The sequence below is a fragment of the Veronia pacifica genome, from assembly GCF_001707825.1.
In the GTDB taxonomy this organism is placed as follows: domain Bacteria; phylum Pseudomonadota; class Gammaproteobacteria; order Enterobacterales; family Vibrionaceae; genus Veronia; species Veronia pacifica.
Genome location: NZ_LYBM01000023.1, coordinates 1 through 81,251, shown reverse-complemented (window position 1 = coordinate 81,251; position 81,251 = coordinate 1). Strand labels below are relative to the sequence as shown.

Annotated in this window: 74 protein-coding genes and 2 pseudogenes; 39 read left to right on the top strand and 37 right to left on the bottom strand. The window is 47.8% G+C overall.

All coding sequences use genetic code 11. The features are described 5' to 3' along the window. Positions 1–80 precede the first annotated feature (80 nt). The 3 genes from rpmG (at position 81) to mutM (ending at position 1,692) form a co-directional block, all read left to right on the top strand. A complete protein-coding gene (rpmG, locus tag A8L45_RS13215; protein WP_068903019.1) occupies positions 81–251 on the top strand; it encodes a 50S ribosomal protein L33 in 171 nt (56 codons plus the stop codon). 136 nt (positions 252–387) lie between these two features. Beyond that, positions 388–879, top strand: a complete 492-nt coding sequence (locus A8L45_RS13210; protein WP_068903017.1) for a hypothetical protein — start codon at positions 388–390, stop codon at positions 877–879. Positions 880–882: 3 nt separating this feature from the next. After that, on the top strand, positions 883–1,692 hold the full coding sequence (mutM, locus tag A8L45_RS13205) for a bifunctional DNA-formamidopyrimidine glycosylase/DNA-(apurinic or apyrimidinic site) lyase (protein ID WP_068903015.1): 810 nt from the start codon (positions 883–885) through the stop codon (positions 1,690–1,692). A 39-nt stretch (positions 1,693–1,731) separates the two neighbouring features. Here mutM and coaD read toward each other — a convergent pair whose 3' ends face one another. Then, positions 1,732–2,229 carry a pantetheine-phosphate adenylyltransferase gene (gene coaD / locus A8L45_RS13200; protein WP_068903013.1) on the bottom strand — a complete coding sequence of 166 codons (498 nt, stop codon included), beginning with the start codon at positions 2,227–2,229 and terminating at the stop codon, positions 1,732–1,734. A 187-nt stretch (positions 2,230–2,416) separates the two neighbouring features. Here coaD and A8L45_RS13195 point away from each other — a divergent pair, with 187 nt between their 5' ends. Beyond that, positions 2,417–3,454, top strand: coding sequence for a glycosyltransferase family 9 protein (locus A8L45_RS13195; RefSeq protein ID WP_068903011.1), 1,038 nt, complete (start codon positions 2,417–2,419; stop codon positions 3,452–3,454). A 1-nt stretch (position 3,455) separates the two neighbouring features. On the opposite strand, the gene A8L45_RS13190 is transcribed toward A8L45_RS13195, so the two are convergent. Both A8L45_RS13190 and A8L45_RS13185 read right to left on the bottom strand, forming a co-directional pair. Beyond that, on the bottom strand, positions 3,456–4,250 hold the full coding sequence (locus A8L45_RS13190) for a glycosyltransferase family 2 protein (RefSeq protein WP_068903010.1): 795 nt from the start codon (positions 4,248–4,250) through the stop codon (positions 3,456–3,458). Continuing rightward, a pseudogene (locus A8L45_RS13185) lies at positions 4,247–5,306 on the bottom strand (glycosyltransferase family 9 protein). The gene A8L45_RS13190 and the pseudogene A8L45_RS13185 overlap by 4 nt, the downstream one beginning before the upstream one ends. A gap of 107 nt (positions 5,307–5,413) precedes the next feature. Here A8L45_RS13185 and A8L45_RS13180 point away from each other — a divergent pair. Then, entirely contained in the window at positions 5,414–6,145 is a 732-nt protein-coding gene (locus A8L45_RS13180) for a 3-deoxy-D-manno-octulosonic acid kinase (RefSeq protein ID WP_245680723.1), read from the top strand. Positions 6,146–6,154: 9 nt separating this feature from the next. Here A8L45_RS13180 and waaA read toward each other — a convergent pair whose 3' ends face one another. The 9 genes and pseudogenes from waaA to rfaD form a co-directional block, all read right to left on the bottom strand. Beyond that, entirely contained in the window at positions 6,155–7,417 is a 1,263-nt protein-coding gene (gene waaA, locus A8L45_RS13175; protein WP_068903008.1) for a lipid IV(A) 3-deoxy-D-manno-octulosonic acid transferase, read from the bottom strand. Between the two features lie 73 nt (positions 7,418–7,490). Next, positions 7,491–8,792: a 3-deoxy-D-manno-octulosonic acid transferase gene (locus A8L45_RS13170; RefSeq protein ID WP_068903007.1), complete on the bottom strand. Its 1,302-nt coding sequence runs from the start codon at positions 8,790–8,792 to the stop codon at positions 7,491–7,493. 35 nt (positions 8,793–8,827) lie between these two features. Then, entirely contained in the window at positions 8,828–9,226 is a 399-nt protein-coding gene (locus tag A8L45_RS13165) for a GtrA family protein (RefSeq protein WP_068903004.1), read from the bottom strand. Beyond that, entirely contained in the window at positions 9,219–10,157 is a 939-nt protein-coding gene (locus tag A8L45_RS13160; protein ID WP_083228334.1) for a glycosyltransferase family 2 protein, read from the bottom strand. Before A8L45_RS13160 ends, A8L45_RS13165 begins: the two co-directional genes overlap by 8 nt. A 435-nt stretch (positions 10,158–10,592) precedes the next feature. Beyond that, positions 10,593–11,627 (bottom strand): lipopolysaccharide heptosyltransferase II, encoded by a 1,035-nt coding sequence (gene waaF / locus A8L45_RS13155; RefSeq protein ID WP_068903028.1) that lies wholly within the window; start codon positions 11,625–11,627, stop codon positions 10,593–10,595. A gap of 29 nt (positions 11,628–11,656) precedes the next feature. Then, a pseudogene (locus tag A8L45_RS13150) lies at positions 11,657–12,222 on the bottom strand (acyltransferase). Then, on the bottom strand, positions 12,215–13,999 hold the full coding sequence (locus tag A8L45_RS13145; protein WP_068903002.1) for a bifunctional glycosyltransferase family 4 protein/polysaccharide deacetylase: 1,785 nt from the start codon (positions 13,997–13,999) through the stop codon (positions 12,215–12,217). Before A8L45_RS13145 ends, A8L45_RS13150 begins: the two are co-directional and overlap by 8 nt. A 13-nt stretch (positions 14,000–14,012) precedes the next feature. Further along, positions 14,013–14,951 carry a lauroyl-Kdo(2)-lipid IV(A) myristoyltransferase gene (lpxM, locus tag A8L45_RS13140; protein WP_068903000.1) on the bottom strand — a complete coding sequence of 313 codons (939 nt, stop codon included), beginning with the start codon at positions 14,949–14,951 and terminating at the stop codon, positions 14,013–14,015. A 69-nt stretch (positions 14,952–15,020) separates the two neighbouring features. Further along, on the bottom strand, positions 15,021–15,965 hold the full coding sequence (rfaD, locus tag A8L45_RS13135; protein ID WP_068902998.1) for an ADP-glyceromanno-heptose 6-epimerase: 945 nt from the start codon (positions 15,963–15,965) through the stop codon (positions 15,021–15,023). Between the two features lie 103 nt (positions 15,966–16,068). Here rfaD and A8L45_RS13130 point away from each other — a divergent pair, with 103 nt between their 5' ends. The 3 genes from A8L45_RS13130 to tdh all read left to right on the top strand — a co-directional run bounded on the left by A8L45_RS13130 (position 16,069) and on the right by tdh (position 19,178). Next, complete coding sequence (locus tag A8L45_RS13130) at positions 16,069–16,710, top strand: TetR/AcrR family transcriptional regulator (RefSeq protein WP_068902996.1); 642 nt, start codon at positions 16,069–16,071, stop codon at positions 16,708–16,710. Positions 16,711–16,932: 222 nt separating this feature from the next. Then, positions 16,933–18,129, top strand: a complete 1,197-nt coding sequence (locus A8L45_RS13125) for a glycine C-acetyltransferase (protein WP_068902993.1) — start codon at positions 16,933–16,935, stop codon at positions 18,127–18,129. A gap of 8 nt (positions 18,130–18,137) precedes the next feature. Then, complete coding sequence (gene tdh / locus A8L45_RS13120) at positions 18,138–19,178, top strand: L-threonine 3-dehydrogenase (protein WP_068902991.1); 1,041 nt, start codon at positions 18,138–18,140, stop codon at positions 19,176–19,178. 122 nt (positions 19,179–19,300) lie between these two features. Here tdh and A8L45_RS13115 read toward each other — a convergent pair whose 3' ends face one another. Together A8L45_RS13115 and gpmM are read right to left on the bottom strand one after the other, a co-directional pair. Next, positions 19,301–20,443: a peptidoglycan DD-metalloendopeptidase family protein gene (locus tag A8L45_RS13115; RefSeq protein ID WP_068902989.1), complete on the bottom strand. Its 1,143-nt coding sequence runs from the start codon at positions 20,441–20,443 to the stop codon at positions 19,301–19,303. Between the two features lie 8 nt (positions 20,444–20,451). Then, positions 20,452–21,990 carry a 2,3-bisphosphoglycerate-independent phosphoglycerate mutase gene (gene gpmM, locus A8L45_RS13110; RefSeq protein ID WP_068902987.1) on the bottom strand — a complete coding sequence of 513 codons (1,539 nt, stop codon included), beginning with the start codon at positions 21,988–21,990 and terminating at the stop codon, positions 20,452–20,454. A 342-nt stretch (positions 21,991–22,332) separates the two neighbouring features. On the opposite strand from gpmM, the gene A8L45_RS13105 reads away from it, so the two are divergent. The 4 genes from A8L45_RS13105 to cysE all read left to right on the top strand — a co-directional run bounded on the left by A8L45_RS13105 (position 22,333) and on the right by cysE (position 25,660). Beyond that, positions 22,333–22,773: a rhodanese-like domain-containing protein gene (locus tag A8L45_RS13105; protein WP_068902985.1), complete on the top strand. Its 441-nt coding sequence runs from the start codon at positions 22,333–22,335 to the stop codon at positions 22,771–22,773. A gap of 78 nt (positions 22,774–22,851) precedes the next feature. Continuing rightward, on the top strand, positions 22,852–23,316 hold the full coding sequence (secB, locus tag A8L45_RS13100) for a protein-export chaperone SecB (protein WP_068902983.1): 465 nt from the start codon (positions 22,852–22,854) through the stop codon (positions 23,314–23,316). Positions 23,317–23,336: 20 nt separating this feature from the next. Continuing rightward, positions 23,337–24,356, top strand: a complete 1,020-nt coding sequence (gene gpsA / locus A8L45_RS13095) for an NAD(P)H-dependent glycerol-3-phosphate dehydrogenase (RefSeq protein WP_068902981.1) — start codon at positions 23,337–23,339, stop codon at positions 24,354–24,356. 485 nt (positions 24,357–24,841) lie between these two features. Continuing rightward, complete coding sequence (gene cysE / locus A8L45_RS13090) at positions 24,842–25,660, top strand: serine O-acetyltransferase (RefSeq protein WP_068902979.1); 819 nt, start codon at positions 24,842–24,844, stop codon at positions 25,658–25,660. Positions 25,661–25,763: 103 nt separating this feature from the next. On the opposite strand, the gene pfkA is transcribed toward cysE, so the two are convergent. From pfkA to A8L45_RS13075, 3 genes are all read right to left on the bottom strand, one after another. Continuing rightward, on the bottom strand, positions 25,764–26,726 hold the full coding sequence (pfkA, locus tag A8L45_RS13085; protein ID WP_068902977.1) for a 6-phosphofructokinase: 963 nt from the start codon (positions 26,724–26,726) through the stop codon (positions 25,764–25,766). Between the two features lie 236 nt (positions 26,727–26,962). Then, on the bottom strand, positions 26,963–27,844 hold the full coding sequence (gene fieF / locus A8L45_RS13080) for a CDF family cation-efflux transporter FieF (RefSeq protein WP_068902975.1): 882 nt from the start codon (positions 27,842–27,844) through the stop codon (positions 26,963–26,965). 134 nt (positions 27,845–27,978) lie between these two features. Beyond that, positions 27,979–28,458: a Spy/CpxP family protein refolding chaperone gene (locus tag A8L45_RS13075; RefSeq protein ID WP_068902973.1), complete on the bottom strand. Its 480-nt coding sequence runs from the start codon at positions 28,456–28,458 to the stop codon at positions 27,979–27,981. Positions 28,459–28,636: 178 nt separating this feature from the next. Here A8L45_RS13075 and A8L45_RS13070 point away from each other — a divergent pair, with 178 nt between their 5' ends. The 4 genes from A8L45_RS13070 to A8L45_RS13060 all read left to right on the top strand — a co-directional run bounded on the left by A8L45_RS13070 (position 28,637) and on the right by A8L45_RS13060 (position 32,539). After that, the gene (locus tag A8L45_RS13070; protein WP_068902971.1) at positions 28,637–29,335 is read left to right on the top strand and encodes a response regulator; all 699 of its coding nucleotides are present in this window, start codon (positions 28,637–28,639) and stop codon (positions 29,333–29,335) included. Positions 29,336–29,338: 3 nt separating this feature from the next. Next, complete coding sequence (cpxA, locus tag A8L45_RS13065) at positions 29,339–30,724, top strand: envelope stress sensor histidine kinase CpxA (protein WP_068902969.1); 1,386 nt, start codon at positions 29,339–29,341, stop codon at positions 30,722–30,724. A 157-nt stretch (positions 30,725–30,881) separates the two neighbouring features. After that, positions 30,882–31,442, top strand: a complete 561-nt coding sequence (locus A8L45_RS23850) for a Tar ligand binding domain-containing protein (RefSeq protein ID WP_083228333.1) — start codon at positions 30,882–30,884, stop codon at positions 31,440–31,442. Next, on the top strand, positions 31,439–32,539 hold the full coding sequence (locus tag A8L45_RS13060) for a methyl-accepting chemotaxis protein (RefSeq protein WP_083228332.1): 1,101 nt from the start codon (positions 31,439–31,441) through the stop codon (positions 32,537–32,539). The genes A8L45_RS23850 and A8L45_RS13060 overlap by 4 nt, the downstream gene beginning before the upstream one ends. A gap of 71 nt (positions 32,540–32,610) precedes the next feature. Here the strand turns inward: A8L45_RS13060 and A8L45_RS13055 are convergent, their stop codons facing one another. The 6 genes from A8L45_RS13055 to glpX form a co-directional block, all read right to left on the bottom strand. Further along, entirely contained in the window at positions 32,611–33,075 is a 465-nt protein-coding gene (locus tag A8L45_RS13055) for a tRNA (cytidine(34)-2'-O)-methyltransferase (protein WP_068902967.1), read from the bottom strand. Positions 33,076–33,198: 123 nt separating this feature from the next. Next, positions 33,199–33,969 carry a triose-phosphate isomerase gene (gene tpiA / locus A8L45_RS13050; protein ID WP_068902965.1) on the bottom strand — a complete coding sequence of 257 codons (771 nt, stop codon included), beginning with the start codon at positions 33,967–33,969 and terminating at the stop codon, positions 33,199–33,201. Between the two features lie 346 nt (positions 33,970–34,315). Beyond that, the gene (locus tag A8L45_RS13045) at positions 34,316–34,657 is read right to left on the bottom strand and encodes a DUF3135 domain-containing protein (RefSeq protein WP_068902963.1); all 342 of its coding nucleotides are present in this window, start codon (positions 34,655–34,657) and stop codon (positions 34,316–34,318) included. A gap of 278 nt (positions 34,658–34,935) precedes the next feature. Continuing rightward, positions 34,936–35,679, bottom strand: a complete 744-nt coding sequence (locus A8L45_RS13040; RefSeq protein WP_068902961.1) for a ferredoxin--NADP reductase — start codon at positions 35,677–35,679, stop codon at positions 34,936–34,938. A gap of 21 nt (positions 35,680–35,700) precedes the next feature. Next, entirely contained in the window at positions 35,701–36,321 is a 621-nt protein-coding gene (locus A8L45_RS13035) for a helix-turn-helix transcriptional regulator (protein ID WP_068902959.1), read from the bottom strand. Between the two features lie 154 nt (positions 36,322–36,475). Continuing rightward, positions 36,476–37,483 (bottom strand): class II fructose-bisphosphatase, encoded by a 1,008-nt coding sequence (gene glpX, locus A8L45_RS13030; protein ID WP_068902957.1) that lies wholly within the window; start codon positions 37,481–37,483, stop codon positions 36,476–36,478. Between the two features lie 710 nt (positions 37,484–38,193). Between glpX and zapB the strand changes: the two genes are divergently transcribed. Further along, positions 38,194–38,436, top strand: coding sequence for a cell division protein ZapB (gene zapB, locus A8L45_RS13025; RefSeq protein ID WP_068902955.1), 243 nt, complete (start codon positions 38,194–38,196; stop codon positions 38,434–38,436). Between the two features lie 34 nt (positions 38,437–38,470). Here the strand turns inward: zapB and rraA are convergent, their stop codons facing one another. From rraA to priA, 6 genes are all read right to left on the bottom strand, one after another. Continuing rightward, complete coding sequence (gene rraA / locus A8L45_RS13020) at positions 38,471–38,956, bottom strand: ribonuclease E activity regulator RraA (protein ID WP_068903026.1); 486 nt, start codon at positions 38,954–38,956, stop codon at positions 38,471–38,473. A gap of 258 nt (positions 38,957–39,214) precedes the next feature. Continuing rightward, a complete protein-coding gene (hslU, locus tag A8L45_RS13015) occupies positions 39,215–40,549 on the bottom strand; it encodes an ATP-dependent protease ATPase subunit HslU (RefSeq protein ID WP_068902953.1) in 1,335 nt (444 codons plus the stop codon). A 9-nt stretch (positions 40,550–40,558) separates the two neighbouring features. After that, positions 40,559–41,086 carry an ATP-dependent protease subunit HslV gene (hslV, locus tag A8L45_RS13010; protein ID WP_068902950.1) on the bottom strand — a complete coding sequence of 176 codons (528 nt, stop codon included), beginning with the start codon at positions 41,084–41,086 and terminating at the stop codon, positions 40,559–40,561. A gap of 122 nt (positions 41,087–41,208) precedes the next feature. After that, complete coding sequence (locus A8L45_RS13005) at positions 41,209–41,769, bottom strand: SPOR domain-containing protein (RefSeq protein WP_068902948.1); 561 nt, start codon at positions 41,767–41,769, stop codon at positions 41,209–41,211. Positions 41,770–41,846: 77 nt separating this feature from the next. Beyond that, the gene (gene cytR, locus A8L45_RS13000; protein ID WP_281181518.1) at positions 41,847–42,899 is read right to left on the bottom strand and encodes a DNA-binding transcriptional regulator CytR; all 1,053 of its coding nucleotides are present in this window, start codon (positions 42,897–42,899) and stop codon (positions 41,847–41,849) included. A gap of 119 nt (positions 42,900–43,018) precedes the next feature. After that, positions 43,019–45,217: a primosomal protein N' gene (gene priA, locus A8L45_RS12995; RefSeq protein ID WP_068902944.1), complete on the bottom strand. Its 2,199-nt coding sequence runs from the start codon at positions 45,215–45,217 to the stop codon at positions 43,019–43,021. A 263-nt stretch (positions 45,218–45,480) separates the two neighbouring features. Between priA and rpmE the strand changes: the two genes are divergently transcribed. After that, positions 45,481–45,693 (top strand): 50S ribosomal protein L31, encoded by a 213-nt coding sequence (gene rpmE, locus A8L45_RS23845; RefSeq protein WP_083228331.1) that lies wholly within the window; start codon positions 45,481–45,483, stop codon positions 45,691–45,693. A 220-nt stretch (positions 45,694–45,913) separates the two neighbouring features. Further along, a complete protein-coding gene (locus tag A8L45_RS12985) occupies positions 45,914–47,158 on the top strand; it encodes a malic enzyme-like NAD(P)-binding protein (RefSeq protein WP_068902938.1) in 1,245 nt (414 codons plus the stop codon). Positions 47,159–47,210: 52 nt separating this feature from the next. Here A8L45_RS12985 and metJ read toward each other — a convergent pair whose 3' ends face one another. Next, the gene (metJ, locus tag A8L45_RS12980) at positions 47,211–47,528 is read right to left on the bottom strand and encodes a met regulon transcriptional regulator MetJ (protein ID WP_068902936.1); all 318 of its coding nucleotides are present in this window, start codon (positions 47,526–47,528) and stop codon (positions 47,211–47,213) included. 207 nt (positions 47,529–47,735) lie between these two features. Here metJ and A8L45_RS12975 point away from each other — a divergent pair, with 207 nt between their 5' ends. Then, positions 47,736–48,902 (top strand): O-succinylhomoserine (thiol)-lyase, encoded by a 1,167-nt coding sequence (locus tag A8L45_RS12975; RefSeq protein ID WP_068902933.1) that lies wholly within the window; start codon positions 47,736–47,738, stop codon positions 48,900–48,902. Continuing rightward, the gene (locus A8L45_RS12970; RefSeq protein ID WP_068902931.1) at positions 48,899–51,337 is read left to right on the top strand and encodes a bifunctional aspartate kinase/homoserine dehydrogenase II; all 2,439 of its coding nucleotides are present in this window, start codon (positions 48,899–48,901) and stop codon (positions 51,335–51,337) included. Before A8L45_RS12975 ends, A8L45_RS12970 begins: the two co-directional genes overlap by 4 nt. Before the next feature lie 90 nt (positions 51,338–51,427). Here A8L45_RS12970 and A8L45_RS12965 read toward each other — a convergent pair whose 3' ends face one another. Further along, on the bottom strand, positions 51,428–52,009 hold the full coding sequence (locus A8L45_RS12965; RefSeq protein WP_068902929.1) for a PadR family transcriptional regulator: 582 nt from the start codon (positions 52,007–52,009) through the stop codon (positions 51,428–51,430). A 372-nt stretch (positions 52,010–52,381) separates the two neighbouring features. Then, complete coding sequence (ppc, locus tag A8L45_RS12960; protein WP_068902927.1) at positions 52,382–55,012, bottom strand: phosphoenolpyruvate carboxylase; 2,631 nt, start codon at positions 55,010–55,012, stop codon at positions 52,382–52,384. Between the two features lie 485 nt (positions 55,013–55,497). On the opposite strand from ppc, the gene argC reads away from it, so the two are divergent. Genes argC through argH form a run of 4 tightly spaced genes read left to right on the top strand, consistent with a single transcriptional unit; the run spans position 55,498 to position 60,493 of the window. Beyond that, positions 55,498–56,505 (top strand): N-acetyl-gamma-glutamyl-phosphate reductase, encoded by a 1,008-nt coding sequence (gene argC, locus A8L45_RS12955; protein ID WP_068902925.1) that lies wholly within the window; start codon positions 55,498–55,500, stop codon positions 56,503–56,505. 11 nt (positions 56,506–56,516) lie between these two features. Further along, positions 56,517–57,299, top strand: a complete 783-nt coding sequence (gene argB / locus A8L45_RS12950; protein WP_068902922.1) for an acetylglutamate kinase — start codon at positions 56,517–56,519, stop codon at positions 57,297–57,299. Between the two features lie 54 nt (positions 57,300–57,353). After that, on the top strand, positions 57,354–58,565 hold the full coding sequence (locus A8L45_RS12945) for an argininosuccinate synthase (RefSeq protein WP_068902920.1): 1,212 nt from the start codon (positions 57,354–57,356) through the stop codon (positions 58,563–58,565). 44 nt (positions 58,566–58,609) lie between these two features. Continuing rightward, the gene (argH, locus tag A8L45_RS12940) at positions 58,610–60,493 is read left to right on the top strand and encodes an argininosuccinate lyase (RefSeq protein ID WP_068902918.1); all 1,884 of its coding nucleotides are present in this window, start codon (positions 58,610–58,612) and stop codon (positions 60,491–60,493) included. Here the strand turns inward: argH and A8L45_RS12935 are convergent. The 3 genes from A8L45_RS12935 to A8L45_RS12925 all read right to left on the bottom strand — a co-directional run bounded on the left by A8L45_RS12935 (position 60,490) and on the right by A8L45_RS12925 (position 63,158). Then, entirely contained in the window at positions 60,490–60,762 is a 273-nt protein-coding gene (locus tag A8L45_RS12935) for a DUF3624 domain-containing protein (protein WP_068903024.1), read from the bottom strand. The genes argH and A8L45_RS12935 overlap by 4 nt on opposite strands. A gap of 87 nt (positions 60,763–60,849) precedes the next feature. Then, on the bottom strand, positions 60,850–62,301 hold the full coding sequence (locus tag A8L45_RS12930) for a dihydrolipoyl dehydrogenase (RefSeq protein WP_068902916.1): 1,452 nt from the start codon (positions 62,299–62,301) through the stop codon (positions 60,850–60,852). 125 nt (positions 62,302–62,426) lie between these two features. Beyond that, positions 62,427–63,158 (bottom strand): glutathione peroxidase, encoded by a 732-nt coding sequence (locus A8L45_RS12925; RefSeq protein ID WP_068902914.1) that lies wholly within the window; start codon positions 63,156–63,158, stop codon positions 62,427–62,429. A gap of 136 nt (positions 63,159–63,294) precedes the next feature. On the opposite strand from A8L45_RS12925, the gene oxyR reads away from it, so the two are divergent. Continuing rightward, the gene (oxyR, locus tag A8L45_RS12920; RefSeq protein ID WP_068902912.1) at positions 63,295–64,200 is read left to right on the top strand and encodes a DNA-binding transcriptional regulator OxyR; all 906 of its coding nucleotides are present in this window, start codon (positions 63,295–63,297) and stop codon (positions 64,198–64,200) included. Between the two features lie 46 nt (positions 64,201–64,246). Here the strand turns inward: oxyR and A8L45_RS12915 are convergent, their stop codons facing one another. After that, positions 64,247–66,778, bottom strand: coding sequence for a penicillin-binding protein 1A (locus A8L45_RS12915; RefSeq protein WP_068902910.1), 2,532 nt, complete (start codon positions 66,776–66,778; stop codon positions 64,247–64,249). Positions 66,779–66,921: 143 nt separating this feature from the next. Here A8L45_RS12915 and pilM point away from each other — a divergent pair, with 143 nt between their 5' ends. The 9 genes from pilM (at position 66,922) to A8L45_RS12870 (ending at position 75,547) form a co-directional block, all read left to right on the top strand. Continuing rightward, the gene (gene pilM, locus A8L45_RS12910; RefSeq protein ID WP_068902908.1) at positions 66,922–67,857 is read left to right on the top strand and encodes a type IV pilus biogenesis protein PilM; all 936 of its coding nucleotides are present in this window, start codon (positions 66,922–66,924) and stop codon (positions 67,855–67,857) included. After that, positions 67,847–68,431, top strand: coding sequence for a PilN domain-containing protein (locus A8L45_RS12905; protein WP_068902906.1), 585 nt, complete (start codon positions 67,847–67,849; stop codon positions 68,429–68,431). Before pilM ends, A8L45_RS12905 begins: the two co-directional genes overlap by 11 nt. Further along, positions 68,424–69,011 (top strand): type IV pilus inner membrane component PilO, encoded by a 588-nt coding sequence (locus tag A8L45_RS12900; protein ID WP_068902903.1) that lies wholly within the window; start codon positions 68,424–68,426, stop codon positions 69,009–69,011. The genes A8L45_RS12905 and A8L45_RS12900 overlap by 8 nt, the downstream gene beginning before the upstream one ends. Continuing rightward, positions 69,008–69,523 (top strand): pilus assembly protein PilP, encoded by a 516-nt coding sequence (locus A8L45_RS12895; RefSeq protein WP_083228330.1) that lies wholly within the window; start codon positions 69,008–69,010, stop codon positions 69,521–69,523. Before A8L45_RS12900 ends, A8L45_RS12895 begins: the two co-directional genes overlap by 4 nt. A gap of 30 nt (positions 69,524–69,553) precedes the next feature. Next, positions 69,554–70,975, top strand: coding sequence for a type IV pilus secretin PilQ (locus A8L45_RS12890; protein WP_068902901.1), 1,422 nt, complete (start codon positions 69,554–69,556; stop codon positions 70,973–70,975). A gap of 158 nt (positions 70,976–71,133) precedes the next feature. Then, a complete protein-coding gene (gene aroK, locus A8L45_RS12885; RefSeq protein WP_068902900.1) occupies positions 71,134–71,652 on the top strand; it encodes a shikimate kinase AroK in 519 nt (172 codons plus the stop codon). Positions 71,653–71,673: 21 nt separating this feature from the next. Next, positions 71,674–72,750, top strand: a complete 1,077-nt coding sequence (aroB, locus tag A8L45_RS12880) for a 3-dehydroquinate synthase (RefSeq protein ID WP_068902897.1) — start codon at positions 71,674–71,676, stop codon at positions 72,748–72,750. Positions 72,751–72,762: 12 nt separating this feature from the next. Next, the gene (locus tag A8L45_RS25310; RefSeq protein WP_068902895.1) at positions 72,763–74,628 is read left to right on the top strand and encodes an AAA family ATPase; all 1,866 of its coding nucleotides are present in this window, start codon (positions 72,763–72,765) and stop codon (positions 74,626–74,628) included. Positions 74,629–74,716: 88 nt separating this feature from the next. After that, positions 74,717–75,547 (top strand): Dam family site-specific DNA-(adenine-N6)-methyltransferase, encoded by an 831-nt coding sequence (locus A8L45_RS12870; protein ID WP_068902893.1) that lies wholly within the window; start codon positions 74,717–74,719, stop codon positions 75,545–75,547. 3 nt (positions 75,548–75,550) lie between these two features. Here A8L45_RS12870 and A8L45_RS12865 read toward each other — a convergent pair whose 3' ends face one another. Beyond that, complete coding sequence (locus tag A8L45_RS12865; RefSeq protein WP_068903020.1) at positions 75,551–75,748, bottom strand: DUF2970 domain-containing protein; 198 nt, start codon at positions 75,746–75,748, stop codon at positions 75,551–75,553. Between the two features lie 171 nt (positions 75,749–75,919). Here A8L45_RS12865 and rpe point away from each other — a divergent pair, with 171 nt between their 5' ends. The 4 genes from rpe to A8L45_RS12845 all read left to right on the top strand — a co-directional run. Then, positions 75,920–76,594, top strand: a complete 675-nt coding sequence (gene rpe, locus A8L45_RS12860) for a ribulose-phosphate 3-epimerase (RefSeq protein ID WP_068902891.1) — start codon at positions 75,920–75,922, stop codon at positions 76,592–76,594. Positions 76,595–76,610: 16 nt separating this feature from the next. After that, entirely contained in the window at positions 76,611–77,309 is a 699-nt protein-coding gene (locus A8L45_RS12855; RefSeq protein WP_068902889.1) for a phosphoglycolate phosphatase, read from the top strand. Positions 77,310–77,391: 82 nt separating this feature from the next. After that, positions 77,392–78,408 (top strand): tryptophan--tRNA ligase, encoded by a 1,017-nt coding sequence (trpS, locus tag A8L45_RS12850; RefSeq protein ID WP_068902886.1) that lies wholly within the window; start codon positions 77,392–77,394, stop codon positions 78,406–78,408. 248 nt (positions 78,409–78,656) lie between these two features. Beyond that, a partial coding sequence (locus A8L45_RS12845) for an ExeM/NucH family extracellular endonuclease (RefSeq protein WP_068902884.1) occupies positions 78,657–81,251 on the top strand: 2,595 nt, incomplete at its 3' end.

Genomic DNA, 81,251 nt, shown 5'->3' with positions numbered 1-81,251 from the left:
TATCATCGACAAAAAAGGGATTGATGCAGTTCTGACTGACATCCGTGCCCGCGGTGAAAACGTTTAAGAGGACTTAGAATATGGCTAAGAAAGGCGCACGTGAGAAGATCCGTCTAGTATCTACTGCTAACACCGGTCACTTCTACACAACCGACAAAAACAAGCGTAACATGCCGGGCAAATTTGAGATCAAAAAGTTTGATCCAGTTGTTCGCAAGCACGTTGTTTACAAGGAAGCGAAAATCAAGTAATTGATTGCCGTTTTCAAAAAAACCCAGCTCAGGCTGGGTTTTTTTATACCTGAAATTCACCGAATGCTGTCTGTTGACCGTATACTGTTCAGAATGGAAAGTGCGTTAAGCATACTGTTATTTATGGGTTTTTATTATGAGTAGAATGTCACGCAAGACATGGAACAATATTCTGATCATCAGCATTGTGTGTTTTGTTGGCATAATGTTTTTACCCGAATACTTCAGAGCTAAACTGGCTGAATCGGAAAGGCAGAATGCTCAGCCCGGTGTCATTGAATTACTGCCTGATACCGTTGATGTTAAAGCACTTAACTTCAGTGCTTTTCGCTTGTTTCTGGATGGAAATTGGCACTCTGATAAGCCGCTATCGATTTCTGCTGATGAACTGGCTCAACGCTGGCTGACCTTATCCGGTACTGAAATTAATCAGGGTATGCTTGAACAAATGAAGCCCGGTTTAACAAAACCACAGCGTTTAGAGGTTGTGATTGGCGCAGAACGACAGGCGTATAAGCTCACTTACTACAGGCTGGATAAATTTTGGTTACTACAAAATTGGCAAAATCGTTGGCTTGCGGTCTCGGTTGATCAACACTATCTCTTCCCTTTCTCTGACATCCGATGAGTTATGCCTGAATTACCTGAAGTTGAAGTCAGCCGTCTTGGCATTACGCCGCATGCAAAAGGCCAGACCGTTACCCGCATTGATGTTCGTCAACCTAAATTGCGCTGGCCAGTACCGGAAACGATCAAAAATATAGAAGGTCAGCCTATTACCGCTATTGAGCGCAGGGCTAAATATTTGCTGCTGCATACACCTGTTGGCTACGCCATTGTGCATCTCGGTATGTCAGGCAGTTTGCGGGTATTACCTAAAATGGCACCTCCCGAAAAACATGACCACGTTGATTTGCATTTAGCGTCCGGCAAGCTTATCCGTTATAACGACCCACGTCGCTTTGGTGCCTGGCTATGGCAAGAGGCTGGTGGCGAACATCCTGCACTGTCCAAGCTTGGGCCGGAACCATTGACCGATGCTTTTGATGCGGAATACCTCTTAGTGAAGGCCAACGGCAAGCGCACCGTAGTGAAGTCTTTCATCATGGACAATGCCGTTGTGGTCGGGGTGGGAAATATCTATGCCAATGAGTCGTTGTTCACGTCGCGTATCCATCCGCAGCGTCCGGCAGGCTCTCTGACCGCAAAAGAGGCAGACCTTTTGGTTGCCACCATCAAAGCGGTGCTCGACACGGCGATTAAGCAGGGTGGAACCACGCTGAAAGATTTTACTCAGACTGACGGTAAGCCCGGTTACTTTGCACAGGAACTTCAGGTATATGGCAAAGACGGAAAACCTTGCCCGGTATGCAGTGAGACCTTGAAGGGCGTGAAGATTGGTCAGCGGGCCACTGTTTTTTGTGAGAAGTGTCAGGTATAGACCGCTGATATCATAGCAGCCCGTTTGGGCTGCAGATATTCAGTCTTTGCCTAGCTTGGTTTTCAGTGCGGCAAGAGTGCTCGGCGCAACAAATCCACTGGTATCTCCGCCATGAAGGGCGACTTCTTTCACCAGAGTGGAAGAAATAAACGAGTTTTCTTCCGATGGAGTGAGAAAAACACTCTCCAGCTCCGGCATTAGCCTGCGATTCATGTTGGCTAGCTGAAACTCATACTCGAAGTCGGAAACCGCTCGCAACCCCCTGACCAGAATATTCGCGTCATATTGCTTGGCAAAATCGACCAATAGACCGGAAAAGCCAACCACTTTGGTGTTTTTTAGGTGGCTGGTGACGTCTTCCGCCATCTCGACACGTTCTTTCAGGCTGAACAGTGGCTTTTTACTCGGGCTGGCTGCGATACCAACGATCACTTCATCAAACATGGAAGCAGCGCGCTCCACCAAATCAAGATGTCCATTGGTGATTGGGTCGAAGGTGCCGGGGTAAATGACGCGGGTTACTTGTTTTTTGCTCACAGTACTTTCCTGCTCATACTATTTCTGGCGTCATCCTAACAGACTTCCGGCAACTTTTCTGAGCCTAGATGCGCTGTCGTGACATGGGCAGACAGTGTCTGAAAGTAACGACTCTGTTTCTGTCACTCTCGCATCTTGTTCTGGTTCAGGTATGATCAGCGCATTCAGGGTTCACATGGGAGTAGAAATGAAAAAAGTACTGGTTGTCCGCAACGATAAGATTGGTGATTTCATGCTGGCCTGGCCTGCATTCGCCATGCTCAAACAATCTATGCCGGGCACTGAGGTGACAGCTTTAGTTCCTTCATATACAGCTGATCTGGCACGTTTATGTCCGTGGATCGATCAGGTGATTGTCGATTGTGGAAAGCATGGCAGTCGAGAGCAGAAAAGTCAGCTACTCTCATCGCTCAAACTGGCAGGCTTCGACGCAGCAATCTGTATTTTTTCTGATGCTTACAACGCGAGATTAATCTGGAAAGCAGGCATTCCTGTCAGGCTGGCACCAGCAACCAAGATCTGGCAATTTTTATATAATCAAAGGATCGTTCAGCGGCGTTCCCGCTCAGAAAAACCTGAGTTTGAATACAATATCGACCTAATTCGCGCTTTCCTGAACAGCCTAGGAAAGGAGCCTGTATTACCCGAAGGACCCTATTTAACCTTCGATCCCTTATCGCTCGAGATTCAAAGAGAAAAGTTAGCGACGCAGCTCGGTCTCAGCATGGCCAGTAACTGGTTGTTTGTGCATGCGGGTAGCGGCGGTTCAGCCAACAACCTGTCACTGACCCAATATAGAGATTTAGTGGCGGGGATTTATGCCAAAGCCGATGTTGAGGTGGTGTTGACGGCGGGTCCCGGCGAAGAGGAAAAAGCAAGGGAGTTGAAAGCGCTACTTGCGGAGCAGGGTATCTCGTCAACGGTGTATGACAAAAACAGCGGCCTGCAGGATTTTACCTGTTCTCTGGCCTGCGCATCGTATTTTATTGCCGGTTCAACCGGGCCGCTTCACATTGCGGCCACAGTGAATGTGCCGACCGTTGGTTTCTTCCCGAATAAGCGCAGTGCGACGCCTTTACGCTGGAAAACCATCAATACTGAGGGAAGGCATATTGCGTTTGCGCCGCCAGCAGATGCGGATAAAGAGGTCGCGTCGGATATGTCCCGAATTTCTGTCCCCTCAATTTTGCCTGATGTACTGACCTTTATGGCTAAATTTATCTGATTTATTTGTTGGGTGTACTGCCCGGCAGATTATGACGGCTGTCATTATTGCGTACCCAAAGATCGGCATATTTCACAAACGTGGAGTGTGCCGACAGCAGGGCAATTAAGAACCCTTGTTTGCCATCAAGAAACCCACGCTTGAGTAGATACATTTTCAGGAAGCAACTGATGCCGTGGACTATGGCCTGCGTCAGACTACTTTTTTTCCCTTTCGCTTCCCGGGCATCTGCCCATGCTTTGGCATAATGTGCTGATTTCACCAGATAATGGTTGATGCTGCGGTACGAATAATGCAGTAAGTCGCCGTCGAGCACCTGCGTTTTCGCACCTTGTGGGCGGATAACACCCTCATGCACCAAGGCATCATCATAGCCTGTGTACTCGCGAGGGTAGATACGGACATGACTGTAGTACCAGCCTGAGTGACGCAGAAAGCGACCAAACACCCAGGTCAGTTCATTAACTTCAACCAAGGTGTTTTGCGGCGGATTTTCCAGCATGGTCAGGATACTTTGCTTAAGTTCAGGGGATACCACCTCATCAGCATCAATGGCGAGGATCCAGTCCTTGCTGGCATAGCTTTGTGCAAGCTGCTTCTGTTTACCAAAGCCCGGCCAGTCTGCATTCACATAGACCTTAGCGCCTGCCTGCTCAGCAATCTCAACCGTGCGGTCTGTGCTGCCTGAATCAACAACGATGATCTCGTCCACCCAATCCAGTGAACCCAGACACTCCGGCAGGATCTGCTCTTCATTTTTGGTGATGATAATGGCACTGATGGTGGCGCGGCTCATGGCTGCAGTTCCTTTTCTTCAATTAATCGGTCAAATGTACTGATCACGGCCTCGGACGGTATCCGGTTCATGGCGGTATTGTCTTTTACCCGTGTCCGCCACGCAAGTTGTGCAGGTGTTTTTCCCGTTTCATCGGCGATAGCTTGCTCGTAGACGCTGACAACGTAGTCACGCCAGAAATAGGGTCCGGTTCGCGCCGGGTTGTGGTGAGCATACAGCCCAATCACCGGCGTGCCGACAGCATTGGCAAGGTGGGCAGGCCCGCTGTCTGGCGCAATGACCAGCGCAGCCTTTTTTTCCAGTGCCATCATTTGCAACAGGCTGGTTTGTCCAATCAGGTTGCTGACGTCAGTATTGAGAAGACGCTCGATGGCCTTGCCCAACTCGATTTCGGTTTTTCCCGGACCGCCAGCAAGGATGACGTTAAAACCTCGTTGGCTTGCATGCTCTATCACGGCGGCATATCCTTCCGCTGTCCAGTTTTTAAAAGCCTTACTGGCAGCGGGTGCCACGATAAGTGTCGGTGATTCTCCAATGACTGAGTTTGCCCATATCATGTCTTGTTCAGGCAGTGTCAGCGTCCAGTTGGCTGGAGCCGGGTTCACACCCAGTGTCTCAACAAATGCCATAAAGCCATCAAGTACATGGAGGGAGTCAGGCGAGGGCACCTTGATATTGGTAAACCACTGTTGCAAATCGCTGACCCGGGTCGCATCAAAACCAAGCCGATAACGGGCTTTGATACCCAAAGACAGCGCACTGGCACGGATTGCTGTTTGCATGTGAAGCAAAGCATCAAAACGTCGGCCATTTAATACCCGCCAGACGTCACGCATTCCCCGCCATCCTGCTTTTTTATCAAAAGCGATGACTTCGACGTTGGGCAATAACGGAGAGAGCAGTCGCGCTTCCGCCACACCCCGCAATCCATGTCAGTTTGGTCTCTGGCCATTGACGGGCAATGGCCTGAACGGCAGCAATAGCATTACATGCATCACCAATTGCCGACAGGCGAAGGATGCAGATGGATTGTGGAGGTGAAGAAAACAGGGCCATGACTTTGCTTATCTGGTTTAAGAGCGACAGATTATGCAGTGACGTCTCTGCAATGTAAAATGCAAGACAATGTAAATCGATTAACCCATTTGGACGAGTGAATCACGGTGCAGTCATCAGCAAGCCATTCTGCAAATATTGTGCAACTGCAAGGCGGCAAAGGCCGTCTCTGGTATAACCCGCAACTGGCGAGTAGCCAACCTGAACGCTGCTTTGATATTGACTATTGGCGCGACCAAGGTGCCATTATTGGTTCAGCGCAGGGAAGAGGTACCACCTGGTTTATCCAACTGGATCAAGTGGCTGTTGCCTTGCGTCACTATATACGCGGTGGTCTTTTTGGTCGACTGGTAAAAGACTCATATCTGTTTACTGGCTGGCAAAACACGCGGGCTTATCGGGAGTATTCCCTGCTGGCGTCTTTGGCTGAGAAAGGCTTGCCCGTGCCTCGCCCTGTTGCGGCGAAAGCAGAGAGAAGCGGCTTGATGTACCGGGCGGATTTGGTCGTCGAGAAAGTGCCGGACGCCAGAGATTTGGTGGCGGTGTTGGAGAAATCGTCGCTGGATCATGAGGTCTATGTGCAAATAGGCCGCCTTGTCCGCCAGCTACATGATGTCGGCGTTTGTCACACCGACCTGAACATCCACAATATTTTACTGGGTGCAGACGATAAGCTCTGGCTGATTGATTTTGATAAATGCGGTGTCAAAAAGGGAGAGAGCTGGAAACAGGATAACCTTTCCCGGCTCAAGCGCTCTTTTATCAAAGAGCAGGGCCGCTTTTCTATCCACTGGCAGGAAGAAGATTGGCAGTCTCTGCTCTCTGGGTATCGCACCTGATTAGACTGTTTATAGATAAGGTTTCAGTACCTTGAGTGTGTTGGCGACAGCGCCACGATTGCGATTGACGATAGCCAGAGCTTGTTGCCCTCTGTGCTGTCGGTCGTCACTGTCATTGAACAGCGCGATGAGTGAGCGGGCAATATGTTCCGCATCGACTGGCGTAACCTGACAGGCTCCCGACTCTATTAACTGGTCACCGATAACCTGAAAGTTATAGAAGCTTGGTCCAGTGAGCAGGGGCTTCGCCAGCGAGGCTGGTTCTAACAGGTTGTGCCCGCCGACTTTGTCGCCAATCAGGCTACCGGCCATAAAAGCGATATCAGAGACGGAAAACAGTGTCATCATTTCGCCCATGGTATCGCCAAGGTAAACCTGAGTGGCTGCGGTAATAGGTTCTTTTTTGCTACGGCATACGACAGTGAGTGCTTTTTCTCTTACCTGTTCTGCGACATCTGAAAAGCGTTCTGGGTGACGTGGGACCAGTATCATCAACGCATCTGGCTGGTGTTGCAGTATCTGCTTATGCGCCTCAAGCAGGATGCCATCCTCCCCGGGATGAGTACTCGCCGCTATCCACGTGGGTCGATGAGTGATCATGGCCTTAAGTTCGTTTGCTGTTGGAGAGCGATGGTCAAACTCCGGCAGATCAAATTTCACTGAGCCAGTCACTGACAGTTGGTCATTTCTCAATTCGAGCTGAGAGAAACGGTCGGCATCTTCGTCAAACTGACAGGCAATATGATCTATATTGCTGCTAAGAAGGCGAAAGATAGGTTTGATTTTCTGATAGCGAACTTTTGAACGCTCCGAGAGCCTTGCATTGATCACTGTGACTGGAACACCCGCCTTTTTTACCTCACTTAAGGTATTTGGCCACAATTCAGTTTCCATTATCACCATGGCCCTAGGCTTAATGATATTGATAAAGCGCCTGACCGCGAAACCAAAATCAATTGGCATGTATCTGTGCGATATTCCGCTTCCTAACTTTTCTGCCAGTTCTGCGCCTGTTGTTGTTGTTGTTGTGACTACGATGGGAATATCTGGTCTTTCAGCCCGTAAGGCCAGCAATACGGGCTTTGCGGCAATGACCTCGCCAACGGATACTGCATGAAACCAGAGCGGGGAAGTCACATCCAGTGATGGGACGAAGCCAAAATGCTCACGCCAACGGCGACCGATATCCGGTTTACCCGGTTTTTTTTTGTATAAACCGAACAGTAAAAAAGGTGCTGCCAGCGCCAGCAGTAAGGTATAGATAAATCGCACAATATTGCCTTTGAGCTAAAAACTGAGCGTATGGTACTACAAAGGGCCCATAACCGGACCCTTTGCGATGGGTTTATGGCGAGGTATAGCCTAATTCACTGAGTCGGCTTTCAACCTGATTAACGTAGTCCACTTTGTAGGAGTACTTGTCGCTGTCGTTAGCAGCAACGAGGTTGACGACCAGAAAGAATCCGGCAATAAATGTGAGCGTTCGGGTGAACCTTCTCGTCCGCTCCTTTTGCCAGATATCGGCCTTTGCCAGCAAAGGAATAAGGGCAAGGGGATAGGTCAGGATCAGGTGCCAGTATGAAAAGGTAATAGGAGACAACATAGCGCTGATGACAATCCCAAACACAGTGGCAGCTGCGAAAAGCAATAACCAGTGGACATCGTCATCAATATCATGTCCCCGCAGTACTGTCGGTTTAATCTCCTTCCAGTAATGCCAGTTAAGCCTGGCTGATACCACTAGAGTGACGGCACCAAACACAAATAATATTGCCTGCCAGCAGTATTTCACCACCATTTGTAGCCAACTGACTGTTGTGACCCAATCGAAGCTGGCTTCAGTGATAATACGGTTTGAAAATAACGTAGAACTGTACCGGAGCCAATAAAGGATAGCTTTCAAGACCGGGTAAACGTGCACCAGACCGTAGCCGATATATCGGTCACTTTCGCGGCTGATGGTATCGTTCTTCGCATATTCAAGCGCATAAGGGATCAGTGATGCGATAAGAGCGGCGACCCCAGCAAACACCCCTGACCATGATATGACGATCATCCTTCGATAGAACAGATAGGCAGACATGACTGCCAGCACTGGCCATGAATAGTGGAGTTGCATCGCACCGCCGATGGCAAGAACATGCAGCGCACTGTAAGTAAAAGAGGCCTGATGGCGCATTTTAAATGCTGACCAGAAGTGCAAGGCAGTGAAAAAACACAGGTAAGAAGGGTTGTAGAGCAAACTATCATAGAGCAGCCAGGGATTGAGCCAGTAAAGGACCATAAAGGCGATTCTGACGGGCTGCGAGAACACGGCTTTAATTATTGAGTCAAAAAGGAAGAATGAAGCGAGGCGCAGTGCCAGCAATAGAGCAACAGGTGCCCAAGGGCTGTCCCAGATAACAAGTGGGCCCCCGATGATTAACGCAGACAGAGAGCCGGGAACATTTCCGACCGCGCTGGCGGCATTGCCAAATACCTGCCAGACACCCTGATAGGCGCCAAGATAGCCTTTGTCCAGCATCTGCGTTTGGTCGCCAGTGAGTATTTGGTTACTGGCGTAAAGTACAGCGAGAAGCAAGCCAAGCAACAGGCCTGAAAAATAGACAAGCCGGAAGTGGCGGTAAAAAAAATGTTCACTGTTCATGACAGTTAAGTCCTAATGTGGAGATGAGGGCTGTGTTACCCGGCTTCTGCGCCGTGCCGGTAAGTCCAGAATTTGTGAATCAGATAGGTAATTGCTGGCAGCATGATGACCACCATTAATACTCTGAGGTAACTGTTGGTGTCCTGAAATATTTCACTGATCAGTTGTGCAATCATCAGAGCCGAAAACTGGACAGCAAAAAAGCGCCTGGCATTTTTTAAGGTCAGATTTTGTTGAAAAACAAACAAGGACTGCATCAGATACGACAATAAAAACGCACAGCAAAATCCCATCACGTTGGCAATGAAGACAGAGTGAGTGAGAAATTTCAATGCACCAAAAGCTACAACGATATGAGTAAGAGTTGCCAGCCCTCCCGTCAGTACATAACGCAACAGACGGACTGACAGTAGGCGATTAAGCAGGTTATTCATCACTGGTGTCTTTCTCAATAATATAGACAGGGCGACGTTTGGACTCTATGTAGAGTCTACCGATATATTCTCCCATGACCCCGAGGCCAATAAGCTGAATACCGCCCAAAAAGAGGACCACAGTTAATAGCGATGGATAGCCCGGAACATCATGGCCCATGAAAATGGTTTTCAGAATAATGATGCTGCCATAGACGAAAGATATCGATGAAATGAATATTCCAAGATACAGCCAAACTCTCAGTGGGGCAGTGCTGAAACTGGTAATACCGTCAAGTGCAAAGTTCCACAGACGCCAGCCATTGAAACTGGTCTCTCCGGCGACCCTCGCAGCCCGTGTATAGTCGACCACTTTGGTGTTAAAGCCTACCCAGGAGAAAATACCTTTCATAAAACGCTGATTTTCAGGTAATAGCTGGATGGCTGTGACCACTTTACGCGTCATTAGGCGGAAATCTCCAACATTGTCTGGGATTTCAACCTGAGCGATTTGATTGTGGAATTTGTAAAACAGGCTGGCGGTAATTTTTTTGGCCCAAGAATCACTGCTTCTGTCTTTCCGTCTCGCCACGACCACGTCAAAGCCGTTTTTCCACTCTAGAAGAAAATCATGGATAAGCTCAGGGGGATCCTGCAGATCAGCATCGATAGGGATGATCACTTCGCCTCGTGCATGATCAAGACCAGCCGTCATCGCCGCTTCTTTACCGAAATTACGTGACAGGTTCAGAATACGGACATGAGGGTTATCTTTTTTGATAGTCTCAAGAACAGTTTGGGTATTATCTGTGCTGCCATCATTGATAAATAGCATTTCATAGCTGTATCCCGTTGTGACCAGTATTTCCGATACTCTTGTCTCGAAGGTTGCTAAAACTTCCTGTTCATTGAAGCAAGGACAGACAATCGAAATTACAGGTTTGTCTTGCATGCGGCTCTCCATGTCTAGGCATCATACCCTTGAGTAACTACCTATGATTCATTGGGTGATACGAAAGTATATCTATTTCCTTAAAAAAAAAGCACTTACTAAGAATTTTGTTACCGAATCAGCCCGATTTTTACATTAACGCATTATGAGAGATTGTCATTCAGACTTTGATCTATTTCTCAAAGATGTCGATTTTTCCTTCACGACTTTTCAACGAAAAGTTCGCCAAAATGATACTTACTCAGTTTACCGCAAAGGATTTATTCCGTTCTCATCTCGATATTATATTAGGTAAAACGAGATAGATGTAACGTATGTAAGTACCAATAATATATAGGTATTCTTCGAGTCTGACCGGGTTTCCGTGATATGAAAGTCTTCGTCAGGGTACAAAGTGATGATTTAACATTATCTTTTGATAGATGTTATTTGTACCTAATTAACACTTGAAAGTTCACCATATGCTTCCATCACCTGAGACGGAGGCAGGTCTTTCAAACATTTCAGATGTCCGAAAGGGCACTCGCGTTTGAAGCATGGACGGCAACCGATATCGGTATTAACCATTCGCACTCTTCCAGACAGAGGTGGCGTATACTTTGGCGAACTTGAACCATAGATGGCGACTATGTTGGTCCCAACAGCCGCTGCAACGTGCATTAATCCAGAGTCATTGGAAAAAACAGTATGGCAGGCAGCCAACAAGTCGATAGCATCAACCAGACTTGTTTCTCCCGCGAGGTTAAAACATTTGTCCTGAAGCGCGACTGGCAGCGCCTCCTTAATTGACTGCGTCACTTCCCGATCTTTTGGTCCGCCAAACAGTAGGATCTGGTTCCCCTCGAGAATCAGTTTTTCAGCAACATTTGCATAATGCTTCTCAGGCCATCGTTTGGCCGGACCAAATTCAGCACCGGGGCAAATACCAATCATTGCTTGCTGACTATCAACGCCAAAGCGTTCAAGACAAGATGCCTGATTGTTCTCATCGACAGTGAGAGAGGGAAAGTCGACAGTTTCAATCGAGGTTTTCTCTAACATGCTGTCGTTGGAGTAGGCGAGTCCGACATAACGTTCAACCATATACTGGAATACTGTTCTGTCAGCCCTGATATCATTCAGCAGGCCATATCGCATCTCACCTTTCCATCCAATGCGGTTTGGCACACCGGCAAAGAAAGGGATAAACGCAGACTTTGCTGACCTTGGCAGCACAAAGGCATGGGTGTATTCCTTTGACTTATAGCTCTTGCCAAGTTTCCATCTACCTGAGAAGTTAAATTCACCATGTCCAAATGGCATTTCGAGCGCTTCACGAACTTCTGGCATACGCTCAAGAACAGGCTTGCACCATGCGGGTGCCAGAACATCAATCTGACAGCCCGGGTGTAATGTATGTAATGTCTTGTAGAGGCTTTGCGACATTACCATATCGCCGACCCAGGACGGGCCGATAACTAATATCTTCATGTTTACAGGATTACTGGCCATTAATTACGTTAGAAAGTTAGCTTTTCATTCCAACTGATCCCTGATTTTACCTGCTTTGCAGGCATACCAACAGCGATAGAATGCTCCGGTATATCCTTTGTTACGGTGGAATTGATGCCGACGACGCTGCCGGAGCAACCTTACAGCCTTTAAGTACTGTGGTATTGTCCGCCAGCCAAACCTTGTTGCCTATGGTGATATCTGCTGCTTCGTTTATACGTTTCCCGTTCTGATAGATGTCATGCCCGTCACTGGTCATCAGCTTAACGTTGCGTGAAAACATACAGTTATCACCTATTGTGAGAGATGTTCCTTTCTCACGACAAGAAAAATAACAGCCCTCACCAATGACACAGTTTTTTCCAATGGTGAGTGTGCAGTCATTGCCAATCACTTCAATATGGACGCCCTTAAGGTTTGCGCCGTCCAAAAATATGACGCGATTATTATTGCCATGTATGTCGACCCGGCAGTAACGGATACGGTTTTTGTGACCGAATATCACCGTATTACCGGAATCAATACGAACTCTATTGCGCAATTTAAATGATATTGCTTTGAGGAATTCAGACATGACTTGGCTTCTCTTTGACTTTTCGAAACAGGTAGCCGCCAGTCAGTTTTCTGAATAAGCCAAATACATCCGTACCCGGATAAATACCGATGCGCCGAATCAGGTACGGGTCTTCATGAACTGCCAAAGGCCCGCTGTTTGTTGCTACAGCAAATTCATATCCACACCCTTTTACCAGCTCTACACTGTCCTGATTCCAGTCGCCATAAGGATAGGCAAAAGAGAGTAAATCTTTACCTAAAAGGCGCTCGAGTTTGGCTTTATTTTCAGCTATTTCTCTTTGTTGTTGTTCCCGCGTAAGGGAGCTCAGGTGAGGATGGGTAAGGGTATGACCACCAATCTCAACGTGCCCAGAATCGGCTAATGCTTTGAGTTCACTTTGTGTCATCAGCTCAAAGCGTTTTTCTGGAGTTTCGGGGTGTTCGACATCCCACTGATTATGGTCAGTATCGCTTACCGCATAGACCACAGCTTTCAAATCATATTTTTTCAGCAGCGGAAGCATTAGGGTGTAGTTATCTTTGAAGCCATCGTCGACAGTGATCATGCAATAGCGCTTGTCAGCCTCAAGACGGGAAATAAATCCCTTACCCCTGATGTCCTCGAATGTCAGCGTTTCATAACCCAACTTCTTGATAAGTTTGAGATGCTTTTCGAACATATCAATGTCAATGTACGGAGCCATGCGGCCCTGGGTTTCGGTGCTTTCAGAGAACCTGTGGTACATCAGCACGGGAATGTCTTTGCGCAAGGTACGGACATATACCGACTGATAGATATCCTCGACCTGAGTAACAATATTCTGCAGATCGTAACTCTCTTTAATTTTCTCGTTGACCTCGACCGGGCAGTGGGGTGTTGATAAAGCTTCCTCAATCTGCGCCGGGATAAGTGAAAAATCGATATCCAGGTCAACAGGGCCAATATCGCCAAAGTTGGTGGCCATTGCATGGTCGATGTTATCAAGGTTCACAGGACCAATAGAAATGGCCTCTCCAATAGCAAATGTTGGCCGACCACAGAGCAGTGACTCCATAGCGACGCGTCCAGCCCCTATGACCAAGTCTGCCTTGGCCATCATTGCCGGCACATCTTCTACGTAGCCAACAAAATCGACGTTGCCCCTGAATCGTTCAAACCTTTTTGTGGGCTCAGTGCCCGTAACAATCTTGACGTCGTATCTGTCGAGGTCGATACATTCATCCAGCAGTTTAAAACACAGATCGCCTTTGGGGCCGCTCAGTCGGCCAATGATTGCAATGACTTTTTTATCGTTATTTGGCGCATCACACCATTGGTAGCGCGCCGTATTGATGCCATTTCGGCTGATCGTCATGGTGTCAGCGGGTACACCAAGATCATCAATGAGTTGATGATAAATTGCCTCACACACAGGCATTGCCCGATTACCCATAGCATGGAATTTTTTACGGGACGCATGGACGGGTTGCTTGCCATGTACTGTTGTCACCATAGGTGTGCCAGTTATTTTACAGGCAACATGACAACTCCAGCTCGACGCCCGGGAATGAGCATGTACCAACTGGATATTATGCTTTTTTATGAGATAAATCAGGTAACCAACATGCCAGAAACGTCGAAAGATACTGCGTTTATTAAAACGGAGTGTGAAGAATTCGCCCTGATGTGGCTTGGTAAGGGTGTCTGAAACATAAAAGACCTGGTGGCCTCTCTCAGTCAGAATATCGCCGACTGTGGTGGCATATACTTCAGCCCCTGTAACTTCACGTTGGGACAAGGCCATGAGAATGTTCATTGTATTTTTCCTGCTAGTAAAGCTCACTGCCATCAGGTCGGGTTCGTAACAAGTTGATAATCCACATATATTGTGCAGGATCAGACTTAATGAAGTCCTCTAGGCACGCATTCATAATCTTTGCGTCTTGTTTGTCATCACCCGTTGGAAAGTTCTCCAGTGGTGGTTTGACGATCACCTCAAAGTTACCTGTTTCGCGGTTGTAGGCTGACATCAGGGGGACGACTTTCGCTTTGCCCAGTCTGGATAATTTCCCCAGCCCGGCCAGGGTTGCTTTTTCGGCGCCCAAAAAAGGCACGAAAACACTGTTGTCCGGCCCATGATCCTGATCGGGCAAATAGTAACCTAAAAAGCCCTCGCGGATCGACTTTAGAAAGGGTTTTATTCCTGTCGACCTCTCGTGAATACAGCCACCGTATTTCAGTCGCTGGGCGTTCATCAACCAATCATTGAGCGGATTAGACTGCCTTTTTACCAGCCCTACTATCGGTAGACCACGGGATGCCAACTGCACCGCTGGATAATCGATAGACCAGGTATGAGGGACAAGCAAAATGATTTTCTCGCCCTTTTCAACCAGGTCAGTCAGGATATGATCGTTTTTGAAGACTGTCCGTTGGGCCAGATAAGCCTTGCTTCGCACCAGAATCGTGGCGAAACCAAACAAAATGCAACCTGCGTAAACATAGCTTTGTTCTAGAATTCGAAATCTTTCTTCGTCGCTTTTTTCTGGAAAACAGTGCTTGAGGTTAATGACAGCCCGTTTTTTCGCACTGTTATTGAGTTTGACCAATCTTTTTGCCAGAAAAGCTGCGAAGGTATCACGTGCCCTAAAAGGAATGAACGCCATAATTGCAGCCAGCGCGATACCTAGCCAGCTTCCCCAATATTTAGGGTGTAAAAAAGCCCACTCAAATTGAGGGGAGTAGGCAGAGGGTGTTGTTTTACTCATAATGTCTGATCAGTGCGTCGCCCAATATGAAAGGCGCGGGCTGAGTTGGCAGCCCGCGCCAGTTATGCATCACTTATTAAGCACCGCCATATATTCAGCAACGCCTTCGGCAACGGTTTTGAATGTTTCATTGTAACCAGCTGCGCGGACCTTGGTCAGATCTGCCTCGGTAAACGTCTGATAACGGCCTTTTAGGTGTTCTGGGAAGGGGATGACTTCAACACTACCTTTACCATGGTGTTTCAATACCGCGTCTGCAACAGCCTGAAACGGTTCCGCCCGACCTGTGCCGCAGTTGAAAATACCAGACTGATTATTCTGCCAGAACCAGATATTCATCTTGCACACGTCACCGACATAAACAAAATCGCGTTTGAAGCTATCGCTACCCTCAAACAGCTTTGCGCTTTTCCCTTCGCTAATCTGGGTGTGCAAGTGGAACGCGACTGACGCCATGCTGCCTTTGTGTTGTTCACGCGGGCCGTATACATTGAAGTAGCGGAAACCTGTGATTTGAGACAAGGTTTCACCATGTGCATCTGCGTCCTGCCACAAGCGACGGACATAGTTGTCAAATTGCTGTTTCGAGTATCCGTATACGTTCAGCGCGCCTTCATACTCACGTTCTTCGATAAAATCTCGGTCGCGACCGCCATAAGTAGCAGCTGATGAGGCGTATAGGAATGGAATCTCACGTTCAAGGCAGTAGTGCAGCAACTCTTTAGAATACTCATAATTATTGAGCATCATATATTTGCCGTCCCACTCGGTAGTTGCAGAGCAGGCACCTTGGTGGAAGATGGCTTCGACAGGACCGAAATCATCGCCAGCCATGATTTGCGCAATGAAGTCCTCTTTATCCATATAATCGGTGATATCAAGATCAACTAGGTTCACAAACTTGGTTCCGTCTTTCAAATTGTCGACAACCAAAATGTCGTTGTGGCCTTGTTCGTTGAGTGCTTTAACCAGATTACTGCCAATCATGCCAGCGCCACCAGTTACTATAATCATACTTTCACCTATTATCAGACAATGAGAACACTCGCCCACGCAGAGTGTTATTACTGTGTTACTATTCCGAATCCGGTCAGGGAGAGAGGACTACACCAATACCATGAAGACCCGTGAACGTATCATTCATTCAGCACTGGCATTATTCAACGAGCAAGGTGAACCCAACGTCACCACTAACCACATTGCTGCAGATTTGGGAATAAGCCCCGGCAACCTCTACTACCACTTCCGTAATAAGGAAGAGATTATACACTGTATTTTTGATCAATACGCTATCGATCTGGCGACGGCCTTTTTGCCAGAGCCCGGTGTCGGCGCTGATCAAAATAAGCTATTAAGCTATCTTGATGCAGCGTTTCAGCTTATGTGGCGCTACCGCTTTTTTTACGCCAATCTGCCTGACATACTTCGCCGCGATGCAGTTCTGCAGGAGAAGTACCTCGTAGCACAAAAAACGTTGCAGGGTGACTTGGTGAGAATGATGCAGGAGTTCAGAGATACGGGTTTCTTGTTGCTTGATGACAACGATATTGAGGAGCTTGGCGACACTCTCAAACTGGTTGCATCGAGTTGGATTTTCTACCAGAGCGTTCATGCACCCGCTACCCATATTACCAAGGCAGTCATCTATTTAGGTGTGATAAAAATACTGGGTATCGTTTCACCAATGACCACGCCATTGGGTAAGCAGGTCGTCTTGGATTTGATTGAACATTACAAGGCGCAAATGGATCAACAATGAAGCGTGATCCACTGCAATAAGATCCACTTCTTATCTGGACTCAGATAAGAACAGAAAACTACTATCTAGCCCCGGAATACTACGACAATCTGCAGACATAGATAAAAACCAGATATGTCTGCTTGTCGTAGTCACTTTTATCAAAAGATTCCTATCATTCCGTCTGTGGTATCAGACGGATTAGTATTCTTTTCAGCGCCCGCGGGGGCGAGGGAGTAGGACATGACCGCTGCTTTTTACCAGCAAATTCGTCAGCAAATTGAAGAAGTCAAAGCTGAAGGCCTTTACAAACACGAGCGGGAGATCACCTCCGCACAGCAAGCCAATATCTCTGTCAGTTCAGGTAAAGAGGTTTTGAACTTTTGTGCCAACAACTATCTTGGCCTTGCTAATCACCCAGCGTTAATTGAAGCAGCGCAAAAAGGTATGGATGAGCAGGGTTTTGGTATGGCATCAGTCCGCTTTATTTGCGGCACTCAGGATGCGCACAAGGTGCTGGAGCAAAAACTGTCGGCCTTTCTTGGTATGGAAGATACCATTCTTTACAGTTCCTGTTTTGATGCCAATGCTGGTCTTTTTGAGACCATTCTGGGAGCAGAAGATGCAATCATTTCAGATGCGCTAAACCATGCTTCTATTATCGATGGCGTACGTCTTTGTAAGGCAAAGCGCTTCCGTTATGCAAACAACAATATAGATGAACTTCGCCAATGTCTGATCGACGCTAAAGCGGCGGGTGTGCGAAACACCCTGATAGTGACAGACGGTGTCTTTTCCATGGATGGTGTTGTGGCGAATCTACCAGCCATTTGTGACCTGGCTGAAGAGTTTGGGGCACTGGTTATGGTCGATGACTCTCATGCTGTGGGTTTTATGGGAGACAATGGTCGAGGTACTCATGAGTATCACGATGTCATGAGCCGTGTTGACCTTATAACAGGCACGTTGGGCAAGGCCATGGGAGGTGCATCTGGCGGATATACCTCTGGTAAGCGGGAAGTCATTGATTGGCTGCGTCAACGCTCTCGACCATATCTTTTTTCCAACTCACTGGCTCCCGCAATCGTGGCTGCGTCTCTGCGTGTTCTCGATCTTCTCGCTGAAAGCGGTGATCTGCGCGACTCGCTGTGGGCGAATGCTGAGCATTTCCGCAGTCGAATGACAGAGGCTGGCTTTACTCTCGCCGGAGCCGATCACGCTATCATTCCAGTGATGCTGGGAGATGCGAAGGTAGCGGCAGAATTTTCTGAACGCATGATGGATGAAGGCATTTATGTCGTTGGCTTCTCGTTCCCAGTTGTTCCAAAAGGTCAGGCTCGAATCCGTACTCAGATGTCAGCCGCTCACAGTCGTGAACAACTTGATAAAGCCATTGATGCTTTCATTAAAGTAGGTCGTGAAATGGCGATTATAGGGTAGGCGTGTTGATGGAAAACTCAATGAGAGCGTTGGCGAAACTCAAAGCGGAACCCGGCATATGGATGACCGAGGTTGAAACGCCCGAACTGGGTCACAATGACCTGTTGATCAAAATCCGAAAAACAGCGATCTGTGGAACAGACGTTCATATCTACAATTGGGACGAATGGTCTCAGAAAACGATTCCGGTTCCTATGGTTGTCGGCCATGAGTATGTGGGTGAAGTGGTCGCAGTGGGACAAGAAGTACGCGGATTTTCTGTTGGTGACCGCGTATCTGGTGAAGGGCATATTACATGCGGTCATTGCCGAAATTGCCGTGGTGGCCGCACGCACCTTTGTCGGAATACCACAGGAGTGGGGGTTAACCGAGAGGGAGCATTTGCTGAATATCTGGTGATCCCTGCGTTTAATGCTTTTAAGATCCCTGATGAAATATCTGATGATCTGGCGTCAATTTTTGACCCATTCGGCAATGCAGTACACACCGCGCTGTCTTTCGACCTCGTGGGTGAGGATGTACTCATTACTGGTGCGGGTCCGATAGGCATAATGGCTGCAGCGGTCGCCAAGCATGTCGGGGCACGTCACGTGGTGATCACCGATATTAACGAATATCGACTGGATTTAGCCCGTAAAATGGGGGTGACCCGAGCGGTTAACGTCGCAAGTACCAAGCTTGAAGAAGTGATGGAAGATCTTGGGATGACCGAGGGCTTTGATGTTGGCCTTGAAATGTCTGGTGTTCCTGCTGCGTTCAATACCATGTTGGCGAGTATGAATCATGGTGGCAAACTTGCTTTGCTGGGTATTCCACCATCCAATATGGGTATTGATTGGAACCAGGTCATTTTCAAAGGGCTGGTGATTAAAGGTATCTATGGTCGAGAGATGTTTGAAACCTGGTACAAGATGGCCAGTCTGATTCAGTCGGGACTCGACCTGACACCATTGATCACCCATCACTATTCCGTCGATGAGTTTCAGCAAGGCTTTGATGTGATGCGTTCCGGAATGTCAGGCAAGGTGATTCTCGACTGGACGCAATAATAATTGATAGGTTCGCCTCTTCGTTATTTGAACGAACCTATTTTTGAACAAACCTGTATCTGAACGAACCTATTGCAAAAAACCCGCCATGGCGGGTTTTTTTGGGTTTCACAGTGAATTTTTTATCTGACCAGCCAGCTTTGTGGGTTAATCGGTTTACCCTTGCGTCGGATCTCAAAATAAAGGCCATCAGACTTTTGACCTCCACTGTTGCCCACCAATGCGACGGGCTCTCCCGTTTTTACCTTGTCGCCAACCTGTTTCAGCAGCGCCTGATTGTAACCGTAGAAACTCATGTCGCCATGTCCATGGTCTATGACAACCATGAGACCGTAACCACGCAGCCAGTTTGATAAAACAACCGTACCATCATGTGTGGCATTGACTTCAGTTCCAGCCTTAGCGCCAATCACCATACCTTTCCAGCGTAACTCTGAGCTTTGTTCACTGCCAAAGGTGTGCTGCACCCTGCCTCTGACTGGCCAGCGCAATCTCCCTTTGTACGGTGACAGGCCATCCATTCTCACCAGGACACGCTCAGCGGCGACTTTAATCTCTTTTTCCAGTCGCTGTTGATTGTTCTTCAGCTCAGAGAGGTAGGTGTTATCGCTGCGTATCCGCTGCTGAATCGACGAGACGGTCTTCTTTTTGGCTGACTGCTCACGTTCAATTTGCTTGGCATTCTGACGGAGTTGAGTACGCTGCTGTTCCAGCTCAGTTTGCTGGCGCTCGATCCTCGCTTTTTTTTCCGCCAACAGGCGATTAGTCTCCGTCAGGTCATCTATGGCTTTCTGTCGCGCTTTAGCCAGAGACTCAGCATAAACTGTCATCCTATCCTGCTCTGAACTGCCCTCTCCACTGAGCAGTATTTGTAACTGGCTCTGTTGTCCCTGACGATAGTAGGTATTAAGCAGCTCTTTCAGCATCTCTGTCTGGCCAATTTTCTGCTGTTGTAACACTCTTTGTTCTTTTTTCAGAGAAGATATTTGTGTTTGCAGGCTAGTGATTGTGCCTGAAAGCTGTCTTATTTGTCGTGCAAGACGACCAATTGTCTCTTCCTGCTTTTTCAAGCTGGAATTTAGCGTGGTGAGTTGGCGTTGATTGGCAGATAGTTGTTTTTCCTGACGAGATATTTCACTTTTTACGCCGGACAGCTGGTCCTGATCAGCGTTAACTGGTGATGTAAAACATGCACATAACAAAACGCCAGTGTATAGGACACTGGCGTATTGACGACTCTTTTTGCGAAAATACTCTTCCCTCATAGGAAAGATTATTTCAGATTGAACAGCACCTTACCAGTCATCTCTTGCGGCTTTTCAACATCAATCAGGGATAGCATTGTAGGCGCAAGGTCAGACAGTTTGCCATCATCGGCCAGTTCCAAATCCTTGTTACCAACATAAATCAAGGGTACTGGCAGATTGGTGTGAGCGGTATGAACGCCACCAGTGTTGGGGTCGATCATCATTTCAGCATTGCCGTGGTCTGCAGTAACCAGCAGCTGTCCGTCAACTTCACGAATAGCGTCAACAACCCGAGAAATGCACACATCCATCATTTCGACAGCTTTCACAGCAGCATCATACACACCCGTATGACCAACCATGTCGCAGTTTGGATAGTTGCAAATGATGGTATCAAACTTACCGCTCTTAATGGCGTCCACCAGTTTATCGGTCAACTCTTCTGAGCTCATTTCCGGTTGCAGATCGTAAGTGGCTACTTTCGGAGATGCCACCAGTGCGCGCTCTTCACCTTCAAAGACAGATTCCACGCCGCCGTTGAAGAAGAAAGTAACGTGTGCGTATTTTTCAGTTTCCGAAATACGCAACTGAGTTTTTCCTTCTTTTGAAAGCCATTCGCCCAGCGTATTGCTGAGGCTCTCAGATGGGAAAGCACAGGTGGTTTTAATGTCAGCGGCATATTCTGTCAGCATGACAAAGTCAGCAAGATCAGCAACCTTGTGACGATTAAATCCGTCAAATTCTGGTTGGAAGGCACGCGTGATCTGACGAGCACGGTCAGCGCGGAAGTTCATAAAAATAACAACATCGCCATCGTCAATGCTGGCAACAGTTTCGCCTTCAGCACGGATTTCGGTAGCTTTTACAAACTCATCGTTTTCGTCACGCTCGTAGGCTGCTTTCAGGCCATCGACTGCGGAGGATGCTTTGAACTCGCCTTTTGCTTCTGTCAGCAGATCGTAAGCCTGTTCAACGCGATCCCAGTTGTTATCGCGGTCCATAGCGTAGTAACGACCAACTAAAGACGCGATACGACCTTTGCCCAGCTTGGCGAATTGAGCATCAAATCGCTCAAGTGACGCTTCAGCACTGCGAGGTGGAGTATCTCGTCCATCGAGGAAGCAGTGAAGATAAATCTGCTCTGCTCCGCGCTGTGCCGCCATGTCTACGGCTGCTGCAATATGATCTTCATGGCTGTGAACGCCACCCGGGGACATCAGGCCCATTATGTGAACAGCTTTGCCACTGTTTATGGCTTTGTCCATGGCAGCAGTAAGTGCTGGATTATGGAAAAATTCGCTGTCAGCAATGGACTTGGTGATTCGGGTGAGGTCCTGATAGACAATACGGCCCGCACCGATATTGACGTGTCCAACCTCGGAGTTACCCATCTGACCATCAGGCAGGCCAACATCCATACCTGATGCTGAAATCAGAGTACTGTTGTTTTTGATCAGGGAATCAAGAACCGGAGTGTGTGCGTTGGAAACGGCATTGTCGGCGCTATCCTCGCGGTGACCCCAGCCATCCAGAATTACAAGAGCCAGTGGCTTTTTGGCAGACATGTGGTGTCCTCTATTTATTTATCAATGCGGAAACATATTTAATGACGTAACTTTACTACACTTTGTTGCTTTAACAGTAGGCAAAATTGGAACTAAATTTCATACCTTGTCCCTATCTATTAAATATGTTTTTCATTATTTTTCTTTACGTGTCTCCGCGAAAATCAGCTTAATTCAGTGAGTGGGAAGTGTGGCGTAAGCAAGCGCAAGCCCGGTGCCGTTTGTTGGTACTGGCTCACAGTGAGCATGATATGGAATTTACACCTCCGGGGTGTACATCGCAGGGGGGCGGGTTATACTCGGAACGATTTTTTATTCGTCGACAATATGTAGAAGTGAACTATGCAGCCATTTATTGAATTTGTATCTAACAATATGATCCTGGCATTGGTCTGGGTTGGCTTGTTCGTTGCCCTGATGGCCACGATCATCAAGCAAAAATCTGCCGCTTACACGGTATTGAGTCCAAATCAGGCGACTGCTTTGGTTAACCATGAAAATGGTGCCTTCCTCGATATCCGCGCGAAGGACGATTTTAAAACCGGACATATTACGGGCTCACTTCACATTTTACCGTCAGAGATCAAAGCAAGTAACTTTGGCGAACTTGAAAAATTCAAGCAAAACCCCATTGTACTGGTGTGTAAATCAGGTCAGACAACTCCTGAATATGCCAATCTGCTGGTGAAAGCAGGCTTTGAGAAAGTGAATATTCTTAAAGACGGTTTGATTTCCTGGAACGAGGCTAACCTGCCGCTTGTTCGCAAGAAGAAAAAGAAGTAACACGCTAATAGTAAAGTTAAATACCCTGGATCGGGTGTCACTATTTTTTATAAGCAATAATCTAAAAGGATTCCTAAAATGGCTGAAACAGCAAACCCGCAAGCGGAACAGAATTTCTCTATCCAGCGTATATTCCTGAAAGACCTGTCTTTCGAAGCGCCAAACTCTCCAGAAGTATTCCAAAACGAGTGGAACCCAGATGTGAATCTGGATCTGGATACGCAGAGCCGTGAGTTGGCCGAAAATGTCTACGAAGTGGTTCTTCGTCTGACAGTAACAGTTAAAAATGGTGAAGAGAACGCATTCCTATGTGAACTCCAACAGGGCGGTATCTTCAGTGTTGAAGGTATGGACGCACCACAGCTGGCGCACTGCTTGGGTGCATTCTGCCCGAACATTCTTTTCCCATATGCGCGTGAAACTATCTCAAGCACTGTCGTTAAAGGTACTTTCCCTCAGCTGAACCTTGCCCCTGTTAACTTTGACGCACTTTTCATGAACTACCTGCAGAGCCAAATGAAGGACGAAGAAACTGAGGCGTAATTGACGTCCAGTAATTTCTCATGAAGACAACGAACACTGAACAAGTGGCAATGTCTGTGCTAGGTGCTGGCTCGTACGGCACCTCGCTAGCTATTTCACTTGCAAGAAACGGTCAGAATGTCGCGCTCTGGGGACATAACCCTGTTCATATGGCGACGTTGGAAACCGACAGAGCCAACGAGGCATTTTTACCGGGTAATCCATTTCCTGATTCCTTATTGGTATGCGCTGATCTCGAACAAGCAGTTTCTGCGAGTCGGGATTTACTCATCGTTGTACCGAGTCATGTCTTTGCAGAAGTGCTAGAAAAAGTGAAGCCTTTCGTCAGCAAAGATACCCGTATCTGCTGGGCCACCAAGGGGCTTGAACCTGAGACGGGTAGATTGCTGCAGGATGTCGCCAGAGATATTCTGGGTGACGACATCTCACTGGCTGTGTTGTCGGGTCCGACGTTTGCCAAAGAACTGGCTGCTGGGATGCCAACGGCAATTTCGGTCGCCTCTACAGATCCTCTGTTTCTTGCTGACTTACAAGAGAAAGTACATTGTAGCCGGACGCTGAGAGTCTATGGCAACAGTGACTTTGTTGGCATGCAACTTGGCGGAGCGGTGAAAAACGTTATCGCCATCGGTGCGGGGATGTCAGATGGTATTGGCTTTGGTGCGAATGCCAGAACGGCACTGATCACCCGTGGTCTTGCTGAAATGACACGTCTCGGTGTCGCTTTGGGTGCAGAGCGTGAGACCTTTATGGGAATGGCTGGGTTAGGTGATCTGGTGTTGACCTGTACTGACAACCAATCCCGTAACAGGCGTTTTGGCCTTGCACTCGGCAGTGGCAAAGATGTCCAGCAAGCACAGCACGATATCGGTCAGGTCGTTGAAGGTTACCGCAATACCCGCGAAGTCTGGGCATTGTCAAAGCGTGCAGGTGTTGAAATGCCGATCGTTGAGCAGCTTTATGCCGTTCTGTACGAGGGCAAAGATGCCAGATTGGCTGCGCAGGACCTATTAGCGCGAGCAAAAACCTCTGAGTCGTGAACGTTGACTCAACCAAACATAAAAATAACGCGGTGACTCTCGCGTTATTTTTTTAGCAGACGGCCACTCTCTTGCTGAAACCAATCTCTTGCTAAATAAGATGGCAGTTTTCTCACGCTGTCTTATTGATTTACCCTAATATCTGCGCCTCACTCGGTTCCCTTTACTTGTTAGATTACAAGCCCTTTGGTAGCTATCCCCGCTTTGCGTTGAGAGAGCACTCACTGACTCTCCAGCTGTCTGGTATAATGCGATGTCTTTTGATATTAAAGGTTGACCGTTAATGGGATCAGACTGGGTCGAATTAACACCGAAAGCTGTATTCTGCAGCGAGGTTCAGAAAGATAACATCTGGGGTTAACACTCATGTCATCGCAGGCAGTTGTCTGCTCGTAATAGATAAGGAAAATCTTGTCACTGGTTCAGAAAACTGACCCAATCCAGTCTAGAGTGAAAAGAAAACAGCGGAGTCTGATACAAAGCCCATGAAGAAATGTGAACGACAAAAAGTCTGGGAAGCCATCAAAAGTGAAGCCAAAGAGCAATCTGAACGCGAACCAATGCTGGCCAGCTTTTTCCATTCCACCATCATTAAGCATGATTCACTCAACTCAGCGTTAAGTTATATTCTGGCGAATAAGCTGGCTACGCCAACTATGCCAGCCATGGCTGTCCGCGAGATCGTCGAAGAAGTTTATAGCAAAGACAAGAAAGTGGTTGACGCTGCTGCCTGTGATATCTGTGCCACTGTTCAGCGCGACCCGGCAGTAGAACTCTACTCAACCCCTTTACTGTATCTGAAGGGCTATCATGCGCTGCAAGGATTCAGGGTGGCTAACTGGCTTTGGTTTCAGGGACGCCGTGAACTTGCTGTTTACCTGCAAAATCAGATCTCTGTTGCCTGTCAGGTTGATGTTCACCCTGCCGCTAAAATTGGTCGTGGCATCATGTTTGACCATGCAACAGGTATCGTTGTTGGTGAAACAGCGGTAATCGATGACGATGTTTCCATCTTGCAGGATGTCACGCTCGGCGGGACGGGCAAAGAATCTGGCGATCGTCATCCTAAGATCCGAACGGGTGTTATGGTAGGAGCGGGCGCTAAGATTCTCGGGAATATCGAAGTAGGCGAGGGCGCTAAAATTGGTTCAGGCTCCGTCGTTCTTGAAGCGGTTCCACCCCATACAACAGTGGCTGGTGTGCCAGCCAAGGTAGTCGGCAAACCCTCTACAGATAAACCGTCTCTTGAAATGGATCAGGAATTCAATGGCACGCAGCTCTTCACTGGCGGTGACGGTATATAACACTGACAAATGCACTCATCTGTGCTGTGTGTGATTAGCCAATTGAAAGTGAATGGGAATAAAAAAACGGAGCGCGTGGCTCCGTTTCTTGAATAACATCTTATCAGAACAGCTTATCCGCTACCTCATAGAGGTCTTTACGCAATGGACGTTTCATGTTCTCGATAGCGTCGATAATGTCGTGGTGAACCAGCTCTTCACGCTGAATACCAACACAACGACCACCATGACCACCAAGCAGAAGCTCAACGGCATAAGCGCCCATTCTCGATGCGAGGATGCGGTCGAATGCAGTAGGCTGACCACCACGTTGAATATGGCCGAGAATAGTAGCACGGGTCTCACGGCCGGTTTCCTGCTCGATGTATTTGGCCAGTTCATTAGCATCTGTCATCAACTCGGTCAGAGCGATGATCGCGTGCTTCTTACCCTTGTAGATGCCTTCTTTGATCTTGGCTAACAAGGCTTCTTTATCAAGGCCCGTTTCAGGAGTGACAATATATTCACAGCCGCCAGCAATCGCAGACATCAGGGTCAGATCGCCGCAGTGACGACCCATGACTTCAACGATTGAGATGCGTTGATGCGATGATGAGGTATCACGCAGGCGGTCGATAGCGTCAATAACGGTATTCAACGCAGTCAGATAGCCAATAGTATAGTCGGTCCCCGCTACATCGTTATCAATGGTGCCGGGCAAACCTACACATGGGAATCCCATCTCGGTCAGCTTTTTAGCGCCCATGTATGAGCCATCACCACCAATAACGACCAATGCCTCAATGCCATGCATTTTCATGTTACTGATTGCTTGCTGGCGAACTTTCTCATCTTTAAATTCAGGAAAGCGAGCAGAGCCCAAGAAAGTGCCGCCTTTGTTAATAATGTCGGAAACACTGTTGCGATTCAGCTTTTCGATGCGGTTTTGATGCAGACCCAAGTAGCCATCATAAATGCCGTAGACTTCAAGGCCTTCGCTGAGTGCGGCTCGAACCACTCCGCGGATCGCAGCATTCATACCCGGGGCGTCGCCGCCACTGGTCAAAACACCAATTTTACTAACCATGGTTACCCTCTGAGTTTGGGAATTGAACGTCAAATCCATATTCGTGCAATGCCGGGACAGGCTGATGGCTGTCTATGCAAAACAATATGTGCCAATTTTATATCGACGGCAGTTGCTTTGAAACTGTAACTTTCTTACTTATGAAAGCCTATTACAAATTTATTAAGCTATTTTATTGATAAAAATCAGAAAACCTCACTTCATGAATAGAATTAACTGCTAGTGAGTCTAGGTATTCAGACTTTTGCCTCAATGGTAACAGGATCCTGATGAATAATAATGTCAGCATCTGTGAAAGCGGATAACAGCGCAGACTCTACCTCGTCACTGATCTGATGAGCATCGGAAAGTTTGAGAGCTCGATCCAATTCAAGGTGAAGTTGAATAAACTTCGTTGGCCCTGATTGACGTGTCCTCAGATCATGAACGCCTTCCACTCCGTCTGTTCCTCCGGCTATTTCCATGATGGTAAGTTTTTCATTATCAGGAAGTTCATGATCCAAAAGCGATTGGACTGCATCAAATGCCATCTTGCCGGCACTCACTGAGATCACCAGCGCGATCGCGATGGCAAAGAGCGCATCGGCCTGCGAGATCCCGTACCAAGACAGCGCCAACGCAATAATGATGGCGATATTCATCAAAAGATCCGTTTGATAGTGAAGGGAATCTGCAGCAATTGCCTGACTGCCTGTTTTTTTCACCACCCATCGTTGGAATAAAACCAAACATGCGGTGAGCAACGTCGCGATGATTGATATAACGATACCAAGCTCAGGTTCGTTCAGTGGGCTGGGCCTGAAAAGACGTTCGATGCCGTTAAGCATTAAGAAAAGTGCTGAGCCGATGATGAATGCAGACTGGGCCAGCGCTGCCAGCGACTCAGCCTTACCATGCCCGAATCTATGATTATCGTCAGCAGGTTGAAGTGCATAACGAACAACAATGAGGTTGGTGACTGAGGCAAGGATATCCATTAGGGAGTCAACCAGCGATGCCAGCAGGCTGACCGCTTCTGTGTGCCACCAGGTGAAAAGCTTGGCAACCATCAACAAGGTTGCGACTAAGGTTGCTGCCCAGGCGGCAGACTGCACGAGACGGGAATATGTGTTGGACATATTATCGATGAGAGTGAGAGAAAAGTGCCCGTATAGTGCGCTTAGCTCACTCTTTAATCAACTCAAAAAAGTATCTGCCCAGACAAAATCTTTGCCCGGGCAGAGAGTTAACACAGCAAGGAAGGTAATGTTATTTAGTTATTATTGTGACGCTCTAAACGCTCAGCTTTGCGCTTTTGTAATTTCTTAATATTTTCAGCGACGGTTTCTTTTTGCTCTGGGGTGAGCACAGAGAGCATTTTGTGTTGAGCTGTCAGCATTTTCACCCGGCGCTCGACCTGATTGTTTACCATCTCCTCAGCCAAAAGGCGCACCGCCTGTTCATCAAGAGTGTCAGCGAGGATAAGCTGCTGAACTTGCGCCTGGCGCGTTATATTTGACTGTCGATTTTCTTTTCTCTCCGCTTTTATCGCCGTTTTTTGTTCCGTACGGAGGGCTCTGATTTGTTCTTTCTGCTCGTCATTTAAGTCGACACCACGCAGCAGACGTTTAAATTCCTTGTTGCCCTGATGTTTCCCTCCATGATGTTTATCACCGTAAGCAAGTGCTGTACCTGAGGCTGCAAGTAATGAGGTTGCTGCCAGCATAGTTAATATTCGTTTTGCCATTTTCATCGTGTCTCTCCTGTTCGAATGTTGTGTTGAACGGTACCCACTCTAACGACTGGAGAGTAAAACGCTGTTTGCGGCAGGTAAAAGAGTGTAAACACAAGTAAAGTCACTCTCACGCCGTGGTAATTCAGAAAAGATTGCAAGATACTGGCTGTAAGGAAAAAGGACATATGGAACTGACATGCCAAATCTGTTGTTAATTGATGATGATACAGAGCTAACCTCTCTGCTGTCTGAGCTGCTGGAGCTTGAGGGCTTTACTGTGTTGACAGCAAGTAATGGACTTGAGGGACTTGAGCGGATAAATGATGAGATAGATCTGGTGTTACTGGATGTCATGATGCCTGTTCTCAATGGTATGGAGACGTTGAGGCGACTCAGGGAGCAGAGGGAAACACCCGTGTTGATGCTGACAGCCAAAGGCGAGGAGATCGACAGAGTGATGGGGCTTGAAATGGGGGCTGATGATTATTTGCCCAAACCATTCAGCGACCGTGAACTGTTGGCAAGGATCCGGGCTATCTTGCGCCGTACCAGCAAAGGAAATGAGAACCAAGATGAGAGCAATGCCGAACAGGATGTCATGCACTATCAGGATCTGGTGATCTACCCCCGACGCCTGGAAGTGTATTGCAATGACAACCTGGTGCCACTCACTGGAACAGAGACAGAAATGTTAATCTGTATGGTCAGAAATGCAGGTCAGGTTGTACCAAAAACACGTCTGAGCGAAGAAGTGCTGGGTAAGCGTTTGGCACCGTTTGATCGCGCGATTGATATGCATATTTCTAACATCCGTAAAAAGTTACCCAATCTCTCCGGTGGCAGAGCCAGAATAAAAACCCTGAGGGGAAAAGGCTATCTGCTGGTGGAGGAATAACGTATGCGGTTCCCGCTTTTCAGAAGCCTATACGGTAGCATCTTCACCATTTTTTGGTTCACATTGTTTCTCGTTCTGGTTGCGGTCATTTTCGCTCAGCATAATGACCCGAGAATTGCCCAGCAAGCGTCACGCAGTATCACTAATGAAGGAACCAAGCTTGCCTCTCTGGCTGCTTATCGTCTGGATGCCCCCGGCGCTGAACTGACAAGGGATCGCCTGATGTTATTCACCCGCTTTCAGGGAAAAGACAGGCGGCATTTATTTTTTGTCACTCCAGAGGGCGATGTTATCTCTGGCAAACTACCCAGAGGACCCATACGTCGGGCGATAAGAAACTTTCTCACCTTATCTGACAACCCTGACAGCCCGTTACAACGAAAGTATGGCTCGTGGATACTGGCTGGCCCTTATGTTGTGCCATCTCAAAATAAGGACGACCCTGTCTGGCTCTACATAGGTAGAGGTGGGATCGCGCCAGAGCACTTTATTGTTAATATTCTCGACAGCCCGTTTCAGTTTTTGCTGGTAGCGATGGCAATCAGTACCCCTCTGCTTATTTCACTGGCCTGGGCGCTTAGCCGACCTGCCAGACGTTTCCAAAAAGCAGCAAAGAGAGTCGCTGATGGACACTTTGACGGGGCACCGGAGTTAGAGAAAGGGACACAGGAGTTTCGTGAAGCTGGCGCGAGTTTCAATCACATGGTGAAGGCCATCAATGGCATGATGAGTAGTCAGCAGCGTTTACTGTCTGACATTTCGCATGAATTACGCTCTCCTTTGACGCGATTGAGGATGGCCAATGCGGTCGCTATCCGCAAGCAAGGAGAGAGTGCAGAACTGAAGCGAATAGATATGGAAGCAGAGAGACTTGAGAGCATGATCTCTGATCTATTGAGCCTTTCAAGAATGCAGATCGATAGCCATGTCTCTCACAGTATTTTTTCCCCGCAAGAGCTTTGGGGAGAAATGCTTGATGATGCGAAGTTTGAGGCCGGACAAAGTGGGAAAAAGGCCGAGGTTTCCGTCATGCCGGATAGTGAAGTTGAGGCTTTTGGTCCGCTACTCTGCAGTGCGCTCGAAAATGTGGTGAGAAACGCCATTCGATACGCTGAACATCGAATAGATATTAGGTTCCGGACTGCGAACGGGGAACTGGTCATTGAGGTATCAGACGATGGCGCGGGTGTTCCTGAAGAAGAAATAAACGAGATATTTCGCCCTTTTTACCGCGTGTCCAGCTCTCGCAACCGAAAAACTGGTGGAACTGGTCTTGGGCTGGCCATTACTGATAACGCAATTCGTCAACACAATGGACGTTGTTATGCGCAGAATAAGCACAATGGTGGCTTAACGGTGACTTTAATTATCCCTCTGCACAAGCCGTAAATCTGACGATATGGTGATAATTTTCACCTTAAATATGAAACAAATGTAAAAAAATCGGACTTGTTTGCTACGCTTTGATTGACGACGATCAAATATTTCAGCCTCATCCAAAGAATTGGTTTGATGTGGCTAACAAAGTTCCTTTTTTGGAGGTTTCATGTTTAGTCAGATGACGCTTAAGCAGAGACTGCGTTGGTTTATCGCATTTGTTTGCGGTATACAGGCTGCTGTTGCCCTTTTAGTGTTTGTTCAACTGGCTTCGACAGAAGAGCATCTTGCAGGCGTAGCGCACAGAGACATGCCAGTATTGGCAGCGCTATATAGTGCCAGTGAACATACATTTAAACAGCAAGTGGTCTACAACGAGGCTTTTCGCAACTACATTGAAAACCATCCTGATAAGTATCAGGAACGCAAAGAGAAGTTTGATAAATTGGAAAAGGTTGTGAAAGATGACTTTACCAAGGTATCAGAGTTAATTGCCGGTGGTGCGGAGCATGCGACAGGCTTTGAGGCCGAGGCCTTCAAGAAGGCTGCCGGAGAGCTCGCCATTCTCAAAGAACAACACAAAAACTGGCAAAAGCATGTGTACGAAGTGTTCGGTTACCTTGAGAACGGTGATTTGAAAAACGCTGATACATTGGGCGAAGTGACGGATAAAGAGGCTGCAAAGATAGCGAAGTTGGTGAGGATTTATATTTCACCATTGAAAAAATGACAGAGGCCGCTGTTATCAGTATCGAACATCAAGCGACACGGCTCGAATACATAGTGATTGTTGCTACTGTCATATCTATTTCTTTCGCGCTGTTCTTGTCCAGCAGAATTATAAGTTTCTTGGTCAAGTCACTCGACAAGGTCTTTCAGTCTTTAGCTATCATGGCAAACGGTGATTTCAGTGTACCATGTAAGGTCAACTTACCGGGTATGCTGGGGAATTTGCAGGAAAATACTGAGAAGACGCGGCAAAGCATCAACAAGATGCTGGCTGGTATCGCCGACGAAGTGGTTGAGAGCTCTGGCTCATTGAGCGAAGTGAGCAAAGAGGTTCAATCTATCGTTGACTCGCAAAGCCGCGAAATAATGCAAGTGGTAACGTCAACCGACGAGCTTGCGTCTTCAGCCACGCAGATAGCTGAAAACGCAAATAGCACACACGATACCACCGAAAACGTCCTGTCTCAGGCCAATGAGAGTTTGAAACTTAATGACGATGTGGTGAAGCAGATTGAGCTTTTGGTAGACAGCCTGACACAAAGCAGTCATGCGCTTGGGAAGCTGGAAGAGAACAGTCATAACATTACCACTGTGCTTGACGTCATAAAAGGCATTGCTGAACAGACTAATTTACTGGCACTTAACGCCGCAATTGAGGCTGCAAGGGCTGGTGATCAGGGACGAGGCTTTGCTGTTGTTGCAGATGAGGTGAGAAACCTTGCCAAACGTACTCATGATTCCACCTCTGAAATTGAAACCATGATCTCTCAGTTCGATGGCGTAACCAAGGATGCTGTTGATACAATGCAACAGAGCTGTGAGTTGGGTGATAAAACCATTAATATTGCCAAGCAGTCAAGTGATTTGTTGAACACCAGTAACAGCTCAATCAGCAAGGTCAACGAGATGAATCTTGAAGTTGCCAGTGCTGCAACGCAACAGAGTTCAGTGGTCGAAGAAATGAACGTAAACGTCAACAGAATAAATGAAAAAGCAGAGGCGAGTAGTGAGCAGGTGAAAGCACTGCTTCATGCCGTCGACCAGCTTTGTCATGTGTCAGATAACCTGATGAAGGCGACAGGACGAGCAGGAACATAATATGGTTCGTTCATTCCGTATATGTTTTAAAAGCTGGCAAACCGCCAGCTTTTTTTCTTTACGCGTTCAGGTCAGCTGCCACCATCGAAGCCATTCTGACGCCATGCTTCGTAGGATACTATGGCCACTGAGTTAGCAAGATTTAGGCTCCGGCTTCCCGCACGCATTGGCACCCTCAGACGCATCTCCGGACTAAAAGTATTCATCACGTTATCCGGCAGACCTGATGTCTCTGATCCAAATACCAGAGCATCTCCGGGCTTATAATCAATTTCAGTGTGCGGTCTGCTACCTTTAGTGGTGCAGGCAAAAACCCTCTCAGGTTTTACCGCTGCGAGAAAGCTGGCATAGTCTGGATATCGTTTTACGTTTGCGAGGTCATGATAGTCAAGTCCTGCCCGGCGCAGCTTCTTTTCCTCAAAATCGAAACCAAATGGTTCAATCAGGTGTAGGCTGCAGCCTGTATTAGCGGCTAGGCGGATGATATTTCCAGTATTTGGCGCAATCTGAGGCTGATGTAAAACGATATGAAACATGATCTTTCCGAACAGTGAATCGAAACTGGAGTATAAAGGTGAGAATTAGGCTGTCGCAAGTGGTAGGACGCGCCCAATAAAAAAAGGAGACACAAGGTCTCCTTTTAGCATTTTTTTAAAGGCTTACTTTTTGGCGTCAGCAGCTGCTTTTGCGATAGCAGCAAAACCTTCTGCATCAAGAGCAGCGCCACCAACCAGCGCGCCATCGATATCAGGCATTGCAAATAGCTCAGCGGCGTTACCTGCTTTCACAGAACCGCCGTACTGAATAACAACTTGCTCAGCAACATTTTGGCTGAAGCTGGCAATGTGAGCACGGATGGCTGCATGTATCTCTTGAGCCTGCTCTGCTGTTGCAGCTTTACCCGTACCAATAGCCCAGATTGGCTCATACGCAATCACTGCTCCCAGTAGTGCTTCGACACCCTGAGTTTTGATAACAGCATCCAACTGACGAGCACACACTTCAACCGTCTCACCTGCTTCGTTTTGCGCTTCTGATTCACCAATACACAGCACTGGAGTGAGGCCTTGTTCTTTCAGGAAGGCAAATTTTTGAGCAACAAACTCGTCAGACTCTTTGTGGTACTCACGACGCTCAGAGTGACCAATGATGATATGAGTCGCGCCGAAGTCTTTCAGCATTTCAGGAGAAATATCGCCTGTGAACGCACCGCTGGCGTTAACGTCAACGTTTTGCGCACCCAGCACAATTTTGTTTTGTGCCTTACCCAGTAACTGCTGAGCCAGGTCCAGGTACATCACCGGTGGAGCAATGGCAACATCAACACCTTCAACACCTGCCAGTGCATTGTCTAAACCTTTAATAAGGTCTGAGACCATGGCTTTGTTACCGTTTAGTTTCCAGTTACCCATAACCAATGGATGGCGCATAGGAGTTCCTCCATAATCCAAAAAAAGTAGACAGCGACAGCAAAGATAACAGCACCCGAGGTTCAGTTTCCTGTCTGAGCGCAAGATTGTTCCTGTTTGTACTTGTTTTGAGACGGAATGTGAACCGCAAAGTAATAAAATTTCGTTATTTATTTTCTGCAAAAGGAAGCGAGAGAATTTTATGTGATCGGTGTCATTTATTTAATTAACGAATTACACCAATCAAGGTGTCTGTAACGCGCTTTTATTGATTTACCGGATTGGGATATGAAGTGCGGGACGGTGAGAAAGGCATGATAAGTGACGGAAGGTGCTCAACAGCACCCTGTCGTCAATCATAAGGTCATTACTGTTCGACAGCCATATCGTCTGCTTTGGCTTTGCGTGGCACCAAAGTAGATACGGACGCTGTCTTCTCCGTTAACGCCGACGGGTTATTAAGCGAAATGGCAAAGCGTTCAAACTGACGCATTAGTTCTTTCATTAATAGCGTATTGACGTGGTGCGGGTTTTTGCCATGTGCAATAACCTGATTAATATGGCTGAGTTGAGCACGAAGCTTGGGTTGCATTGACTCACTCGCGCTTGCGATGACTTCCTCGCTCATACTAATGCGGAGTGCTTCAAGTTGCGCCGGGTCCTTCTCAGCCAACTCTTTCAGTTCGTCAAATGATGGTAACTTCTGCATAGTCAATCCTCCAACTACATGTCTTTCTGTACGACTTGAATCGACTATGACTGTGTGACCTGTGCCAAACAATCACTGTAATGTTTCATTACTGAGACTAGGATGCTGAATAACACCATAAATTGATTTTTTTACTGGCTAAGACATTGAATTTTCGTGGAGACAAAAACGCCACGTTTACGTGGCGTTTGGACGGTGGTGACGGAAAAGAAAGGTTTTTGACCGGATTATTGGCTATTTTTCGGGTTTAAAAGGGCGTAATTAAACAAAATTTCCCTTTACCAGTATTGTTCGACTGTGATTTGCCCGGGTTTTCGGCGTAAATTTTTCTCGAAACCACGGGTTTCAAGGATGGCTCTTACATCTTTCACCATGTCAGGATTACCGCAAATCATGATCTGACTTTTCGCTGGATTCAGCGGGAGACCAACAACCCGTTCGAGAAGTCCATCTTCCAGCGCGTGAGTGATACGGCCAGAAAGGGCACCTGTTGTCGGCTCACGACTGACAAAAGGCTGAACAATCAGCTGATCGCTGTGGCTTTTCTTGAGTTGGTTTATTTCGCCTTGATAGCTGAGATCTGCACTGAAGCGAACAGCATGAACCAGCACGATTTTACGGAATCGCTGCCAAACGGTCGGTTCATTTAATATCGATAGATACGGACCCAGTGCTGTACCTGTTGACAGCATCCACAGGTCTTCGCCTTCAGGTATTTCATCAAGTGTGAAAAAACCAGAAGAGTTTTCGGTGATCATCAGGCTATCCCCGGCTTCCAGCGCGTGTAGATGAGGGGAGAGGAGTCCGTCGGCAACGCGGGTTGCGTAGATTTCCTGATACTTGCTACCCGGAGGGTTGACTAAGGAGTAGGCGCGCTGAATGAGCTTGCCATCTATTTCCATGCCAAGCTTGGTGAATTGACCCGCAATGAACGGCTCGAGCTCGGAAGAGAGTACAAGGCTGAACAGATTCCGGTTCCACCGCCGGTTTTCAATTACCTCCGCCTTGATCCATTTCGCCATAATACTGTCTCCTTGTCATGGTCAGGGCCTGGATGACACCCTGTAAGTGCAGCGACGCTGCCCTTTAATAATATGCTCTTCTCTGACAACCTGATAATCATCCGATAATAAAGTCTGAAATATATTCTTCTCGGACTGGCACAAGGCTGGGCACTTTGAAGCTGCGAAGCAAATTGGGCAATGGTTTTCAATGAGGATGAAGCTGTCACCTTCTTGTTTTAATTCAGCCATATACCCTTCGCTATCTCTAAGATAAGCCAAGGTCTCAAGTTTGGCCTGCAAATTAAGACAATCTTTGATCGCGTCACGGTATTGAGTGAGCGTTTTTTGCTCTCTTTGCCTGATAACCCGTTCTACACCCTCGTCACCGAAGACATTCCTGACGGACTCCATCAGCGAGACAGCAAGTTCATTGTGACTGTCGGAGAAATGCTTATGCCCTTTCTCTGTCAATGACCACTGACGGGCTGGCCGCCCCACTTTGGCTCTGATGTCGTCAAAATCTACCAGGCCATCTTCTTTCATCGCCTGAAGATGTTGACGGATCCCCATCGTTGTTATTCCACACTCGTCGGCAAGCGTTTTGGTGCTTAACGCGCCTTGTCGTTTTATGGAATGCAGTATTTTTTCTACTGTTTTCATGGTTAACTCAGGATATTGCTGTTCCCGAAATAGTATGTAGTGCGTTGCCTTAATAAAACAATTGGATGATTTATTGGGATCAATATTCCTGCTTCAGGACCTAGAGCAGTGCCCATTGGCACTGCTTTGACGTCACGGCACAGACCCTTAGTGACTACATAATCAGGTTTTTCAATGCCTCGTCTTTTCGCTCTAAATAGTGGCTAGATTGAATCCTGCGAATAGTTCGGCATTTTCCTCTGATCAACAATGTTTCTGTCGTGGCTATATTACCTCTACGATTTATACCCTCCAACAGGTCACCTTTGGTGATACCCGTTGCGGAAAATATAACGTTATCGCTTCTTGCCATTTCCTGCAGTTTCATTGCTTTGCCGACAAGTATTCCCATTTCCTGACAACGCTGCTGTTCAATTTCCCCCAATCGACGGTTTTCTTCTGAGTCTCCTTTTACCTCGTGTCGTGGCAGTAATCGACCTTGCATATCGCCATCGAGTGCCCTGATCACTGCCGCTGACACTACACCCTCTGGTGCACCGCCAATGCCATACATCACATCAACATCACTGTCTGGCATGCAGGTCAGAATAGAGGCTGCGACATCGCCATCAGGGATAGCAAATACCTTGCACCCCATTTGATGCATATGACTAATGACTGCATCATGGCGAGGTTTGGCAAGCGTGATCACGACCAAGTCTTCAATCGATTTGTGCAATGCATCGGCAATGTTACGAAGGTTTTGCTCAAGTGGTAGGTCGAGGTCTATAGCGCCCTTTGCCTCTGGCCCTACAACCAGCTTTTCCATATACATATCTGGCGCTTTGAGGAAGCAGCCTTTTTCTGCTGCGGCCAACACGGCCAGTGCATTCGACTGGCCCATGGCGGTCATGCGTGTTCCTTCGATAGGATCAACAGCAATATCAACACTGTCTCCACCTGCTCCAACGTGTTCACCTATATAAAGCATAGGGGCATCATCAATTTCACCCTCCCCAATGACAATTTCACCGCTGATCTCTGTCTGATTGAGAAGTAGACGCATCGCTTCGACGGCAGCGCCATCGGCTAGGTTTTTATCGCCACGGCCAAGCCATTTATAGCCAGCCAGCGCCGCTCCTTCAGTTACTCGTGAAAATGCCATTGCCAAATCGCGTTTCATTGCAGCTCCCGTTGTCGCCATGTAGTGACTTACTGTTGTTATATCGAAACAGCCCGAAATACAGTGTTGCTAGGCCGTTTAGGTAGTTATCAAAGCTTTTGATGGGTTTATGTTCTCTGGTGTTTGCGCTGCACCAAAGTGAACATCTCGTCGAGCAATGTCATGTCCCCATAAATTGAAAATAGGGGAGGGGCTACCCGAGAGTCCTCAAATTGGCGGGGAGTGTATCACAGCGAAGCGTAAACGTTTGCGCCAACTGAAACCATTAAGTCTCTTGAACGAAAGAACCCTGTGACTGCTGCGTAACAGGAAAGAATCAATTTATGATTCAGGACGTGTGATTATTTGAAAAGACGGACTGGCACAAATCTGTGCCAGTCTGGCCAATATTTGGCAGATCTTGGTGTGTACCAAGAGAGATACGATCGATGCATACGTTAGCATGAACAAGTGTATGGATAATTGAGAAGGATCCCACTTTCATATTCCTTTGACATAGATAATAAAAGATAGATTTTGTTACATCTCAATCTCTTTTTTCGCTGAATCTGATTTAATTTTGCTCGTTTGTCAGGTAAATGCGATTTAGACAGGTGCCAGCGCCGATTTGCAGGGATAGAATAGAGGCTACGGACTGTCTGATGTTAAATACAGACGGTGGGGCGTCCAACCGGGCGCGATAGATTATTGAATAACGATAGGTGGCCTTGATGTCATTGGAAATTTTAGAGCAGCTGGAAGCCAAAGTGCAAATGGCTGTAGACACTATCTCTTTGCTGCAAATGGAAATTGAAGAACTGAAAGAAAAAAACGAAGCCTTGAACCGAGAAACTGAGGTAGCACGTGAAAACCGTGATGCGCTTGAGCAGGAAAATAACAAGCTTCGTCAGGATCAAGATGCATGGCAGACCCGCGTAAGAAGCCTGCTGGGTAAAATCGAAGAAGTAGAATGATCAGGCAGAGCCGTGAGGCTCTGTCTTATTATCTTCACTCGATATCAATGGGTTCCGGTGAAAGTATCACGCCCGTGGTATCGGCATAAACATGGTCTTCAGGCAGAAACGTCACTCCACCAAAGTTGACAGGTAAATCAATGTCTCCAGTGCCTTGGTCTTCTGCACCGACAGGAATTGATGCCAGTGCCTGAATACCAATATCCATCTCGTCTATTGCATCAACATCTCTGACACAGCCATAAACGATAAGACCTTCCCAGCCATTTTCAACGGCGAGAGAAACAATATCGGCATCAACCAGCGCACGACGTAACGAGCCGCCACCGTCAATAAGCATCACTTTACCTTCGCCGTTTGTGCTCGCTGTATTACGGATAAGACCGTTATCTTCAAAGCATTTTATTGTCGTTATCATGCCGCCAAATGAATTGCGGCCACCATAAGAGCTGAACATAGGTTCCAGTACATCGACTTGATCCAGGAACATGTCACAAAGTTCTGAAGTATTGTATTCCATAATCTGACGTCTTGTTGTCTCAACATGGCTGGCAGGCACTTGGACAAAAGTCCTGGCAGGTTGACCTAGTTTGATGCCAGAAAGTATAACGTTTGCCTATGGCTTTGCAACGATTGCGCCCAGAAACTGACCAGTTCCGGAGTTTATCCTGGTCGATACCAGTTAGTATGTCTAGCGTTACTCATCATATAAAATATTGATAGTATTAAAAAAGGCAGCCACAAGGCTGCCTTTATGTATTAACTGAATTCTAATGAATTAAAGAATAAATCTGCTCAGATCTTCGTCTTCGACTAAATCACTGAGATAGTTTCTGACAAACTCTGCATCAATGATGGTTTTCTCTCCGCCTTTTTCACTGGCATCGAAGGAGATGTCATCCATCAAACGCTCCATCACGGTGTGAAGACGGCGAGCACCGATGTTTTCGGTTTTCTCATTGACACGCCATGCTGCATTGGCGATTTCCTCAATACCGTCGTCGGTAAATGACAGATCAACGCTTTCTGTAGCCATTAATGCTGAGTATTGTTCAGTAAGAGAAGCGTTCGGCTCGGTCAGAATACGCTTAAAGTCTGACGAAGTCAGAGCTTCCAGCTCAACACGGATAGGTAAACGACCTTGCAGTTCAGGGATCAAATCAGACGGACGGGCAACCTGGAAAGCGCCGGAGGCAATGAACAGGATGTGGTCTGTTTTCACCATACCGTGTTTCGTTGATACCGTAGAACCCTCTACCAGTGGCAGCAGATCGCGCTGAACACCTTCACGCGATACGTCTGGCCCAGAGCTCTCGCCACGCTTACAGATTTTATCGATTTCATCGATGAAGACGATGCCGTTGTTCTCAACAGAATGAATGGCCTGCTCTTTCAACTCGTCCTGATTAACAAGTTTTGCAGCTTCTTCTTCAGTGGCCGCTTTCAGCGCATCTTTCAGTTTCAGTTTACGCTTTTTGGTTGCACCGCCACCGCCAAGGTTTTGGAACATACCCTGAAGCTGATTAGTCATTTCTTCCATTCCCGGTGGAGCCATGATTTCCATGGTCATCTGCGGTGCAGCAAGATCCATCTCGATTTCTTTATCATCGAGTTTTCCTTCGCGGATTTTCTTACGGAAGCTTTGACGGGTAGAAGAATCTTCCTGAGGTTCTTCAGCCTTTCCCCACGCATCGCGTGCAGGAGGTAAAAGCACATCCAGAATGCGTTCTTCAGCCAGTTCTTCAGCCCGGAAACGCACTTTTTCTGTTGCCTGTTGGTGAGTCATTTTCATCGCGACGTCTGTCAGGTCGCGGATAATTGTCTCAACTTCTTTACCAACATAACCCACTTCAGTGAATTTGGTCGCTTCTACTTTGATGAACGGCGCGTTTGCCAGTTTAGCCAGTCGACGGGCTATTTCTGTTTTACCAACACCCGTTGGACCAATCATCAAGATATTCTTGGGAGTTACCTCAGCACGCAGGTCATCGTTCAGCTGCATTCGGCGCCAGCGGTTACGAAGGGCAATGGCCACGGCACGTTTCGCTTTGTTCTGACCGATGATGTGTTGGTCCAGTTCATGAACAATTTCGCGGGGAGTCATATCAGACATGCGGCTTTCCTATTTTTTCTCTAATTCTTCAACAGTATGGTGCTGATTGGTGAATACGCAGATATCTCCAGCAATAGTCAGTGCTTTTTCTGCAATTTCACGGGCATCCAGTTCAGTGTTTTCCAGCAGCGCAGTAGCCGCTGCCTGAGCGAAATTACCGCCTGAGCCAATGGCAATCAGATCGTTTTCTGGCTGCACAACGTCACCATTACCAGTGATAATCAATGATGCCGTCTCGTCAGCAACCGCCAGCAGGGCTTCAAGACGACGCAGTGCGCGATCGGTACGCCAGTCTTTCGCCATCTCAACTGCAGCCTTGGTTAGGTGTCCCTGATGCATTTCGAGTTTGCTTTCAAATCGCTCGAAAAGGGTAAATGCGTCTGCAGTGCCGCCGGCAAAACCTGCCAGTACTTTGTTGTTATATAGGCGGCGCACTTTTCTGGCGTTGCCTTTCATCACAGTATTGCCCAGTGAAACCTGGCCGTCACCTGCGATAACCACTTTGCCATTGCGGCGTACGGATACAATAGTAGTCACGGAAAACCTCTGTTTTTATTTTCTGGCAGGGCCAGACTTTGGTGTTAGAACATAGGTGGGGATGAGGATAAGTATTTTCAAGGTAGGGCGGGGAGAAGATTTCCCCGCGAAGGCTATTTTATCTATTCCGGCCAAAACCAGATGGCGCAGGGTTCAATACCTGCTTTTCTCAATAAGTTTCTGTCGCGTTCTGCTTTGCGCTTTTGTGGGTAGGGGCCAAGGACTACCCGATACCACATCCCTTTTTTGCCCTGACTCGCTTTTACCTGACTTTCAATACCCTGAAAGGCAATCATGGCTTTACGCTCGCTGGCTTGATTTTCGCTTTTGTATGCGCCGCACTGCATCAGATAAGGGCGGGCGGATAGCTGTTGTTCTTTCGCCTCGACTTCTACCTGCTTATTTTCCAGCTCCTCAATATAGCTCCAAGACTCTTCCGGCTTAGGTGGTAGCGTATTCTCTTTTTTTGGCGCTTTTGGTTTACTCACTGCGGCTGGAGACGGTGCTGGAGGCGTGCTGACAGAGAGGTAATAAAGACCAAAGCCAAACAGCCCGGCCATGGTCAGTGCAATCAAAAAGAGCCACTTGGGAAAGCCGCGTCCTTGAGAGGGAGATGCCTTTTTACTACCTTTCGGTTTTCTGCGCGGTGGGGTGCTGCGCTTTACATAATCTCTGGTGGCCACTTCGTAATCGATTCAGTCTGATACTAGAAGCCTTTATGTTAAAGGGTTGTGCTGGCGGTTGCCAGCACCTGACCGACTTAGCGTGAAGGCGGTGCAACACTCTCACGAATCACCAGTTTCGAATCAAGCAAGTGGGAGCCTGCCTGAATGTCTGTTCCCTTCATTAGTTTCAGCAACATCAGCATGGCCTGACGACCAATGTCATAACGGGGCTGTGAGACTGTTGTCAGTGCTGGATCGCAGTATTCCGCAAACTGGATGTCGTCAAAACCGACGATTGAAATGTCGTGTGGGACGCGGAAGCCTAAGCGTTTTGCCTGTTGCATCGCACCGATAGCCATAACATCACTGTGACAGAAGACAGCGGTTGGCGGTTGCGGCAGCGAGAGTAGTGTCGTCATTGCACGAGCACCGGCGGAGAAGGTGAAATCGCCTTCTACGTTATAAGCAGGGTTGATAGGCACACCGCAGCGTCTAAGAGCTTGTTGGTAGCCTTGCATTCTGAACTGGGTTAATGCAGCGTCCGGACGGCCGGTAATTTGCGCGATTCGCTTGTGGCCAACCTGAGTCAGATAGTTGACGGCTTCAAAGGCAGCAGTGAGGTTATCAATATGGACTGTAGGCAGTTCGAGCTCAGGGGCGTATTCACAGGCCATTACCATTGGGGGCAGATTTTTCTGCTCTGGTTTACTCACGTCAAACGGTAAGTCGGTGCCGAGTAGCAGCATACCGTCTGCCTGCTTGGTGAACACCAAGTTGACGAATGAACTTTCGCGACTTTCCTGTTGGCCGCTGTCACCGAGCAGAACCAGATAGCCATGTTCCATTGCCGCTTCTTCAATACCGCGGATGATCTCTGAGAAGTATGGGTCACAGATATCGGGCACAATTGCCACAATGGTTTTTGATTCGTTACGTCTTAAGTTGCGCGCCAGCGAGTTGGGGCTGTATCCTGCATCCATCACAGCCTGTTCAACTTTCTTTCGGGTCGATGCCGAAACCTTCTCCGGGTTCATCAGCGCTCGAGAGACAGTAGCCGTAGACACGCCGGCCAGCTGGGCAACGTCCTTCATTGTCGCCATAATAAAGTTCCTCTTGTTCCTTTTATTCCCTAAAGGGTCAACAAAAATTGAAAAAATTTAACACTCCAATCACATTGTACTCGTTAGATATGCGATGAAACATGCCCACGGTAACACTAATTACAATCAATTTGTGAACCAGATCGGCTTAAATGAATAAAAATTAATCAGCTCATGTCCTGCGGTTCAACATCAAGGGACCAGCGTACCTTTTTAGCGAGAGGCAACTGTAGCAGTGCTGGCAGTGCTAACGAGAGACGTTGCTGTAACAGGCGGCGGTTGGGGGCCTGAAAGATCAGTTGCCAACGATATTTCCCTGCCCGGCGAGCTAAAGGTGCTGGCGCTGGTCCAAGCACGGCGCATTCTTCACTCTCAAAAGGAGATGCTTCAAATATGGTTCTGGCTTGATGAAGAAACTGCTCAACTGGCTCTGATTCAAATCCCTCTGCCCGCAAAAGGGCAAAATAGCTGAAGGGCGGTAACATAGCTTGTTGTCTTTCATTCAGTGCATTAACAGAAAAATCCTGATATCCCTTCTGAATTAATGCCTGCAAAAGTGCGTGATCAGGGTGGTGGGTCTGAAGTAACACTAGGCCCGGCTTACTCGCCCGTCCTGCACGCCCTGCCACCTGAACAAAAAGCTGAGCCAGACGCTCTGGTGCTCTGAAATCATTGCTGAATAGTGCACTGTCAACATCGACAAGAGCAACTAAGGTGACATTGGGGAAGTGATGACCTTTCGCCAGCATCTGTGTTCCGATAAGGATCTGATATTCATTGTTGTGAATGGCTTGCAGGTATCCCTCAAGTGAGCCTTTTCGCCGAGTATTGTCGCGGTCAATCCTGATGGTTTTATATTCAGGGAATAAGGTTTCCAAATGCTGTTCAAGCTGTTCTGTCCCCACGCCGACACTGATGAGCTGGGTTGAGCCGCACTGTCCGCACTGAAGAGGGACAGGAATCTGCACTGCACAGTGATGGCAGCGCAATTCACGATACTGTTGATAAAGCGTGAAGTAAGCGTCACAACGTTTACACTCAGCCAGCCAACCACACTCATGACACATCATCGCGGGAGAGTATCCCCGACGATTCAGAAATAGCATGACCTGATTGCCCTGTGACAACTGATTGCGCATTTCCGCAATCAGGGGGGCTGACAGGCCAGCCTCAAGGTGCAAACCGCGAATATCCAGCACACCGTGTTTTGCTTTGACAGCATTACCTGCTCGGCGAGCAAGGGTTAGATGATGGTATTTACCTGTTTTGGCATTGTGGAGGGTTTCCAAAGATGGCGTTGCTGATCCCAGTACAATAGGAATGTTCTCTTCCCGGGCTCTGAATACAGCAAGATCGCGGGCATGATAACGGAAACTGTCCTGTTGTTTGTAAGAACTGTCATGCTCCTCATCAATGATGATAATGCCAGTGTGATGACTGGGAGAGAACAAGGCTGAGCGAGTACCGATAATAATCGCTGCACGGTTATCTCTGGCATCCAGCCAGGCATTGAGGCGTTCTGTCTCGTTGAGTCCTGAGTGCATCACTGCGACTGGAACAGAAAAACGACGTTTGAAGCGGTTAATTGTTTGCGGTGTCAGCCCTATCTCAGGCACTAGAATAAGTGCTTGCTGACCCCGTTTGAGAACCGGTTCGATCAGATTAAGGTAAACTTCTGTTTTTCCCGAGCCAGTAACACCTTCGAGTAAATAACTGGCGAAGTCCTGATTGGCATTGATGGTCGCCACGGCCATGGCCTGCTCATGATTGAGCGTCGGTTTTTCTTCCGTGATCTGGAAACTGTCCTGCCATGGCGAAGGGGCAGGTGCTGCGCAACGTTCAATATAGCCTTTATCGTCAACGGCTTTTATTACCGGGTTGCTGATATCTAATGTCTGAATATCAGACTGGCTCATGCTTCCTTTTTTCAGTGCGCTGATCAGACGTTCTTGCTTCGGAGCTCTACTCAGCGTACCGGACGGCATATCCATACCATTGCGGGTGAGTCGCCAGTGGTCTTCATCATTATGACTGGCCGCTTTTCCTTTGCGCAGTGCACCGGGCATAATGGTTGCCAGTGCCTCGCCGAGAGGGTACTGGTAGTAGCGGCTTGCCCATTCGAGAATACGATAGAGGGTCTGTGGCCAAAGAGGTTGATGATCAATAACTTCCTGGATCTGTTTGAGCTGTTCAACTGAAAACTCAGAGCAGTCAGTCAGCTCAATCACTATTCCTATTTTACTCTGGCGACCGAATGGTACCTTTACCCTGCCGCCCACAGCGGGAGGCTGCTCTGGCTTGATCAGATAGTCGAAGGTTTTGTGTAGAGGCACCGGGAGCGCAACACGGGCAATAGTGGGAGTCATGACTGGGAAGGGGTCTCTGGGAAATAGTAGATTGTATGGATATAGTGTAACCCCGTGAGCAGATGCCGCAAAGTCTGTCTTGTCAAAGCTTGCTCTGGATTATAGAGATATGATTTCGAAAGAAAGCAACGTCGATTGAACAAAAAAGTTGCTATATCGGTCGCGCTTGATTAGAATCCGCGCCTTACAATTTGTTGTTAACGACGTGTGGTGCCCGGCTTAGGATCGGGAGAGCGACACGGCCTTTATTTGAGGTAATCCCTATGAAAGCTGGTATCCATCCAAACTATGAAGAAGTATCTGCAAAATGTTCTTGCGGAAATACTTTCGTATTCAAAACAACTCTAGGTAAAGACATCAACCTGGATGTTTGTGACAAATGCCACCCATTCTACACTGGTAAGCAACGTATCGTTGATACCGGTGGCCGCGTTGACCGCTTCAAGAAGCGTTTCGGCGTACTGGGCGCGAAATAAGCTTTCCCAAAAGCAAAGAAAAAGGTGCCGATTGGCACCTTTTTTTTCACCTTTCAGACACCCCCGCATACCAGCCTGTCCTCCTATGGCACAATGTCTTTTACTAGGCTAACATCGTCTTTTGGCGCATATATCTCTCCCTTGCGCTTACCATGACGTTTTTCGCTTGCTAGCCTTAAAACAGGTAAGCTTTAAAGACTAAAAGTAGGATTAAAATAAAATGTCTGAAGATAGACGCCAGATGGCACTGGATTACCACTCTAATCCGGTACCAGGCAAAATCTCTGTAGAACTTACAAAACCAGCCAATACCGTAGAAGATCTTGCTCTGGCATATAGCCCGGGTGTTGCTGAGCCGGTCAGAGAAATCGCTCAAGATGCTGATAACGTTTATAAATACACAGCAAAGGGCAACATGGTTGCTGTGATTTCAAATGGCACAGCAATTCTTGGGTTGGGAAACTTGGGGCCCTTGGCTTCGAAACCTGTGATGGAAGGTAAGGCGCTGCTGTTTAAGCGGTTTGCCAATCTTGATTCGATAGACATCGAAGTCAAGCACCGAACAATTGACGAGTTTGTTGACACAGTCGCCAACATTGCCGACACATTCGGCGGTATCAATTTAGAAGATATTAAGGCGCCTGACTGCTTCGAGATAGAGAAGCAATTGATTGAACGTTGTAATGTCCCTGTTTTTCATGATGATCAGCATGGAACAGCGATTGTCACTGCGGCTGGTATGCTGAATGCACTTGAACTGCAAGGCAAAGATATCAGCGACGCGGTGATAGTCTGTCTTGGGGCGGGTGCTGCAGCGGTGGCCTGTATGGAGCTGCTGATAAAATGTGGTGCACAGCGTGAAAAAATTTACATGTTGGATCGCAAGGGCGTCATTCACACCCGCCGCGACGACATCAACCAGTACAAACAGCAGTTCGCGAATAACACAGACAAACGTTCGCTTGAAGATGTGATTGAAGGTGCTGATATCTTTATTGGTGTGTCTGGCCCAGATCTTCTCTCGCCGGAGGCACTGAAGTTGATGGCAGAAAAGCCAGTTGTTTTTGCCTGTTCAAACCCTGATCCGGAAATTAAGCCTGAGTTGGCGCATCAGGTTCGTGATGACCTTATTATGGGAACAGGCCGCTCTGATTATCCGAATCAGGTAAACAATGTGCTTTGTTTCCCGTTTATCTTCCGCGGAGCGTTGGATGTACGAGCCAGTCAGATCAACGATGAGATGAAATTGGCAGCCGTGAATGCCATCCGTTCTCTTGCGAAAGAACCCGTGCCTGAAGAGGTGCTCAAAGCATCGGGTTCCAAGGCGTTAAGCTTCGGGCCTGATTACATTATTCCCAAGCCAATGGATGGCCGCTTACTACCCCGTGTGGCAAAAGCGGTGGCTCAGGCTGCGGTTGACTCTGGCGTTGCCCGCATTGAGATGCCAGATAATTATATGGCGTAATAGCGAGCACTTCGTTAGCGATAAAAAAACCAGCCCTAGGCTGGTTTTTTTATCAATATTCTTCTTCGTCAAACTCAATACCGCGTTCTTTCATGATCCGTTTCACTTCGGCCGGTACGCTGTCTGATTTATCTTTGCGAATATCGTCGTCTGTTGGCAGGGGCTGTCCAGTGTAGGCATGTAGGAATGCTTCACAGAGCAACTCACTGTTTGTTGCATGACGAAGATTGTTAACCTGACGGCGAGTACGCTCATCCGTTAAAATCTTCAGTACCTTGAGTGGTATAGAGACGGTAATTTTTTTTACCTGTTCTTTCTTTTTACCATGCTCAGCATAAGGGTTAATATACTCACCATTCCAGTCTGCCATTAATCACCTTCTCAGCGGTTATTTGCATTGTTTATTATGTCTGCCCCGGTTACCCATGGCCAGGTTAGATGATGTTAAATTTTAGCCAGATTAACTGCCATAAGTAAAGACATTTAGACGTCTAGAAGTATTGACGTCTTGTTATGTGATCGGTAAGGTGAAGAGCTAAGCTTGTATAGATTTTTATGGCACAGGGAAGGATTCAAGATGAGCAACAGCAAACGCGATACAATTGCAGTGAGAACCGGTATCGCGACAGATACACAACATCAGGCCGTAGTGCCGCCGTTATATCTCTCGACCAATTTTACTTTTCCTGAATTTGGCGCTGTTCCAAAATATGACTATGCCCGGGGAGGCAACCCAACCCGATCTCATCTTGAAACGGCTCTAACCGAGCTGGAGGGCGGTGCAGGGGCGGTGGTCACAAGCTGTGGCATGTCAGCCATTAACCTTCTGGTATCTCTTCTGGACAGCGATGACCTGATTATCGCTCCCCATGATTGCTACGGCGGTACCTATCGTTTATTTGATTCCCGCTCTAAGAAAGGTGCCTTCTCTGTAGAGTTTGTTGATCAGTCTGACAATGAAGCGTTGCAGAAAGCCTTGGCACGTAAGCCGAAGCTGGTCATGGTCGAAACACCGTCAAACCCATTACTACGTGTGGTAGATATTGCCGCCATTTGCGAGCAGGCACACAAAGTTGGTGCTTGGGTTGCTGTCGACAATACTTTCCTTTCACCTGTGCTTCAGCAACCGCTCACTTTGGGCGCGGATTTTGTTATCCATTCCACGACGAAATATATCAACGGCCACTCTGATTCGGTCGGCGGAGCCGTGGTGGCGAAAGATCCTGAATTGGCAGAAAGCCTTGCCTGGTGGGGTAACTGTATCGGCGCGACAGGCAATGCCTTTGACAGCTTCATGACATTACGCGGACTGAGAACGTTGGGTGCCCGAATGCGTCAGCATGAGCGCGGTGCTGAAGAAATTCTTGCTTATTTGGCAAAAGAGTCTGCTGTTCGTAAGATTTATCACCCATCTCTGAAGGAACATCCCGGCCATGAGATAGCGGTGAAACAACAGTCAGGCTTCGGCGGTATGCTGAGCTTTGAACTGGATGCCGATCTCGAAGGCCTAAAAGTATTCCTTGGTGCATTGAAGCTATTTTCACTTGCCGAGTCGCTTGGCGGCGTTGAGAGCCTTGTCACCCACCCGGGCTCAATGACTCACAGAGCAATGAGTGATGAGGCACAGGCTGAAGCTGGACTGGCACCAACCCTGTTACGTCTTTCTGTGGGACTGGAAGACCCGCAGGACTTGATCGCTGATTTACAGCATGCATTCAGAACCTTAGGAGATAATCGGTCATGACCCTGTCTGACAGCACTGACTCACAAGGACGCGTGAGGCAACTTCACAAATTCGGCGGCAGTAGCCTTGCTGATCCCGACTGTTTTCGTCGTGTAGCGGAGATCCTTCAGCAATACAGCAGTAATGATGATCTTATTGTGGTGTCGGCAGCGGGCAAAACCACTAACCGCCTGATTGAGTGGCTGGCACTGCTCGACAAAGACGGTCGAATGGCTCATGAAGCGCTGCAGTCACTGAGGAAATTTCAACAGGATTTGATCGAGAACCTGATTGAGGGTGACGACAAACAAGTGCTGGTGGACGAGCTTTACAGCGACTTCAGCTTGCTTGCAAAAGCAGGTGAAGAGCAGATGTCTGGCAGCCAGAGAGCGTGGGCTCAGGGTTTTGGTGAAGTTTGGTCCACCCGGGTGCTCGCTGCTTTGTTGAACCAACTTGGACTTGCTGCAGTTCATCTCGATTCCCGTACCTTTTTGCGTGCGGAGCGTTCTGCACAGCCTGAAGTTGACCGGGCACGCTCGTGGCCGCTGCTCAATGAGCAGCTCGTACAGCGGCAGGGCATGCGTGTTGTGATCACAGGATTCATGGCTCAAGGTACGGCTGGAGACACAGTCCTGCTGGGTCGAAATGGTTCTGACTATTCTGCAACTGTGATTGGTGCATTAGCGGATGTATCCCGGGTAACTATCTGGAGTGATGTTGCCGGTGTTTACAGTGCCGATCCCAGATTGGTAGAGGATGCGTGTCTGCTATCTTTGTTACGTCTTGATGAAGCGGCGGAGCTGGCAAGGCTTGCTGCTCCAGTGCTTCACAGCCGTACCCTTCAGCCCGTCTCACAGAGTGCTATAGACCTTACACTGAGATGCAGCCATCAGCCAGATTCGGGTTCAACACGCATAGAGCGTGTTTTGGCTTCCGGTCGTGGCGCTAAAATTATCACGTCACTGGACAGTGTCTGTTTGGTGCAACTTGATGTGCATCCCTCACATGATTTCCGCCATGTCAAAGAGCAGCTTGATGTTCTGTTGAGCAAAATTAATTTGACAGCTCTCGCTCAGTCTTCGAGCGATGATCAGCATAGAATCCAGCTTGCCTTCACCTCTGAGGTCGTGAATGACGTTTATGACCTGCTTAGAGATAGTGCCATTGACGCTGACATTAGCGTTCGAGAAGGCTACTGCATGGTTGCGGCGGTTGGAGCTGGTGTGACATCTAATCCAATTCACTGTCATGGCTTTTATCAGCAACTGAAAGGCCAGCCTATTGAGTTTATCGCTGAATCTCTGGCTGGTGTCAGCATTGCAGCTATTATGCGCAAGGTGGACACATCAGCACTAGTGAGTGTGATTCACCAAGCACTGTTCCATGCCCAGAGAAAAATAGGTCTGGTGTTGTTAGGTAAAGGCAATATCGGAAGCCGATGGTTAGAGCTTTACACCGAACAAAAAATTGCGCTTGAGCGACGTCATGGGATGAGTTTCACGCTGATTGCTGTTCAAGATAGCCAGCGACAGTGGCTTGATCCCGAGGGAATCGATCCGGCAACGGCCTCGGAGCTGTTCGATTCTCATGCTGTTGAGTACAAAAAAGGGCAGTGGCTGGATAGATTACTTAATCATCCCTACGACGATGTCATCGTATTGGATGTGACGGCGAATGCAGGGTTATCTCATGTCTATCCAGTGCTGGCTGAGCATGGCTTTCACCTGATCTCTGCTAATAAGTATGCAGGCTCAGCTGCTTCTGAAGATTACTACCGGGTACAGGATGCATTTGCCAAAACAGGGCGTCGCTGGCTTTATAACGCCACTGTCGGTGCAGGGCTGCCAGTAAATTACGCCATCCGGGATTTACAGGAAAGCGGAGACGATGTTCTCTCACTATCAGGTATTTTCTCTGGCACACTATCCTGGCTATTCCAGCAATATAAGCCCGGACAGAGTTTTTCTGCACTGCTCGAACAGGCATGGTTGCAGGGACTGACTGAGCCGGAGCCGCGAGAGGATCTCAGCGGTGCGGATGTCATGCGAAAATTGGTGATCCTCACCCGTGAAGCTGGCCTTGCTATTGAGCCGCAAGATGTGCAGGTGCAGTCTCTGGTGCCAGAACAGCTGTCAGGTCTCGAGCTGGAAAACTTTTTTGAGCAATCGCAGGTCATTGATGAATATTTGGCTCCCTGGCTTAAAAAAGCTGAAAAAGAGCAGGGTGTTCTGAGATATGTCGCCCGTCTGGGGAAAGATGGAAAAGCAAGGGTGGGTCTTGAAGTTCTGCAGGATGATGATCCCCTCGCTAACCTTCTGCCTTGTGACAATATTTTTGCCATTGAGAGCAAGTGGTATCGGGAAAATCCTTTGGTGATAAGGGGCCCGGGTGCAGGGCGGGATGTGACTGCAGGTGCTCTGTTGTCAGACATTAACCGCCTGACCAGCATGCTTTAACCTTGTAAAAAAGAATAACCGCCGTTAGTGGCGGTTATTTTTTAGTGCTTTCCATAGAAGCTTCAAGCCTCGTTAATATGATTCAGTTGCTCAACCATGGTTGACGACGAACATATTACTTGAGGTTTCTTGCTTTTTCATTTGATGAAGCTCCTCGAGCACTTCCTGAGCCCAGCTCAACCATGCTTCACGGTTATATATACCTCTGCGCAGTGTCAGACGTTCAAGCCTGGCTTCGCGAGATAAAAGGGCTGGATTTGCATATCGTGTGTTTTCGATTTCTCTGAGCTGTGCCAGAGAGCCTCGAGTATCATCAACCATTTCATTCAGGTGTTCTATCATTGGTTTAGTATCGAACACCGCGCATGAGAGTAGTTTTGCTGATAGCTCATCACGATATGTAGTCTGTTTGGTCGGTTGCTGAAACCATTGGTACAGCGCAGCTTTGCCAGACGCCGTAATAGAATATACTTTCCTATCCGGTTTTCCGTCTTGGGGCTCAAGCTGACAGCTCACTGCTCCTTGTTCAGATAACTTACCAAGTTCACGATATACCTGCTGATGGCTTGCTTTCCAGAAAAAACCCACAGAGCGGGTGAATTCCTTAGTGATATCGTATCCTGTTGCGTCTCGGTGACTCAGCACCGTTAAAATTACGTGTGGTAGTGACATCTTTTATCTTTCCAAAATAAAATTTGCCTGCGCTTACTACTGTTATTGCTCTATGGCAATTTGTATTTCCGAATGTAAACACAAAGCGGAACCGATCAGTTCATCGGATTGTGCATCAGTAGAGCAAGTCCCTTTTCTCAGGTTGCACTTATTTCTGCGCGGTTACTCCGATTTACCGACCACAATTGAAATAGGTATTTGGCATGCAGAGACCAGCGATGCATAGCCCTTTTTGCCAAATACCGACAGGGTTGACTGTCTTATCAACAATATTAATAACACTATCAGTTGACTGACAGCACCCCTAATATGTCAATCATGTTTGGAATATATAAAATGAGTCACTTTTCTCAATTATGAATCAACCTCTCATTACCCTGTGTTCCTTAGACCGGCAGCAATGCCTGCTATGGTTACCATCAGAGTGTTATCAAGCTCTGGTGTAGGATTTTCCTCAGCTCGCGTTCGACTCAGTAATTCGGCCTGAAGCATACTCAGAGGTTCGACATAGATATTTCTCAGCCTGATGGCTTCTGCACCCCAAGGATCTTGTTCCATGAGATGATCACTGTTCTCAACCATAAGAACGGCTCTAATATCATTATTCAACCGGCTTCTTAATGTTTCGCCCAGAGACCATAAAGATGAAGGAACCAGTTTCTCATCATAATACTTGGAGGTGGATAAACTGGTTTTGGTATAAACCATTTCAAGCATACCAAGGCGCGTAGAAAAGAAAGGCCACTCACGGCACATTTCTTCTAACTCAGCCAAATGACCTTGATCAATGACATGTTGAATTGCCTGACCAGCGCCAAGCCATGCAGGAAGAAGCAATCGGTTCTGGCTCCACGCGAAGATCCATGGGATCGCACGCAGGCTCTCAACGCCACCTTTCGGATTTCGTTTAGAAGGACGTGAACCCAAAGGTAGCTTACCAAGTTCGAGTTCAGGTGTAGCAGCACGGAAGTAAGGTACAAAGTCCTTGTGTCCACGTACGATGCTGCGATAGGCGTCGCACGAGATATCACTCAGCGCATCCATTCGTTCACGCCAGTGCTGCTTGGGCTCAGGAGGCGGTAACAGGTTAGCTTCAAGAATAGCGCTGGTGTACATGTTCAGGCTGTTAACGGCAACTTCTGGCAGACCGAGCTTAAAGCGGATCATCTCCCCCTGCTCAGTTACCCTCAGGCCACCTTTAAGGCTTTTAGGTGGCTGTGACAGCAGAGCGGCGTGTGCGGGTGCACCACCACGGCCGATGGTGCCGCCCCGGCCATGGAAAAGCACCAGATCGACACCGGATTCCTCACAGACGCTGACCAGCGCTTCCATGGCTTTATATTGTGCCCAACCTGCTGACATGACGCCTGCATCTTTCGCAGAATCGGAATAGCCAATCATGACCATCTGGAAATTCTGAATAAAGCCACGGTACCAGTCGATATTCAGTAATTGCTTGATCACTGACTCTGCGTTATTGAGATCATCCAGCGTTTCAAATAAGGGACAGACATCCATTCTGAACTGACACCCTGCTTCTTTAAGCAGCAGGTGGACAGCCAACACATCGGAAGCAGTGCGGGCCATAGAGATAACATATGAACCTAACGCTTCTCTTGGTTGCTCTGCAATTGTCCGACAGGTGTTAAGGACTTCCTGCACCTCATCACTTGGAGTCCATTTCAGTGGTAATAGCGGGCGCTGAGAGCTGAGTTCACGGATCAGAAATGCCTGTTTGTCCTGCTCGCTCCACTGGCTGTAATCTCCCATCCCAAGGTAGCGAGTGACCTCTGCCAATGCATTGGCATGACGTGTGCTCTCCTGACGGATGTCCAGTTTGATCAGGTTAATACCAAAGCACTGAACGCGGCGGAGCGTGTCGAGCAGGCAGCCGTCAGCAATGATGCCCATACCACATTCATGGAGAGATTGGTAAATCGCATGAAGAGGTTGCCACAGCTGATCGGTTTCTGTCAGAACTGGAACAGACGGAGCGGGCTGATCATTTAACTGTGCATGGAGCACATCAAGCGTATTTGAGAGTAAGGTGCGCAGCTCTCTGAGAATATGGCGATAGGGTTCATGCGCACCATCAGCGAGCGCGTTTACTTCATCATTTGCCTTGACCATAGACAGCTCATTATTCAGAGCCTGAATGTCCTGCAGGAAAAGGTCAGCAGCTTTCCAGCGTGCCAGCAACAGGACTTCGCGGGTAATTGCATGAGTAACGAAAGGGTTACCGTCTCTGTCGCCACCCATCCATGATGAAATTTGAACCGGAGCAGCATCAATAGGCAGCTTATATCCCCGGTTCTGTTCGAGCTTCTGGTCGAACTGGCGGATAAAATCGGGCACAGCTTGCCACAAACTGTTTTCTATTACTGCATAGCCCCAGCGTGCTTCATCTACCGGGGTAGGGCGCTGTTGGCGGATCTCGTCAGAGTGCCAAGACTGAGCAATAAGCTGCTCAAGCCTCAATTCTGTGCTGGCTCGCTCTTGGGAGGAGATATCACTCAACTCCAACTGAGAAAGGCATTTATTGATTTGTACCAGCTTGTGTATGGTTGTGCGACGAGCTACTTCTGTTGGGTGCGCGGTTAACACCAACTCAATTTTTAAATCTTCCACTGCTTTATCTGTGTCTGTCTCTGAGACATCAGACTGTTGCAGACGCTCAAACAGAGCATCAATGCTATCGGGGTTGCATACCTGCTTGTCACAGTGGCGCGATGTTGTGTGAAATTGTTCAGCAATATTCGTCAGATTAAGGAACTGACTGAAAGCACGGGCAACCGGTAGCAGTTGGTCATTGGGGAGTTGTTGTAAAACATCGATGAGCTTATCCCTGTCATCATCATTGCCTGCTGCCGCCGACTTCGAAAGTTGTCGAATTTCTTCAACTTTATCGAGCAGCTCCTCGCCATGGGCAGCTTTAATTGTGTTTCCGAGCAAGTGACCCAGGGTACTGACGTTACTTCTCAATGCATTGTACTTGTCATTCATAAGGCATCCATTTCGTAACTAAGTTACATGACTTGTTGCAATCCAGGTAAATCAATCTAGCTAAAATTGCTACAAAAGGTCAATCATTGTCGTTACTTGTCCCCATTTTCCTACTTTGATCTAAAAATTTAGTGATACAGCGAAGAAATGAAAAAAAATTACATTGCACTGGTTTTCAAAATACAGAAAGGTTAATCCTCTGAACTGAAGCTCTAAAGAAATGCATGAAAACCCACTCTTTATTCTTGTAATAAGTTGACTTTAATCGCCCAAGTTGACAGAATGTATATTAATTCATAATTAATGAATAAATAGTGAAGCTGAGAGAGCCGACGGAATGATAACTTACTACCAGCAACGAGCCACTTCTTTGCGACGATGCCGATAACAAATCGGTGTCAGGTTACCCTGCCCCCTCTGCAGCTGAGCGAGCTGTCATGTCTTTATAAAACTGTTCAACAACAACGCAATTAAACGGACTTTACATGCTTAAAACAGTGATCATCGGTGCCAGTGGTTATACAGGCGCAGAACTGACCAGAATGGTGGCAGACCACCAGGGGCTAGAACTCAGTGGACTGTATGTGTCAGCAAACAGTGTTGATGCAGGAAAGCCAATCAGCGAACTACACGGTTGGCTTCGTGGTCAGGTTGATATGCCTCTTCAACCTTTGACAGATGTCAGCGACGTAGCATCGGATGCAGACATTGTGCTCCTCGCCACTGCACATGAGGTCAGCCATGACATTGCACCAGCTTTTCTCGACGCAGGATGCGTAGTCTTCGATTTATCCGGCGCGTTTCGGGTCAAAGCAGAGGGTTTCTATCCTGATTATTACGGCTTTGAGCACCAATACTCTGAGTGGCTCGATAAAGCCGTGTATGGACTGGCAGAATGGAACGCGCCCCAAATCAGTCAGGCTCAGTTAGTCGCGGTTCCCGGTTGTTATCCTACTGCCTCACAACTTGCCTTAAAGCCTTTACTGGATGCCAATTTACTCGATACTGAGCAATGGCCTGTCATCAACGCGGTCAGCGGTGTATCGGGTGCAGGTAGAAAGGCATCAATGACGAACAGCTTTTGTGAAGTCAGTCTTCACGCCTACGGGATATTCAGCCACAGACACCAACCAGAAATCAGTGCTCACCTTGGTCAAGACGTCATTTTCACTCCCCATCTTGGCAACTTTAAGCGTGGCATTCTCGCCACCATTACTGCACGGCTGGCTGACGGTGTCGATGAAAAACAGGTGACTGACAAGATGGAAACAGCTTATCAGCAAACCCCACTTGTCCGTGCTCTGGGCGCAGGGAAAAGTGCAATGCTGCAATCTGTGCAGCAAACAGGCTTCTGTGACATCGGCTGGTCGGTACGCGGCCAGCATGTGATCCTGACATCCGCCATCGACAACCTGCTTAAAGGAGCAGCCAGTCAGGCGATTCAGTGCATAAACATTCGTTTCGGCTTTTCGCCGTTAACCGCCATCGTTTAGGAGGCTGAAAAATGAGTTTACGTCCATTAGTGATCAAGCTTGGAGGTGCCGCACTCTCCTGTACTGAAACTCTGGAGCAACTGTTTTCAGCGGTGAAAAGTTATCAGCAAAGTCATACTGATCGCGCCTTGGTCGTCGTGCATGGCGGCGGGTATCTGGTCGACGACCTCATGACGGCACTGGATATTAAAGTCAGTAAAAAAGACGGACTCAGGGTCACACCAAAAGACCAGATTAATTACGTTGCAGGCGCACTTGCTGGGACAGCAAACAAATTATTGCAGGGACAGGCCGTAAAAATTGGTATTTCAACTGTCGGTATGAGCCTCGCTGATGGCGGGCTTTGTTCTCTGACTGAAATCGACCCTGAACTGGGTTGTGTCGCAAAGGCGTCGCCGGGGGATTCATCGTTGTTACAAGCGATACTGGCGACAGGTTGTCTACCGGTAATCAGTTCAATCGGTCTGAATAAAGACGGTGAACTGATGAACGTAAATGCCGACCAAGCGGCTGTGGCTATTGCTGCTGCTCTGGACGCAGAGTTGGTGTTGCTGTCTGACGTCAGCGGAGTACTTGATGGTAAGGGAAAACTCCTTCCTTCCCTTAACCAGTCTCAGGCTGATGAGCTGATTCACCATGGCGTGGTCACAGATGGCATGTTAGTGAAAGTGGCAGCGGCGTTTGAGGCAGCAAGTGCTCTTGGCAGGCCAATAGAAATTGCCAGCTGGCGTTACCCGGATAAGCTCGCCGATCTCTTCGGTGGTAACAGTATCGGAACCCGTTTCAATATTTAACCTAATTTTTTACCGCCCGGTCAGACCGTCGTGCGGATACATGGAGAAGTAAGAATGAGTAAGATTAATAAAGTGGTACTTGCGTACTCGGGCGGTCTTGATACCTCGGCGATCATTCCATGGCTAAAGGAAAACTACGACTGTGAAGTTGTTGCTTTTGTCGCTGATGTTGGTCAGGGCGAAGATGAGCTGGAAGGCATCGAAGAAAAAGCATTAGCATCCGGCGCGTCTCAGTGTTTCATTGCCGATCTGAAAGATGAAATGGTGTCTGATTATATCTACCCAAGTCTGAAGACAGGTGCGGTGTATGAGGGCAAGTACCTGTTAGGTACGTCAATGGCCAGACCTATCATTGCCAAGGCGCAGGTAGAGTGTGCACTTGAAGTGGGCGCAGATGCGTTATGCCATGGTTGTACAGGTAAGGGTAACGACCAAGTGCGTTTTGAAAGTGCTTTTGCAGCACTTGCGCCTCAGCTTAAGGTTATTGCACCTTGGCGTGAGTGGGATTTGCGTAGCCGTGAGGCTCTGCTGGATTATCTGGCAGAGAGAAACATTGCGACCACCGCCTCTTTGGAAAAAATTTACAGCCGCGACGCAAATGCATGGCATATTTCTACCGAAGGAGGAGTACTTGAGGATACCTGGAATACACCTAACGAGCATTGCTGGGTATGGACAGTCGATCCTGAGCAGGCTCCTGACGAATCTGAAACTGTAAATGTAACCGTTGAAAAGGGCGAGGTTGTCGCAGTAAACGGTGAAGCAATGACGCCATATCAGGCCCTGATTTACCTGAATGAAAAGGGAGCGCGTCACGGTGTTGGACGCATAGACATTGTCGAAAACCGTCTGGTAGGTATGAAGTCTCGTGGCTGCTATGAAACTCCGGGTGGTACCATCATGATGGAAGCATTGCGTGCGGTTGAGCAACTGGTGCTGGACAAAGACTCATACGAGTTTCGTGAAGAGCTTGGGTTGAAGGCATCTCACCTGATTTATGATGGCCGCTGGTTCACCCCTCTATGTCAGTCTATCCTCTCGGCAGCGGACTCTCTGGCACAAAGTGTCAGTGGTGAGGTGGTAGTGAAGCTGTACAAAGGTCAGGCGACAGTGACGCAGAAGCGTTCATTGAACAGCCTTTACTCAGAGGAATTTGCTACCTTTGGCGAAGACGAGGTTTACGACCAAAGCCATGCAGGCGGCTTCATCCGTCTCTATTCACTGTCCAGCCGTATCAGAGCAATGAACACCCAAAAACAAAAATAAATCATAATTAAGAGCAAGAGTCGTAAGGTAAGGGAGAGGTAGCTATGGCGTTGTGGGGCGGACGGTTTACACAGGCAGCCGATACAAGATTCAAGCAGTTCAATGACTCTTTACGGTTTGATTACCGTTTAGCTGAGCAGGACATTGTTGGATCGATAGCCTGGTCGAAATCACTGCGTTCAGTCGGTGTGCTTACGGCGGCTGAGCAAAAGCAACTGGAACTGGCACTTAATGAGCTGAAGCTGTCGGTGATGGAAGATCCAGAGCAGATCCTCAAGTCAGATGCAGAAGATATCCATAGCTGGGTAGAGCAGCAACTGATTGACCGTGTCGGCGATTTAGGTAAGAAGCTACACACTGGTCGCTCGCGTAATGATCAGGTGGCTACCGATCTTAAACTCTGGTGTCGCCAACAGGGACAGCAATTATTGTTGGCGCTGGACAAACTGCAGGATCAACTGGTGACTGTGGCGTCTGAAAATCAGACAACAGTGTTGCCTGGCTATACCCATTTACAACGTGCTCAGCCAGTGACATTTGCTCACTGGTGTCTGGCATATGTTGAGATGTTTGAGCGTGATTACTCGCGTCTCAGCGATGCCATGAACCGTTTTGATACCTGTCCGCTTGGCTCCGGTGCTTTGGCGGGCACGGCGTACCCAATTGATCGTGAGGCTCTGGCACATAGCCTCGGTTTCCAGCGAGCAACCCGAAACAGTCTCGATTCTGTTTCTGATCGCGATCATGTGATGGAGCTGATGTCGGTGGCGTCTGTGTCTATGCTGCATCTCTCGCGGATGGCTGAAGATCTTATTTTCTACAACTCCGGCGAATCTAACTTTATCGAACTGGCGGACACAGTGACATCCGGTTCCTCTCTGATGCCACAAAAGAAAAACCCGGATGCACTGGAGCTGATTCGGGGTAAAACCGGCCGGGTCTATGGCGCGATGGCCAGTATGATGATGACGGTGAAGGCCTTGCCGCTTGCTTACAACAAAGACATGCAAGAAGACAAGGAAGGTCTGTTCGACGCGCTTGATACCTGGTTCGATTGTCTTGAAATGGCAACCTTGTGCTTTGAGGGAATTACTATCAATGCACAGCGTACACTGGAAGCCGCGATGCAGGGCTATTCAAATGCCACTGAATTGGCGGACTATCTGGTGGCTAAAGGGATTCCATTCCGTGAAGCCCACCATATCGTCGGTGTCGCGGTGGTAACTGCCATCGGTAAAAGCTGCGCATTGGAAGAGCTGTCATTGGATGAGATGAAAGCGTTCTCAGAGGTGATTGAGGACGATGTTTATCCCATTCTGACTATCGAATCCTGTCTGGAAAAACGCTGCGCTCTCGGTGGTGTTGCTTCTGATCAGGTGAGTTATGCCATCAGTGAAGCGGAAAAACGCCTTGAAAGTCGTTATTCGCCACAAATAAAAGTTCGTAATGCAAGGCTGACTGACATCGACGCCATCGAAAGCATGGTGGCTTATTGGGCGGAGCTGGGTGAGAACTTACCCCGTGAGCGGAATGAACTGGTTCGGAACATTGGTCTTTTTGCCGTGTCAGAGCATCAGGGCGAAGTGACAGGTTGTGGTTCACTCTATGTTTACGATTCAGGCCTTGCTGAGGTGCGCTCGTTAGGCATTGAAACCGGATGGCAGAATCAGGGGCAGGGCAGTGCCATGGTCGAATACCTGTTGAAAAAAGCCGACCGTATGGCGATCAAGCGGGTATTTGTATTAACGCGGGTGCCTGAATTCTTCACCCGCTTGGGCTTTGTGTCTACATCGAAGTCTTTGTTGCCTGAGAAAGTGATGAAAGATTGCGAAGTGTGTCCTCGCCTTCACGCCTGCGACGAGGTGGCACTTGAGTTTGTGTTTGAGCAGGATAAGCTGATCACAGCAGAAAGTCTGGCTGTCGGCTAAAGTCCGGACTCTTTATCTTCTGTTTTGTCTGAGTTGTATTTTTTGCGAAATGGATAGAGCAGCAGGTGAAGCATTAAAAGCCCAGCACTGGCGGTACCAGCAAACAGCAAGGCAATAGATTCAACACTGGTGGGTATGTCGCGGTACAGCCACCACCAAAGTGGCCAGATGAAGGCATTCATGACCACTAGCTGCACCATACATTGAGTGCAGCGACCGATTTTATCTGAAAATGAACCGAATCGACGGTCACAATATTGGCAGCTCATGTTAATACAATAAACTACAGATACGCTGTTCTGCAAAAAAGCCTCCAAACCGGAGGCTTTTTTGTTTGTGTCAGTAGCGCTTTACTTTTAGCAGCCGGGACCACAATCCAGACAGTGTTTGATCATTTCAGGACCAAGGTGCAGTTTGGCGTTCAGGTCGCGCAGTGCCGTGCGCACACCCTCCTCAATTACCGGATGATAGAAGGGCATATCCAACATCTGACTGATTGTCATCTGATTCTGGTGTGCCCAAGCCAGAAGGTGGGCAAGATGCTCTGCATTTGGGCCTATCATTTCAGCGCCAAGGAAGCGTCCGGTGCCTTGCTCCCCATAAACATGCAGTAGCCCTTTGTTGACCAACATGACTCTGGAGCGACCCTGACCTTCAAACGATACTGCACCAGTTTCAAAACAGCCGCAGGTACCAAGGCGCCCAGTGATCTCTTTGTAGCTCTCTCCAACCATAGCGATTTGCGGATCGGAAAATACAGCAGCGATTTTACTGCGGCGCAGTCCGGCGCGTATATCTGGGAAACGGCCTGCGTTGTCACCAGCAATACGTCCTTGATCAGCTGCTTCATGCAGCAGTGGGATTTGATTACTGGCATCTCCGGCGATGAAAATACTGGCGACACTAGTCTGCATAGTATGTGGATTAGCGACAGGCACGCCTCTGGCGTCACACTCTATACCCGTATTTTCGATATCCAGCTTATCAACATTCGGTCGGCGGCCTGTGGCAGCGAGCACATAGTCGACTTCGGCATGCTGCAACTCACCCTGTTTATCTTTATAGCGGATATGAACAGTATCGCCCTCGCGCACCATCTCTTCGACGCTGGCATTAGCATCCAGGTAAAATTCATCATTAAACGCGGAATCGGCGTACGCCATGATCTCAGGGTCAGTCAACGGGCCTACCTGACCACCTACACCAAACATCAGCACCTTGACGCCAAGGCGATGGAGTGCCTGTCCAAGTTCGATACCAATGACGCCGGGACCAAATACTGCAACTGATGAAGGCAAATCGTCCCAGTCGAAAACATCATCATTGATCACCAGACGATCGCCAAGGTGGTTCCACGCGGCAGGCCAACTTGGTCGCGATCCAGTGGCGATCACCACACGGTTGGCATTAATCTGGGTATGCTCGTCTACTTGCACTGTGTTGGCGTCAACAAATTTTGCATAGCCATAGACTTTGTCTTCCGCCGGGATGTCATCAACACCCTCAAGAACAAAACCGACAAAACGGTCGCGTTCACGTTTAACGCGATCCATCACCTCTCGACCATCAACACGGGTTTCTCCCTGCGGATAAACGCCGAAGCCCGGAGCTTTCTCAATATGATGAACGGCTTCAGCGGCTGCAATGAGCAGCTTGGAAGGCATGCAACCAACACGCGCACATGTAGTGCCAAACGGACCACCTTCCACCATTATTACACTATCAGTATGTGCTTTTGCAGCGCGGTAAGCGCCAAGACCTGCGGTGCCACCACCAATAACAAGGACGTCTCGGTTTATTGTTTTCATGGATGTCTCTGAACGGAAGATAAGTTTGATAAGACAGGGGTACTGACGTACCCCCTTAGAAGATGTGCCTATTGATGATAAGGCAGCTTCAACAAGTGTATGTGTGACGCTGGGTCACTCAACAGTCAGGCTAAGTGAAGATCCAGCTCTTCGCTTCCACCAATATACTTACCGCCGATAAATACCTGAGGAACCGTCGCTTTTCCGGTTACTGCACGCAGGCTAACTGTCGTTGCATCTTTACCTAAAATAATTTCTTCATACTGAAGACCCTTGTCGATCAGTGCCTGTTTGGCTTTGGCACAGAATGGACAGCCGGGTTTGCTAAACACAGTGATGGATTCCTGCAGTTTGTGTTCAGGAGCAATGTAAGCCAACATAGTGTCTGCATCAGATACTTTGAACGGGTCGCCCGGCTCGTTCGGTTCAATGAACATTTTTTCTACGATGCCATCACGAACCAACATGCTATAGCGCCATGAACGCAGACCAAAACCAATCTCATCTTTCGCTACGGCCATTTCCATGCCGCGAGTAAATTCAGCGTTACCGTCAGGGATAAAGGTAATATTTTCTGCATCCTGATCGGCTTTCCATGCATTCATTACAAACGTATCGTTGACTGAGACGCAAAGAATTTCATCTACGCCATGCTGCTTAAATACGGGTTGCAGCTCGTTGTAACGAGGCAGGTGCGTCGATGAACAGGTCGGTGTGAAAGCACCTGGCAAACTAAATACCACTACTGTTTTACCTGCAAACAGGTCATCAGTACTCACATTTGCCCAGCTGTCGCCCTGACGAATAGGAAAAGTAACATTAGGGATACGTTGACCTTCTTTCGACTGTAGATTCATTTGCTTACCTCAATCATTATTGTGTTTTTAAATCGGTCTTTCCGAAGAACTGAGTACATTATGTCTCAGTCTTCTTGATAGTCATAATCGTTATAATGCATACTTTCAATAGGTAATAACTATCAAAAGTGACGTAATGAATATCAGAGATCTGGAATACCTTGTTGCATTGTCAGAACATCAGCATTTCAGAAAAGCGGCTGAAGCCTGCTTTGTCAGTCAGCCGACCCTGAGTGGGCAGATCAGAAAACTGGAAACCGAGTTGGGTATTGCACTGCTGGAGCGAAACAGCAGACGGGTACTTTTTACCGATGCGGGCTTACGCCTTGTGAGTCAGGCGAGAAAAGTCCTGACTGAAGTCAGAGTACTGAAAGAAATGGCCAGTGAGCAAGGAGACAGTATGTCAGGGCCTTTGCATATTGGTTTTATTCCTACTGTCGGGCCCTATCTTCTGCCGTGTATTGTCCGTGAAATTAAATATCGCTTTCCTGACCTTGAGCTATTTTTGTACGAAGAACAAACCCATGAGTTAGTGCAGCGCCTTGAGGAGGGAAAGATTGACTGCGCAGTGCTGGCATCGGTCAGAGAAACGTCACATCTTATAGAACTGCCACTTTACAATGAGCCCATGTGGTTAGCAGTGCCAGAAAATCATCAGTGGGCCGAGAAACAAAATGTTCCCATGCAGCAATTAAGTGGGCAGTCTCTTTTGATGCTGGCTGATGGCCATTGCCTTCGCGATCAGGCCATGGGCTTTTGTTTTGCTGCGGGAGCTAATGACGATACCCGTTTTAAAGCGACCAGTCTGGAGACCGTTCGCAATATGGTAGCAGCGGGGAATGGAATGACGCTGATCCCTGAACTGGCAATTCCTCAATCTCGACGATCCAGCGGCGTGAGTTATTTGATGGCAACGGATCCGGTTCCGTCAAGAGAGATCAGCCTTGCCCATCGGCCGGGATCTCCACTGAGGGCCAGATACAAAAAGTTGGCTGAAGTGATCAGTGAATGCGTTAAATTGACACTTTCCGTCAGCGACTAAAAAAGGCGCGTATGCGCCTTTTTTAGTTATTGCAGTAGGAAGAAGACTAGAATAACTCTTCTTCTTCAGACTGCCCACCTGCTGCGGCCGCGGTGGCAGTATACTCTTTTGGCTCCGTACCTTTTGCAAAGTACTCGAACATACTGGTGTAGTCATTTTTTCGGGTAAGCAGTCCAGTAGTTCGGTCAATCCTGACTCTTACAATATCTGACGGCACAGATTTACGTTGCTTTGGCGTGTCTGCAAGCGCATCTTTCATGAAGTTTACCCAAGCCATCTGTGAGGTTTTAGCACCCGCCTCTCCACCACTGACCTGACTTTTGCCAAGATTTTTATTGTACGAGGTTCGGCCAAGTTTACGGCTCGGATCGTCAAACCCGACCCAGACAGCAGCAACCAGTCCCGGCCCGAAACCGACATACCAAGCATCTTTTACATCATTGGTGGTGCCAGTTTTGCCGCCAATGTCGTAGCGCTTCAATGAACGGGCTCTGAAGCCAGTGCCTAGCCAGCCTGTTCCTTTGTTCCAGTCACCACCGCCCCAGATATTGGCCTCCATCATTTCACGAACCAGAAAGGCATTCTGCTCAGTGATAACATGTGGCGCTTGTCTAGACACGCCAGCTGCCTCAGGCTCATCTGACGTCACTGGTGTTGCAATTATTGATGGCGTGTTCTCCGCTTTCTCATCTGCTGAGGCGTCGACAGTCTCTGTCGAGGCATCCTCTGGGCAGTTCTGACGGCAGATATAATCTGGTGTTGAGGTGTAAACAACATCACCAAACGAGTCCGCCACCTTATCGATAAGGAAAGAATTGAGATAATATCCACCATTGGCAAACACGCTGTAGCCTTGAGCCATCTGCAGTGGTGTCAGACTGCCAGCCCCCAACGCCAGAGCCTCTGCACGCGGCAGCTCATCATGTTTGAAGCCAAACCGGGTCAGGTAGTCGATAGTTTCGTCAAGACCGACACGACGCAACAGACGCACCGCCATTACGTTTTTCGACTTCGCCAGTCCCACTTTCATGCGGGTCAATCCCGTGTAAGTCGGCGGTGAGTTTTTAGGTCGCCATGCTGTTCCCTGACTTTGGTCCCAATGATTTATCGGCGCGTCATTGACCAAAGTAGCCAGTGTCATACCTCTGTCTATCGCTGCCGAATAGATAAATGGCTTGATGCTGGAGCCGACTTGGCGTACCGACTGAGTCGCACGGTTGAACTTGCTATGAACATAATTAAACCCGCCAACCAGTGCTTTTATCGCTCCATTTTCTGGGGAAACCGCGACAAAGGCAGTGTTGGCATCAGGTACCTGACTCAAGGTCCAGTTGTCATCTATTTTTCGGGTCCAGATCTGTTGACCCGCTGCCAGAATATCTGAAGCCTGTGATGGAGCAGGACCCTGCCGAGCATCTGTTTTGTATCTACGTGCCCACTTGATGCCATCCCAAGGAAGCGCAACAGTCTCACCTTTCTTGTTCACTACCGTTGCTGTTTTATCTTCTACTTTGGTGACAATAGCGGGTACGAGGTCGCCATATGTCGGCTGTTTAGAAAGATGATCTTTGATTTGTTCCGATGTCCAAGGCGTTGTTCCTTCCTTCCATAATGTTTTGACAGCACCGCGATAACCGTGTCTTTGGTCGTAATCGAGCAGGTTGTTTATTGCTGAAATCTGTGCGCTTTTCTGTAAGCGTGAATCTATAGTGAGGTAAACCTTACGGCCTGACTCATAGACTTCGTCACCGTATTGTTTAACCATCCAGGCACGGGCCATTTCGGCAACATAAGGGGCATAGAACTCAATTTTGGCACCGTGATACTTCGACATCACAGGTTCGCTTTTCGCCTGCTCGTACTCAGAACGGGTGATGAAGCCGACATCAAGCATGCGCGACAATACAACGTTTCTACGATTAGTCGCGCGTTCCACGGAACGGATTGGGTTTAACGATGACGGGGCTTTTGGTAATCCGGCAAGTACAGCCATCTCGCTTAGCGTGAGCTGATTCAGGGTTTTGCCGAAATATACTTGAGCGGCTGCACCCATACCAAAAGACCGATAACCGAGAGGGATTTTGTTTAGATATAACTCAAGAATCTCATCTTTGGTCAGCAGTTGTTCAATGTGAATGGCAATGAAGGCTTCTTTAATTTTTCGCATGATCTTCTTCTCATTCGTGAGGAAGAAGTTTCGTGCGACCTGCTGGGTGATAGTACTTGCCCCTTGTTTGGCGTGCCCCGAAATGGCAACAACAATCGCGGCGCGCAAAATACTTATTGGATCAACACCTGGGTGGTTATAGAAGCGTGCATCTTCGGTTGCAATAACAGCCTCAATAAGGTGCTGGGGCATATCTTCGATGTGGATCGGTATACGCCTTTTCTCACCAAATTGTGACAGTAACTTGCCGTCCGCACTGTAGACCTGCATCGGCGTCTGTAATTTGACGTCTTTCAATGTTGCGACATCAGGTAACTCCGGCTTCACGTAGACGTAAAAGCCAAAAATTGTTGTCACTCCAATAATTACGCAAAAAATTGCGAAGATGAGCAGCCGCTTTATGAACTTCACCTGATAATTCCCGTTACTTTTTTGTCGCACCGTAAATTTACATATTGGCAGTAGTATAAAGAGATGTGAGCAAAAAATAACGGCTCTCGAGGAGAAGTTTTAAAAAAATTATTAAATTCCGGGGCGAAGGGAATAAACGGATTATGTTTGGAAAAAAGGCTGCAATAGGAATTGAAATTGCCTCAAATAGAGCCCGGTTGGCTGTCATCCAGAAGAAAGGTGATAAATATCAGGTGAAAAAAATACGCTCTGTTGCCTATAACTCTGCTCGACCAGAAGTCGGTATTAAAGCTTTACAGCAGAGCGTTAAAAGGTATCTCGGTGCGTTTGGTATCGACAACCAAGTCCTGTCAGTTCGGGAAGGAGACGTTATCTTCAAGCGACTACCACTGGTGGATGCCGATACAGAAGATGAGAGCCATGCTCAAATTTGTCTGAAGTTGGCAGACAGCCTCGGTGTCCCGCTCGAGGAGTTACTATTTGATTATCAAATCCGTAAAGATCAAGGTGCTGTCGAGGCGTTTGCATGCAGGAAATCTGCACTCGAAAAAAAGATAAATGCGCTTACGCGCACCGGTTTTTCATTGTCTGTGCTCGATTTGAAACCTTATGCACTGATGAGACTTTATCAGTATCAAAGTGAGAAGGATTCTCCTCTGGCTTTGCCAATGCTGATAGATGTTGGTTATTCAAAAACACAGTTGTGCTTTTATCAGCCCCACCTGCATCTTTTTCACAGAGAAATCGCGTTTAGCACCGCGTCTGCGATCAATAGCGATGGCACAGTGAAAGATGAAATACTGACTCACTCGCTAGCGAATGAAATCCAGCGACAGTACCAATTGGCCGGCAGTCAACTGGCGGTTGATAGTGTTGGGGAGATTTGGCTATCCGGCCCTGTTGGTCACTTGGTCAATTGCGACCTGCTGTCATCTTTACTCAACAAGCAGGTTGACGTGTTCAATCCATTTGCTGGTTTTGAGATTAAAGACTCCGTGCTCTCATCTGAAGAGGAGTCAATGGGAGCCTTTGCAACGCCTTTGGGGTTGGCAATGAGGGGGTTAGCTGATGCTTCCTAGCCTTAATCTTCTCCCATGGCGCGAGATGCGCAGAGAGAAGCTCCGCAAACAATTTTTCACGTTACTTTCTGCTTACGGTGTGTTGGCGATTTGCATTGTATTTTCTTTATGGTTTTGGCTTTCCGGCCATCATGAAAAACAACAAGCACGGAACTCACTATTGCAGCAAGAAATCACGCTTCTTCGGGCCGAACTTAAAGCCTTTTCGGAGATAGATCGACAGAGAGAAATACTCGAGGAAAAAATCGGTCTGGTGGACAGCCTGCAGCAGCAGAGAAAAAATGTGGTGTCCCTTTTCAACTTAATACCTCAGGTTATTCCTCGCGGCGTCGCACTCAAGTCTGTCAACTTTCGCGATGGTCATGTCATCCTAGAGGGCATGGCTAAATCGGGTGCCTTAGTCTCTGAAATATTGAAAAATCTCGAGTCAAACCCCGATGTGAGGCAAGAAAAAGTACACTCGATCGATAGGAAGCAGGGTGCACTTTTTTTGACCAGTCATTTTCGCGTAACCTTTTACCTCCATTCATTTATCAAGCCCAAATTGGAGCAGGAGGATAAAAGCGATGGCTGACTGGCGTGATTTTGAATTAGAAGAGATCCCTGAGTGGTCTTCTACAGCTCAACATATCCTCCTTGGGCTTGGCGCTCTATCGTTGATAGGCCTGAGTATATTCTTCTTTCTCCTGCCTCTTTCTGATGAGATTAAACGGGAAGTAACAAACGAGGAAATACTAAAAGCGCAGTTTCGCACAACTGCTCAGCAAGTCGCTGCATTACCTGATGTGGATGAGCAAATTAAGACGTTGCAAAGTCACTATGATTATCTGAGTCGGCAATTGCCCAAAGAGCATGAAATGGCCTCGATGCTCAGCGACATTAATGAGATTGGTGTCGATCAGGGCCTGACGTTTGACAGGCTGGAGTTTCAGGATGAAAAGCGTGCTGGCTGGCTTTATGAAATACCTCTGACAATGAATATCAGTGGAGAATACGATTCACTGGGGTTATTCAATGAGGCAATCAGTCTGTTGCCCCGTATTGTTGCTCTTCAAGATTTTTCTTTGCGTCATGTTTCCCCTGAGGAATCGGACACTTTGACGTATTCAGTATCTGCGGTGACCTATCAGTTCATTGAGAGGGAGCAAGAATGATCAATCGTGTTCTCATAATCGGTAGTGTCGCAATCCTATCTGGTTGCCAATTTAGTAACGATTCAGACCTCAATACATTCATAGCTCAGACAAAAGCTGCAGCTAAAATCACAGCAACTCAGGTGCCAGAGTTGCCACGCTATCAAGCCGAGCTGTTTCAGTTGTCTGGTGTCAAAAATCCCTTTTTTGATTTTGAAACATCAGACGATGGCTCAGATGACACGGATATTTCTCAGTGCTGGCAGCCTGATTACGATGCTGAACTATATCCCTTGTCTGATTTCGATTTATCAGAACTTGCGTTTAAAGGTGTGATTGGTCAGAGCGATGCTCTTTGGGCGCTATTTGAAACCCCTGAAGGCGCAATTGCCCGAGTTGGAGCTGGAGATATTGTCGGTATCAACCATGGACGGATCAACAGCGTTCAGCGAGAGGAAATCGACATTACCGAGCAGTTGCCTGATGGAAAAGGGTGCTGGCAGGAAAAAAATACCAAGTTGGCTTTGAATTAACTGGAAGGCCCAGTAATAAGGATATCGTTAATGCTGTGCAGTTTTAGAAAGGGGGCCGTAGCGGGCTGTATTGTGTCTTCGTTGCTTTCGGCTCAGCCTGTGTTTGCGGAGGCTACCGATAGTAGTCAGCCCGGAATGACAGACTCAGTGGAAGTGGTGAAGAAGCCTGTTTACGATGTGAACCGACCTGTATCGCTCAATTTCCAGGATATTTCCGTTCGTAGCGTCCTTCAGGTTGTCGCTGAGATGAATGGTTTGAATCTGGTAGTAGCTGACAACGTCGAGGGTAACATTACCATTAAACTTGAAGATGTTCGTTGGTCGGAAGCTCTGAATATCATTCTTAAATCCAAAGGTTTGGATAAGCGACTGCACGGCAACGTACTTATGGTTGCTCCCAAGGCTGAGCTGGATGAGCAAGAGCGGTTGGCATTGGAATATCAACGCCAACAACGAGAACTGGCTTCATTGAGATCTGAAGTCATACAGATCAAATATGCAAATGCTCAGGAAGTCGCTGATTTATTGCAAGAAGATGAGAAGGGTGTGACGTTGCTGACGCCGAGGGGGAGTGTGTCAGTTGATGCGCGAACAAACACTCTGCTTATCAAAGATCTGTCAGAAAATATTGATGTTGTTAAGTCATTGATCAACACCATTGATATCCCAGTCAGTCAGGTTGAAATCGAGGCCCGCATCGTATCTGTAGATGAAGGAACTCTCGATGAGCTGGGTGTGCGCTGGGGGATCCTTAACAAAAATGGTCGGGCGACAGTTGGTGGTAGTATTGAAAGTAACATCTTCTGGGACAAGAATGATGGTATTGACTGGGGTGGCGACTCTGGCGAATCAATAGAGATTGATAGGATGATGAATGTCAATCTTGGTGCCGTCAGTGAAAAAGCGTCAAGTATTGCTTTTCAAGTTGCTAACTTGGGTAAAAACCTGTTGTTGGACTTAGAGTTGTCGGCCCTTGAATCAGAGACTAAAGCTGAAATTATCTCCAGCCCACGATTATTGGCGACCAATAATCGTCCCGCTTTTATCGAGCAGGGTGTCGAACTTCCCTATGTCGTAAAATCTGATGATGAAGTCAAAATTGCCTTTAAGAAGGCGGTACTTAGCCTCGAAGTATTACCCCAGATCACACCAGATGAGAAATTGGTACTGGATTTAACGGTGACTCAAGACAAAGTAGCGGGAGCCGTCCCTACGGGGGGTGGAGAAGCGATGGCCATCGATACCCAGCGTCTCAATACTCAGGTACTTGCGGAAAACGGTGAAACCATTGTTTTGGGTGGTATCTTCCAGCAACAAGTGACTAAAGGCGTGGAGAAAGTACCATTGTTGGGCGACATTCCACTGCTTGGATATTTGTTCCGTCGAGACTTTGAAAACATGTCTAAACGCGAGTTACTTATCTTTGTCACACCAAGAATCATGACTCAATGATGGCATTCTGGATAATTAATGTTGCCAAAAGCCCGCCAGACCTGAGATAATTTTCTGTCTGATCACGAAATATCTGTGAGGAATCTGGCGTCTCGGGCTTGCTATCATGAGCCTGCGGGCGGTGTTGTTTAAAATTAACTGCACGTAAATGGCTGAAAATGGCTGAAAAACGAAATATCTTTCTAGTAGGTCCGATGGGGGCTGGTAAAAGCACAATTGGACGACATCTGGCACAACAGCTGCACATGGAATTCTTCGACTCCGACACTGAGATTGAAGAACGTACAGGCGCTGACATTGCATGGGTGTTTGATGTCGAAGGTGAAGACGGTTTCCGTGTTCGTGAGGAAGGTGTCATCAATGACCTGACCGAGAAACACGGTATTGTTCTGGCAACCGGTGGTGGCTCAATCAAGAGCAGAGAGAGCCGAAACCGTCTCTCAGCCCGGGGTATCGTTGTTTATCTTGAAACAACAATCGAAAAGCAACTGGCCCGGACTCAACGTGATAAGAAGCGTCCACTTCTTCAAACGGATGAGCCGAGAGAGGTGCTTGAATCTCTCGCGGCGGAGCGCAACCCACTTTACGAAGAAGTGGCTGACTTCGTTGTTCGCACGGATGATCAAAGTGCGAAAGTCGTAGCAAACCAAATTATTGATTTGCTCGAAAAACACTAAAATATGACGTAAAGGAATAGCATGGAAAGGATTGACGTAAAACTGGGCGACAGAAGCTACTGTATTTCTATCGGCTCAGGACTTCTTGGACAGCCAGAGTTATTTGCTGGAACGGAGGGACGTCAGGTGGTGGTTATCACCAACGAAACCATTGCACCTCTGTACGCATACTTTTTCATCAATACGTTAAAACGGGCCGGTGCCAAGCCGGCTCTGTTGGTTCTCCCTGATGGTGAACAGTACAAATCACTGGAAACCTTCAACACTATTCATACCTTCCTTCTTGAAGGTAATTACGGCCGCGACGCGCTTATTATTGCACTCGGCGGCGGCGTTATCGGCGATGTTGTCGGCTTTGCCGCAGCGAGTTATCAGCGTGGCGTCGATTACATCCAAATTCCAACCACACTGCTTGCGCAGGTTGACTCGTCAGTTGGCGGTAAGACGGCGGTAAATCACCCTCTAGGTAAAAATATGATAGGGGCCTTTTACCAACCTAAAGCAGTGTTTATTGATACTGATGTGCTCAAGACATTACCTCAACGAGAATTTGCTGCTGGAATGGCTGAAGTCATTAAATACGGCATTATCGCAGATGGTGAGTTCTTTAACTGGCTTGAAGAGCATCATCAGGCGCTGAATGAGCTGCAATACCAGCCTTTAGTAACGGCAATTAGGCGTTGCTGTGAAATAAAAGCAGACGTTGTGGCAGCAGATGAAAAAGAATCTGGCGTTAGAGCTCTACTCAATCTTGGTCATACTTTCGGTCATGCCATCGAAGCTGAGATGGGATACGGCAATTGGTTACACGGAGAAGCTGTGTCTGCTGGAACTGTGCTGGCCGCCAAAACTGCGTTGCGTCAACAACTGGTTGTTCAGGAAGATGTTAACCGTATCACTGCATTACTTGAAAATGCGCAACTTCCCGTGAAAGCTCCGTCAAGCATGGACTATGATGCATTTATCAAGCATATGATGCGAGATAAGAAAGTGCTTTCCGGGCAGCTCCGTCTGGTTCTTCCGACCTCTGTTGGCAGTGCTCAAGTTGTTGCAGATGTGACCCCCGAAACGCTTGCTGAGGTTATCACGGCCGGTTAAGCGTACTTATGTATGACAAATACCAATGAAATGACATCACTTGAGCTGGATAGTCAGGTCCAGCTTTTGTCGAGAATACAGTTCCTTACTCGTTTCAGCTCGAATCTACTAAAAATCGCTGGCGAAACGGGCTCAGGCAAGAGCTGGCTCAGTGAGCGGTATCTTGAGAGCTGGGCGAGTGAACCCGTTCAGGCACTGTTGATATGTAACCAACAGCAAAAAGAACATCAACATCGGTCTTTCATCCTCAGCCAGTTGGCGAGGGATGTAGTCTTCAATGAGCATGACTCTCTGTTGCAGAGCTTGCAGCACATGATTGAAGACCGAAGTTGTCACTTGCTGGTAGTTATTGATGATGCACATTTATTGAGTGATACTCTGGTTGGCGAGCTTTGGGCCGTCGTGCAGGAAGCACAACAACGACAAAACTGGCAAATAAATGTGTTGTTGTTTGGTGAAGTAGGAAAACTGACGGGCGAATTTGCCCGTTTTTCAACAACTCAGGGTGTAAGCCCCTTGACGCTAGAGATCTCTCCATTATCTGATAGTGAACGGGATATGTTCATTGACGTGATGATGATTAATCGTCAGTTGGATGCTTCTCAACGCAGAAAAATTCGACAAGACGCGCAATCTCTGCCTTCGATACCTGGAGCGTTAAAAGGACTTGGTCGACAGGAGACAACTGCAATGAAAGACAACAAAGACACCCCGCTGTGGCCTTTGATGATACTGGCTCTCTTTCTGATTGTGATTGGTGCAGGTGCAGTATGGTGGTTCTGGCCCCAACCTGAGCAGGAACAGAAAAATAATGCACTTATCCCTCAGGGTATTGATGAGCTGACTGCTTTTGTTGAAAAACTGAATCAGACAAACAATTCATCTTCTGGAAACAATCAACAAAACGACGCATTACAGAATGCTCAAGATACTGCCGACCAGACGCCAGACGCCTCAGGAAATACGGTTTCTCGATCCGACGATTCTTCAGTCAATCGCGCTGGTGGCGAGGGACAAACCGTTGGCCGTCAGACGGATACAACAGGAACCCTGTCGGTCTCAAATCCGACGTCAGCCAGCCAGGAAAATACAGCTACTACCGGAAATAATACTGCGTCATCCGGCACACTCGATGCGACAACCACCGGGATTGGTCTTGCGGTAGGAAGTGGGCAGACATCGTCTGGCAATATTGGTTTAGCGGGAAGCTCTGGTAATTACACCAGCCAAAGTGGCGGCGTTACCAGTAGCGGTGCCATTGTTACCTCCCCTGGTGAGCAAGGGACTGTTCGCAGAGAAGCCGTTTATGTCAGTGCCGATCAACAGTCAGACGACAATGCCGAGTTACCGCCTCAACTGGCACTCGAGGGTGTCACCGTCGGGACTGGAGGTGATCAAAACAAACGTATCGTCGTTCCAGATCTTGTTGTGGACGCCATCATTGACCAACAGGCTGCTGGAAGTGACGGCACCTCTGCCGTGAATAACCTCCTACCTGAGCTTGCCAATGCAGTGAGAGATGACGTTACGCAAAATCAGAATACATCGGTCAGACCTGTTCGTCAGGGGTTCTCAACCAAGCTATCCAATCAGGCATTGCTTACAGTTAATGACAACCGATACGCGCTTCAACTGGCAGCGCTACAGTCTCGTGAAGCCGTAGATAATTTTGTCACTGAATATAATTTGTCTGACAAAGTACGGGTATATGAGACCCGTCGAAATGGCGATCCATGGTTCATGGTATTGTTGGGCGACTACCCTAGTGTGAGTGAGGCGCGTAAGGCAGGACTGATATTGCCTGACGACATTCAGTCTCTCTCCCCTTGGGCGAAAGCGTTTAGTCAGATTCACCAAGAGATCCGGCGGGTTAATTAGCCTGCCGGGCGGATAAATAACGCTGATTGATGAACAAAAATAAGATACAATCCGCCACCCTTCGATTTGCTGTGGTGGACAGGCGTTAATGAAAAAGCATAGAGCCTTTTTAAAATGGGCTGGCGGAAAATATTCTCTCGTTGAAGATATCCGTAAGCACTTGCCTGATGCAAAAAAGTTGATTGAGCCTTTCGCGGGCGCTGGTTCTGTGTTTTTAAACACTGACTACGAGCAATACCGACTTGCAGATATCAATCCGGATTTAATCAATCTATACAACCTGCTAAAAGAAAAACCACACCCACTGATTGCAGATTGTAAAACCATGTTTACGCCCGAGTATAACCGTAAAGAGGCGTATCTTTCGGTTCGTGCTGAGTTTAATCAGACCGAGGACCCTTACCTGAGGTCTATCTACTTTCTTTATTTAAACCGCCATGGCTTTAACGGTTTGTGTCGGTATAACAAGAAAGGGGGATTTAATGTCCCCTTCGGTTCGTATAAAAAACCGTACTTCCCTGAAGCAGAGATGGAGTTTTTCTCGGAGAAAGCAAAGCGGGCTACGTTTGTCTGTGAAGGTTATCAGCAGAGTTTTTCCCATGCCAGAAAGGGCAGTGTTGTCTACTGTGACCCACCATATGCGCCGCTGTCGACAACGGCGAATTTCACTACATACTCCAGTGGTGGATTTACCTTGGATGATCAGGCATTGCTTGCTGAGCATGCTGAAAAGGCAGCGATACACCGTGGTATTCCTGTGCTGATTTCAAATCATGACACGCCTCACACGCGTCGTCTCTATCGCGGTGCAAAGTTGAGCGTGGTAAAAGTGAAGCGAACTATCAGCCGAAATGGCGGGGGTAGAAACAAGGTCGATGAGCTACTTGCGCTTTTCAACGCGATAGATACAGAGGCATGATCCTCAGGAAGGCGCAATCAGTGACACGATAGTGATAAGGCCTACCACGAACAAAGCGACAGCGATAAAACCGATAATGATGTAAGGCCACATACTGCTTTGGCTGAAATCTCGTTCCCTGTTCTTATCTGATTGAACGCCAAGGAGAGCTGCGAGTACGCTTTTCACAATATCCCACCAAGATGCTTTTTCCCTGTTCACAGCGTCATTTCCCCTTATCCTTGGTTTTTTAATTAGTTCGGCGATAAGCTGAGCCACAAAAATAAATCAGTGGAACTGATAGGACACCTGCTTTCATTCGGGTAAGATTTAGCCGTATCTGACACAGCAGGTGTTTCCAATTAGCCGAATTAGAACAACAGAGGCGTAAACATGAAGGATTTTCTTATTGCTCCGTCAATCTTATCTGCCGATTTTGCAAGGCTTGGTGAAGATGTTGACCGGGTATTGGCGGCGGGCGCGGATGTCGTCCACTTTGATGTGATGGATAACCACTATGTGCCAAACCTGACCTTTGGTGCGCCTATCTGTAAAGCCCTACGTGATTACGGTATCACAGCACCGATTGATGTGCATCTGATGGTCAAGCCTGTCGATCGCATCATTCCTGATTTTGCAAAAGCTGGCGCTAGCATGATCACTTTCCACGCTGAGGCGAGCGAGCACGTTGATCGTTCTCTTCAGTTAATTAAAGAGCATGGCTGTCAGGCTGGTTTGGTATTCAATCCCGCTACGCCTCTCCACTACCTTGACCATGTTATGGATAAACTGGATATGATTCTGCTGATGTCAGTCAATCCGGGATTTGGTGGACAATCTTTCATTCCTGGCACACTGGATAAGCTAAGAGAGGTTCGCCGCCGTATTGATGAAAGCGGACGAGACATTCGTCTGGAAATCGATGGCGGAGTAAAGGTGGACAACATCCGTGAAATTGCTGAGGCTGGTGCCGACATGTTTGTAGCAGGATCGGCAATTTTTGGTCAGCCAGATTATAAAACCGTCATTGATGAAATGCGCGCTGAGCTCAGCAAAGTGAACCTATAACGAGAGAAATACAGGAATGAACCCCAAATTCGATACAATCAGATACATCGCTTTTGATCTTGACGGTACCTTGGTCGACAGTGTGCCCGACTTGGCAGAAGCACTTCGAATGATGCTGGCTGATCTTGAACTACATACCGTTAGCAATGAGCAGGTGAAATGTTGGATTGGTAACGGTGCTGAAATTATGGTTAAACGTGCTCTGTCTCAGAGCATTGAAATTGATTCAGGCCTGTCTGATGAACTTTATCAGCGTGCCAGAGAAAGGTTCGACTTTCATTATGCGAACAATGGACACGACAGAACTGAAATTTTCCCAAAGGTCAAAGAGACGCTGACATCTCTGAAGGACAAGGGGTTTATGTTGGGACTGGTCACCAATAAACCTTATCAGTTTGTGCCTGAGTTACTTGAAGACCTTGCCCTAGACCATTTCTTCAGTGACGTCATCGGCGGTGGAACGCTGGCGACAAATAAGCCAGATCCGGAAGGGTTACACAGCTTGCGAGACAAACATGGATTACGCAACGAACACATGATGATGGTGGGCGACTCACGCAACGATATTCAGGCGGCAAAGAATGCTGGTATTGCCTCTTTCGGCCTAACTTACGGTTACAACTATGGCGAGCCTATCAGTGACAGTGCACCTGATCACGTGGCAGATCACTTTGAGCATCTATTGACGGTTCTCAGCGATACAAAAACAGCGTAAATTACCCCTTCTACTTCTTTGACATGTTTACTGTCGGCCACGTGTGCCGACAGTTACTTTACCTACAGGAAAATACTGCATCATGAGTGATTCATCCTCTCAGCCTATTGTGCTCAGTGGCGTTCAGCCTTCCGGTGAACTTAGTATCGGCAACTATATGGGAGCACTGCGTCAGTGGGAACAGATGCAGGATGACTACAATTGCCAGTATTGTATCGTTGATCTCCACGCGATCACTGTCCGTCAGGATGCAAATACCCTGCGTGAGGCAACACTGGATGCGCTGGCACTCTGCCTTGCAGTAGGTGTGAGCCCGGAGCGAAGCAACCTGTTTGTTCAGTCCCATGTGCCAGAACATGCGCAACTTGGTTGGGTATTGAATTGTTATACACAGATGGGTGAACTTAACCGCATGACGCAGTTTAAGGATAAATCTGCCCGTCATGCCGAAAACATCAATGCGGGTTTGTTCAGTTATCCTGTGCTGATGGCCGCGGATATTCTGCTGTATCAGGCTAATCAAGTGCCTGTTGGTAACGACCAGAAACAACACCTTGAGTTGGCTCGCGATATTGCGCATCGCTTTAACAATCTGTACGGCGATACTTTTGTAGTGCCTGAACCTTACATACCGCCTGTTGGAGCGCGGGTAATGAGCTTGCAGGATCCATTGAAAAAAATGTCAAAGTCAGACGATAACCGTAATAACGTTATCGGTCTGCTCGAAGATCCCAAAGCTATCGTGAAGAAAATAAAGCGAGCGGTGACTGACTCTGATGAGCCGCCACGCGTTATTTTTGATATCGAGAATAAACCTGGCGTTGCTAACTTGATGGGGCTTATGTCTGGTGTTACCGGAAAGACATATGCTGAAATTGAAGCTGAATATGCGGATAAAATGTATGGTCATCTGAAAAAGGATACTGCAGACGCCGTCGTCGCCATGCTGGAACCTTTACAGGCCAGATATAAAGAATTCCGCGCTGATCGCGCTTACCTCGATAGTGTAATGAAGGTAGGGGCAGAAAAAGCATCTGCTCATGCTGCACGCACGCTAAAAAAAGTGTATGAAGCTGTCGGCTTTGTGGCTCGCCCCTAACAGGATACAGCACATATCACATAAATTTTGATATAGCAGTGGTTTATACCACTGCTTTTTTTGTCTCATACGAAACAAATGTTGCTATATTTGACTAAAAGTTAAAATTAAAACGTGGAAGCGATATCTAGGATCTTTACTCAAATCTTATGAAACTACCCCCTCATGTGCGTTTGATCACCTTAATTTAATGTTCACTTGGTAAATAATTCGCAAGTTTTATGACCAATGGCACAAAAGGAGCCGACATGAACATTGCGAAAAAGAGCTTTCTTGCTCTTGCTGTCAGCGCATCGCTAAACGCTACTGCACATGCCGAATTATTCATTTCTGAATATGTGGAGGGTTCAGCCAACAATAAGGCGATTGAGATCACTAATCGCTCCGATCAAGCCGTTAACCTTGACGATTGGGCGATTAAGTTAGCTAACAACGGAAACACCAATTATTCCAAAAGCGTTTCACTTTCCGATGTGTTGGAGTCTGGGAAAAGCCTAGAGCCCGGTAAAAGCCTTGTTGTCGCATATACTAAAGCCAATGAACCACTCAAAGGTCTCGCTAATTCACTCTCAAGCCAACTGAACTTCAATGGCAATGACGTAGTCGCCCTTACTCATAATGAAAAGGTTGTTGATAGCCTTGGTAAGCTGGGTAGCAACGAATATTTTGGTAGAGATAAAACGTTAAGACGTAAATTGGGCACTACGGGTCGTGAAGATATAACATCCGATTTTGACCCTTCTGTCGACTGGGAAAGCTCTACTAAAGATACCTTCAGTGGTCTTGGTTGCGATGGACTCGCTGCCTGTTCAGACCCAGAGCCCAAGCCTGTTTTTAGTTGCGGTGATGAAAATCGCACACCTATCTATGAGGTTCAGGGCGATGGCGCAAGCAGCCCTCTGGTACCTGCAGGTAAATATGAGAGCGTAGAAGATTACTATGTTGAAGGTGTTGTCACGGCGGTGACGACAGGTTTATACAAAGGTTTTTGGCTTCAGGACCCTCAAGGTGACAATAATGATGCCACTTCCGATGGCATTTTTGTTTTGTCCAAAAGTGTTGAAGGGCTGACAGCAGGCAGTCTTGTTTGTGCTGCTGGTAAGGTCAAAGAGTTCTATGGCTTTACTCAACTTGACGCAAAAGATACCCAATGGGAGTTTCTCGGTGACGCAACGCTTCCTTCTCTGACACCCATTCGAGTGCTGGAAAACGAGTCTCTTACAGATGCGCTAGAGCGTTACGAAGGTATGCTGGTAAAACTAGATACGGATTCTGATCTGGTAGTCACACGTAATTTTGGCTTCGACTATGATTCAAAACGCAACAACATGGTGTTGTCTTATCAAAAGCCACTGGTTAAACCCACACAATTACATCCTGCTGGCTCTCTGGGCACCGATATGCTGGCTAAAAGTAACGCAGAAAATCGCCTCTACGTCGAATCTGACCAGAAAGCACCAAATGGTAAAATTCCGTATTTCCCGGAGCTTGATGCCGAACAAGGTTATATCCGAATTTTTGATCGGGTCGAAAACCTAGAGGGTGTACTTGGTTTTAGCTTTCGAGAATTCCGCCTTGTTCCAACCAACTCTGTGTCGCCAGCAGATTTCGTTCATCAAAAAGACCGCACTGATGCACCGACAGTGGTTGATGGCAGCAACCTCAAAGTTGCGAGCTTTAATGTACTGAACTATTTCACCAGTCACAGCGATATCGGTGGCGACCTCAACCCCATGTGTAAAGATCAGGCCGATGCTGATGCTAGTAGAGGTTGTAACCGTGGTGCGAAAAGAGCTGATGAGTTTGCTATGCAGCGTGACAAAATCGTCAATGCAATGCTGGCAATAGATGCTGATATTTTGGGCTTGATGGAAGTTGAGAATAACGGCTTTGGTGATAAGGGAGCGTTGGCTGACCTGGTCAATACGTTGAACTCTCGTATCGCGGACAGCGACAAGCACTATGCGATGGTAACGCCTGAAACCGCCGACCTCAAAGACGGTAAATTTCTGGGCAGTGATGCCATCATGGTGGCATTCATTTACCGACCCGCCAAAGTATCTCTCGCCGGAGCTGCAAGTGTAGTGCGGATGCCAGAGCAACACATTGAGGGTGAAAATCCAAAGGGTGAGACCGCTCAGCATGACAAATATCAGCGGGATTCGTTACTTCAAACTTTCAATATGCCTGGTGAACAAACCCTTTCAATTGTGGTGAACCATCTCAAGTCTAAAGGCTCGGGCTGCTATGAGGATTGGGTGGCTGGCGAGTTTGAGTCTGACCCGGCTGATCTTCAGGGACGATGCAACGAGTTTCGTGTTTCCGCAACAGAAACACTGGGCAAAGCGTTGCAAGACCTCTCGGGCGACGTTCTGGCATTAGGTGACTTCAATGCCTATGCACAGGAAGACCCAATGCGTGTGCTGACCAACTACGATGCCACGAATGAGGAGCGCAAGATTGTCACTGCTGCTGGTACCTCGATACAGGGCAAGGTGATGGATGAAGTCGCACGGGAAGTCGGGGATGGCTTCGGGTACACCAATCTCGCAACGGCATTTGCTGGCGAAGAAGCCTTCTCATACAGCTTTGATGGCGAGCTGGGTAGTTTGGATCATGCCTTGGGCAACAATAGCCTAAAAGAGAAGGTGGTTGCTGTTGAAGACTGGCATATCAACTCGGTTGAAAGCACATTGTTTGAATATCCAAGCCGCTATACTGGCGACTTAGTAAAATCTGATAATGCCTTTTCGTCGTCAGACCATGACCCTGTGATTATCAGCCTTAATTATGAGTCTGATGACGGCAACGACGACGGAAACGATGACGGCAGCGACGACGGC

Excerpts from the sequence above, each read along its gene's own strand:
- rpmG (WP_068903019.1), top strand. The coding sequence starts at position 81 with ATGGCTAAGAAAGGCGCACGTGAGAAGATCCGTCTAGTATCTACTGCT.
- A8L45_RS13210 (WP_068903017.1), top strand. The coding sequence starts at position 388 with ATGAGTAGAATGTCACGCAAGACATGGAACAATATTCTGATCATCAGC.
- mutM (WP_068903015.1), top strand. The coding sequence starts at position 883 with ATGCCTGAATTACCTGAAGTTGAAGTCAGCCGTCTTGGCATTACGCCG.
- A8L45_RS13195 (WP_068903011.1), top strand. The coding sequence starts at position 2,417 with ATGAAAAAAGTACTGGTTGTCCGCAACGATAAGATTGGTGATTTCATG.
- A8L45_RS13190 (WP_068903010.1), bottom strand. The coding sequence starts at position 4,250 with ATGAGCCGCGCCACCATCAGTGCCATTATCATCACCAAAAATGAAGAG.
- A8L45_RS13170 (WP_068903007.1), bottom strand. The coding sequence starts at position 8,792 with ATGAACAGTGAACATTTTTTTTACCGCCACTTCCGGCTTGTCTATTTT.
- A8L45_RS13165 (WP_068903004.1), bottom strand. The coding sequence starts at position 9,226 with ATGAATAACCTGCTTAATCGCCTACTGTCAGTCCGTCTGTTGCGTTAT.
- A8L45_RS13160 (WP_083228334.1), bottom strand. The coding sequence starts at position 10,157 with ATGCAAGACAAACCTGTAATTTCGATTGTCTGTCCTTGCTTCAATGAA.
- waaF (WP_068903028.1), bottom strand. The coding sequence starts at position 11,627 with ATGAAGATATTAGTTATCGGCCCGTCCTGGGTCGGCGATATGGTAATG.
- A8L45_RS13145 (WP_068903002.1), bottom strand. The coding sequence starts at position 13,999 with ATGAACATTCTCATGGCCTTGTCCCAACGTGAAGTTACAGGGGCTGAA.
- lpxM (WP_068903000.1), bottom strand. The coding sequence starts at position 14,951 with ATGAGTAAAACAACACCCTCTGCCTACTCCCCTCAATTTGAGTGGGCT.
- rfaD (WP_068902998.1), bottom strand. The coding sequence starts at position 15,965 with ATGATTATAGTAACTGGTGGCGCTGGCATGATTGGCAGTAATCTGGTT.
- A8L45_RS13130 (WP_068902996.1), top strand. The coding sequence starts at position 16,069 with ATGAAGACCCGTGAACGTATCATTCATTCAGCACTGGCATTATTCAAC.
- A8L45_RS13125 (WP_068902993.1), top strand. The coding sequence starts at position 16,933 with ATGACCGCTGCTTTTTACCAGCAAATTCGTCAGCAAATTGAAGAAGTC.
- tdh (WP_068902991.1), top strand. The coding sequence starts at position 18,138 with ATGGAAAACTCAATGAGAGCGTTGGCGAAACTCAAAGCGGAACCCGGC.
- A8L45_RS13115 (WP_068902989.1), bottom strand. The coding sequence starts at position 20,443 with ATGAGGGAAGAGTATTTTCGCAAAAAGAGTCGTCAATACGCCAGTGTC.
- gpmM (WP_068902987.1), bottom strand. The coding sequence starts at position 21,990 with ATGTCTGCCAAAAAGCCACTGGCTCTTGTAATTCTGGATGGCTGGGGT.
- A8L45_RS13105 (WP_068902985.1), top strand. The coding sequence starts at position 22,333 with ATGCAGCCATTTATTGAATTTGTATCTAACAATATGATCCTGGCATTG.
- secB (WP_068902983.1), top strand. The coding sequence starts at position 22,852 with ATGGCTGAAACAGCAAACCCGCAAGCGGAACAGAATTTCTCTATCCAG.
- gpsA (WP_068902981.1), top strand. The coding sequence starts at position 23,337 with ATGAAGACAACGAACACTGAACAAGTGGCAATGTCTGTGCTAGGTGCT.
- cysE (WP_068902979.1), top strand. The coding sequence starts at position 24,842 with ATGAAGAAATGTGAACGACAAAAAGTCTGGGAAGCCATCAAAAGTGAA.
- pfkA (WP_068902977.1), bottom strand. The coding sequence starts at position 26,726 with ATGGTTAGTAAAATTGGTGTTTTGACCAGTGGCGGCGACGCCCCGGGT.
- fieF (WP_068902975.1), bottom strand. The coding sequence starts at position 27,844 with ATGTCCAACACATATTCCCGTCTCGTGCAGTCTGCCGCCTGGGCAGCA.
- A8L45_RS13075 (WP_068902973.1), bottom strand. The coding sequence starts at position 28,458 with ATGAAAATGGCAAAACGAATATTAACTATGCTGGCAGCAACCTCATTA.
- A8L45_RS13070 (WP_068902971.1), top strand. The coding sequence starts at position 28,637 with ATGCCAAATCTGTTGTTAATTGATGATGATACAGAGCTAACCTCTCTG.
- cpxA (WP_068902969.1), top strand. The coding sequence starts at position 29,339 with ATGCGGTTCCCGCTTTTCAGAAGCCTATACGGTAGCATCTTCACCATT.
- A8L45_RS23850 (WP_083228333.1), top strand. The coding sequence starts at position 30,882 with ATGTTTAGTCAGATGACGCTTAAGCAGAGACTGCGTTGGTTTATCGCA.
- A8L45_RS13060 (WP_083228332.1), top strand. The coding sequence starts at position 31,439 with ATGACAGAGGCCGCTGTTATCAGTATCGAACATCAAGCGACACGGCTC.
- A8L45_RS13055 (WP_068902967.1), bottom strand. The coding sequence starts at position 33,075 with ATGTTTCATATCGTTTTACATCAGCCTCAGATTGCGCCAAATACTGGA.
- tpiA (WP_068902965.1), bottom strand. The coding sequence starts at position 33,969 with ATGCGCCATCCATTGGTTATGGGTAACTGGAAACTAAACGGTAACAAA.
- A8L45_RS13045 (WP_068902963.1), bottom strand. The coding sequence starts at position 34,657 with ATGCAGAAGTTACCATCATTTGACGAACTGAAAGAGTTGGCTGAGAAG.
- A8L45_RS13040 (WP_068902961.1), bottom strand. The coding sequence starts at position 35,679 with ATGGCGAAATGGATCAAGGCGGAGGTAATTGAAAACCGGCGGTGGAAC.
- A8L45_RS13035 (WP_068902959.1), bottom strand. The coding sequence starts at position 36,321 with ATGAAAACAGTAGAAAAAATACTGCATTCCATAAAACGACAAGGCGCG.
- glpX (WP_068902957.1), bottom strand. The coding sequence starts at position 37,483 with ATGAAACGCGATTTGGCAATGGCATTTTCACGAGTAACTGAAGGAGCG.
- zapB (WP_068902955.1), top strand. The coding sequence starts at position 38,194 with ATGTCATTGGAAATTTTAGAGCAGCTGGAAGCCAAAGTGCAAATGGCT.
- rraA (WP_068903026.1), bottom strand. The coding sequence starts at position 38,956 with ATGGAATACAATACTTCAGAACTTTGTGACATGTTCCTGGATCAAGTC.
- hslU (WP_068902953.1), bottom strand. The coding sequence starts at position 40,549 with ATGTCTGATATGACTCCCCGCGAAATTGTTCATGAACTGGACCAACAC.
- priA (WP_068902944.1), bottom strand. The coding sequence starts at position 45,217 with ATGACTCCCACTATTGCCCGTGTTGCGCTCCCGGTGCCTCTACACAAA.
- rpmE (WP_083228331.1), top strand. The coding sequence starts at position 45,481 with ATGAAAGCTGGTATCCATCCAAACTATGAAGAAGTATCTGCAAAATGT.
- A8L45_RS12985 (WP_068902938.1), top strand. The coding sequence starts at position 45,914 with ATGTCTGAAGATAGACGCCAGATGGCACTGGATTACCACTCTAATCCG.
- metJ (WP_068902936.1), bottom strand. The coding sequence starts at position 47,528 with ATGGCAGACTGGAATGGTGAGTATATTAACCCTTATGCTGAGCATGGT.
- A8L45_RS12975 (WP_068902933.1), top strand. The coding sequence starts at position 47,736 with ATGAGCAACAGCAAACGCGATACAATTGCAGTGAGAACCGGTATCGCG.
- A8L45_RS12970 (WP_068902931.1), top strand. The coding sequence starts at position 48,899 with ATGACCCTGTCTGACAGCACTGACTCACAAGGACGCGTGAGGCAACTT.
- A8L45_RS12965 (WP_068902929.1), bottom strand. The coding sequence starts at position 52,009 with ATGTCACTACCACACGTAATTTTAACGGTGCTGAGTCACCGAGACGCA.
- ppc (WP_068902927.1), bottom strand. The coding sequence starts at position 55,012 with ATGAATGACAAGTACAATGCATTGAGAAGTAACGTCAGTACCCTGGGT.
- argC (WP_068902925.1), top strand. The coding sequence starts at position 55,498 with ATGCTTAAAACAGTGATCATCGGTGCCAGTGGTTATACAGGCGCAGAA.
- argB (WP_068902922.1), top strand. The coding sequence starts at position 56,517 with ATGAGTTTACGTCCATTAGTGATCAAGCTTGGAGGTGCCGCACTCTCC.
- A8L45_RS12945 (WP_068902920.1), top strand. The coding sequence starts at position 57,354 with ATGAGTAAGATTAATAAAGTGGTACTTGCGTACTCGGGCGGTCTTGAT.
- argH (WP_068902918.1), top strand. The coding sequence starts at position 58,610 with ATGGCGTTGTGGGGCGGACGGTTTACACAGGCAGCCGATACAAGATTC.
- A8L45_RS12935 (WP_068903024.1), bottom strand. The coding sequence starts at position 60,762 with ATGAGCTGCCAATATTGTGACCGTCGATTCGGTTCATTTTCAGATAAA.
- A8L45_RS12930 (WP_068902916.1), bottom strand. The coding sequence starts at position 62,301 with ATGAAAACAATAAACCGAGACGTCCTTGTTATTGGTGGTGGCACCGCA.
- A8L45_RS12925 (WP_068902914.1), bottom strand. The coding sequence starts at position 63,158 with ATGAATCTACAGTCGAAAGAAGGTCAACGTATCCCTAATGTTACTTTT.
- oxyR (WP_068902912.1), top strand. The coding sequence starts at position 63,295 with ATGAATATCAGAGATCTGGAATACCTTGTTGCATTGTCAGAACATCAG.
- pilM (WP_068902908.1), top strand. The coding sequence starts at position 66,922 with ATGTTTGGAAAAAAGGCTGCAATAGGAATTGAAATTGCCTCAAATAGA.
- A8L45_RS12905 (WP_068902906.1), top strand. The coding sequence starts at position 67,847 with ATGCTTCCTAGCCTTAATCTTCTCCCATGGCGCGAGATGCGCAGAGAG.
- A8L45_RS12900 (WP_068902903.1), top strand. The coding sequence starts at position 68,424 with ATGGCTGACTGGCGTGATTTTGAATTAGAAGAGATCCCTGAGTGGTCT.
- A8L45_RS12895 (WP_083228330.1), top strand. The coding sequence starts at position 69,008 with ATGATCAATCGTGTTCTCATAATCGGTAGTGTCGCAATCCTATCTGGT.
- A8L45_RS12890 (WP_068902901.1), top strand. The coding sequence starts at position 69,554 with ATGCTGTGCAGTTTTAGAAAGGGGGCCGTAGCGGGCTGTATTGTGTCT.
- aroK (WP_068902900.1), top strand. The coding sequence starts at position 71,134 with ATGGCTGAAAAACGAAATATCTTTCTAGTAGGTCCGATGGGGGCTGGT.
- aroB (WP_068902897.1), top strand. The coding sequence starts at position 71,674 with ATGGAAAGGATTGACGTAAAACTGGGCGACAGAAGCTACTGTATTTCT.
- A8L45_RS25310 (WP_068902895.1), top strand. The coding sequence starts at position 72,763 with ATGACAAATACCAATGAAATGACATCACTTGAGCTGGATAGTCAGGTC.
- A8L45_RS12870 (WP_068902893.1), top strand. The coding sequence starts at position 74,717 with ATGAAAAAGCATAGAGCCTTTTTAAAATGGGCTGGCGGAAAATATTCT.
- rpe (WP_068902891.1), top strand. The coding sequence starts at position 75,920 with ATGAAGGATTTTCTTATTGCTCCGTCAATCTTATCTGCCGATTTTGCA.
- A8L45_RS12855 (WP_068902889.1), top strand. The coding sequence starts at position 76,611 with ATGAACCCCAAATTCGATACAATCAGATACATCGCTTTTGATCTTGAC.
- trpS (WP_068902886.1), top strand. The coding sequence starts at position 77,392 with ATGAGTGATTCATCCTCTCAGCCTATTGTGCTCAGTGGCGTTCAGCCT.